Here is a 114,249-nt window from a genome sequence, read left to right as displayed (position 1 = left end):
ACCGGCCCTGGCGCACCCACCTGGGCTTCGCCCGGGACTGGCTTCCGGTGGTCGTGCTCCTCGCCCTCTACAACCTCTCCCGGGGGTTCGCGGACAACGGGGCGACACCGCACGCCTACGAGCTGATCGTCGCCGACCGCTGGATGTTCGGCTGGGCGATGGACGGCCAGGTGCCGACGGTCTGGCTGCAACAGCACCTCTACGACCCGGACGGCATCCACTGGTGGGACGTCGGGGTGAGCTGGGTCTACTTCTCGCACTTCGTGGTCACCCTGGCCGCCGCGGTGGTGCTCTGGCTGCGCTCCCGGGCCCGCTGGGCGGCGTTCATGCGGCGCTGGGGCTTCCTCTGCGCCAGCGGTCTGGTCACCTACTTCGTCTATCCGGCCGCGCCGCCCTGGTGGGCCGCCCGGTACGGGATGCTGGAGGAGGTCGCCCGGATCTCCACCCGGGGCTGGCGGGAGTTCGGCATGCACGGCGCCGGCAACCTGCTCAACGCCGGCCAGATCGCCTCCAACCCGGTCGCCGCGATGCCGTCGCTGCACACCGCCTGGGCGCTCTTCGTGGTGGTCTTCTTCCTCGGCGCGACCCGGCGACGCTGGTGGCCGCTGCTGCTCTGCTATCCGCTGGCGATGACCTTCACCCTGGTCTACGCGGGCGAGCACTACGTGATCGACGTGCTGGTCGGCTGGGCGTACGTCGGGTTGACGTTCCTGGCCGTCGGGCTCGCCGAGCGCTGGTGGGCGGCGCGCAGGGCCCGCCGCGCTCCGGTCGGGTCCGACCCGGCCGGAGCGACCGGTTCCGAGGTTGGCGTCGGGTCGTCGGAGTCGGCGGTCGAGAGCGTGCCGGGGGCCAGGACGGCTGCCGGCACCGAGCCGGAGTCGGGACCGGAGCCGGGCGCCGGGCCGGGCTCGGCGCCGCAGCGGTCGGTCAGCGCGAGGCGCTGAGCCGGGCGGACCGGGCCCGGGCGGTCAACTCCGCCGCCAGGGCCCACGCCTCGTGCAGGTCCCGGTCCCGGGCGGCCGCGGCCGGCCCACCGGCCGTGTCCGCGTAGACGGTGGCCAGCCGCAGCCGCCGCTGGAGCGGACCCTGCACCACCCGGACGCTCTGGATCCGGGCGTACGGCACGACGAGCAGTTCCCGGGTCAGCAGCCCGGAGCGGACCGCGAAGACCCGGGCGGAGAGCCCGGCGCCGAGCGCGGTACGGGCCAGCGGGTGCACCCAGCGGGCTCGGGCCGGCGGCGGGGTGAGGGTGCCGGTGATGGACACCCCGGGAAGTATCTCCGACATGATCATCTGTGCGGTGGCCAGGTCGCCGACCGGCAGCAACCGGTCCGGGGTACTGCGGTTGTCGATCTCACCGGCGGCGATGCCGGCCACCGACAGTCGCATCCGCAGCCAACCCTTCATCCGCCAGAGCAGCGGCCAGGTGACCCCGATCGCCTGGAGCCGGTCCAGCGGTACGGTCTGGGCCCGGGTCTCCAGCAGCCCGTGCCGGACCCGCAGCGCGGCGTCGTCGCGGGCCAGCCGGAAACTCCAGTCGTCGAGTACCCGCCGGATCGGCTGGAGCACCACCCCGGCCATCGCGGTGAGGGTGCTGGCGACCGCGATGAACGACCAGGAGTCCTCGGTGAAGAACTGGACCAGCACGAAGGCGAGGCCGAACGGCAGGAAGAACGCCTGCGGGGTGAGCAGCTGGCTGACCAGCAGGTCCTGGTTGGACACCGCGTGCAGCGGCCGGCCGGTCGGTGGCTCGACCGTGCCGGCCAACCCGCCGACGCCGGGTGTCCCGGTCGGGACGGACTGCCCCGGCTCGGGCGGCTGGCCAGGAGCTGTCGTGCCCGCCCCGGTACCGGTGGCGGGCGCCCGGCCGGCCAGCGCCAGCAGTCGGTCCCGCAACGTCACCGCGTCGGCCACCGTGACGTACGCCAGTGGCGCCTCCGTCTTGCCGCCGCCGACCACCTCCAAGCGCAGCTCGGCGAGCCCGCTGAGTTGGGCCAGCAGCGGCCGGACCACCTCCACGGACTGCAGCCGCTCCAACGGGATCGCCCGGGTACGCCGCCACAGCAGCCCCTCGTGGATCCGCAGCTCCCGCCCCACCACGTGGTAGCCGGTGTTGTACCAACTGACCACCGACAGCGCCAGCGCACCGACCAGCAGCACCGCCACCAGCAGGGTGAAGACGCCGAGGCCGACCCGGGACAGGGTCGACCAGGAGAGCGCGGCGACGATCACCGCCAGCGACTTCGCCCCGTGCAGCAGCGGGCTCAGCGGATGCAGCCGCTTGCGGGGTTCGGCGACCTCCTCGACCGTCACAGACCCTCCGCCCGGTCCTCGCCGAGCGCGGTGAGCCGGTCACGCAGCCGGGACGCCTCGGCCGGACGCAGGCCGGGCACCCGGGCGTCGCTCGCGGCGGCGGCGGTGTGCAGTTGCACGGTGGCCAGGTCGAAGGCGCGCTCCAGCGGCCCGGCGGTGACGTCGACGAACTGCATCCGGGCGTACGGCACGATCGACAGCCGCCGGACCAGCAGGCCGTGCCGGACCAGCAGGTCGTTGTCGCGTTCGGCGTACCCCCAGGCCCGGACGGCCCGGACGATGACCGCCAGCCGCCAGAGGGTGAGCGCGACCACCAGGCCGAGGGCGAGGCCGAAGAGCCAGTGGCCGGTGAGGGCCAGCCCGATCACGGCGCCGACGGCGAGGACCAGCATCCCGATCCCGAGCCGCAGCGCCTCCACCTTGATCAGGTCGGCCGAGACCGGCTGCCAACGCACGGTCTCCGGCCACGGCTCCAGCGGATCGGTCGGTCCGGCCGGAGGATGCCCGGCCGCCGACCGCCCGCTCGCCTCCGCAGCGGGCTCGCTCCAGCGCTGGTCACCTCCGCCTGGTCCGGGCTGGTGGGCTCCGCCTGGTCCGGGCTGGTGGGCTCCGCCTGGTTCGGGCCGGTCGGGCCGGTCGGGCCGGTCGGTGTCGACATGCTCGCCCCGGTCGGTCGGCCCGTGCGTGTCCCGCTCGTCGCCTCGCTCGCTCACGTGTCGAGCGTAGGCGATCCCTCGGCGGGTGTTACCTCCCGAAGGAACCCGCGCGCGCCGAGGAAGTCGCCGAGCGAGTGCCGGTGCTCGGCGCAGGCCAGCCAGGTCTTGCGTCGCTCCGGGGTGTGCAGCCGGGGATTGTTCCAGTGCAGCGCCCAGACGGCGGCCGCCCGGCAGCCCCGCGCCGAACAGATCCGGGGCGGATTGTCGCCGAGCTGGCGCCGGAGGAAGGCGGCCGGGGACGATGCGCCGCTCTCGGCTGTGGACCCGTCACTCACGGCGGCGAGTCTACGGCGCCGGTGGACGGACCCGGAGATAGAGATCGCCGGGCAGCCACGGGGGGAGCCGCCCGGCGATCCGCTGCATCGTACCCGGAGAAAACCCCCCTATGTCTACCCACCCTCGACCGTTTTCCGGATTGCGCGCCTCCCGCAGCCGCAAATGCGCCGGATGAAACCGCAAATCCGGTTCTCCTTCGCGGCTTCTCAGCCGGACGTGCGACGCTTGGGGTCGTCGGCCCGCGCCGACCCCCCGACTGATTCCGTGAACCTGCTGTGGAGGACCGGTGGCCCAGCCGACGACGCCCGACACCCCGACCCCGCCCGACGTCGGCGGTGCCGTCCCGACCGTGGGCAGCACCCCGGCCGAGGACGCGACCCTGCTCGAACGCGCCCTCTTCGAGGTCAAGCGGGTCATCGTCGGGCAGGACCGGATGGTGGAGCGGATGTTCGTCGCCCTGCTGGCCCGCGGGCACTGCCTGCTCGAAGGGGTGCCCGGGGTGGCGAAGACGCTCGCGGTGGAGACCCTGGCCCGGGTCGTCGGCGGTACCTTCGCCCGGGTGCAGTTCACTCCGGACCTGGTCCCCGCCGACATCGTCGGCACCCGGATCTACCGGCAGTCGAGCGAGAAGTTCGACGTCGAACTCGGCCCCGTCTTCGTGAACTTCCTGCTCGCCGACGAGATCAACCGGGCACCGGCCAAGGTGCAGTCGGCGCTGCTGGAGGTGATGTCCGAGCAGCAGGTGTCGATCGGCGGGCAGACCCACCGGGTGCCGAACCCGTTCCTGGTGATGGCGACGCAGAACCCGATCGAGCAGGAGGGCGTCTATCCGCTGCCCGAGGCGCAGCGGGACCGCTTCCTCATGAAGATCATCGTCGGCTATCCCACCGACGCCGAGGAACGCGAGATCGTCTACCGGATGGGAGTCAGCGCCCCCGAGCCGGCCTCGATCTTCACCCCGCTCGAACTCGTCGGGCTGCAACGCAAGGCCGACCAGGTGTTCGTGCACAACGCCCTGGTCGACTACGCCGTACGCCTGGTGCTGGCCACCCGCGCCCCGGCCGAACACGGGATGCCGGACGTCGCCCAGCTCATCCAGTACGGCGCCAGCCCACGCGCCTCGCTCGGCATCGTCCGGGCCACCCGGGCGCTCGCCCTGATGCGCGGCCGGGACTACGCGCTGCCGCAGGACGTCCAGGACATCGCTCCGGACATCCTCCGGCACCGGCTGGTGCTCAGCTACGACGCGCTGGCCGACAACATTCCGGCCGACCATGTCGTCGACCGGGTGATGTCCACCATCCCGCTGCCCACCGTCGCGCCCCGGCAGAACGCCACCCCGCCGCCCGGTCCCGGGCTCGGCCCGGCGTCCGGGATCCTGGCGTCCGGCCCGGCGTGGCCCGGACAGCCGCCGGCATGACGCCGGCCACCGAGAACAGCCCGGCCCGCGCCGAGGCGGTGCTCTCCCGGTTGCAGCTGCTGGTCACCCGCAAACTCGACGGACTGCTCCAGGGCGACTACCTCGGACTGCTGCCGGGGCCGGGCACCGAGGCGGGGGAGTCCCGGGAGTACCGCCCCGGCGACGACGTACGCCGGATGGACTGGCCGGTGACGGCCCGGACGACGGTGCCGCACGTCCGGCGTACGGTGGCCGACCGGGAGTTGGAGACCTGGCTGGCGGTGGACCTCTCGGCCAGCCTCGACTTCGGCACCGGCCGCTGGCTCAAACGGGAACTCGTGATCGCTGCTGCGGCGGCGGTCACCCACCTGACGGTGCGCGGCGGCAACCGGATCGGTGCGGTGATCGGCACCGGCCCGCCCCGGGACGGCCGGACGGGCTCGCCCAGCACCCCGCCGGGGGTGCTGCGGCTGCCGGCCCGGCCGGGCCGGAAGGAGGCACAGGGGTTGCTCCGGACCATCGCCGGCACGCCGACCCGACCCGGGCGCACCGACCTCGGCCTGCTGGTGGACGCGCTCAACCGTCCACCCCGGCGGCGCGGCATGGCGGTGGTGATCTCCGACTTCCTCGCCCCGCCGGAACAGTGGGGACGCCCGGTACGCAAGCTGCGGGTCCGGCACGAGGTGCTCGCCGTCGAGGTGGTCGACCCGCGCGAGCTGGAACTGCCGGACGTCGGCGTGCTGCCCGTCGTCGACCCCGAGACCGGTGAACTGCACGAGGTGCAGACCGCCGATCCAAAGCTGCGGCAACGTTACGCCGCCGCGGCTGCCGCCCAGCGCGGCGCCATCGCCCACGAGCTGCGGGCCGCCGGAGCGGCACACCTGCGGCTGCGGACCGACTCCGACTGGCTGCTGGACATGGTGCGCTTCGTCGCAGCGCAGCGGCACGCCCGTACCCGGGGGACGACACGATGATCCGTTTTCTGCAACCGTGGTGGCTGCTGGCGGTGCTTCCGGTGCTGCTGCTCGCCGGGGCGTACGTCTGGCGGCAACTGCACCGCCGCACCTACGCGATGCGGTTCACGAACGTCGAGCTGCTGCGCACCCTGGCGCCGAAGGGGATCGGCTGGCGCCGGCACGCCGCCGCCGGGGTCTTCCTGCTCAGCCTGCTGATCCTGGCCACCGGGATGGCCCGGCCGGCGATCGACACCAAGGAGCCGCTGGAGCGCGCCACGATCATGCTGGCGATCGACGTGTCGCTGTCGATGGAGGCCGACGACGTGGCGCCGAACCGGCTGGAGGCGGCCCAGGAGGCGGCCAAGCAGTTCGTCGACGAGCTGCCGCCGACCTACAACCTCGGGCTGGTCGCCTTCGCCAAGTCGGCGAACGTGCTGGTGCCGCCCGGCAAGGACCGGCCGGCGGTCGTGCAGGCCATCGACGGCCTGGTGCTGGCCGAGGCGACCGCGACCGGCGAGGCCGTCTTCACCTGCCTGGAGGCGATCCGGTCGGTGCCGGCGGACGGTGCCCAGGGCATCCCGCCGGCCCGGATCGTGCTGCTCTCGGACGGCTACCGCACCTCGGGGCGGTCGATCGAGGAGGCCGGCGCCGCGGCGCAGGCGGCGAACGTTCCGGTCTCGACGATCGCGTTCGGCACGGACTCCGGCGCGGTCGACATCGGCGGCCAGCTACAACGGGTACCGGTGGATCGGCTGGCCCTGGCCGAACTCGCCGAGACGACCCAGGGGTACTTCTACGAGGCGGCCTCGGTGAGCGAGCTGAAGCAGGTCTACCAGGACATGGGCAGCTCGATCGGGTTCCGGACCGAGGCCCGGGAGATCACCCAGTGGTACGCCGGGATCGCGCTGCTCTTCGCGCTCTGCGCGGCGGGCCTGAGCCTGCTCTGGACGTCCCGCCTGGTGTGAACGGCGGGACGGTCGGCCGTGTGAACGGCGGGACGGTCGGCTGTGCGGGCGGACGGGAGTGCTGACGTACCCGGTCGGTGCCGGTTACCGGGCCGGCCGGGTACGTGCGGGTGGGCGGAACGGCGGGTGCGCCAAGCTGGCGGAGATCTCCGTCACGGGGTCGCGCGGACCAGCATGAAGACCACCACGACCCAGGCGGCGGCGAGGGTGAAGCCGAGCGGAGCGACGTAACGCTGCATGATTGTGCCTCCGGGTGGCGACTGGAGACGTGCCGGGCCGGCGGGCAGCGGGCGGCGGCGACGTCTCGGGGATCACTGGACGCGCACACGAAGTCGTGACCGGGCAGCTCCACACACCTCGGCTCGGCGACAGCCAGCGGATTCGCACAGCCGGCTCGACGCACCGGCGGTTGCCGGGGCGGGACCGGGATGCGGTGTGGAGCGGAACTGGGTCAGTCGGCGGGAGACGTCACGGCTCAGGCGGACTGACCAAGGACCCGGCCACGACTGGGAGGATCGCTATCTCGCACAGCGATCACCTCCATCTTGTCGGCCGGACCTGGAACGCGAGTAATCGTACACCCGGGGGACCCGACGGCCGCAGTCGGCCATCCGGGTCCCCCGGTGTCGGCTCCCCGACCGGGGCCGGGGGCCGGAAGTCGTTCCGTCGGTTACCGTCCGTGCTGTCCGCCCCGCCGGTTACCGTTCGTATTGCCGCCCCGCCGGTCGGTCGCGACCGGTCCGTCCCACCAGCACCGCCAGCACCAGGACCAGCAGCGGCAGCCAGGCCAGCCGGGCGGCGACCCAGCCGGCTCCGTCGGGTGCGGTGTGCAGTCCGGGTACGGCGCCCGCGCCGGCCAGCCGGGCCAGCAGCGCGACCAGGGCGGTCACCCCGAGCAGGGTGCTCTGGTGCCACAGGTAGACCCCCATCGCCACCCTGTTGAGCCGGTCCACCGGCGCCCACCGGCCCGGCCGGGCCAGCAGGCGGCCCAACGCCGGCCGGACCAGCAGCGCCACCCCGATCTGGGCCAGCGCCAGGCAGACCGCGAAGAGCGACGGCGGGTCGAGATTGGACATCCCGTCCCCGGGTACCCCGACCGCGCTCACCGGATAGCCGGCCCAGCCCAGCACCACCATCCCGGCCGCACCGCCGAGCAGCAGACCGACCGCGACCCGCCGGCCGCCGAGCCGGCCGTCGGCGAGGGCCATCCCGAGCAGGTACGGCAGCAGCCAGCCGGCCAGCACCGCGACCGGCACCCGCCACACCCCGTCCCCGGGCAACGGCACCGGCCAGCCCTCGTCGACCCGCCCGACCAGATCGCTGAGCGTGACCAACGCCACCGCGGGTACGGCCAGCCGGACCGGCCCGTACCGGTCCAGTGCCCGGGACAGCGGCCCGGTCGCCGCGATCAACGCCACCAGCGGCAGCAGGAACCACAGTGGACTGACCACCAGCGTGGCCGCGGTCCGCAGGGTCCCCGCCGGAGTGCCGAGCAGGGCGGCCACGGCCAGCACCGCGAGCCAGCCGCCGAGCAGCAGCGACACCGGCCGTCCCAGCCGTCCCAGCCGGCTGCCCAGCCAACCGGCCGGGCCGAGTCCCCGGCCGGCGGCCGAGCGCAGCGACCGGGCCGAGGCGTACCCGCTGACGAAGAAGAAGAGCCCGAGCGTCTGGAACAGCCAGGTCGCCGGTGCCAGCGCCGGCATCGCGGCCAGCGGGCTGGCGGTGCGCAGCGCTCCGTCGGCGCCGAGCACCAGGGCGGTGACCAGCCAGTGCCCGAACACCACCCCGCCGATCGCGTACGCCCGCAGCCCGTCGACGCCCCGGTCCCGGCCGCCGCCGTCCGCGCCGGCACGCAGCCGGGACGGCGTCGCCGTGCCCTCGGTCCGTTGTCGGTCCAGCAGGCTCATCGGCTGGTCACCGCCGTCGTGTCGATCCGCCCGGACGCTCCGAGCGTGACCAGGGCGGTCGCGTGCAGTGTCGCGCTGCCCGGCACCAGATATCCGTCGTGCCCGGTCACCCCCGACACCGGCAGCGGCCGGGCGCCGAACCCGGGACTGGCCGGCCGGACGCCGTGCCCGAAGCCGAACACCCGCACCGGCGGCAGCCGGCGGATCCAGTCGTCCGGCGCCTCGGCTGCCCAGACCCGGGCACCGGTGCCCAGCCCGGCCGCCCGGTCCACGCCCATCCCGACCCCGGCCAGCGTCACCAGGTCGGTGACCTGCGGCGGCAACTCGGCCGCGGCCAGCCCCAGCACCAGCGCGCCGTAGCTGTGCCCGACAAGCGTCACCGTCGCGCCGGGCCGGTGCCGGGCCAGCGTCCGGGCCAACTCGACCAGAGCGGCCGCGCCGGCTCGGGCGTGCTCCGCGCGGGCCGCCGCCCGACCCAGCCCGTCCGGCGTGTCGTAGCCGAGCCAGGCCAGCACCGCCACCCGGGCACCGGGCCGGAGGGCCCGGATCTCCTCGTGCAGCGCGCGGGCCTGGACGGCCGGGGCGCGGCGGCGTACCCCGCCCAGGCCGCGGTCGAAGTCCCGCAGCGTGCTGTCCACTCCGGGCACGAGTACCGCGATCCGGTCGGCGCTGCCGAGGTCGCCGAGCACCTCCACGGCCAGGCCGTCGCCGTGCGGGTCGAAGGCGAGGAAGGACCGGCCCGCGGCGACCCAGTCGGCGTACGGGCCGCCGGCCGAGCGCATCGCCGCCGCCATAGTCGGGTACGCCGCCACGAACCCGGTCGCCGGGGACACCGCCTCGGCGGGCCGGGCCGGTGGCGGCACCATCAGCCCCAGCGCGAGCAGTCCGGCCACCCCGGTCCGTACCGTCGGTCGCCATCGCATGCCGTTCTCCCTCCGATCGCTTCTCCGAGCAGAGAATGCGTTCCGGAAGGGGGCCGGCGCGTCACGCCGTGGGACGGCTTCCCCCGGAGTACCAGGGGACTGTCCGGGGGCTACCGGAGGACGAGTCCCCCACGGTGGGCCACCGCCTGGGAACTCCGCCTAGTCCCCGGCGGTGACCAACCCGGACTCGTACGCGACCACCACCGCCTGGGCCCGGTCGCGCAGGTCGAGCTTGCCCAGGATCCGCCCGACGTGGGTCTTCACGGTCTGCTCGGCGACCACCAGTTCGGCGGCGATCTCGCCGTTCGAGCGGCCCCGGGCGATCAGCCGGAGCACCTCGGTCTCCCGGGGGGTGAGCCCGGCCAGACTGACCGGGCGGGGCCGGTCCCGGCCGGGCCGGGCGGCGAACTCGGCGATCAGCCGGCGGGTCACCGTCGGGGCGAGCAGCGCCTCACCGGCCGCCACCACCCGGACCGCGTGCACCAGGTCGGCGGCCGGGGCGTCCTTGAGCAGGAAGCCGCTGGCGCCGGCCCGCAGCGCCTCGTAGACGTAGTCGTCCAGGTCGAAGGTGGTCAGCACGAGCACCCGGGGCCGGTCCGCCTCCGGCCGGCCGCCGAGGAGCTGCCGGGTCGCGGCCAGGCCGTCCAGCACCGGCATCCGGACGTCCATCAGCACTACGTCCGGGTCGAGTCGCCGGGCGGCGGTGACCGCCTCGGCGCCGTTCGCCGCGTCGCCGACCACCAGCAGGTCGGGCTGGGCCGCCAGCAGCGCCCCGAACCCCTGCCGGACCATCGCCTGGTCGTCGACGACGAGTACCCGGATCATCCGTCCAGCTTGCCGTCCCGCTCGGACCGGTCCGCTGCCGGGGTCTCCTCCTCGGGACGGTATGGCAGGTAGGCGGTCACCGCGTACCCGTGGTCGTCGGTGGGGCCGGCCCGCAGCCGGCCGCCGAGCAGCCGGGCCCGCTCCCGCATCCCGGTCAGTCCGTGCCCGGCCTGGCCGGCGGCGTCGCCCGCCGGGCCGCTGCCGGATCCGGGCGGGTCGTTCCAGATCCCGATGGCCAGCCCCCGGTCGTCCGCGTCCACCGACACCCGCACGGTCGTCCCGGGCGCGTGCCGGGCCGCGTTGGCCAGGGCCTCCTGGACGATCCGGTACGCGGCCAGCCCGACCGCCTCCGGCACCGTCCGGGGGCGCTCCGGCTCCGGACCGGTGGCGACCGTCACCGCCATCCCGGCCCGCCGGGCCGCCTCGACCAGCTCCGGTAGGTCGGCCAGCCCCGGCTGCGGCGCCGTCTCCGGTGCCGAGGCCGCCTCGCTGCGCAGTACGCCGAGCAGCCGGCGCATGTCGGCCAACGCCTCCCGGGCCGAGCCGGCGATCGCGGTGAACTCGTCCCGGGCCGGCTCGGGCAGCCCGGTCAGCCGGTACGGCGCGGTCTCCGCCTGCACCGCGATCATCGACATGTGGTGCGCGACCACGTCGTGCATCTCCCGGGCGATCCGGGTCCGTTCCTCCAGCACCGCCCGGCGGGCCTGCTCCAGCTCGCTGCGTTCGGCCTGCTCGGCGAGGGCCCGCTGGCTCTGCAGGCGCCGCCGCACCTGGTCGCCGACGATCAGGATCGCCAGGAAGAGCAGTACCACCCCGTGCGCGTTCGCCCGGGACGGCACGCAGAGGTACGCCGGCAGGATGCTGAGTACCGCCGCCCAGGCGGAGATCCCCAGGCTGGTCCGGGAGGCCAGCACGAGCAGGACGAAGAGGAAGGCGACGATCTGCACCGGGCTCCACGGCCAGGACTCCTCCGGCTGCGCCTCCAGGACGCCGAGGAAGAGCATGGGGTAGCCGATCCGCCAGGCGAGCAGCGGGCGGAACGGGGCCAGCACCGCCGGCAGCACCCCGCCGACACCGAGCAGGATCGCCAGCACGTCCGGCAGCTTCCGGGTGTCGGCCAGGTACTGGATGCCGGCGATGGTGATGCCGACCAGGGCGAAGACCAGGATCGGGGCCAGTACCGGCCGGGCGGCCTGCACGCGGCGCCGCCACCTGCCGGGCGGACCGTGCGGTGCGGGCGGCGGATAGTCCGGCCCGATCAGCAGCCGGAGCAGCTCGTCGGGGCCGAGGCGCAGTGCCGCGGCGGTGCCGTTCTCCATCAGGGGCAGGGTACGGCCGTCCGGAGCCGGCCGTCGTCACCCCGTGGCGCTATCCCGCCCGTAGTACCCCGGTAGCACGCAGGTCGGCCGGCACCCGGGTTACGGATTACCCGCCGGTAGCGCCTAGTCTCCAACCCGCACGTCCGTACCGTCGAGGAGGAGGACACCCGTGGCCCGTACCGTGCTGGTGACCGGGGGCAACCGGGGGATCGGCCTGGCCATCGCGCAGGCCTTCGCCAAGCAGGGCGACCGGGTGGCGGTCACCCACCGGGGCAGCAACCCGCCCGCCGACCTGTTCGGGGTCCGGTGCGACATCACCGACAGTGACCAGGTCGACGAGGCGTTCTCGGCCGTCGAGGCGGAGCTGGGGCCGGTCGAGGTGCTGGTCTGCAATGCCGGGATCACCGACGACACGCTGTTGCTGCGGATGTCCGAGGAGCAGTTCACCCGGGTCCTCGACGCCAACCTGACCGGCGCGTTCCGGTGTGCCAAGCGGGCCTCCGGCAAGATGCTCAGGGCCAGGTGGGGGCGCATGGTCTTCGTCTCCTCGGTGGTCGGTCTCTCCGGCGGCGCCGGCCAGGTGAACTACGCGGCGAGCAAGGCCGGCCTGGTCGGGGTGGCCCGGTCGATCACCCGGGAGCTGGGCAGCCGGAACATCACCGCCAACGTGGTGGCGCCCGGGTTCATCGACACCGACATGACGGCGGTGCTCTCCGACGAGCGCAAGGCGGAGATCCGCAAGTCGATCCCGGCCGGCCGGATGGCCAGCCCGGACGAGGTGGCCGCTGTGGTGGCCTGGCTGGCCTCGGACGCCGCCGGTTACGTCTCCGGGGCGGTCGTCCCGGTCGACGGCGGCCTCGGCATGGGCCACTGACCGGCCCGACCTGCGGCACCGCCGGTCACGGCAGGCGGCACGGTCGGTCACGGCACGCCGCACTGTCGGTCACGGCAGGCGGCACGCCGGTCACGGCATGCGGCACCGAGCCAGTCTCGGCTGCGGCGCGGACCGGCCCGGGAGCCGGCGCCGACCGGCCCGGCGGGGCACCGACTGGCACAATCGCCCAGGCGCCGTGATCGGCCGGGACGGACCCGGACCGGCCGCGGGACGCGGGGGACCACGAGGGTATGGAGGATCTTGTGTCTGGACTGCTGGCCGGCAAGCGGCTGCTCGTCACCGGGGTCATCACCGACCAGTCGATCGCGTTCTCGGTGGCGAGGCTCGCCCAGGAGAACGGCGCGACGGTGGTGCTCACCGGCTTCGGCCGGATGTCGCTCGTCGAGCGGATCGCCAAGCGGCTGCCCGAACCCGCGCCGGTGATCGAGCTGGACGTCACCGACGCCGACCAGTTGGCCAGCCTGGCGGACCGGGTCCGCGAGCACGTCGACGGGCTGGACGGCGTGGTCCACTCGATCGGCTTCGCGCCGGCGAGCTGTCTGGGTGGCGGCTTCCTGGACGCGCCGTGGGAGGACGTGGCGACCGCGCTGCAGGTCTCGACGTACTCCTACAAGTCGCTCGCGGTGGCCGCGCTGCCGTTGATGAGCGCGGGCGGTGCCGTGGTCGGCCTCACCTTCGACGCCACCAAGGCCTGGCCGGTGTACGACTGGATGGGCGTGGCCAAGGCCGGCCTGGAGTCCGCCTCCCGCTACCTCGCGTTGCACCTCGGCTCGAAGGGCATCCGCAGCAACCTGGTCTCGGCCGGGCCGCTGCGCACCATGGCCGCGAAGTCGATCCCGGGCTTCGAACGCTTCGAGGATGCCTGGGCCGAGCGGGCCCCGCTGGGCTGGGTGCTCACCGACCAGGAGCCGGCCGCACGGGCCTGCCTGGCCCTGCTCTCCGACTGGTTCCCGGCCACCACGGGTGAGATCGTGCACGTCGACGGCGGCTACCACGCGCTCGGCGCGGCCACCTGAGCACGGTCCACGTCCGGCTGGGCACGGCCCGGTCCGGCTGGCCCGGTCCCGCTGGCGCCGCCGGTGGGCGGGGCCGGGCCCGGCAGCCCGACGGCGGCGGGAACAATAGGGGCATGTCCTACGACGCCGTTGTGTTGATCTCGTTCGGTGGCCCGGAACGGCCCGAGGACGTCCTGCCGTTCCTGGCCAACGTCACCCGGGGGCGGAACGTGCCGCCGGACCGGCTGGCCGAGGTCGCCGAGCACTACCAGCACTTCGGCGGCGTCTCGCCGATCAACCAGCAGTGCCGGGAGCTGCTCGCCGCGATCCGGGCCGACTTCGCCGCGCACGGGCTCGACCTTCCGGTGTACTGGGGCAACCGCAACTGGCACCCGATGCTCGCCGACACCGTGGCCCAGCTCCGCGACGACGGGATCACCTCCGCCCTCGGCTTCGTCACCAGCGCGTACGGCGGCTACTCCTCCTGCCGGCAGTACCAGGAGGACATCGCGACCGCCCGCGCGGCGGTGGGGCCGGGGGCGCCCCGGATAGACAAGCTGCGGCAGTACTGGGACCATCCCGGATTCGTCGAGCCGCACGCCGACGCGGTGGCGGGTGCGCTGGCCACCCTCGACCCGGCCCGCCGGGACAGCACCCGGCTGGTCTTCACCGCCCACTCGATCCCGGTCTCGATGGCCGCCTCCGCCGGCCCGCAGGGCGGCCGGTACGAGGCACAGTTGCGCGAGACCGCCGCGCTGGTGGCCGAGCGGGCGGCTCCGGGCCTGCCGTACGACCTGGTCTGGCAGAGCCGCTCCGGCCCGCCGCAGGTGCCGTGGCTGGAGCCGGACGTCAACGACCACCTGCGCACCCTGGCGGCCGACGGGGTCACCTCGGTGGTGGTCAGCCCGATCGGCTTCGTATCCGACCACCTCGAAGTGGTCTGGGACCTGGACACCGAGGCGGCGGGTACGGCCAAGCAGCTCGGTCTCGACTTCGTCCGGGCCGGCACCCCGGGCACCGATCCGAGGTTCGTGTCGATGGTCCGGGAGCTGGTGACGGAGCGGCTTAACCCGGCCGACACGCCCGCGCGACGCCGGCTGGGTACGCTGCCCGCCTGGGACACCTGCCCGACCGGTTGCTGCCAGCCGGCCCGGCGCCCCTGACCCCGCCCGCGCAAGGAGAGCCATGAACGAGTGCAGCCCGTACCCCGCCGGTCGTGGCGGCCCGGCATGACTGATCGGAAGCCGGTGGAGAGCTGGCTGACCGACATGGACGGGGTGCTGGTGCACGAGGGGCAGCCGGTGCCCGGTGCGCCGGAGTTCGTCCGCGCGCTGCGTGCCTCGGGCAAGCCGTTCCTGGTCCTCACCAACAACTCGATCTACACCGCCCGGGATCTCCAGGCCCGGCTGAACCGGATGGGCTTCGACGTTCCGGAGCACGCGATCTGGACCGCCGCGCTGGCCACCGCGCAGTTCCTGGCCGACCAGCGTCCCGGCGGCACGGCGTACGTGATCGGGGAGGCCGGGCTGACCACCGCGATGCACGCGGTCGGGTACGTGCTCACCGACTTCGCCCCCGACTACGTGGTGCTGGGCGAGACCCGGACGTACAGCTTCGAGGCGATCACCAAGGCGGTCCGGCTGATCGACGGCGGCGCCCGGTTCATCTGCACCAACCCGGATCCGACCGGCCCGTCCGCCGAGGGTGCCCTGCCGGCGGCCGGCTCGGTGGCCGCGATGATCTCGAAGGCGACCGGGGTCGAGCCGTACTTCGTCGGCAAGCCGAACCCGATGATGATGCGCTCGGCGTTGAACACCATCGACGCGCACTCGGAGACGACCGCGATGATCGGTGACCGGATGGACACCGACATCCTCTGCGGGCTGGAGGCGGGGTTGCAGACCGTGCTGGTGCTGACCGGGATCAGCACCAGGGCCGAGGCGGAACGCTACCCGTACCTGCCGTCCCGGATCGTCTCCTCGGTCGCCGACCTGATCGACGAGGTCTGAACCCGATCCGGGCGGCCTGGTAGCCGGCCGCTCAGGCGGTGCTGGCCCGGCTCAGGTCGCGGTCGGTCGGCTGCGGGTCGGGGTCGGCCGGAGCAGCGCTGCGATCCTGGTCGCCCCGACCGGCCGGAGTGCCGGAGTCGGGTGCCGGTCGGCCGGGGCGGTCCGGCTCGCTCGACACCGGTGACGGTGGCCGGTCGACGGGCCGGGTGGCCGCCTCGGCGCCACTCCCGCCGCCGGACCACCGGGCCGGAAGCGCCACGACGACGGCGTACCCGACGGCGGCGGCGACCAGGAACCACACCGGGAGCATCAGCCGCTCGTACTCCGAGTCGACCGGCTTCGCGACCATCAGTGCCAAACCGCTCAGCCCGGTGCCCAGCCACAGGAAGGCGAGGTGCCGGGTGCGGGTGGCGAAGATCAGCGTCGCCGCTATCACCGCGATCTGCGGCAGCGGTTCGACGAACCACTGCTCGAACCTGCCCGGCCACCACTGGAGGTTCCGTTCCCAGAGCCAGGTGTACGGCTCGGGCGTGTCCGGCCGGGTGAAGTGGGTGGTCGCGTAGTCCTGGATCGCCTCGGTCAGCGACGGCAGCTCGAGCGCCGAGCTGACCGCGGACCAGCCGACCAGGGTGGCCAGACCGAGCCCGCCGGCGAACAGCGCGCCGCGCCGGTTCGGGAAGCGGGTCAGCAGCGCCAGGACGCTCGCGGTCACCAGGACCAGGGCCATCGCCACACCGTTCGCCGACTTGGTGGCGAAGGTCCAGGCGAATCCCGCGAGCGCGATCGGCAGCCCGCTGTACCGGTTGCGCCAGAGCAGCATCGCGCCGATCAGCACGGCGAGGCAGCCGGCCAGCATCGCACCGTCGGCAAGCATCCGGGTTATCCAGAACCCGGTCGGCAGCGCATAGACCAACGCGGTTGCGATAAGGCCGACCAGGCGCATCCCGAACGCCAGCCAGACGGCCAGGTAGGTGAGCAGGCCGACGCCGACGGCGATGATCAGGGTCGCCACGACCATGCCCTGCCAGACGCCGAGGACCTTCACGAAAGGCGCCGCGAACAGCGGATATCCCGGCCGGCTGTCGAAAATTGCGATGTACCGGGGGGAAATGCCCTGCTGGGGATACCCGTCGCGACAGGCTTGGGCCATTCCCCGCTCTTTGGCCGAACGGTTGATGTCGCGGCACACCTGAAATGATGAACGGGCGGAGGCGGTCGCCAGATCGGTGCCGGCGAAGACCTGTGCCTGTCGCATGTACCAGTAACTGTCGCCGGAGGAGGCGATCCGGCGCGGGTCCTCGTAGCGGGCCATGCAGAGTGCTCCGGCAATGGCTATCACCAGCAGCACCCAGGCAAGTTCGACGGTGCCGCGCCGGTTGAACCAGCGACGCCGGGACGCGGGGGGACTCGCGGAGGAGGAGTGCGCGAGGTCTATCGAATTCGGGGTGCCGCCCATGGAACGAGGACCCTACCGCACCTTTGTGACCGGCGTTTCCCGGCATCCGTCCGGGCGTCGAATGCCGGACGAATCGGTCGGCGCTTGGTCGGCGCGGTTGCCGGTCGGGACGATTGTCGCGGCCGGAATAGCCGGCGGCATCGGCGCGACCAGGGCCGACGGCGGGTGACGACGGCCGACGGCGGGGTGTCTGCGGCCGACGGCCGACGGGAGGGTCCGGCGGGCACCGGCGGTCCGCTGCCGGGCGGTGTCAGGCCGAGAGAGGTGCGTTGCAGGCCGCCACGACGGCCCGTCGGCAGGCGGCGGTGAGCGGGCGCAGCGCGGCGTCGCGCTGCTGGGCCTCGTGGCCGTTCACCGAACCGCCGGGCGCGGCGTGCTCGGCCAGCGCGAGCACCTGGTCCAGCACGCTGGCCCGGGCGAAGAGCCGCCGCGAGCGCGGGTCGAAGCCGGGTGGCAGGTCCATCCCGCTGTCCGGTCGGCGCAGTGCCGCGAGTGCGCCGGCCAGTTCCGGGCGCCACTGCGCGACGTCGAGCCGGGTCAGCGCCGCGGTCGCCTCGGCCAGGGTCACCGCCAACTCCGCCTCGGCCTCGGCCGCGCCGGGACTGCCCAGCGAGGCGGCCGGGGCGCTCTCCGGCAGCGGATACACCCGCCACAGCACCGTCTCGAACGTCACTCCGGACCCGCTGGTGTGCGTGCGTACCTCGGGGATCACGCCCAGACCACGGGCCACCACCGCCTCGCCGGCCAGCAGTGCCGCCGAGGCGAACGGGCCGGGACCGGGCAGCCCGCGAGGATCGCCGGGTGCGGGCAGCACCAACCGGATCTCGTCCGGCGAGAGCTTGGAGAAGGCGGCGAGCGCGTCACGTAGCGGGATGTCGGTCCAGGCGCCCGGGGCGTCCGCGACGAGGTGCTCCTCGCCACCGGCGATCTCGTCGGCGATCTCGTCGTACGGCACCAGCCCGGCACGCCAGGCGCGTACCCAGGCCACGAAACGGCTGGACCGGCGCGCCACGAGAGTCGCCGCGCCCGTTGCGGGGGACATGCGGCTAGGGTACGTGCTTCCCGTGTCGGCTGTCTCGACTGCCGGCCGGGCGGCGCGTCAACGCCGACCGACCGGCCGGCACCGGCTACCGTCCCCGGGATGGGGAGGATGTACGGCGACGACGTGCTCGCCGGGGACTGGCGGCGGCGCAGGGTCACCCCCGAGGTGCCGGCCGAGGTCGACCTGGTGGTGGAGGACGCCGACTCGGGGTTCTGTGGCGCGGTGGTGGGTTTCGAGTCCGGTGCGGTGGTGCTGGAGGACCGGCACGGCCGGCGGCGCAACTTCCCGCTGCTGCCGGCCGCGTTCCTGCTGGACGGCAAACCGGTGACGCTGCGCCGCCCGGCGCCGTCGACGGCACCGGCGCCGCGCCGCCGGACCGCCTCCGGGTCGGTGGCGGTGGCCGGGGTACCCGCCCAGGTGGCCAGGGCGAGCCGGATCTGGGTGGAGGGTGTGCACGACGCCGCGCTGGTGGAGCGGATCTGGGGCGACGACCTGCGCATCGAGGGCGTTGTGGTGGAGCCGCTGGACGGCATCGACGAACTCGCCTCCCGGGTCCGCGAGTTCGGCCCCGGGCCGGGGCGGCGGTTGGGTGTCCTCGTCGACCACCTGGTGCCCGGCTCGAAGGAGAGCCGGATCGTGGCGGCGGTCACCTCGCCGGACGTACTCGTCACCGGCCATCCGTACGTCGACGTCTGGCAGGCGGTGAAGCCGTCGGCGCTCGGCATCCGGGCGTGGCCGGTGGTGCCGCCGGGACGGCCGTGGAAGGAGGGCGTCTGTGCCGCCCTCGGGGTCGCCGAGCCGGCCGAGATGTGGCGGCGCGTCCTCGCCCGGGTGGACAGCTTCCACGACGTGGAGACACCGCTGATCAACGCGGTGGAACGGCTCATCGACTTCGTCACGGTCCCGTCCGAGCCCTGAGCTGTCCCGTCCGAGCCCTGAGCTGTCCCATCCGAGCCCCGGAGAGCTACGCCAGGAGCATCCGCCCCTCGGCCGGGGCGGGGCACGTGGCCACGCCGGTTCAGCCGAGCCGGTCGGGGTGGCGGGTGAAGACGAAGGTGGCGATGTCCAGGGCCGTGGCCGCACCGGTCGGGTCGCGGCGGACGGTCAGGACCTCCCCGGCGTTCATGCCGGAGCGGCCCCGCCAGCGCCCCTCGACGTCCCGCCGGAACCGCCAGCGTGGGACGGCGCCGGGCGGCTGCGGGGTCACCACCAGCTCCTCGGCGCCGGGATCCCAGGCCACCTCGAACTCCCGCCCCATCCACCACCAGCGACCGGTCAACCCGGCGATGTCGCCGGCCGGCGGTCCGGCCGCCGGTCGCCAGGGCCGTACCGGTGCGGGTTCGGCGTCGAGTACCAGGCCCAGCACCTGCCGGCCGAGCATCGGCAGCGAACCGGTGCGCAGCCCGTACGAGTTGGCGAAGCCGACCACGCCGATGCCGGACGGGCGGTGCACCGAGGCCGTGGCGACGTAGCCGGGCATCGAACCGCCGTGCCCGGCGTACACCCGGTCGCCGGCCCGGTGCAGTTCGACGCCGAGGCCGTAACCGGCGGTCCAGGAGTCGAGGTCGGCCATGGCCACCGGGACGCACATCTCGGCCAGGGTCTCCGGGGCGAGGACCTCCGGATCGCCGGCGGCGAGGAATCCGGCCCAGCGGGCCAGGTCGTCAAGGCTCGCCCAGAGCTGGCCGGCCGGCGCCATCGCCCCGGTGTCGGTACGCGGCTCCTCGCGCAGCGTCTCGTGCCATGGATGGACGACGTAGCCCCGGGCGTACGGCTCGGTCGGCTGGTAGGAGGTGCGGACCATCCCCAGTGGATCGAGCAGTCGGGACCGGACGAGCTTCCACCAGGACTCCCCGGTGACCCGTTCCAGCACGGCGCCGAGCAGCGCGTAGGCCAGGTTGGAGTAGTGGAAGGTGCGGTGCGCCGGGAAGGCCAGTTTCTCCTCGGTCAGCCCGGCCAGCAGGGTGGCCAGGTCGGTGCCGGCGGAGCGTTCCCACCACTCGCCGTCGGGTTCCCGTTGCAGGCCGGCGGCGTGGCCGAGGAGTTGCCGCAGCCGGACGGCACCGAGCGGGTTGCCGGGCAGGTGCTTCTCCAGCGGGTCGTCCAGGTCGAGCAGTCCCTCGTCGCGCTGCCGCAGCAGCAGTACCGCGGTCATCGTCTTGGTGATCGAGCCGATCCGGTACTGGACGTCCGGATCCGGTGTGGGGGTCTCGCCGGCGGCGGCGACGTGCAGCAGCCCGCCGGCCGCCCCGGCGGCGGCCGGGGCCCGCAGCACCCCGAGGATCAGCGAGGGTGCCCGGCCCATGGCCTGGGTCTGGGCGACGAGCGCGTCGATCCGGCGGGTGGTCTCCGGCAGTAGGCCGGACTCCGGCGGCAGCGGGGCCACGGGCGCCTCCTCGAACTCGGGGGTGCGGGGACTCGGAGTTGGATACGCAAAACCGGACCCCGGGGTTCGGAGTTCGCGGTCGGTTCGGGATTCGTGGTCGGTTTCGGAGTTCGCGGTCGGTTCGGGGTTCGCGGTCGGTCGTGCGGAGTCGGTAGGAGGATTATCGGGCCAGACCGGGCGTAACCGCGCCGGGTCGGGGTTCGCCGAACCCGTGCCGGCCGCCGGACCTCGGCATACGAGATCTTATGTGCGTCGATCAAGATTCGCCGGTAGGTGCGCATCCGTGACAGGATCGACGTGTGGAGCCGCTCCTGTGGATCGTATTGGGCGTCGTGTTGGTCGTCGCTGAGATCTTCACGACGACTCTCTTCCTGGTGATGTTCGGGGTCGGTGCGTTCGCCGCGGCCGGTGCTGCCGCCCTCGGCGCACCGCTGGCCCTCCAGGCGGTGATCTTCGCCGCCGTCTCGGCGCTGACCGTGGCCGTGGCCCGGCCGGTGATCCAGCGGCACCGCACGGCCGAGCTGACCGGCGAGGAACAGCCGTTCGGAGTACGGGCGATCACCGGGAGCAGCGCCCTGGTGCTGGAGCAGGTGGACGCCAACGGCGGCGTGGTCAAGATCGACGGGGAGATCTGGACCGCCCGCTCCTACGACGCGACCCAGGTGATCGAGACCGGGACCCGGGTACGGGTGATCGAGGTCAAGGGCGTGACCGCCCTGGTGTGGCGGGACGAGTTCACAGTTGACGAGCAGCCAGATAAAGACGAATAACGGGATGAAGAGGTGAGCACGACGTGGATACGGTGATCGGTCTGCTGTTGGCCGCCGTGGCACTGATCACGGTGGTCACCCTGATCCGCGCGGTACGGATCGTGCCGCAGCAGCGGGAGGACGTGGTCGAGCGGCTCGGCCGGTACAAGCGCACCCTCAACCCGGGACTCAACCTGCTGGTCCCCTTCATCGACGCGGTACGCACCAAAGTCGACATGCGGGAACAGGTGGTCAGCTTCCCGCCCCAGCCCGTGATCACCTCCGACAACCTGGTCGTCTCGATCGACACCGTGCTCTACTTCAAGGTCGTCGACTCGGTGAAGGCGACCTACGAGATCTCGAACTTCCTCCAGGCCATCGAACAGCTGACGGTCACCACCCTGCGGAACGTCATCGGCTCGCTCGACCTGGAGCGGGCGCTGACCAGCCGCGAGGAGATCAACCGGCACCTCTCCGGCGTACTCGACGAGACGACCGGACGCTGGGGGATCAAGGTGACCCGGGTGGAGATCAAGGCGATCGAGCCGCCGCCGAGCATCCGCGACTCGATGGAGAAGCAGATGCGCGCCGAGCGGGACCGCCGGGCGGCCATCCTGAACGCCGAGGGGCACAAGCAGTCGCAGATCCTCTCCGCCGAGGGCGAGAAGCAGGCCGCGGTGCTGCGCGCCGACGGTGACCGGCAGGCCCGGATCCTCCAGGCGGAGGGCCAGGCGAAGGCGATCCGTACCGTCTTCGACGCGATCCACACGGCGAACCCGAGCCAGAAGGTGCTGGCCTACCAGTACCTCCAGGCGTTGCCGCAGATCGCCAACGGGCAGGCGAACAAGGTCTGGATCGTGCCGGCCGAACTGACCAAGGCGCTCGAAGGGCTCGGCGGGGCGCTCGGCGGGTTGAGCCAGGCAGCCGGGGACGAACCGCACGCCGAGGTCGACGCCGGTGCCGTCGAGCGCGAGGCGGCGGAGGCGGCCCGCGCCGCCGCCGAGGCGGCCCAGGAGGTCAACGCCGAGGTACGCGCCGCCGAGGCGCAGGTGACCTCGCGACCGACCAGCCCGCAGGGACTGCCCGCCCCCGAGCCGGTCTCGCCGGACAGCCTCACCGGTGACTCCACGGTGGACAGGCAGCCGGAACGCGGCTGACGCCTTCCGCCGGTCGACGGTCCGGCGGGGCACGGCATATTTGACCAAAGCGTCCGCGCGGCGCCCCGGCACCTGACACGATCTGTCTAGCGACGGGTGGTGACCAGGAGCCGGGGCGTCGACGTGTGAGTACGCCCGCGCCCGCCCGCGCAGCACGTGGAGCGAGGTGACGCGCGTGACCCACCCCTCGAAACCGGAAAACCACCCCTCGGACCCCAAGCGTGATCCCGCGCCCGGTACCTCGCCGGCGGTGCCCAACCGGGCAGCCGGCACCGTACCGGGCAGCGCCGCACCGGCCGACCCGACGTCCGGCCGCTGGCCCCACGGCGGCCTCGGCTTCCTGCCGTTCGCGGCGGAGCGGGCGCGCAGCGAACCGGCCAGCGACGCGAGCTGGGCCTGGTCACTGCGCCGGCTGGCCCGGTTCGCCGTCTGGTCACTGCCCGGTTATGCCATTGTGTACGGTTCGGTGACCCTGGTCGGCGCCGGGAACGCCCCGTTCCTCACCCAGCAGCGTCCGGCACACCTGCTCGGCTGGATCGGCGCGCTCTGGCTCGGCCTGCTGGCGCTGATGGCACTGGCCAGCCTGCTGGTGAGCACCCGTACCCGGGGTGTCGGGATCGCCGGCCTGCTGGTCGCGGTCGCCGGCACGATGCTGGTACTCCCGTTCGGCGGGCTGCCGGATCCCGCCGCGACGTTCGGCCGGGCGGGCCAGGTCATCGCGGTCAGCGGCGGGCTGCTCTACTCGCTCGGCTGGTGGCTGACCGGCCTGGCGCTGCACCGCTCCGGCGTGTTCAGCCAGTCCGACGGCGTACTGCTGATGATCGCGGCCCCGCTGCTCGGTGTCGGCGGCATGCTGGCCTCGGCGCTGCACGCCCTCGGCGCGGTCCTCGTGCTCGCCGCCGGGATCGGGATCGGCTGGCGGGCCCGGCGGCTGGTGCCGGCGGTCGGCCGGGCCGCGCCGGCCCGGCCGAGCACGGCCGGCGCGGTGTCGGCGCGGGTCGCCGCCGGCGCCCGGCAGGGCATCGCGGCAGCGGCCGGCGGGATCCCCGACCGGAAGGTCGTCCCGGACGGCGGGCTCGGCCCCGCGACCACCGGACCGACCCCGTCCTGACCGCACCGGCGCGATCGGTCCCCGCCGAGGGTGCCGCTGCCTGGAGTACCGCTCACGGCTCGCCCCGCCTGGCCCAGGTGATGAAACGTGCCGTGAGGTCGATCGGCCGGCCCGGGTTGAGTAGGCGGAGTTGTTCGCGGGCCTCCAGCAGCTGCCCGCCGAGGTAGACCAGCAGCGCTGTCACGTCGTCCTCGTACTCCCTGAGCAGGGCCAGCCGGGCCGGTTGGCAGGGCCACTCGGCGGCGCAGTTCCGGCAGCGCCAGAGCGGGCGCATCGGCTCGTGCGGAATGCTGCGGTGCGCCGTCATGGCCGGCGGACCCACACGACACGCATGCCAACTCCCCTCGACAGGTGTGGACGGGGGCCGCCCCGCTCGACGTACGGGGGGAAGGACCGGGACGGCCCCCTCGGCAGGAACTCGCCCCGGCCCTCTCCGGCGCGGCACGAGCCCGCATAGCTGACAGTGTTGTGACGACACCACTACTGTCGGAAGGCATTCGCGCTGCTCGGCCCTTAGGAGCAGCGGCTTCCTCCCGATGTGCAGAGGTGTGCAGATGGATCGACTGCCCATGTTGGAGCTGTTCGCCGGAGAGCTTCGCCGGCTGCGTACGGCGGCCGGCCTGTCCCAGGAGGCGCTGGGGGAGCGGATCAGGTATTCGGCCTCCCTGGTGGCCGGCGTCGAGCAGTGCCGGCGACCACCCCGGGAGGAGTTCACCCTCCGCTGCGACGACGCCCTGGGCGCGGACGGCCTGCTGCTCCGGATCCGCAGCGCCATCCTCCGGGAGAGTCTGATGCCCTGGTTCCGCGAGTGGGTGACCATCGAACAGGAGGCGACCGCGCTGTGCAGCTTCGAGCCGCTGGTCGTACCCGGTCTACTCCAGACCGAGCGATACGCGCGGGCCCTGCACGAGGGGGCGAGTCAGCTCGTTGGCGACGAGATGGAGCAGCAGGTGGCTGCGCGCCTGGCGCGACAGGAGATCCTGCGTCGGGACTCGCCTCCGCAGCTCGTCGCGGTGCTCGACTACACCGCGCTGGAACGCCCGGTCGGCGGCCCCGACGTGATGCGGGAGCAACTCCGCCATCTGCTGGAGGTCGCCGCCCGTCCCCGGATCCATCTACACGTGGTGCCGAAGGGCGTCGGGGCGTATCCCGGGCTGAACGGGGCCTTCGTGATCGCGACTCCTCCGGAGGGTGGCGACGTGGCATACCTCGACAACCAGTTGCAGGGCACGATCGTCGAGCGCACGGCGGACGTACACTCGATGCGGCAGACCTGGGAGTCTGTGCGGGCCGAGGCAATGCCCCACGGGGCCACCCTCACGTTGATCTCGGAGGCGGCGAAGTCATGGACCTGAGCGGCGCGATCTGGCACAAGAGCACCCGCAGCAGTGGCAATTCTGGCAACTGCGTCGAGGTGGCGGACAACCTGCCGGGCGTCGTCGGCGTCCGGGACAGCAAGGATCGGCAGGGTCCGGCGCTCACCTTCGACCCGCGGGCGTGGCGGTCCTTCGTGATTTTCGCCAAGCAACACTGATCCAGCCGCGCGCCCGCAGTCACGATCGAATCTCGAGCAGCAGGGTGCGCCGGCCGTCGATCCGGGCGTATTACGATGTGTTACGGTCGGTAGGTGCCGGAACGTGAGTACGTGTGGACCGACGAAGGTCTAACCAATGCTCAACGCAACGGCGTCGGCGTGGACGAGGCAACCCAGGCGCTCTACGCCCCATCGGGCCTGCGCTACGAGCGCGTCCTCGGTGACCTGCTGCTCATCGTCATGGGTATGGCCGGCAGCGGTCGGATCATCGCGGTGCTGTGTGACCGCATCGGCACCACCCAGACCTACAAGATCATTGGGGTGCGTGCCTTACGTGGCGCAGACCTCGATGAGTGGAGGAGGCGAGTCCTGTGACCGAGCCGGAATTCGACCGGATGACCAAGGAGCAGGTCATCGCGTGGTTCCAGAACGCCGACAGTCTGGCACCGGTCATGAGATCCATGACTACAGCACCAGCGTCCGGCACCGCACCCGAGGTACCCATGATGCTGGTCAGCATCCGCCTGCCCGTCACCCTCGTCGAACAGTTGGACCACCTCGCCGGGCAGGCCGCAACCCGCCGGTCCGACGTCGTCCGCGATGCCCTGACCGGTTATGTGACCGCCCGGACCGCACCGGTCAGCCTGGATGAGGCCGAACACGCCCTCGACGTACTCAGCCGCATCGTCACCGCTCGCAGAAACGAAGGCCACGCCGACGCGGCCTGACGGCCCGCAGACTGCCGCGAGCGGGGATCACGATCTTCCAGCCCTGCCGCGTCACCGGGCTCGGTCCGTCGGCTGATCGGGGCAGATCCCGACCGGGCAGAATCGGCCCGTGACCGACGTACCGACCGCCTCCGTTCTCGAGATCACCGACCCGGAGGATCCCCGGATCGCCGACTACCGGGCGCTCACCGACGTCGAGCTGCGCACCCGGTGGGAACCGCCGAACGGGCTCTTCATCGCCGAGGGCGAACTCGTGCTGCGCCGGGCGGTCCGGGCCGGCTACCGGCCGCGCTCCTTCCTGGTCGACGCGAAACGCCTCGACCAGCTCGGCGACCTGGCCACCGGCGAGGCACCCGTCTACGCCGCCAGCCCGGCCGTGCTGGAGCGGGTCACCGGCTTCCATGTGCACCGGGGCGTACTCGGGTCGTTCCACCGCCGCCCGCTGCCGGCCGTACCGGAGATCCTCCGCGGCGCCCGTCGGGTGGTGGTGCTGGAGGACGTCAACAACCACACCAACATCGGCGCGATCTTCCGGGGCGCCGCCGCGCTCGGGGTCGACGCCGTCCTCCTCTCGCCGACCTGCGCCGACCCGCTCTACCGGCGCAGCGTCCGGGTCAGCATGGGCGAGGTCTTCGCGGTGCCGTACGCCACATTCGGCGAGTGGCCGGCCGGGCTGGCCGACCTCCGGGCGGCCGGCTTCGCCGTACTCGCTCTGACCCCGGCCCCGGATGCGGTGCCGATCCAGCGGCTCACCCCGGCACAGCGGCACCGGGCCGCCCTGCTGCTCGGTGCCGAGGGTGCCGGCCTGACTCCGGCCGCCCAGGCCGCCAGCGACATCCGGGTGGTCATCCCGATGCGTCGCGGTGTCGACTCGCTGAACGTCGCCGCCGCCACCGCCGTCGCCCTCTGGGAACTGGCCCGCGACGACCCCGAGGAGTGAGGCCCGCGCGGCTGCTTGCATGGTCATGCGACCTAATGAATAATCTTCCCTGTGTCCAAGGTTCTCACCTCCCTGCCCATCGGCGAACGAATCGGCATCGCCTTCTCCGGCGGTCTCGACACCTCGGTGGCGGTCGCGTGGATGCGCGACAAGGGCGCCGTTCCCTGCGCCTACACCGCCGACATCGGCCAGTACGACGAGCCCGACATCGCCTCGGTGCCCGGCCGCGCGCTCAGCTACGGCGCCGAGGTGGCCCGGCTGGTCGACTGTCGCACCGCCCTGGTCGAGGAGGGTCTGGCGGCGTTGACCTGCGGGGCCTTTCACATCCGCTCGGGTGGGCGGGCCTACTTCAACACCACCCCGCTGGGCCGGGCCGTGACCGGCACCCTGCTGGTGCGGGCGATGATCTCCGACGACGTCCAGATCTGGGGCGACGGCTCCACCTTCAAGGGCAACGACATCGAGCGCTTCTACCGGTACGGCCTGCTGGCCAACCCTCAACTGCGCATCTACAAGCCGTGGCTCGACACCGACTTCGTCACCGAGCTGGGTGGGCGGAGGGAGATGTCGGAGTGGCTGCTCGAACGCGGCCTGCCGTACCGGGACAGCACCGAGAAGGCATACTCCACCGACGCCAACATCTGGGGTGCGACGCACGAGGCGAAGACTCTCGAGCACCTCGACGCCGGCATCGAGACGGTCACCCCGATCATGGGAGTCCGGTTCTGGGACCCCTCCGTGGAGATCCCGACCGAGGACGTCACCATCGGTTTCGACCAGGGTCGCCCGGTGACGATCAACGGCAAGGAGTTCGGTAGCCCTGTCGACCTGGTGCTGGAGGCCAACGCCATCGGCGGCCGGCACGGCCTGGGCATGTCGGACCAGATCGAGAACCGGATCATCGAGGCCAAGAGCCGCGGCATCTACGAGGCGCCCGGCATGGCACTGCTGCACGCGGCGTACGAACGGCTGGTCAACGCCATCCACAACGAGGACACCCTGACGAACTACCACAACGAGGGCCGCAGGCTCGGCCGGCTGATGTACGAGGGGCGCTGGCTGGATCCACAGGCGCTGATGCTGCGCGAGTCGTTGCAGCGCTGGGTCGGCACGGCGGTCACCGGGGAGGTGACGTTGCGACTGCGCCGGGGCGAGGACTACTCGATCCTGGACACCACCGGCCCGGCGTTCAGCTACCACCCCGACAAGCTGTCGATGGAGCGTACCGAGGACTCGGCGTTCGGTCCGGCGGACCGGATCGGCCAACTCACCATGCGCAACCTGGACATCGCCGACTCGCGGGCGAAGCTGGAGCAGTATGCCACCCTCGGCATGGTCGGCGGCGCGGCCCCGCACCGGGTGGTCGGCGCCGCGCAGGCGGCCTCGACCGGGCTGATCGGCGCGATGCCGGAGGGCGGCGCGGAGGCGATCGCGTCCCGCGGCGTCTCCTCAGCCGACGACGAGGCGCTCGACCGGGCCGCGATGGAATTCGGCGTCGACTGACCGGAAGCCTGGCGCTCCCCGCGTGGGTCCCGGCCGGACCACTCCGTGCCAGCCGGTTCCCTCCGTGGCGGTAGCGTCGGGGCGTGTTTCCCACCGTGCGCGAGGTGCTGGCCCTCGATCCGGTCCGGCATGGCGGCCCTCGGGTGGTCGCCGGTGCGGCCGGGCTGGACCGGCTCGTCCGCTGGGTGCACGCCGCCGAGGTGCCGGACATCGCCGCCCTGCTCAGCGGCGGCGAACTGGTCCTCACCACCGGCATCGGCCTGCCCGGCGACGACGCCGGGCTGCGCGCCTTCATCGGCGAGCTGGCCGACGTCGGTGTCTCCGGGCTCCTGGTCGAGCTGGGCCGGCGCTACCCGGCGGCGGTACCCCGGGCGATGGTCACGGCAGCCCAGCACCGGAACCTGCCGCTCGTCGAACTGTGCCGGGTCACGCCGTTCGTCCGGATCACCGAGGCGGTGCACGCGCTGATCGTCGACGCACAGCTCACCGAGCTGCGGGCGACCGAGGAGATCCACCAGCGCTTCACCGAACTCTCCGTCGAGGGAGCCGAGCCCGCCGAGGTGGTCCGGCAGGCCGCGCTGCTGGCCGGCTGCCCGGTGGTCCTGGAGAACCTCTCCCGGCAGGTGCTCGGGTACGACCCGGCGGGGGAGAGCGCCGAGCTGCTGTTGCGCGGCTGGGAGCAGCACTCCCGGCGGATCCGCCCGACCGGCCGGACCGGCTACGACCCGGACGCCGGCTGGCTCTACACCACCGTCGGCGCCCGGGGCCAGGACTGGGGGCGGCTGCTGCTGCGCTGGCCGACCGGCGAACTGCCGGCACGGGCACCGTGGTCCGCAACGCGAACGCCGTCCTCACCGTCGACGCCGCCGACCCGGCTGACGATCCTCGTCGAGCGGGCCGCCTCCACCCTGGCGCTGGGCCGGCTGATCCGGCGGGACGCCGAGGGGCTGGAGCGGCAGATCCACCGTACCCTGCTCACCGCACTGCTCGACCACACCCGGCCGGTCGACGAGGTGGCGCTGCGGGCCCGCGCCCTCGGCGTACCGCTGGATCGCCGGCATCTGGTCGGGGTGGTGGTCCGGTACCGCGCGGACGACGCGGCGGGTCCGGCGGCCGGAAGTTCACCGGCCGGTCAGGCCCGGTTGCGGGACCTGGCCGAGGCGGTCGGCCAGGCGCTGCGGGAGGCCGAGCTGAGCGGGCTGGCCAGCACCCTGGACGACCAGGCGGTCGGTGCGGTGCTGGCGCTGCGGGACGCCGGGGAGGAGGAGAACGCGCTGGCCGCCTTCGCGACGGCCCTGGGCCGGGTACGCCTGGACGCCGCCCCGACCCCCACCCGGCCGTACGCCGGGCCCGGCGCGGTGATCGTGGCGGCCGGTTCGGGCGTCGGCACCGTGGCCGAGGCACGCCGCTCGCTGACCGAGGCCCGGCAGGTGGCCGACGCCGCCCGCCGGGGTCGACAGGACCTGCCGGTGTTCCGGCTGCCCCAGGTCGGGCTGGCCGGGCTGCTGCACCTGCTCCGGGACGAGCCGAGGTTGCAGACCTTCGTGGAACGCGAACTCGGACCGCTGCTGGCGCACGACGCCGAGCACCCGCGCGAGCAGTTGCTCGGCACGCTGCGCGGCTACCTGGACAGCGGCCGGAACAAGTCGGCGGCGGCCGCGGCGGTGCACCTGTCCCGGCCGGCCTTCTACGAGCGGCTGGCCCGGATCTCCCGGATCCTCCGGGTCGACCTGGACTCGGTGGACGACTGCCTCTCCCTGCACGTCGCCCTGCTCGCCCTCGACGCCGTCCGCGACGGCTGACCGACCCGGCCGCGCCCCGCGGGGTTCCGGTCAGGAGATCGCGGTGAGCGCCTTGGCGTACGCCGGTGGGACGAAGTGCGGGCCGGCCGGGGTGAAGACGTCGGTGGCGTTCGCCGCCGTCCAGGCCTCGGCCGGAACGGCGTCGAGCAGGGTGCGGAGCACTGCCGCGTCCCGCCAGTCCGGGTGCTCGGCGACCAGGCCGAGCGCCACCACCGACTCCTCGACCTCGCCGACGCACTCGAACGGCTTGTGCGCGGAGATGCCGAGCAGTTCGAGGTAGCCGGGTGCCTGGGCCGGATCGGCCAGCAGGTCGGCGCCGAAGATCCGCACCAGCCGGTCCCGGGGCATGAACGGGGCCAGCGCCAGGAAGATGAACCGGCACTTGGGGCAGTTCCCGCACCACCTGTCGCTCGGGTCACTCAGCTTGAACGCGGCGTTGCAGCTCGTCACCACGTCGTCGTACCTGTCGAAGCCCGCGAAGAGCCGGGCGATGTGCAGCTCGGAGAGTTGCCGCAGCAGCGAGAAGTACGGCTCGACCAGCCCGGCGTGCCCGACCAGCGCCGCCCGGAGCAGCCCCTCCGCCTCGACCCCCTTGGACCACTGGTGGTTGACCTCGACGCCGTGCCAGACCAGGTTCGGGTCGGAGGCGGAGCGCTCGTTCGACATCACCACCGGCCCGAGTCCGTGCAGCACGGCGGTGCCGACCGCGATCAGCGAGTTGATCGCGGTGACCGGGATGTGCCCGTTACGCGCCCCGGCGGCGTTCAGCGCGATCAGCGCCGGGTCGAGCCGGCGCCGGGCGGCCAGCGGGGTCAGCCCGGACGCCTCGTCGACGCTGACGATGATGTGGTTCGGGTTGACCGAGAACGGCACCGGGTCGAAGCCGGCCCGGCGCAGCGCCTCCAGACTGACGATGGAGTCCTTGCCGCCGCCGACGGTGCTGAGCGGGCGGCGGTCCGAGTTGTCGCACCCGGCCGGCGGCTCGACCTGCCCCGGCGGCAGTTCGGGGGTCAACTCCAGCACGTGCGGCAGGTCGTTGCGGTAGGCGTACTCGGCGAGGCCGGCGGTGTAGACGGCGGTGACCAGCGCGACGGCGTCGGCGCCCAGCGGCGCCGGCAGGACCAGCCGGGGCGGTGCGGCGGCCTTGTAGTAGCTCACCCCGGCGACCAGGTGCAGCAGCTCCAGCACCCGGCCGAAGGTGGCCAGCGTCTCCGCCGACGGCGGCGTCCCGGGCCGGGGGAAGGTGATCCGCTCGGTGAACCGCAGCTCACCGTCCGGGCCGGTCAGCGCGTATTCGAGGGCGGCTTCCCCGGTCGCCGGGTCGAAGGAGTGGGCCGGGAAGGAGAAGGCGGCCATCCGCCGGAGCTGTCCGTTGGGCACACGCAATAGTAATCAAGCCTGGTCGGCGCCGACGGCGATGTCCGTGCCCCGGGTGGCGGAGGAGGCTCTTTCTCACTTCCTGCCGGTGGGCACCGAACGGAGCAGCCGGAGCAGGCCCGCACCGCCGAGGTACGCCACCAGCGCGCCGACGGGCAGCCCGAGCAGGTGCTCGCCGCTCTTCGGGGCGACGCTGTTGGCGAAGAGCCCGGCCACGGTCGCGGCGAAGCCGAGCGCGACGAGCAGCAGTCGGGGGCGCGGGCGGGTGAGCGCCCGGCAGAGTGCGGCCGGCAGTGCCCGGGGCCGGGTGGCGGGGCGGCGGGAGCCGCAGAGCTCGATCCGGCCGAAGACGGCGACCAGGCCGGCGAGTACCACGGTCAGCATCAGCAGCCAGGGGATCCGCCAGAGCCACCAGGCGGCGGAGCCGACCGCTGGGCTGGGCAGCACACCGAGCGCGTCCAGGGCGCCGGCCAGCAGGATCACGGCGGTGAGGTGCCAGAGGAAGACGGTGAGTACCACCGAGTTGACCGCGACCACCAGCATCCACGGGCGGGTTCGGTGCAGCCAGCGTTCGGCCGGGGCGCGGAGCAGCATGATCAGTCCGAGCTGTGCGGTGGCCAGCGCGAGCAGGGCCAGGCTGGGCGGGGACATGTTCTGGATCCGCAGGCCCGGTTGGTTGATCATGCTGCTCGGGTACGGGCCGACGGTGGTGAGCAGCAGCAGCGCGGTCAGCCCGACCACCAGCAGCGGCCAGCCGACCCGGGGACGCAGCGGCAGGGTGCCGGTCCGCCAGGCGTACCCGACCTGGTGCATGGCGAGCCAGCCGAAGAGGAAGTTGCCGTAGCCGAGCCGGGGCTCGCCGAGCAGCCGGGCCAGGTCGCCCAGGGTGAGCAGTCCGAGCAGCACCACCGGCACGACCAGGCCGTACCGCTGGTGCAGGGCGTAGGTGACCGGGGTCAGCAGCACCACGCAGAGGTACGCGGAGAGGAACCAGAGCGGCACCGTGGCGTACCAGATGACCTCGCGGACCTGTTGCGGGCCGGCGCCGAGCAGCCGGGCGGTCAGTGCGGCGAGGACGAGCAGCACCAGCAGCACGGTGGTGGGCCGGACCAGCCGCCCGCTGCGGTCGGCCAGCCAGCTGCCGGCGTCGCCGCCCCGTCCCCGGTGACCGGTCAGCGAGGCGGCGTTGGCGTAGCCGCCGACCAGGAAGAACAGCGGCAGGACCTGGAAGAACCAGGTGCCGGGGTGGCCCCAGGTGATCTCCTCCAGGGCGTTGTGGCCGCGCAGCCGGCCAGTGTCGTCGGGCTCGAGAACGGCGATCAGCCAGTGCCCGTACACGACCAGGACGATCGCCACCGCGCGGAGCAGGTCGACGTAGCGCTCCCGCCGGGCGGGCGTGCGGCCGGCGATCTCCCGCAGGCGGCGCATGTGGCCAGGCTATCGACTACCCGGGCCGGCCGGTGGAGTATGCGACAAGCCGGGTCGGTTGCCGGTCCGTAACGGTTCGGCCGCCGGGGCTTGCTGCCGGCATCCTCTTCCGTAAGAATCCTTCAGTAACTTTCCGTGAAGTGAAGACAAGCACCAGTGTCGGTGCCCGTGAGGCACCGACGCCCGCCCACCAGAGGGCCGCCACCTGCGAAACCGCACCACCCCGCACCAGCGGGCCGGATCCGAGGAGAAGCTATGAAGAGGCGTGACGTTCTCCGCCGTACCGCCGCGGCCGGGCTGCTGGCCGTCCCCGCCACCGGCCTGCTGACCGGTTGCGCCCTCGGCGGCGGCGACGACAACGACGGCGGCGAGTCGCTCGAAGGCACGAAGAGTGAGCAGAACCCACTCGGCGTCAAGGAGGACGCGCCGCTCGAGGTGGTCATCTTCAACGGTGGTTTTGGTGAGGAGTATGCCAAAGCCCACCAGGCGATGTACACCGCGAAGTATCCACAGGCGACGATCAAGCACTCCGCGACGCAGGAGATCAACAAGACCCTGCAGCCCCGGTTCGTCGACGGCACCCCGCCGGACGTGGTGAACAACTCCGGTGGCGGCCAGATCGACTTCAACGGCCTGGTCTCGCAGGACGCCCTGGCCGACCTCGGCGAGCTGCTCGACGCACCCAGCCTCGACATCGCCGGCAAGAAGGTCCGGGACACCCTGCTGCCCGGCGTGGTCGACGTCGGGTCCTACGACGGCAGGTTCCTGGTGCTCAACTACGCGTACACCGCCTACGGCATCTGGTACTCGACGAAGCTCTTCGCCGACCGCGGCTGGCAGTACCCGAAGACCTGGGACGACCACATCGCGCTCTGCCGGCAGATCAAGGCCGCCGGCATCGCCCCCTGGACGTACGCCGGCAAGCACCCCCGCTACATGAGCTGGCCGGTCATCTCGACGGCGATCAAGTTCGGCGGCCCGGACGTGGCCAAGGCGATCGACAACCTGGAGCCGAACGCCTGGAAGTCCGACGCGATGAAGGCGGCGGCGGACGCCTGGTACCAGATCGTCAAGGACGGCTTCATCCTGCCCGGCAGCCCCGGCCTCGACCACGTCCAGTCGCAGACCGAGTGGTGCCGGGGCAAGGCCGCCTTCATCTCCTGCGGCTCCTGGCTGGAGAGCGAGCAGGCCAAGGTGACCCCGGCCGGCTTCAACATGTCCGTCGCGCCGACCCCGAGCCTCGGCAGCGGCGACAAGCTGCCGTTCGAGGCGATGCGCGGCACCGCCGGTGAGCCGTTCATGGTGCCGGCCAAGGCCAAGAACCGGGCCGGCGGGCTGGAGTACCTGCGCACCATGCTCTCGCTCAAGGGCGCCCAGGACTTCACCCGGAAGGTCTCCAGCCTGACCGTGGTGGCCGGCGCCACCGAGGGCGTCGACCTGCCGTTCGGGTTGAACACCGTGGTCAAGGCGCTGGACGCCTCCGGTGCCAACGGCTTCAACTGGGTCTACAACAACTTCTACCGCAAGCTGGAGCGGGAGCTTGTCGACGCGGCCTGCGGCGAGTTCTTCAGCGGCCGGACCACCCCGGCGGAGTTCCTCGACCAGTGCCAGCGCGGCGCCGACCAGATCGCCGCGGACAGCAGCATCAAGAAGTACAAGCGCCAGTAGAGCCGGGTTACGCTGCGGGGCCGGCCGGCACCGGCCGGCCCGGTGGCGCGATCGTCGCGGGGACGAGTCTTCCCGCGTGGAGTGGGCAGGAAGTCGGTTCCGTGAAACATGGCAAGTACCCGCTGATCATCACCTTCCTGGTGCCGCCGCTGCTGCTGTACGGCTTCTTCGTGCTCTCGCCGTACCTCCAGGCGTTCCAGATCTCCACCACCAACTGGCTGGGCTACTCGGCCAGCGCCGACTACGTCGGGCTGGAGAACTTCGGCAACCTGCTGCGCGACGGCGCGCTGTGGAACGCGGTGCGGAACAACGCGATCCTGCTGTTGCTGCTGCCGGTGCTCACCATCGCGCTCGGGCTCTTCTTCGCCAGCATGCTCAACATGGGCGGCCGGCGCGGCACCGCCGGGGTGGTCGGGGTGCGCGGCTCCGGCGCCTACAAGCTCGTCTACTTCTTCCCGCAGGTGCTCTCGGTGGTGATCATCGCACTGCTCTGGAAGGAGGTGTACCACCCGAACAACGGGCTGCTCAACGCCACGCTGCGCGCGGTCGGGCTGCCCGCGCCGACCTGGCTCGGCGACCCGCGTACCGCCTTCTGGGCGGTGCTCGCCGTGATGGTCTGGGCCAACGTCGGCTTCTACGTGGTGCTCTTCGGCGCGGCGATGCAGGCCATCCCGAAGGACATCTACGAGGCGGTGATGCTCGACGGCGCATCCCGGTTCACCACGCTGCGCCGGATCACCATCCCGCTGCTCTGGGACACCGTGCAGGTCGCCTGGATCTATCTGGCCATCGCCGCGCTGGACGGCTTCATCCTGATCCAGCAGATGACCGACGGCGGCCCGAACCACTCCTCCGACGTGATCGGCCTGCGGATGTACAACACCGCGTTCGGCACCGAGACCAAGTTCGGGTACGCCTCCGCGATCGGCGTGGTGATGTTCTTCCTGACCCTGTCGGTGGCGGTACTGGCGCTGCGCGTCAGCCGCCGGGACCGAATCGAGTACTCGTGACGACCGTCGACACCCCCGCGTCGGCCCCGCCCGCCGCCGCCGACGCCGACGGCCGGTCCGGCACCGGCGACCGGCCACCCCGCCGCGAGTGGGGCGTGGTCAACGTCTTCTCGCACGGCTTCCTGCTGATCTGGGCGCTGCTGACCACCCTGCCGCTGCTCTGGGTCGTGGTCAGCTCCTTCAAGAGCGACGGCGAGATCCTCGCCGAGCCGTGGGGACTGCCCGGCGCGCTGCGTTTCGAGAACTGGGCGCGGGCCTGGACCGAGGCGCAGATCGGCCGGTACTTCCTGAACAGCGGGATCGTGGTGGCCGGTTCGCTGACCGTGACGATGATCTTCGGCGCCGCCGCCGCGTACGTCTTCGCCCGCTTCGAGTTCCGGTCCCGGCAGTTCTTCTACTACCTGTTCGTCGGCGGCATGATGTTCCCGGTCTTCCTCGCCCTGGTGCCGCTCTTCTTCGTGGTCCGCAACGTCGGGCTCTTCAACTCCTGGACCGGGCTGATCCTGGTCTACGCCGCCTACTCGCTGCCGTTCACGGTCTTCTTCCTCTCCGCGTTCTTCCGGACCCTGCCGACCTCGGTCGCCGAGGCCGCGCTCATCGACGGCTGCGGCCACTTCCGGCTCTTCTTCCGGGTGATGCTGCCGATGGCCAAGCCGGGCCTGGTCAGCGTCGGCATCTTCAACTTCCTCAGCCAGTGGAACCAGTTCATCCTGCCGCAGGTGCTGATGCAGGGCGACGAGTCGAAGTGGGTCCTCGCGCAGGGGCTGGCGGCGCTGGCGGTCAGCCAGGGCTACCAGGGCGACTTCAGCGGGCTGTTCGCCGGGCTGACCCTCGGGATGCTGCCGGTGCTGGCGGTCTACGTGCTGTTCCAGCGCCAGATCCAGTCCGGCCTGACCGCCGGCCAGTTGAAATAGCGGAGGAACTCGCCGATGGAGCTGCCGTACCGGGCGTTCGGCCGCAGACTGCTCCGGGCGTTGGTTCGGACGCGGACGTACGGGACATCCCGCCAGGCGGGGCGGTGAGATCCTGGGTGGCATGACCGACCTCGATGCCAAGGCGAATCTCCATCGATACCTGCGGGAGGCACGCGAGGCGCTGCTCGGGAAGCTCGACGGGCTGTCGGAGTACGACGTGCGACGCCCGCTCGTGCGGACCGGAACGAACCTGCTCGGGCTGGTCAAGCACGTGGCCACGGTGACCGCCGGGTATTTCGGCGAGGTGTTCGACCGTCCGTTTCCCGAACCCGTCGCGGGTCTGAACGAAGACGCCGAGCCGAACACGCACATGTGGGCCACGGCCGACGAGTCCCGCGACGACATCGTCGGACTGTGGCACCGGGTCTGGGCACACGCGGACGCCACGATCGAGGCGCTCCCGATCGACGCGCCCGGCTCGGTGAGGTGGTGGCAGCACACGCCGGTGACGCTGCATCTCATCCTCGTGCATGTGACCGCCGAGTTGAACCGGCACGCCGGGCACGCCGACATCGTGCGCGAACTGGTCGACGGCCAGGTCGGCTGGCGACGGCCCGGCGACAACGTGGTCGAGGGTGACGAGGCATGGTGGGCCGCCTACCGCGAGCGGCTGGAATCCATCGCACGCGAGTTCGCCTGAGGCGCGGTCGTGGCGCAACCCGCCGGTGCTGTCCACCCTCGGATCGACAGACCGTCACCGGAAATCAGTCGTCGACCGGCTCGAACAGCCGGCGGTGCAGTTCGGCCGGGTCGGTCAGCTCGGGCAGGGGGCGGGCGGCCAGCCAGGCGGCGCCGAGCGCACAGTCGTCGGCGGCGTACCGCAGCGGTGCGTCCGGCCAGCGCGCCGCCAGGGCCGACCGTACGGCGTGCACCAGCGGCGTGTCGACGAAGAACAGCCCGCCGCCGAGCACGATCGGCGTACCCGCGTCCGCCGGCCGGATCCGCTGCACGTTGGCGGCGAGCAGTCGGGCGGCCTCGTCGAGGATCGCGGTGGCGGCCGGGTCGCCGGCGATGCCGGCCCGGAGCACCAGCGGCGCGAGCGCGGCCAGTTCGACGGCCGGCCGTCGGGTCACCGTCTGCACCAGGGCGTCGACGGTGTCCCGGGGCCGGGCGGCGACCTCCGCCGTGCCGAGCAGTTCGGTGAGCACGAGGGTGCCGAGCGGCCCGGGTGGCCGGTGCCGGTCGAGGTCGGCCAGCGCCTGCCGGACGGCCTCCCGGCCGAGCCAGAAGCCACTGCCGGCGTCGCCGAGCAGCCAGCCGTGTCCGTCGGCTACCCGGTCCAGGGCCATGCCGCGGACCTCGGCGGCGATGGCTCCGGTGCCGGCGATCAGGATGGTGCCGTCCGGCTCGGCGGTGCCCGAGGCGTAGGCGACGAGGGCGTCACCGACGATCTCGTACCCGCAGCGCAGTCCGACCTCCTGCCAGACCCGGGCGAAGGCGAGCCGGCCGGCCGGATCGGCGAGCAGCCGGCCCGCTCCGGCCAGCCCGATGACGCCGGCCCGGACCAGGCCCGGATCGATCTCGGCGAGGGCGTCGGTGAGCGCCACCCGGAGCTGCTCCGCGGCCTGCTCGGCGCCGTGGCTGGTCGGGTTGCCGCCGCCGGCCCGTCCGGTGCCGAGCCGTTCCCCGGAGAGCGAGACCACGGTGGCCCGGGTCGAGGTGCCGCCGACGTCGAGTCCCACCACCATGCCGTCGGACATGACCGGCAACCACCTCCCGGGTAATCGTCGATCCATGCTGCTCGGTGCGGCCCGGGAGGGCAAGCGCCGACCACCCGACGCCGGGACCGCCGAGGTAACAGTTTGAAAACTTCACCCATCGTCTTGACAAGGAGGGGGTGTTAGTAAGAACTTTTACCACTAACAGTTAACTTCCTTTGCGGAAAGGCGTGCCCATGGTCGAGCAGGAGGCGGACATCATCGCGGGGACCGCGGTGGTCGACGCCGAGCACGACCGCCGGGCCGCCGCCGGACTCTCACCCGCGGACAGCGTGCTGGTCCGGGTCCGGTCCCAGCTCACCGAGTTCACCGGCGCGCTGCAACGGGTCGCCGAGCAGGTGCTCAGCGACCCGGCCGCCGCCGCCCGGGCCACCATCGTCGAACTGGCCGAACGCAGCGGTACGTCCCCGGCCACCGTCACCCGGTTCTGCCGGGCGCTCGGCTTCGAGGGCTATGCCGACCTGCGACTCGGCATCGCCGCCGAGACCGGCCGGGCACACAGCGCCGGCTGGACCGTCGACATCGGCCGGGAGATCCAGCCGACCGACCCGCTGGAGCGGGTGCTCGGCCAGGTCATCGCGGCCGACACCCGGGCGATGCACGACACCGCCGCGCTGCTCGACCTGGCCGAGGTCGAACGGGCCGCCGAGGCGATCGCCGGAGCCGCCCGGGTGAACATCTTCGGCGCCAGTGGCAGCGGGCTGGTCGGCACCGAGATGCAGTTCAGCCTGCACCGCATCGGCGTGGCGGCGTGGGCCTGGAACGACGTACACGAAGGGTTGGCCGGGGCCGCGCTGCTCCGCTCCGGCGACGTGGCCCTGGGTATCTCGCACACCGGCCGGACCCGCGAGACCATCGAAACCCTCGCCGAGGCCGGCAGCCACGGTGCGACCACCGTGGCACTGACCGGGTTCCCCCGGTCGCCGCTGGCCGAACTCGCCGACATCGTGCTGCTCACCGCCAGCCAGGCGACCACCTTCCGGCCGGACGCGCTCTCCGCCCGGCATCCGCAACTGGTCGTGCTCGACCTGCTCTACATCGCCGTCGCCCAGCGCACCCACGACCGCGCCCACGCCGCCTTCCAGCGGACGGCCCGGGCGGTGGGCGGGCACAAGGCGACCAAGGAGGCGCGGCCGTGACACGAACTGAGGTGTTGGGAAGGGGCCCTTCCTATGCAGAAAGCGATAGTGGGGGGCCCTTCCTTACAAGTAACCGCACTGCTGGCAGGTCTTGGTCATCCGGCGTAGGTCGGCTGGCCGGACCCGATTCTCAACCGAGGAGATGAAGATGTCCGCAACCTCCGACCCCACGTCGGACCGCGTTGTTCCGTCGGCCACTGCTGGGCCGGACCTGCCGGCGGCACTGGGCACCAGCCGCCGTACCATGCTGCGCCGGGCCGCCGCCGCCGGGCTGCTGACCATTCCCGCCGCCGGACTGCTCGGCGCCTGCGCCACCGGCGGCGACGACGGGGGCACCACCGAGCAGGAGACCGGGGAGAAGAGCGCCACCAACCCGCTCGGCGTCAAGGAGGACGCCGCGCTCGAGGTGATCATCTTCAACGGCGGCTACGGCGAGAAGTACGCCACCGACGTGCACGAGAAGCTCTACAAGACGGCGTTTCCGAAGGCGGAGATCAAGCACCAGGCGACCCAGGCGGTCTCCACGGTGCTCCAGCCGCGGTTCACCGCCGGCGACCCGCCGGAGTTCGTCAACAACTCGGGCGAGAAGTTCCTCGACTTCGGTGCCCTGGTCAACGACAACCAGCTCCAGGACCTGACCGAGCTGTGGGACGCGCCCTCGGTCGACGACCCGAACAAGAAGGTCCGGGACACCGTGATCCCCGGCGTGGTCGAGCAGGGCATGTTCAACACCGCCGACGGCGCGCGCAAGCCGTACGTCCTCTACTACGTCTCCACCGTCTACGGCATCTGGTACTCCGGCAAGCTGTTCAAGGACAACGGCTGGACCGTGCCGACCACCTGGGAGCAGTTCACCGCGCTCTGCGACCAGATCAAGGCCAAGGGCATCACCCCGTTCGGGTACGCCGGGGCGAACGCGGCCTACTACATGTGGAACGTGATCCTGACCCAGGCCGCCAAGGTCGGTGGCCCGGACGTGCTGAAGGCGATCGACAACCTGGAGCCGAACGCCTGGAAGGCCGACGCGGTGATCCAGTCCGCGAAGGCGTGGGCGGAGATCGGCGCGAAGTACAGCGACAAGAGCTTCGAGGGGCTCAAGCACACCGACGTGCAGCTGCGGCAGAACCAGTACAAGGTCGCCTTCTACCCCAGTGGTGACTGGCTGGAGAACGAGCAGAAGAAGGACACGCCGGCCGGCTTCGAGTACCAGCTCATGCCGGTGCCGAGCCTGACCGCCGGAGACAAGTTGCCGGCGGGGGCCATCCGGGCGGCCGGTGGCGAGGGATACTTCGTCTCGGCCAAGAGCAAGAACCCGCGCGGCGGTATGGAGTACATGCGGCAGATGCTCTCCAAGGCGGGCGCCCGGGGCTTCACCGAGACCGTCGGGGCGGCCACCGTGGTGCCGGCCGGCAGCGAGGGCTACTCGTTCCCGCCGGGCGTGGCCAGCTCGCAGGCGGCGCTGAAGGCGGCCGGGGCGAACGTGTTCAACATGATGTTCGACAACTGGTACAAGGAACTGGACACCGAGGCCCGTACGGCGACGAACGAGCTGATGTTCGGCCGCGCCGGTGCCGAGCAGTGGGCCGAGCGGATCCAGAAGCGCGCGGACGCGATCAAGGCCGACAGCAGCGTCGCCAAGTTCTCGCGCTGACGACCGGAGTGGAGTGATCATGCGGCAGGGCAAGTACCCCTTCGTGATCGGCTTTCTCTTCCTGCCGGTCACGCTCTACTCGATCTTCGTGATCGCGCCGTACGCCCAGGCTTTCCAGCTCGCGATGACGAACTGGCGGGGCATCGGTGCGCCGGAGTGGATCGGGTTCGAGAACTTCCAGCGGTTGTTCAACGACGACGCCTTCTGGAAGGCGGTCCAGCACCACGGGATACTGCTGCTTGCCCTGCCGCTGATCACCATCGCCATCGCCCTCTTCTTCGCCTTCCTGCTCAACGTCGGCGGCGGCAGCCGGGGCGGGCAGCGGGTCGGGGTCAAGGGCTCCGCCTTCTACCGGGTGGTGTTCTTCTTCCCGCAGGTGCTGGCGGTGGCGATCATCGCGGTCCTGTTCCAGATGGTCTACCGGCCGGACGAGTCCGGCCTGATCAACGGGGTGCTGACCAAGATCGGTCTCGATCCGGTCTTCTTCCTGATCAACCCGAACCTGGCGCTCTGGTCGATCATCGGGGTGCTGGTCTGGCAGGCGGTCGGCTTCTACGTCGTGCTCTTCTCCGCCGGCATGGCCTCCATCCCGACCGAGATCTACGAGGCCGCCGAGATCGACGGGGCCAGCAAGGTCACGCTCTTCTTCCGGGTCACCCTGCCGCTGCTCTGGGACACCCTCCAGGTCGCCTGGGTCTATCTCGGCATCGCCGCGTTCGACGCCTTCGCCATCGTCGCGGTGCTCTCCGTCGACAGCGGCGGCCCGGACGGCGCCACCACGGTGCTCGCGATGGAGATCTACCGCAACGCCTTCGTCTACGGCCGGGCCGGCTACGCCTCGGCGATGGGAGTGGCGCTGTTCTTCCTGACCATCACGTTCGCGGCGCTCGCGCTGCGGGTGTCCAAGCGGGAGAGCATCGAGTACTGAGATGGGACGCCAGATGACGACACAGACCGAGCGCCCGATGACCGGGCCGGCGCAACGCAAGCCGGCGCCGACCGGCAAGGGCGGCGACCGCCGGGCCAAATCGGAGGTACGACTGCTGTCCAACCTGGGTCACTTGGCCCTGGTGGTCTGGGCGGTGATCGTGATCGTCCCGATCCTCTGGACCTTCCTGGCCTCGTTCAAGAACACCACGGAGATCTTCAGCAGCCCGTGGACCCTTCCCGGCGAACTGCGCTGGGAGAACTGGGGCCGCGCCTGGACCCAGGCCCGGGTCGGCAGGTACTTCGTCAACAGCGTGATCGTGGTCGCCTTCGGCGTCTTCGGCACGATGCTGCTCGGCTCGATGGCCGCGTACGTGCTGGCCCGCTACAAGTTCGTCGGCAACCGGGTGGTCTACTACCTCTTCGTCTCCGGTCTCGCCTTCCCGGTCTTCCTGGCCCTGGTGCCGCTCTTCTTCGTGGTGGACAACCTCGGCCTGCTCAACTCGCACACCGGGCTGGTCCTGGTCTACATCGCGTACTCGCTGCCGTTCACGGTCTTCTTCCTGGCCGCGTTCTTCAAGACGCTGCCGACCTCGGTGGCCGAGGCGGGGATGATCGACGGCTGTTCACACACCCGGCTCTTCTTCCAGGTGATGCTGCCGATGGCCAAGCCCGGCCTGATCAGCGTCGGCATCTTCAACATCATCGGGCAGTGGTCGCAGTACCAGTTGCCGCTGGTGCTGCTCTCCAACGCCGAGGACAAGTGGGTGCTCACCCAGGGCATCGCCGACATCTCGGTGAACGCCGGCTACGAGGCGGACTGGTCCGGGCTGTTCGCCGCGCTGAGCATGGCGATCCTGCCGATGATCCTGGTCTACGCGATCTTCCAGCGGCAGATCCAGTCCGGCCTCACCGCCGGCGCGGTCAAATAGCCGGCGCGGCTAATGGGCCGCCTACCGGCACGGTAGATTGCCTGGCCGTGGCCACCAGTGCGGATGTCCGACGCGAGCTGGCCAGCCTTGCCGACCCGCACCGGGCGGAGAAGCTGACCCGCTTCCTCCAGATGGTCCCGGGCGGATACGGCGAGGGCGACCGGGCCATCGGCGTGCCCGTGCCGGAGCAGCGGCGGATCGCCGGCCGGTACTGGCGGGACCTTCCGCTGCCGGCTACGGCGGAGCTGCTGACAAGCGACGTGCACGAGGAACGGCTGACCGCGATCTTCGTCCTGGTCCGCAGGTTCGACCGGGGCGACGAGGCGGAACGGGGCAGGATCGTCGACCTCCTGCTGGCCCACAGCGAGCACGTCGACAACTGGGACCTGGTCGACTCGTCGGCGCCGTACATCCTCGGCCCGTGGCTGCTGGACCGGGACCGCGGCGTGCTGGACCGGCTGGCCGGGTCGGACCGGTGGTGGGAGCGCCGGATCGCCGTGCTGGCGACCTTCGCCTTCGTCCGGGCCGGAGACTTCGAGTGGACCTTCCGGCTCGCCCGACGGCTGCTGCGCGATCCGCACGACCTTGTGCACAAGGCGGTCGGCTGGATGCTGCGCGAGGTCGGCAACCGGGACCGGGCGGCGGCGGAGGAGTTCCTGACCCGGCACCACCGACAGATGCCCCGGGTCATGCTGCGGTACGCGATCGAGAAGTTCGAGCCGCAGCGCCGACGGGAGTATCTGTCCGGGGTGGTCTAGTCGCTACGCCCGTCCGGTTGTCGGCGACGGTGGCGGCGACGAGTCCGAGTCTTCCATCGGGGACGGGCAGCGAATACTCTGGCTATCAGGTTCCTGATAGTGAGGTGACAGGGTGCGCGTGGTGATCGCCGGCGGCGGGATCGGCGGCCTGGCCTCTGCGCAGGGGCTCGTGCGCGCCGGACTCGACGTAACCGTGGTCGAGCCCGATCGCGAGCTGACTGCGACGGGTGGTTACAAGCTCCACCTGGGACCGCCGGCGGTCCGGGCGCTGCGCGCGCTGCTGCCGCCGGTCGGGTTCGAGGAGCTGGTCGGAGCATCCGTCGCGACGAGGGGATTCGCGCTGATCCTGCGGGACCACCGTGGCCGCCGACTCCTGAGGGCGGCCGACAGGTCGAACGACCTCGCGCTGGACGTCGACCGGATCACCCTGCGCGAGGTGCTGGCCCGAGGGCTCGGGGAGCACCTGCTCCTCGGTCGGGGCTGCATCGGGTGGCGGGCAGCGGACGACCACGTGACAGCCGTACTCGACGACGGCGCGACGATCCGGGCCGACGTGCTGGTCATCGCCGACGGAGCCGGGTCGCACCTGGCGGAGCAACTGGCCGGCCAGCCGACCTCGTACCCGTGTGGTCTGGTCGGGGTGGCGGGCCGGACGCGGTGGTCCGACGTCCCCGCCGCCGCCCGCGCCCTGCTGGCGGACGAGCCGATGCTCGCGGTCGGGCCGGGTGGCACCGGGCTCTTCGCCACCCAGCACGATCCGGTCGGTCGTTCCGCTCTCCGGGCCGCGCGCTTCCCGGCCGCCACCACCGAGCCCGTTGCGATCTGGGGGCTGCTCGCCATCGAGGAGGCGCTGCCCGCGCGTCCGTCGGGGCTCGACGCCGGTCAGCTCCGCACTCGCGCGACCGAGCTGCTGGTGCGGCACCGCTGGGCCGGACCGCTGATCAGCCTCCTGGAGGGCGCCGAGCTGAGCAGCGTCGGTGCGTTCCGGTTGAACGCCTCCGACCCGGATCGACTGGCGCCGTGGCGGGCGGGCCGGGTCACCGCCCTCGGCGACGCCGTGCACGCGATGCCACCCACCGGCGGCCAGGGCGCGGCGACCGCCGTGCTCGATGCCCGGGACCTCGTGACGGCGCTGTCCGGTGCGGCGCGCGGCGACGCGACCACCGTGATCGCCGTACACGACTACGAGTCGCGACTGCGGGTCCGCGCCGCCGGGCCCGTCCGCGAGTCGTTGCAGCCCGTGCGGTGGATTCGCGCGGCGGCCACCCCGGCCGGCGCTCTCGCCGTCCGCGCGGCAACGCCCCTGCTCGCCACCGCCGCGAGCCTGGTGACCGGAGGGCGGCGGTGACCGGCCCTGCCGAGGGAGCGGACATCGCGGCGGGGGACCGGCACACCGCTCCGCTCGACGCGGACTCCGGCGAGGAACTCCTGGTGCTCTGGGAGCTGGTGCAAACCGCGCACGTCGCGTCACGCGCCTTCCGTGAGACCTTCGCCGCGGCCGGCCTCGGCCCGACACAGTTCGGCGTGCTGGCGTGCCTGGCCGACGGCGACGACCTCACCAAGACCCAGCTCGCGCACGCGCTGATGGTGCGCCCACAGAGCATCGACCCCCTGGTGGAGAGTCTGCTCAGAGCTGGGCTGGTCACCCGCGACGGACCAGCGCGGCGCGGCCAGGCGGCCGGCATCTCCATCACACCTCTGGGCCTCGACCGACTGGCTGTGGCTCGCCCGCTGGTCAGCCGGTTGAACGCGCCGGAGCGACTCGGACTGGAGGTCGGTGAGATCGCCTCGCTCGTCCGGCACCTGCGGGGCATCCGCGACCGGCTGACGCGTGACGGCGAGTTCGACGACGGACTCTGACGACGGGCTGGTGGCGACGGCCGGCCAGAATGAACGGGTGCCCATGCTGGTGCCGCCGGTCCTGCCGGCCGGCTCGCTGCGCGCCGTCCGCCAGCCCCGGCTCGACGCGGACGGCGGGTTGACGCTGCGGCCGTGGCGGGTCGGCGACGCCGGCACCGTGCGCCGGGCCTTCGAGTGTCCGGAGATCCAGCGCTGGCACCTGCGCCGGATGGCGGACGAGGTCGAGGCGCGGGACTGGACGGCCCGGTGGCCGGCCGGCTGGGCGGCGGAGACGGACGCGAGCTGGGCCGTGCTGGCGGAGCCGACCGGCGAGCCGGTCGGCCAGGTGGGACTCCGCGAGATCCGGCTCGACCAGGCATCCGCCGAGCTGTCGTACTGGGTGATGCCGGCGGCGCGGGGCCGGGGCGTCGCGGTCGCGGCGGTACGGGCGGTGCAGGTGTGGGCCTTCGACCGCCTGGGACTGCACCGGCTGGACCTGCGGCACTCCACGGCCAACCGGGCCTCCTGCCGGGTGGCGGACCGGCTCGGGTACCCGGTCGAGGGCACCCTGCGCCGGGCATGGTGGCACGCGGACGGCTGGCACGACGTACACCTGCATGCCCGGCTGCGCGACGAGGGGTGACCGCGCGACGACCTCGACGGTCTGGACCCGGTCAGCGTGGCGGTGACACGAACAGCCCGGTCGAGCACCCCAACTCGCCCGGTTCCAACGAGATGCGGTCGTATCCGGGCGATTCGATGGCGCCGGCGGGTGACCTGACCAGCAGCAGGCAGTCCCGCTCGGCGGGTACGCCCACCGCGGCGACGAGCCAGCCCTCGTGGTCGGCGACGTCGACGGAGACGTACGCCTCGGGGAAGGCCGACCGCACCGCGCTGCCCAGCGTGGCCGGCGTGGCCGCGCGCAGGGCCTTGGAAAGCCGGTCGTGCGCGTCGTCCGGCAGCCGCTCGATCGGGGAGGCGCTCGGCTCCGGCGGGGCCGCTACCGCCGGGCAGTCGACCTCGTCGTGGTCGGTGTAGCGGTACATCCGGAGGTGGTAGCGGTAGCAGCGGGTGGCCCGGCCGGCCGAGTTGCCACCGCTGTCGAAGCCGGAGGCCGGCCGCGCGTCCACCGTCACCACGATCCGTACGTCGATCGTGGCGCGCTCGCTGCCGCCGACCCGTCCGGACCATTCCACCGGCACGAGCTGGGCGGTCCAGCCGTCGCCCTGCGCCCGCTCGGAGATCTCGGTCGCGGCGATGTGCTCGGCGCCTCGGACCCGATTGCGGTAACCGAGGGCCTTGCCCAGCAGCTCCGCCTGCTCCTCGGCGATGACCTGCGCCAACGCGCTGCCGTGCGCTTCGCCACCGCCGTGTCCCACCGGTGCGAGGCGGCCGGGTGTCACACAGCCGGTCAGTGCCACGACGGCCGGGATCACCGCAAGGCCCAGCCACAGGCGGCCGTACCACCTACGCCGTCGCCGTGCGCCGCGACCGTTCCTCGCCGGTGGCGCGGGGACCGGAGGCCGGCCTTCGATCACCTGTTCCACGATTCTGGTCCCTCCCCGTGTCGTTCCCGGGATTCTCGCGTCCCTGTCCGGGCGCGGCATCGGTATGCGTACTCATGGGAGTTGCCTCGGGGCCTGCGGTGGGCCTCCGGGCGGCGGGAGTTTCCTCGGGGCCGGCCGGGGATGTCGGTCGGGGCGGGCAGAATCGTCGGCGTGCTGGTGGCGGTGGTCGGGGACGAGAGCGGCGACGGTGGGCTGCTCCAGCCGCTGCATCCGGACGGCCGCCCCGCCGGCCCCGTCGAACGGGTCGCCGACCTCGGTGCGGCGGTCTCGGCCCGGGAGGCGGCCGCCGGTCCGGAGGACCTGCCGCGCTGGCTCTGGGCCTCCACCGCCGCGAGCTATCCCGGCCTGCTGCGCCGGGGACACCGGGTGCAGCGCTGCCACGACGTCGAGTTGACCGAGGCGTTGCTGCTCGGCCACGACGGCCGCTGGGGTGAGCCGCGTGGCCTGGCCGCCGCGTTCGCCCGGCTGACCGGGGCGCCGGTGCCGGCCGATCCGCCGCCCCGGTCGGCCGCGCCGCCCGGCGACAACCAGGCCGCGCTCTTCGAGGTGGTCTCCGGGCCGCCACCGCTCGGCATCGACGCGTTGGTCCGGGTCTACGCCGACCAGCTCGCCCGGATCGCCGCCACCCCGCATCCCGGGCGGTTCCGGTTGCTTGTCGCGGCCGAGTCGGCGGGTGCGCTGGTCGCCGCCGAGATGACCGCGACCGGGCTGCCCTGGCGGGCCGACGTGCACGACGCGCTCCTGGTCGACCTGCTCGGCGAGCCGTCGCCGGTGGGTGGGCCACCGCGCCGGCTGGCGGAGCTCTCCGCGCGGATCGCGGCCGCCTTCGGGGTACGCCAGCTGCACGCCGAGTCACCCGCCGAGCTGCTCCGCGCCTTCGCCCGGGCCGGCTACGACCTGCCCAGCACCCGGGCCTACGTGCTGCGCGGCGTCGACCATCCGGCCGTTCCGCTGCTGCTCGAATACAAGGAGCTCTACCGGATCTGGACGGCGCACGGCTGGGCCTGGCGGGACGCCTGGGTGCGGGACGGCCGGTTCCGCCCGGAGTACGTCCCGGCCGGGGTGGTCTCCGGCCGCTGGGCGACCCGGGGCGGCGGGGCGTTGCAGATCCCGAAGGTGGTCCGCCGGGCGGTGCTGGCCGACCCGGGCTGGCGGTTCGTGGTGGCCGACGCCGGCCAGTTGGAGCCCCGGGTGCTGGCGGCGGTCTCCGGGGACGCCCGGCTCGCCGCCGCCGGTGGCGCCGGTGACCTCTACACCGCACTGGCCCGGGACAGTTTCGGCGGTGACCGGGCCCGGGCCAAGCTGGCCCTGCTCGGCGCGATGTACGGGCAGACCGGTGGCGAGGCGATCCCCGCGCTGGCGGTGCTCCGCCGCAGCTATCCGACCGCTTTCGAGTACGTCGAGGCGGCGGCCCGGACCGGTGAGGGCGGCGGCCTGGTCCGGTCCTGGCTGGGGCGGACCTGTCCACCGGCCTCGGTGTCGTTCCGGGAGTCCGAGGAGGGGGAGGCGCCGGTGGTGGAGTCGGCCGGGGCGGACCCGTTCGGCCCGCGTGCCCGGTCCGCCGCTCGGGCCCGGGGCCGGTTCACCCGCAACTTCGTCGTCCAGGCCACCGCCGCGGAGTGGGCGCTGACCCTGCTCGCCGGGCTGCGCAACGGGCTGGCCGCACTACCCGGCGGCGCCGACACCGGGGCGGGCCGCCCCGAGCTGGTCTTCTTCCAGCACGACGAGGTACTCGTGCACTGCCCGGCGGAGCAGGCCGAGCAGGTTGTCGCGCTGGTGCACCGGGCGGCGGCGCAGGCCGGACGGCTGCTGTTCGGGGAGACCCAGGTGCGCTTCCCGCTGGACGTCTCGGTGGTGGACTGCTACGCAAATGCGGCATAGCTGGGATTTAGTCCGATTAGTGCCGATACCTGGGTCGCATTCCGCTCGTTGCTACCGGTGTGCGCGCGGCGGGGCCGCGCGACCGGGCGGAAGGTGACGGCGCTGAGTCGGATCGCAGGAATGATCATCGCCGCGGGCGGGGGACGCCGGATCGGCGGCCCGGAGGCGTTGCTGCACCAGGGGGAGCGTCCCCTGGTCAACCAGGTACTCGACACGATGCGGGCGGCCGGCTGCGGCCAGCTCGTGGTGGTTCTCGGTGCCGCGGCCGAACAGGTACGCGCCACCGCCGACCTCTCCGGCGCGACGGTGGTGGTCAACCGCTCCTGGGGCACCGGGATCGGCTCCTCGATCCGGCTCGGGCTGGACGCCGTACCGGACCCGCGGATCGAGGCGGTGGTGGTGGTTCCGGTGGACATGCCCGGGCTGACCGAGGCGGCGGTACGCCGGGTCGCGGCGCTGCCCTATCCGGAAGCCCTGGTCTGCGCCACCTACCAGGGGCTGCGCGGCTATCCGATGCTCTTCGGCCGCCGGCACTGGGCCGGGATCGCCGCGCTGGCCAATGCCGACGTCGGAGCCCGGCCCTACCTGATGGCGCACAAGGACGAGATCGTCGACATCGCCTGCGACACGGTGGCGGACGGCAGTCGGGCGAACACCCCGGAACTGCTCGCCGCCTGGGGCCTGACCGTCCCGGTCCCCGCCCAACGCGTCGCCGTCTGAGCAGGGCCGCCGCGGGCTCAGACCTCGATGTCGAAGCGGCGGAGTACCGAGGGCGCCAGCAGGCCGGTCGCGGAGAGGATCGAGATCACCGTGAAGGCGCCACGCAGTACGACCGTCTCCACCTTGCCGCCCACCTTGACCGCGATCTTGTTCGGGATGCCGATCATCATCCACATGCGTCGCTTGATCGGGATCGGCCAGAGGATCGGCACCCCGTTGCTGGTGATGATGTCGCCCATGATGTGCACGAAGCAGCCGACCCCGACCGCCAGGCCCAGCATCGGATAGCCCCGGTCACCGGGCAGGTGCAGGAAGGTGAAGTACGCCGCCGCCAGCGACACCAGGGTCACGATCACCCAACCGGCCCGCTTCGCCCACTCGTCGAAGAGCCCGCGCAACGCCAGGCCGATCATGAAGAAGAGGATGCCGATCACCGCCCACTTGCCGTACGCGGTGCAGAGCGCCGTGGTGCCCCAGCCGACCAGGAAGGTGAACGGCAGAGTGTGGGTGAGCGTCCGGTGCCCGTTGTTCCGGTGTGGATCCCTGCTCAGCTTCGTGGCGTGGTAGACGCCGAGCGAGATCTTCTCCATCACCTCGGCGAAGAAGAGGGACACCACGCCGAAGGTGCGGGCCACGGTCGCGCCGCCCCGGTTGCGGGTGACCTTGCCGGACATGTCGAGATCGGGGAAAAGTGCGCCGCCCGCGCAGACCGCCGTGCCGACCGCGATCGCCAGCGGCGACTGCTCGTATCCGGCGAAGTGGTCCAGGCCCCAGGACCCGGCCAACCAGACCGCGGCACCGGACAGCGCATGGGATGGCCCCATCATCGTCGTGCATCCTCCCCCGGGTACATCCCACACGGCTGGCGACACTGTGCCAAACCGGTGATGCCGAGGCAATCACCGTTTGATCCACAGTGCTGTCGCCGTCGTCACGTCGTATTCCAGCGCATCCGTCGGCTGTGGTCGAACGCGTACCCGGTTCGGGTTGCCGGCCAGGTCACCGCCGGTCTGCCGGGGCGCGCTCCGGCACGCCGGGCGGCGCGGCGGCGCCGGCCGGGCCGGGCCGGCGGGCGGACCCCGGGCGTGTCGCCGGGCCCGGACGCCACCGCGCTCAGTCGACCGGCCGGAAGCTCGTCTGCACCATCCGCAGGTAGCTCTGGTTGACCGCCCAGTCGAACTCCGGGGTCAACCAGGAGACCGTGTACGCCCGGTCGGCCGAGGTGTTGATCAGCATCCGGGCGGTCTGCACCCGGTCGCCGCGCGCGTTGGTCCACCGGCACTCCCAGATCGCCCCGCCGGCCCGGATCTCCAGCGGCCCGATCCCGACCTGCTCGTACCCGGCCAGCAGGCCGGCTCCGGTGAGCCGCCGCTCCTCGGCGAGCCAGTACCGCTCGCCGTCCGAGGTCGGCGGGGTGCTCGGGTCGACGCTGAGCATCCGCCCGGTGCCGGCCACCGGCTCGGAGAAGCAGACCACCCGGCCGTCGGTGTACCGGAGCCAGCCGATCGGCACGGCGAGCCGGAACCCGGACGGGTCGGTGTACCAGGTCCAGTTGTCCACCAGCCCGAAGCGCTCGTCCGGCGGTCGGGGCGCGGCGGTCACCGGTACGGCCCGCTCGGGCGGCGGCGCACACGGGAACGCCCCGGCCGCCGCCACCGCCGGCTGCTCGGCGGAGCCGTCGGGCGGGTGCTCACCGGACCGGTCGGCCCGCAACGTCAACCCGGTGCCGATCCCGGCCAGCAGGGCCAGGGTCAGCGCGCCGGCACCGACCCGCCAGCCCCGGCCGAGCGGACCGGGCCGGCGCCGACCGCTCCGGCCCGACGTCCCCGGCCCGATGGTCCCTGGCAGGCCGTGTCCGGCGGTTCCTCGTGCGTCGTGTCCGGTGGTCCCTGGCAGGCCGTGTCCGGCGGTTCCTGGTGCGCCTCGGCTGGTGGTTCCTGGTGCGCCTCGGCTGGTGGTCCCTGGTGCGCCTCGGCCGGTGGTCCCTGGTGGTGGGCCGTGTCCGGTGGATCCTGGTGGGCCGTGTCCGGTGGTCCGCGTCGCGTCGAGCCCGGTGGCCGGACCGGACGTGACCGGCGGGTCGGCGCGGGCGGCGGGATCGCTCGGCCGGTCGGTTCCGGCCGGCTGGTCCGACCGGTCCCGCCAGGGGGCCTGCGACCACCCTTCCGGGCCGGCGCGCTGGTTGGGCTGAGGTCGCCCGTCCGGCTGCGGGCGCTGGTTCGGCGGCCGGCGGCGGCTCGGCCGGGGCGGCTCGACCGGCGCCTCCGCCGGGACCGACGGAGGCCCGGCGACCGGTTGGCCCGGCGGCCGTCGGGCGAGGCTGCGGGCCAGGGCCAGCGGATGCCGTCCGGAGCGCGGCGGCGGGTCGGTGATCCGGCGCAGCAGCCGTTCGACCTCGTCGGCGCCGAGCCGCTGCCGGGGATCGCGACGGAGCAGTCCGGCCAGCACCGGACGGAGCGGCCCGGCCAGCCGGGTCGGGTCCGGCGGCGACACCGCCAGCGCGGTCAGGGTGGCCATCGTGGTCGGCCGGCGGTACGGCGACCGCCCCTCCACCGCCGCGTAGAGCGTGGCGCCCAGCGACCAGAGGTCCGACTCGACGGTGGACACACCGTCGGCGGCCCGCTCCGGCGAGACGTACTGCGGCGAGCCGAGCACCACGCCGTCCCGGGTCAGTGTGCCGTCGCCGCCGTCCACGGTGGCCAGCCCGAAGTCGGTGAGCACCACCCGGCCGTCCTCGCCGATCAGCACGTTGTGCGGCTTGACGTCCCGGTGCAGCACCCCGCAGCCGTGCGCGGCGCGCAGTGCGGCCAGCACCGCCAACCCGACCTCGGCGGTACGCACCGGCGACAGCGGACCGTCCGTCTCCAGGATCTGTTGCACCGAGCGGGACGGGACGTACTCCATCACGATCCACGGGGAGTCGGCGTCGTGCACCACGTCGTAGATCCGGACCACGTTGGGATGGTTGAGCCGGGCGGCGGTGCGGGCCTCCCGGAGGGTGCGGTAACGCAACTCGTCGCGCTCGTCCGGGGTCATCCAGGTCGGCGGGACCACCTGCTTGACCGCGACCGGGCGGTACAGCATCTCGTCCCGGGCCAGCCAGACCCGTCCCATTCCGCCGGTGCCGACGGTGTGCAGCAGCAGGTAACGATCTGCGATCCGTCCCTGGTGCACCGGCGGTGTCCCTCTCTGCTACCCGCCGTACACGATATCGAGCCGACAGTGCCCACCGCATCAACTCCGGCGGCGTAGCCACTGCTCGGACCGCTGATCGGAACAAGTCTCGGCAGCGCGCCGGGGCGCCGGACCCCTCCCACGGTGCCGGGTCCGGCGGCCGGTGCGGCGCTGCGTCAGCAGGCGGCCCCGTCGAGGGCCAGCAGATTCCTCCCCTCGGGTACGACGATCCGCCCCGCCCCGCTCCCCGCCCGGGTCCGCGGCGCCGGGCCGGCGTGCGCCGCACTGGCGTAGACCGCGGCGGTCCGGGCGGCGATGCTCGTCCAGCCGTACCGCTCGGCGACCATGGTGCGGGCCTTCCGGGCCACCCGGCGGGCGAAGACCTCGTCGCCGAGGAGTGAGTCGACCGCCCCGGCCAGCGCGTCCGGATCGCTGTGTGGGAAGGTCACCCCGGTCACCCCGGACTCGACGATCTCGGCCAGTCCGCCGGTGGCGGCCACCGCCAGCGGCGCACCGGCGGCGGCCGCCTCCAGGGCCACCATCCCGAACGGCTCGTAGAGGCTCGGCACCACAGTGGCGTCGGTGGCGGCCAGGATCGCCGGCAACTGCCGCTCGGTCATGAACCCGGCGAAGCGTACGTTGCGCTCCAGCCCGAGCCGCCGCGCCTGCTCCTGCAACTCCGCCTTGTACGGCCCGTCCCCGGCGATCACCACCCGCAGCTCCGGATGCCGCTCCCGCAGCCTCGGTACGGCGTGCACCAGGTGCTGCACCCCCTTCTCGTAGACCAGCCGGCCGGCGAAGCCGACGAGCGGCCCGGCACCCGCGTACCGCTTGCGGGCCGCGGCCACCGCCCGGGGCTGCGCCGACCAGGCCCGGTCGTCGACCCCGTTCGGCACCACCTCGACGTGCCCGGCCGGCAGCCCGAAGAGCGCGTTCACCTGGTCCCGCATGTAGCCGGAGCAGGTGATCACCCGGTGCGACTCGGCGCTGAGCCAGTGCTCGACCGAGTGGATGGTCCGGTTCATCTCGTCCGGCAGCCAGCCCTGGTGCCGGCCCGCCTCGGTGGCGTGGATCGTGGTGACCAGCGGGATGTCCAGGTGGTCGGCGAGGTTTATCGCGGTGTGCGCGACAAGCCAGTCGTGCGCGTGGATCACGTCGAAGTCGGCGGTCCGGGCGGCCCGCAGCGCGGTCCGGGTGAGCGTGTGGTTGAACGCCATCGTCCAGGCCAGCAGGCTCGGGGTGGCCAGCGGGAAGCCGACCGGGTCCTCGGGGGCGCGCAGCACGTGCACCCCGCCGGCGTACGCCTCGACCGGGGCGCCCTCGCCGTGCCGGGTGACCACGGTGACCTGGTGCCCGGCGGCGGCGAGCGAGGTGGCCAGCGCGTGCACGTGCCGGCCGAGCCCGCCGACCAGCACCGGCGGGTACTCCCAGGAGAGGATGAGCACCTTCAGCGGGCGGGCCGCGGGGAAGTTGATGACCTCGGCGTTCGGTGACATGGCCCAGCCCCCTTTGAGTTGAATCCAACGCAGCCGCGTAGAGACACCTGTTACGGGTGCCTACGCGTCATTGGGTTGCCGCCAATACTGCCGGTGCCGGGAAAACCGGCGAAGACGTGGCCGTTGCGGGCATGTAACGCCGCTCGGTCAGTTCGCCGGCAGCCGCGTCAGCCGCCGCTGCGTACCCGTAGAAGTTCCGCGACCGACCAGGCCTGGAACGGCGCCCCGGTGGCGCCGTGCGGGGCCGCGGCGTCGGCGGTCTCGCTCACCGAACCGAGCCCGTACTCGGACAGGTGCGCCAGCAGCCCGGCGAAGAGTTCGTCGACCGGCAGCCCGGCTTGGCGGCAGGCGTCGGCGTACGGGCCGATCAGCCAGGGCCAGACGGTGCCCTGGTGGTAGCCGGAGTCCCGCTCGGCGGGACCGCCCCGGTGCCGGGGCAGGTAGCCGGGGGAGTCCGGGGCGAGGCTGCGCGGGCCGAGCGGGGTGAGCAGGGCGGCCCCGATCCGGCGCAGCACCACCGGATCGGGGTCCAGCGGCGCGTGCGGCAGCGACCAGGCGAGCAGCTGGTTGGGCCGGAGCAGGTCGTCGTCGTGCCGGTCGGCGGCGCCGCGCGGATAGGCCGGTGCCGGGGCGTCGACCACGTCGTGCAGCCAGCCGCTCGGGGCCGGGAAGCGGCGCCGGAACGCGGCGCGGGCTCTCCGGTGCGCGGCCGGAGCCGCCCCGGCGTCCGCGCCGAGCCGCCCGGCCAGCTCGCCGATCGCGGCCAGCCCGTTGACCCAGAGCGCGTTCACCTCGACCGGCTTGCCGGCCCGCTGGGTCACCGGCTCGCCGTCGACCCGGGCGTCCATCCAGGTCAGCGCCTCCCCGGGGGCGCCCTGGCCGAGCAGGCCGTCGGCCGGGTCGGCGACGATGCCGTACCGGGTGCCGCGCAGGTGCGCGTCGACCACCGCGCGCAGCCCCGGCAGCAGCTCGGCGGCGAGGTCGGTGTCCCCGGTCACCGCGACGTGCCGGTGCACCGCGTGCAGGAACCACAGCGTGCCGTCCACGGTGTTGTACTCCACCCGCCCCGTGTCGGCGGTGTTCGCCAGCATCCCCTCCGACAGCGTCGACCCGTACGCCCGGAGCAGCTCGCGGCCCTCGTCGGCCCGGCCGGTGCCGAGGAACAGCCCCTCGTACGCGATCATCGTGTCCCGGGACCAGGCGCCGAACCACGGATAGCCGGCCACCACGTCCGGCCCGGTGGCGGTGCCGACCACGAAGGCGTCGGCGGCCAGGGTCAGGGTCGCCGTCACCGCGTCGGCCGGTTTTCCGGCCGCCACCACCCGGCGGTTGCGCCGCCGGGCCGCCTCGATCAGCTCGTCGGCCGGCGGCGGCTGCCCGGCCAGGTCACCGGCCCAGGCCAGCACCGAGACGCTGTCCCCGGGCCGGTCCAGCGGCCCGCCGAACCGGCCCGCATACCAGAGGTCCTCGTCCGGGGTGAGCCCCCGGGCCGCCTCCTCCCGGTGGTGCACCCCGTGCCACCACTGGCCCTGCGCCATCCACTCCGGCCCGGCCAGCCGGAACGCGTCCTCGACGACCGCGCCGCCGGCCACCGGCTCCACCTTCGGGGCCGGCCCGTCCGCGCGCCGCTCGCCGTGCCCGTCCCGCCAGGTCACCACCGCGGCCAGCCCGAGCCGGGCCGGGCCGCCGGCGAGCAGCCGGTGCCGGACCGCCAGGCAGGAGCGGCCGTACGCCATCGCCAGCTCCCGCTCCAGCACCAGGTCGCCGACCCGCCACCGCCAGCGCGGCAGCCCGTCGACCAGCTCGAAGCGTTCCAGCAGCGCGAAGCCGTCCGGGTCGACGTCGCCGGAGCGCCACTCGTGTGCGCCGAGCCGGACCGCCGCGCCGGACGGCAGCACCAGTTCCGGGTCGAGGCTGACCAGCCCGAGCCGGCGGGCCGCCGGGGTTTCCCCGGCCACCACCAGCAGGCCGTGGTAGCGCCGGGTGCGCAGCCCGCTGACGGTGCCCATGGCGAACCCGCCCAGGCCGTCCGGTACCAGCCATTCCCGGTCGACACCGGCCTCCAGGTGACCGCAGACCCGCGGCCCGAACTCGATCGGCAGCATGGCGCCCATGATGCCCTCCGGTGACCCGACACACACAGCCGGTGTGGTGCGGCTCCGGCGTCTGGGACGCGCGGCCCCGGCTGGCGGTGATCCGGCACACACGGTCGGTGGTTGCGGTCGTCGCGATCCTTGGCCGGGTAAGGCGGGACCGATCACAATGATCGGAAGGATGGCCGCAGCCACAGCGGTCGGATGACGGGCGGGAGTCGAATGGACGACAGGCGGGACGCTGGGCGCACCGAGCCGGGCCCGGAGCGGGGTGGGTCGGATCCGGGGCATGTCCAGCCGGATCCGGAGCGTCTCCGGCTGGCCGCGGCCGACGCCGGTGAGGAGCCGTGGCGGGCCTGGGGCCCCTACCTCGCCGAGCGGGCCTGGGGCACCGTCCGGGAGGACTACAGCGAGCACGGCACCGCCTGGGACTACTTCCCGCACGACCACGCCCGGTCCCGGACCTACCGGTGGAACGAGGACGGGATGGCCGGGATCTGCGACGAGTGGCAGACCTTCTGCTTCGGTCTGGCGCTCTGGAACGGCGTGGACCCGATCCTCAAGGAGCGGATGTTCGGGCTCGGCGGGGACGGCGGCAACCACGGCGAGGACGTCAAGGACTACTGGTGGTATCTCGACTCCACCCCGACGCACTCCTTCATGCGCTGGCGCTACCACTACCCGCAGGCCGCCTTCCCGTACGACGAACTCGTCGCGGTCAACGCCGCCCGCAGCCGGGAGGAGCCGGAGTACGAGCTTGTCGACACCGGGATCTTCGACGACGACCGGTACTGGGCGGTGACCGTCGACTACGCCAAGGCGTCCCCGACCGACATGTGCATCTCGATCACCGCCGCCAACCGGGCCGACGAGCCGGCCACCCTGCACGTGCTGCCCACCCTCTGGTTCCGCAACACCTGGTCCTGGGGCCTGCCCGGCCGCGACCAGGTGCCGAAGCTTCACGGCACCCCGGGCCGGCTGGTCGGCGAACACTGGGTGCTCGGCCAGCTGGTGCTGGAGGGCGACGGCGGGCCGGCCGCGCTGGTCTGCGACAACGAGACGAACACCGAGCGGCTCTGGGGGCTGCCGGGGCGCAGCGCGTACCCGAAGGACGGCATCAACGACCACGTGGTGAACGGCGCGGACACGGTCAACCCGGCCGGCGAGGGCACCAAGGGTGCGCTGCACTACGTGCTGGAGGTGCCGGCCGGGGGCGAGGCGACGGTCAAACTGCGGCTGACCCGTACCGCGCCGCCGCCGGCCAGCGAGCCGGCCCCGCCGCTCGACCTCGCTGCCGAGCACGACGCCGTGCTGGCCACCCGCCGGGCCGAGGCGGACGAGTTCTTCGCCCGGTTGATCCCGGACGGCGCGTCGCAGCAGGAGGCGCTGGTGGCCCGGCAGGCGATCGCCGGGCTGATGTGGGGCAAGCAGTTCTACCACTTCGACGTGCAGCAGTGGCTGACCGGTGACCCGGCCGCCGCGGCGCCGCCGGACGGGCACCGGTACGGCCGGAACAGCTCCTGGCGGCACATGAACAGCTTCGACGTGATCTCGATGCCGGACCCCTGGGAGTATCCCTGGTACGCCGCCTGGGACCTGGCCTTCCACTGCGTCACCATCGCCCGGGTGGATCCGGGGTTCGCCAAGGCGCAGCTGCTGTTGCTGCTCCGCGAGTGGTACCTGCACCCGAACGGGCAGATCCCGGCGTACGAGTGGGCGTTCGGTGACGTGAACCCGCCGGTGCACGCCTGGGCGGCGCTGAAGGTCTTCGAGATCGACGGCGGTCGGGACTTCGACTTCCTGGCCCGGATGATGCACAAGCTGCTGCTGAACTTCACCTGGTGGGTCAACCGCAAGGACATCGGCGGCAACAACGTCTTCGAGGGCGGCTTCCTCGGGCTGGACAACGTCGGCCCGTTCGACCGCTCGGCCGCACTGCCGGTGGCCGGGGTGCTGGAGCAGTCCGACGGCACCGGCTGGATGGCCATGTACGCGCTGAACCTGCTCGACATGGCGCTGATCCTGGCGGTGCACGACCCGACGTACTCGGACATCGCGACGAAGTTCTTCGAGCACTTCGCGTACATCGCCGCCGCCGCGCACGAGCAGGGGCTCTGGGACGAGGAGGACTGCTTCTTCTACGACCAGCTGCGGTTGCCGGACGGCAGCAGCCGGCCGCTGAAGGTGCGCTCGGTGGTCGGCCTGCTGCCACTGGCCGCGATCACCCGGCTGACCACGGTGACCCTTAACCGGCTGCCCGAGCTGACCGCCCGGCTGCGCTGGTTCCTGGCCAACAAGCCGGAGTACGCAAGGGTGATCGGCGGCCGGCGGCTCGGCGGGGACGGCCGGCAGCAGCGGCTGCTCTCCATGGTCGGCCCGGACCAGCTGGTCCGACTGCTCGCCCGGATGCTTGACGAGGAGGAGTTCCTCTCCCCGTACGGCCTGCGTACGCTCTCCAGACGGCACCTGGAGAAGCCGTTCGCGGTGGAGCTGGGTGGGCAGGAGTTCACCGTCGGCTACGAGCCGGCCGAGTCGACCTCCGGGCTCTTCGGCGGCAACTCCAACTGGCGCGGCCCGATCTGGATGCCGACGAACTTCATGCTGATCTCGGCGCTCCGGGACCACGCGGCGTTCTTCGGCGACGACCTGCTGGTCGAGTATCCGACCCGGTCCGGCAGCAAGCACACGCTCACCGAGATCGCCGACGACCTCTCCGCCCGGCTGATCGCGCTCTTCCTGCCGGACGAGTGGGGGCGCCGGCCGATCTACGGGATCGCCGAGCTGTTCCAGACCCACCCGGACTGGAAGGACCTGCTCGCCTTCCCCGAGTACTTCCACGGGGACAACGGCGCCGGGCTGGGCGCCTGGCACCAGACCGGCTGGACCGCCCTGGTGGTCGACCTGATCCTGACCCTGCGCAGGTGACGGCCGCCGCCGGTCCAGATACCGACTGACCTGCTGTCGGTTACTGTCCGCCAGTATTCAACCACCCCTCGTAGTGTCCCGTTAGCCGTGTCCGGGGCGGCGTCGCGGCACCGTCGCGCGGGCTCCGGCCACCGGCAGGAGGGGAGAAGAACGGCGATGAGAATTGCCAGCACCTCAGGACAGCGGTGGGCGGGAAGGCCGGTCGTCGCGCTGGTCGCCGCGGTCACCGTCGGACTGTTCGGCACCGCGGCACCGGCGACCGCCGCACCGGCCGGCGGCACCATCCGGCACGCGGGCGGCCCGACCGCCGTCGCGGACAGCTATCTCGTGGTACTCGACGAGGCGTCGGTCCGGGCCGACGCGGTGACCGCCCGGGCCGACGTACTCGCGTCCCGGGCCGGCGGAAAGGTGGCCCGGACCTACCGGCACGCCCTGCGCGGCTTCGAGTTCACCGGTCCCGCCGCCGCGGCCCGGCGACTCGCCGCCGACCCGGCGGTGGCGTACGTCGAACAGAACCACCGGGTGCGGCTCACCGGCACACAGACCCCGACCCCCTCCTGGGGCCTCGACCGGATCGACACGCGCCCGCTGGCGCTGGACAACAGCTACACCTACCCGAACACCGGCAACGGGGTGCGGGTCTACGTCGTCGACACCGGCATCCGGTTCAGCCACAGTACCTTCGGCGGCCGGGCGGTCTCCGGCTTCGACGCCGTCGACGGCGGACCCGCCGACGACTGCCAGGGCCACGGCACGCACGTCGCCGGCACCGTCGGCGGCACCGAGTACGGTGTCGCCAAGGGCGTCACCCTGGTCGCGGTACGGGTGCTGGACTGCGGCGGCAACGGCAGCTACGCCGGGGTGATCGCCGGGGTGGACTGGGTCACCGGCGACCACGACCCCGGCGAGCGGGCGGTGGCGAACATGAGCCTCGGCGGTCCGGCTAACAGCGCCGCCAACGCGGCGGTGGCGAACTCGATCGCCGACGGCGTCAGCTACGCCGTCGCGGCCGGCAACTCCAACGTCGACGCCTGCCTCGGCTCCCCGGCGAGCGTCCCCGCCGCGATCACCGTGGCGGCCACCGGCGGCTTCCCGGGCGGCCCCGGCCGCACCGACGCGCGGGCCGCCTTCTCGAGCTACGGCAGCTGCGTCGACATCTTCGCCCCGGGGGTGGCGATCGTCTCGTCGACAATCGACGGCGACACCGCCAGCGGGCCGGCGGACGGCACCTCGATGGCCTCGCCGCACGTGGCCGGCGCGGCCGCGCTGGTGTTGGAGCAGCATCCGTCGTACACCCCGGCACAGATCCGGGACACCCTGGTCGGCGCCGGCACCACCGGGCTGGTCACCGATCCCGGCCCCGGCTCGCCGAACGTCCTGCTTTACGTCGGCGACATCCGGCCGCCCGCGCACGACTTCGCCCTCACGGTCGCCCCGGTCAGGGGCTCGGCCGCCCCCGGCGGTGCGGTCACCGCGACGGTGAGCACCCGGCTCACCGGCGGTTCGGCCCAGACCGTCAGGCTGAGCGCCACCGGGCTGCCCAGGGGCGTCACCGCCAGCTTCAACCCGGCCACCGTCGTCACCGGTCGGTCGTCGGTGCTGACCGTCCGGGTCGGCTCGGCGGCGGTGCCCGGCAGCTATCCGGTGACGGTCACCGGCACCGGACCACACGCCACCCGGACCGCCCGGTACACCCTGACGGTCACCAACCCGGGCGGCTGCACCGGCACGAACAACACCGACGTCGCCATCCCGGACCTGTCCACGGTGGAGAGCACGGTGACCGTCGCCGGCTGTCCGGGCCGGGCGTCGGCGTCCAGCACCGTCCGGGTACGCATCCTGCACACGTTCCGCGCCGACCTGGTGGTGACGCTGCTGGCGCCGGACGGCAGCGGGTACGTGCTGCACAACCGGACCGGCGGCGCCGAGGACAACCTCGAGCAGACCTTCCGGGTCAACCTCTCCGCCGAGACGGCGAACGGGCGGTGGCGGCTCCGGGTGCAGGACGCGGCCGTCGCCGACGTGGGCAGCATCGACATCTGGACGCTGAACCTGACCGCCGGTACGCCGACCGCCTGCGCCGGCAGCAGCGGTGCCGTCGCCATCCCGGACCTCGGCACGGTGCAGAGCCCGATCGTCCTCGCCGGCTGCTCGGGCAACGCCTCGACGACGAGCGCGGTCGCGGTACGGATCACACACGGCCGGGTCGGTGACCTGGTGATCCGGCTGGTCGCCCCGGACGGCAGCTCCTACCTGCTGCGCAACCGGGTCCCCGGCGGTTCACCGGTCGACCAGGTCTTCCTGCTGAACCTCTCCGCCGAACCCCGAAACGGCACCTGGCGCCTCCGCGTCCAGGACGCCGCGTCCCCCTACACCGGCCACCTGAACACCTGGTCGCTCGCCGTCTGAGGGTACCGGGGGAAGATCGCGCTCTATCGGGGAAAGAGTGGCCTCCCTTCGCTGGAGGCCGCTCTTCCTCCGCTACCCCGGCGGCCGGCCCGGCAAGGTCGACCCGGGCCACGAACCGTCCCCGATCACGCACCACGTACTGCGTCTCGGGCGCCGGGAAGTCCGGCGACGGCGAGTCGGTGTCCGGAGCCGGTCAGGCGGCGGTGGACCAGATGGCGGTGAAGGCGGCCGCCTCACCGGCGAGCCAGCGTTCCACCTGGTCGGGGCGGACGGCGGGATCGCGGTGGTGGGTGATGCCCCGGCGGATGTCGACGAGTACCGGTTCGGCGCCGGGAAGCACCTGGTCCATCTGGCGGCCCATCAGGTGCAGGGTGGCCAGCAGTGCCTCCTGGCTCGGCGGCTGCTCGTCGAAGTGCAGCCGGACGGCCTCCCGCCGGCCGTCGTCGTAACGCAGGCCGAGGTGCGGGTTGACCTTCACCGGCAGCTCGCCGACCATCCCGAGCGCGTCGTGGGTCTGGGCGAGTTCGACAGTCGACAGGTCGCCGAGCGAGTGCAGGTAGCTCACCGCACCCGGGACCAGCGCCTCGTAGAGCGGGCGCCAGCGCGGCTTGACCAGGCCGGCGATCTCGGCCAGGTGCCGGCCACCGGTCCGGAAGGCGATGTCGGTCTTGAGTGCCTTGACGAGCTGGCCGTGCGGGTTGAAGCCGGAGCGGCTGGCGCGTTGCTTGCGCAGGCCGCCGACGAACGTCGCCTTGGCCGGGCCGGTGCGGTCGACGTAGCGGGTGAAGGCGAGCAGGGTGGCGTAGGGGAGGGGAGCGGGAGCGGTGGCGACGGACTCTGGCACGGCTAGTCCTCCCAGTTCAGCAGCCGTTTTAGTACACACATTCTAATTGATTTTCGCCGCTCCGCCCACCCCGTAACGGACATATCGCCTGTCCGGTCCAGTCGAAGGTGGCCAAGTCCGCGGGACTTGGCCAGTCGGCTGGCCAGTCCGCGTAAGGTGGCTGGCCGGTTCCGGTTGCCGCTGACGTCACCCCGGTGCCCGGGTTGCCGGAACCTCGCGCGGGCAGTCGATGACCTCCGGCGTGATCTCGCGAGGGCCGCTGGTTCCCCTCCGGACCTCGAATCGCACGCAGACGTTGTAGTCAATCTCCGTTCCACCCAGCCAGTGTTCAGATGCCTGGCCCACCATCACGACCTCGACCGTCGCGAGCAGACCCACCCCATACTCGTCAGGGTTGTGGATCACGGAGATGAGTTGCTCGCCCTCGGTCCGGGAGACGAGCGTGTTGAGCACCGCCTGGTTGCTCTTCCAGCCTTCCAGGTTGTGCGAGTCGGTCGCCCACTGCTCGGTCTCGTGGGCGACCTGCTCGGCCCTTTTCGTCACCTGACCCTCAGCAGCGTTGCCGCATCCTGCGACTGACAGCACGACAAGGCAGGCCAGTAGAGCGCCGATGCCGGTCGTCGTGAGGCGAGCCGGGGCGAGCCTCCGTCGAGAGGTGACGGTGTGTCGTGACATGACGCTAAAGAATCATCGATCCTGGTACCGCGCATCCGTGCGGGTACTCAGTGCCGGCGCCCTGAGCCAGGGTTCGCCTGCCAGAAGCGCGCAGAAGTGGCCATCTACCTCCGGACACCAACTGCGATCCACCGTCCACATCACCTGGCCAGGCGCTGGTCAGCGAGCCGACGGTTGGCCAGGTCGCGTGGACCGGACATCGGCTGTCGCGTCCGCCCGAACCTTGCGACTGTCCGGATTACCTTGCTAGTGATCTTGCGAGCCGTCGAAGATGGTGCACTTACCGTGGCGTGACTGTCATGTATCCGGCCGATACCGTGACGTCGGGGCTCAACCGTGCAGGAGGGTGGATCATGCTGCTCTGGCCAATTCGCTGGCGGACGCCGCGCGCGGCGATCGACCTCGGTGACCGCCTTTCGACCCGCGGCGACCTAGACGGAGCGCTGCGGGCATTTCAGCGGGCGATGGACTCGAACGACTACCACTGCCGGCCCGGTGGCGCCTGGTGGATGGCCAACCTGCTAAGACGCCAGGGGGACCGGGACGCAGCCCAGGCGTGCTACCAGCGAGCCATCGACTCCCGGCACGAGGCATGGGCGCCGCGTGCCGCGACCGACCTTGCGGACATGTTGATCGAGCAGGGCCATACCGCCATGGCTTGCTCCTACTACCAACTCGCGATCACCTACGGCGACCCGGCCAATCCCGACTCCATTTGGGCCCGCCGTGCCCAGGAACGGCTTGACGCGTTGCTGGCCCGACCGGACGACTGACCGTGCCGGCGAACCGGCTCACGCGGTCACCGCGCCTGCGGGCGTTTGGTCGATCCGCCCGGATGCGACCGCGACCGACAGCTCGCGGAGCGACTGCGGACTCCATCAGCCAGGAATCCGCAAAGTAGCTCCGGACGATCCGGTTCGATGGTGTCCGGACCTACCTTGCGAGTCCCTGGTCAGCTCCTTGGTCATTCGCAACCTCCAACCGGACGCGACATCGGAACTCGCGTCCGCGCCAACCTTGCGGAGTCCGGACTTCCCCTGCGGATGATCTTGCGAGCCGTCCGAAACGAGTTGCGAGTCACCCGTACGCGCCGAGTGGGTCGCCGGAGAACGGCGTCGATGGAGAGCAGGATGCCGTGGGATGAGCGTCGGTTCTCCGGCGGACCCGGCAGGCGGGTCGCTGTCGGGTCCGGGTGAACCTTGTCGGCGTCCGGTTACCTTTGCGGGTGATCTTGCGGACTCCGCATCTACGTCGCTGGGGCGGCGCGGAGCTGCGGTGGCCACGCCGGCCAGTAGCAGCAGGTAAACGGAGAGAAATATAGGCTAGGCTCGAAATGTGCGATTTGAGTATGGCTCGGCATACGATGACGACGCAGCGAACGAGGGCCGCCCCGTACACGAGATCGAAGCGGAACGGCGGCGCGATCTGATCTTTGCCCGCGCACATGCCGACGGCTCGCGATCCGCGGCCCGGTACGCCAGGCTTGAGTACCTCCGGTACTCGCCGCACAGCGAGAGCCGTCAGATCCTCGTGATGACCGGCAAGCGGAGCTGGGGCGAGCTGGACTTTGATCTGTGCCACCGCTGCCGGAGGGGACACGTCTGGGGCCTGGGCCTCCTCGCCGTCATGCACGGGGAGGGGTGGGAGATCCGGATGCTGCAGATGGCTCGGACCAAGGCGCCGGACGACTACCGCTGGACACGCAGCGGGCAAGCGTCACGGTCGAAGGAGTTCTGGGACCACATTCCCCCTGAGCTGGGCGGTGAGCCCGAGGATCTGTGCGAGCACCTGCCCTGCGTCCCGAGCCGGCTACGCGAGGTATGGGCGTGCGTGCGGTACTGGCGACTGACCGGGCGGCTCCACTGGCCGGCCTCCAAGGAACGTCGCGCATTCCGACTCAGGAAGGGCCCCGGCGGCAGTCCCGCAACATAGGTCTGGACCCGATCCAACGTGGCCGCACGGCAGGACCGGTTGGTGGAGGACTCCAGACGGCTGGAATTGTCCTTGCGGGCCGGGCCCACGGGCGCGACGATCGGCGGTTGTGTCGATCGTGGGTATGCACTCCGAGGTTCCGGCCGGCGCGGTTGTCGTCGTCATCGACGTGATTCGGGCCTTCACCACGGCCGCCATTGCCTTCGAGCGCGGCGTGACCGAGATAGCGTGTGCGCCGTCCGTCGAGGTCGCCCGAGCACTGCGGCGGCGGAACCCGGACCGTCTGCTGGTCGGGGAGACCAACGGGCTCAAGCCCGCGGATTTCGACTTCGGGAACTCGCCGCTGGAGATGTCGGTGGCGAGGCTCGACGGCCGGCGTCTGATCCAGGCGACCTCGAACGGCACCCGCGGGCTCGCCCGGTGCCCGGACCCGGCGGCACTGCTCGCGGTGTCAGCGGTGAACGTGGGTGCCGCCGCCCGGTGGATCGCCGGCAACCACGCACGGACTCCGTACGCGCTCGTCTGCACCGGTACCACCAGTGAGGACCGGGCCTGCGCGGAATACCTGCGGGATCTGCTCGCCGGGGCGGCGCCGCGTCGGGACGATCTGGTCGCGGCCATCATGGACGGTGCCGCCGAGCATGCCCGTGGCTATGCCCGGCTGCCCGCGCCCGAACGTGTCGACCTCTCCGGCGACGTGCGGTTCTGCTGCGATGTCGACCGGGACGACTTCGCGATGGTCGGGGAGATCCGCGAGGATCACGTCGTCCTCACCAAGGTGCCCTGCTGACCGGTACGTCTGCCGGTCTGACGGATCGTGGAATGATGTGCCGGTGTCACCGCCCCGTCCCGCCCGCGTCTTTCGCGCCAACGACATCCTCACCGGTCGGGTGGTACTCGACGGCTATCCGTTCCGCTACGTCGTCGTCGGTCCGAACGTGTCGATGTCGTCGCTCGTCGGAGCGGCTTTCGACCGTGCCGCCGGGGAGAACACCATGATCGACCAGGTGTTGACCGCCGTCGAGTTCCTGGAGACCCGGGGCTGGGAGCTGGTGAACATGGACCAGGGCTTCGTCGCCTGCCTGCGCAGGGTCCGCCGCTGAGAGTCGAGTGGGCCGGCCGGCACCGTCGGCGGCCGGAGACCCTGTCAGGTCACGGGGTGCCGGTGCGGAACTGCTCGTCGACAATGGCCAGCAGGGCGGCGTGGGTCGGTTCGTCGGCCGCTACGACGAGACCACCCGGGCCGCTGTGCAACGGGTTCCCCCGCAGGTCGGTGAGCACACAGCCGGCCGCCCGGCACAGCGCGATCCCGCTGGCGAAGTGCACACTGTCCCGCAGGTGGCCGTCGGTGACGTAGCCGGCCCGCCGGCCGGCGGCGACCCAGGCCACCGCGAGGGTGGTGGAGAGCACGCGGGGCCGGAACCGCTCGACGAAATCCCGGTTCGCGAGCAGGCGTACGGCCCGGAAGGCGGGATCGTTCGGAAACGGCGGATCGAGGTTGACGTCCACCAGGTGCGACTCGGCCGACGGGCGGAGATCGGCGTCCACGTCGTCGCGGCGTACCCGGGCCTGTTTGCCGTCGGTCCAGAAGACCTCACCGTTGAACGGGTCGGCGGTGGCCGCCGCCACCACCTCCGAACGGGACTCCGGGCCGGTCTTCGGGCCGGAGCGGAGCGCGACGTTCACCGCGACCAGCATGCTGCGGGCGGCGTAGTTGAGCGTGCCGCAGAGCGGGTCGACCAGCCACTCCCGGCCGGAGTCGGCCGATCCGGTACGCCCGCTCTCCTCGCCGACGACGGTGTCGTCCGGGCGGGCGGCGCGGAGCAGTTCCACGATCACCCGTTCCGCCTCGACGTCGGCGGCCGTGGCGAAGTCCCCGGAACCCTTGTCGATCCGGGCCAGCGCGGAGCCGTAGCCGGCGCGTACCACCTCGGCGCCCGCCTGGGCCGCCGCGACGGCCAGCTCGTGATCGGTGATCGTCATGTGCGCAAGGATATGGGCGCGCCGGCCCCGGGCCGGGCGGCGGCTACTGGAGCTGGCCCACCTCGGTCACCCGGAGTACCGCAGTGCCGGCCGCGTCGGAGGCGGCGAGGTCCACCTCGGCGCTGATTCCCCAGTCGTGGTCGCCGTCGGGGTCGTCGAGGATCTGCCGGACCGTCCAGCGGTCCCGGCCCTGCTCGATCATCAGCAGCGCCGGGCCACGGGCCGCCGGCCCGGTGCCGATCTCGTCGTACGCCTCGAAGTACGGCTCCAGCGCGTCGGCCCAGGCGTCGGCGTCCCAGCCGTCCTCGGCGTCCAGCGCACCCAGCTCGTCGTAGCGGCGCAGGGCGGCCAGCTCGACCCGGCGGAACAGCGCGTTGCGGACCAGTACCCGGAATGCCCGCACGTTGCCGGTGACCGCCGGCGGCTTCTCGTCCACCAGGAGGGTGGCCGGGTCGGCGCTCGGGTTGCGCAGCCGCTCCCACTCGTCGATCAGGCTGGAGTCGACCTGCCGGACCAGTTCGCCGAGCCACTCGATCAGGTCGATCAGTTCCTCGGTCTTGGCGTCCTCGGGAACGCTCTGCCGCACCGCCTTGTACGCGTCCGCCAGGTAGCGCAGCACCAGCCCCTCGGACCGGGACAGGCCGTAGAAGTTGACGTACTCGACGAAGGTCATCGCCCGCTCGTACATGTCCCGGACGACGGACTTGGGCCGCAGTTCGTAGTCGGCGACCCAGGGGTGCCCGCGCCGGTACATCTCGTAGGCGGCGTCGAGGAGTTCGGCGAGCGGCTTCGGGTGGGTCACCTCGTCGAGCAGTTCGAGCCGGGCCTCGTACTCGATGCCGTCGGCCTTCATCGCGGCGACCGCCTCGCCGCGCGCCTTGAACTGCTGCGCGGAGAGCACCTGCCGAGGGTTGTCCAGAGTGGACTCGATCACCGAGAGCACGTCCAGGGCGTACGTCGGGGAGGCGTCGTCCAGCAGTTCTATCGCGGCCAGCGCGAACGGCGACAGCGGCTGGTTGAGCGCGAAGTCGAGCTGGAGGTCGACGGTGAGGCGTACCCGTCGTCCCTGCTCGTCGGGCTCGGCGAGCCGCTCGACGACGCCGCCGGCCAGCAGCGCCCGGTAGATCGCGATGGCCCGTCGGATGTGCCTGCGCCGCGCGGCCGGCTCCTCGTGGTTGTCGGTCAGCAGGTGCCGCATCGCGGCGAACGCGTCGCCGGGCCGGCTGATCACGTTGAGCAGCATGGCGTGGCTGACCTGGAAGCTCGACGTCAGCGGCTCCGGCTCGGCCTCGACCAGCCGCTCGAAGGTGGGTCGGCCCCAGCCGATCGAACCCTCCGGCGGCTTCTTCCGGACCACCTTGCGGCGCTTCTTCGGGTCGTCACCGGCCTTGGCCAGCGCCTTCTCGTTCTCGATCACGTGTTCCGGCGCCTGCACCACCACCGTGCCGATGGTGTCGAAGCCGGCCCGCCCCGCCCGGCCGGCGATCTGGTGGAACTCGCGCGCCTTGAGTAGCCGGGTCTTCACCCCGTCGTACTTCGACAGGCCGGTGAACAGGACGGTGCGGATCGGCACGTTGATCCCGACGCCGAGCGTGTCGGTGCCGCAGATGACCTTGAGCAGCCCGGCCTGGGCCAGCGTCTCCACCAGCCGCCGGTACTTCGGCAGCATCCCCGCGTGGTGCACCCCGATGCCGTGCCGGACCAGCCGGGACAGCGTACGCCCGAAGCCGGCGGTGAACCGGAAGTTGCCGATCGCCTCGGCGATCATGTCCTTCTCGGCCCGGGTGGCGACGTTGACGCTCATCAGTGCCTGGGCGCGTTCCAGCGCGGCGGCCTGGGTGAAGTGCACCACGTAGATCGGCGCCTGCCGGGTGGAGAGCAGCTCCTCCAGGGTCTCGTGCAGCGGCGTCATCGCGTACGAGAACATCAGCGGGACCGGCCGCTCGGCGTTGCGGACCAGTGCCGTCGACCGCCCGGTACGCCGGCTCAGGTCCTCCTGGAATCGGGTGACGTCGCCAAGCGTGGCGGACATCAGCACGAACTGCGCCTGCGGCAGCTCGATCAGCGGCACCTGCCAGGCCCAGCCCCGGTCGGGCTCGGCGTAGAAGTGGAACTCGTCCATGATCACCATGCCGACGTCGGCCCGCTCGCCGTCCCGCAGGGCGATGTTGGCGAGGATCTCCGCCGTACAGCAGATGATCGGGGCGTCCTCGTTGACGCTGGCGTCCCCGGTCAGCATCCCGACGTTCTCGGCGCCGAAGATGTCGCAGAGCGCGAAGAACTTCTCCGAGACCAGCGCCTTGATCGGCGCGGTGTAGAAGCTGACCCGGTCGTCGGCGAGCGCCGCGAAGTGCGCACCCGTGGCGACCAGGCTCTTGCCGGAGCCGGTCGGGGTGCTCAGGATCAGGTTCGCCCCGGAGACGATCTCGATGAGCGCCTCCTCCTGGTGCGGGTAGAGGCTCAGGCCACGCTCCTGCGCCCAACCGGCGAACGCGTCGAAGAGGGCGTCGGGATCGGCGCTGCCCGGCAGCTGGTCGGTGAGCGTCATAGCCGGTCCATGGTGCCTGGCCCAGCTCCGCAACGCCAATCGCCCCAGGTGTAAGGAAGGGCCCCCGCTACAACAGAAAACGATATGCGGGGTCCCTTCCTCACACCTGGGCGCGGCGGAAGATGAGGTCGTGGATGGGGCGGCCGGCCGCTGTTCCGCGCCGCTCGAACTTCGTCACCGGCCGGTGCGCCGGGCGGGGCGCGAAGCCGGGGAACAGGTTCACCAGTTCCGGGTCGGCGGTCAGGGTGTCACGCATGCTCTCGGCGTACTCGGGCCAGTCGGTCGCGCAGTGCAGGACGCCGCCGGGAACGAGCCGGGAGCGCAGCAGCGCGACGTGCGCCGGCTGGACCAGCCGGCGCTTGTGGTGCCGCGGCTTCGGCCACGGATCGGGAAAGAAGACGTGTACGGCGTCGAGCCGCTCCGGCGGCAGCAGATAGCGGACCAGGTCGAGGGCGTCGCCGCGGGCGATCCGGACGTTCGTCAGCCCCTGCCGCTCGGCGAGGTCGAGCAGGTTCGCGATGCCCGGGGTGTGCACCTCGACGGCGAGATAGTTCCGCCCCGGGTCGGCGGCGGCCATCGCCACGGTGGCGTCACCCATCCCGGAACCGATCTCCAGCACCACCGGTGCGGTACGCCCGAACAGCTCGACCAGGTCCAGCGCACCCTCCGGAGCCGGCGGGCCTTGCGGAGTCACCGCACCTTCGGGAGCCGGTGGGCCCTGCGGCCCGTTGTCCGGGTGGGCCGGAAACGGGACGGTCAGGCCGTACCGGGGCCAGAGCCGGTCCAGCGCGTCCAGGTGTCGTCCGCTGAGCCGTCCACGGCGCGGGTGGAAGGTGCGGATCCGGGCCAGCCGGCCCGAGCGCGCCGGCTCTGCTGTTCCGGCGGGCGGCGTGGGGTGCGCGGGCCGCGGGGCCGGCGCGGTCTGGCCGGTCTGGCCGGTCTGGCCGGTCTGGTCCTGGCTGGTGAGGGTCACGGGAAAGCCAGCCTACGCGATCGGCGCGGACGGCCGCCGGAGCTACCGCCGCCGGCGCCCGGATCTGCCAACGGGATGATCCCGGCAACGGGTCAGGCCCGGAGCTGGCCGAATCAGGCCCGGACCTGGCAAGGGATCTGATCGAGATCGCCCGAGTGGATGTGCTCGGCGTCGACAGATGAGAGGATTTCCGCATACGGCAGGCCCCGGGGCCCGGAGCTCCGGCGCTGCCCGAGGCGCCGGGAGGGGGACCAGTGGCAACGGGGCGACGCATCGCGGTCCTCTGCGGTGTCCCGCTCGCCCTGCTGCTGGCCGCACCCGCCCCGGCCCGCGCCGCCGACGTCTTCGTTCAGGTCAATCCGAGCACCGTCGAGGCCGGCTTCATGGTCGGCATCAAGGCGAGTTGCCGGACGAACACCCAGCCGGCCACGGTCGAGTCGCCGGCCTTCGGCAGCGTGACCGTGCAGCCGCAGGCCGGGTTCCTCACCGCGGTCGCCGCCGTGCCGGAGAGCGCCAGGGCGGACACCTACCGGGTCCGGCTGAGCTGTCCGGACGGCGGGAGCGCCAGTACCAGGCTGATGGTGGTCGGCCCCACCCGGCCGCAGCGCGGGCCGGCGACCGGTTTCGGCGGCACCGCCGGGGACGACCCGGGCCGGCTGCTGGTGACCGGCGGGCTGGCCAGCACCGTACTCGGTGCCGTACTCGGACTGGTCGCGATCCGTCGTCGGGCCCGGTCCACGTCCGCCCGCCGGACCTGACCGCGAGGAGTGCCGCCCAGATGGCCCGTACCTCCAGCGGCCGGCGTCCCTGGCTCGGCAGCCGGCAGCCGGCCGCGCACCTGCGGCACCCGGCGGCCCGGTCCGCCGGCGGTCGCCCCCGGCGGAGCATCGTCGGGCCGCTGGCGATCGTCCTGGTACTCGTCGGCATCTTCGCCACCGGCGCCGGTCTGGGCCAGTCGGCGGGCGGACCGTGGCGCTGGCTGGGCGGCGGCAGCAAGGAGCCGCCCCGGGAGTTCCCGGTGCTCGCGCCGAGCCGGCCGACGAAGCTGACCGTCCCGTCGATCGGGGTACGCGCCCCGGTGCACCGGGTCGGGCTGGCCGACGACGGGTCGATCGCCGTACCCGCGCTGGAGAAGCACGACGAGGTCGGCTGGTACGACCGGGGCCCGACCCCCGGCCAGTTCGGGCCGGCGATCATCGTCGGGCACGCGGACACCCGGGACGGGCCCTCGGTCTTCCACGATCTGGTGAAGCTCCGGCCGGGAGCCCGGATCGAGGTGACCCGGCAGGACCGGTCGGTGGCAATCTTCGAGGTCAACTCCGTCGAGCACTTCGACAAGGACAGGCTCCCGGCCGAGCGGGTGTACGGCGACTTCCGGCGCCCCTGGCTCCGCCTGATCACCTGCGGCGGCCGCTGGGTCGGCGGCGGTACCGGCTACTCCGACAACGTGATCGCCTTCGCCTCCCTGGTCGACTCCCGCAAGCCGTGACCGAACCGCCGGTCCGCCAGCTGAAGCGTCAGCGGCGTTGGGGTAGCCAGCGGCAGGAGCGCTCGATCACCCGGCAACTCGATCACCCGGCAACTCGTCTTCGTCCACGTCGTGCCGCGATCGTCGCCGAGGCCGCGGCATGCTGACCCCGCACCCGGCAGCGCCCCGGACCGATCGGCCGGAGGCGCCCCGGACGGCTACGGGCTGCTCGGGCCGCTCGCCTGCACCACCTCGAACTCCAGCAGTGTGGCACCGGTCGCGGCCGGCTTCGGTCGCTCGCCGTTCCCGTCGGCGGGGCCCCGCGCGTGCGCCTCCCGGGCCGGCCCGGCGGCCCACGCCTGGTACGCCTCCTCGCTCTCCCACTTCGTGTACACGAAGTACCGGTCCTCGCCGGCCACCGGGCGGAGCAGTTCGAAGCCGAGGAAGCCGGGGGAGTTCTCGACCGCGCCTCGTCGGGCGGCGAACCGGCGCTCCAACTCCGCACCGGCACCCGCCGGGACCTCGATAGCGTTGATCTTCACTACTGCCATGACGTCAGCCTAGGCCGTCGATCGGGCCGGCACGGCAGTCGTCAGAGCAGGCGGGGTGGGTCGTAGCGCCAGACGCGGAGCTGTGCCCCGGGCACCCGACAGGCCATGAACCGCTGGGCGGCCACGCACTCCTCCGTGGGGTACGGCAGCAGGCCGAGCCGGCGGACCGACGGCCCGGCCGAATCGATCATGCCGTACCAGGTCTGTTCGCTGGCGACATTCGGTTGGAATACCAGCGGCGGTTGGTCCGTGCGGAGCGGAATCTCGTCGGGCCAGGCGGAGTTGTCGGTCAACCGCCAGCCGCCGAGATCGGCCACGGTCCGGCCGGTCCGGGTCTCGAAGACCCGGCGAAGTGCGGTCCGTTGGTCCATCTCGACCAGCCACGGGCCGAGGGAGAGCAGCCGCAGCGGCCCCGGCAGCTCCCATCGGGTTTCGCCGGTGGCCGGGTCGAGCGCGCTCGTCCCGGTGTCCCGGGCCTGGCACAGCAGCGGTCCGCAGCGCTCGACGAAGTCGCGCGTGCCCGTGAGCTCGCGGCTCCACCGCCGCTGCCGCAGATCCGCGGAGTACGTCGTCACGACCTGCCCGGATCCGGACTGCGCCACAGCCACGACGGTCTCGCCGATCCGTTGCGCACGCGCGAGTTCGCCGCCCGGCCAGTCGAGCCGGTGGTTGGCCCTGCCGGAGAGCAGGTCCCGCACCTCGACGGCGCCGTCCGGCGACGAGGTCAGCAACACGGGCGGCTGCCCCTCGGACGTCTCGACCAGGCGGACGCTGTCGAGCCGGGGCAGCGCCCAGCGCAGCCGACCGGTGTCGAGGTCGAGCCCCCGGACGACGAGTTCGATCGGCGGCTCGCCGTAGGCGTGACCGTCCGACCCGTGGTAGACCTCGCCCGCGCCTTCGACCTGGCCGGGCCGGAGCCGTGACGCCGGCCGGAAGACGTTGTCCAGGACCAGCGCGATCGGCCCGTCGGGCAGCAGCAGCGAGCGGTACGGCACCGACCAACGCCGCTGCCCGGTCCGCAGGTCCAGCGCCGTGGTGTGTGGCGGCGCCCCCTCGGCCGCCTTCTCGTAGACCAGCAGCAGACCGCCGCCGATCCTCGGCCCGAGGTGGTTGTCGTCGAGGGTGAGGTCGATGGACCAGAGCTGGCGCCGCCGCGTGAGGTCGTGGCATTCGATCCGGCGCTTCGCCTGGTCGGTGGGGTCGATCACCGAGGTGGTGAGGAGCAGGCCGTCGGCCAGCGTGTAGGTGTCGGCCGGGCCGAGCGGCGCGGCGTGCACCTCGCGCAGCGGTGGTCCCGGGGACCTGGCGGCGCCGCCGACGCTGAGGGCGAGGATTCCGGCAAGGACCGCCCCCGTGACCCGCCAGCGGCCTAGGCGCAGTTCACGGGGCGCCCTGGCGGGTGCGGCCGGCGGCTCGTAGCGCTCGGTGCCGAGGTCGATCACCACGTCCCGATGTCTTCCATCCGCTCCCCGCTTCTGGCCCACGCTCTGCCGGGAAAATTATTCGGCATCCCGGGCGGCCGGTTCGACGTCGGCGTCCACCACGATCGGGGCGTGGTCGGACGGGCCCTTGCCCTTGCGGGCCTCCCGGTCCACATAGGCAGAGGTGACGCGGCCGGCGAACGACTCCGTCGCGTACACCAGGTCGATCCGCATGCCCTTGTTCTGGTGGAACATCCCGGCCCGGTAGTCCCAGTAGGTGAACGGGTGCGGGCCCTTCATCGGCGTCGGCACGACGTCGACCAGGCCGAGGGCCCGCAGGTCGGCCAGGGCCTGCCGCTCGGCTCGGGTGACGTGCGTCGAGTCGACGAAGAGCGCCGGGTCCCAGACGTCGGCGTCGGTCGGCGCCACGTTGTAGTCGCCGCAGACCGCCAGCGACAGCCCGTTACGCAGCTCGGCGGCGAGCGCGTCGCGCAGCACCGCGAACCAGGCGAGCTTGTACTCGTAGTGCGGCGAGTCCGGGGTACGCCCGTTCGGCACGTAGATCGACCAGACCCGCAGCCCGGCGCAGGTCGCGGAGATGGCCCGCGCCTCCGGCTCGGGGAACCCGGGCTCGTCGGCGAACCCGACCGCGACGTCGGCCAGGCCGACCCGGGACAGGATCGCCACCCCGTTCCACCGCCCGTCGCTGTGGCTGGCCACCTCGTAGCCGAGTTCGCCGACCTCGTCGGCCGGGAACGCGCCGTCCGGGCACTTCGTCTCCTGGAGGCAGACCACGTCCGGCTTCGTGCCGGCGAGCCAGTCGAGCAGCCGGGGGAGCCGGGCCTTCACCGAGTTGACGTTCCAGGTCGCCAGTCGCATCTGCCCAGCCTGCCCGATCGGCACCCGGAACGCAGGTAGCCGAGCCACGCGTCCCGGGGCCCGATCGGGGCGACGTGTGCCGCCGTCAGGTGCCGGGGTTCTCGCCCGGGCGGCCCTGCTCGGCGAGGAAGCGCTCCAGCTCGGCACCGAGTTCGTCGGCGGTGGGCAGCGGCCCGTTCTCGGTGGCGAGCAGGTTCGGCCCGCCCCGTCCCCGGGTGAAGGCGTCGTACTGCTCCTCCAACGCGTGCACCAGCGAGGTCGCCTCGTCGGTCTGCGCCACCTGCCGGTCGATGTCCTCGCGGACGGCCTCGGCGGCGGTCCGCAGCGACTCGGTCGGCAGCAGCAGCCCGGTGGCCCGGGAGACCGAGGTCAGCAACAGCTCCGCCGCGCCCGGGTACTCGGTCTGGGCCACGTAGTGCGGCACGTGCACCGCGAAGCCGACCGCGTCCCGGCCCTGCTCGCCGAGGCGGAACTCCAGCAGGTTGCCGGCGCTGCCCGGGACCTGGATGCGTTGCAGCCACGACTCGTAGCCGGTGATCAGCTCCGGGCGGGTGGCGTGCGCGGTCACCCCGGTCGGGCGGGTGTGCGGCACCGCCATCGGGATGGCGTTCAACCCGATGGTCAGGCGTACGCCGAGGCGCTGGATCAGGCTGGTCAGGGCGGCGATGAAGCGTTCCCACTGGAAGTCCGGTTCGGGGCCGGCGAGCAGCAGGAACGGGGTGTCGTCGTCGTCGCGCAGCAGGTGCAGTTCGAGCTTCGGCTGCTCGTAGTGCTCCCAGTGGTCCTCGACGAAGATCATCGTGGGGCGTCGGGAGCGGTAGTCGAGCAGTTGGTCGACGTCGAAGGTGGCGATCGTCCGGGACTCCAGGGCCGACACCAGGTGTTCCCTGGCCAGCCGGGTCGCGTTCCCGGCGTCGACGAAGCCGGAGAGCGCCTGGATCAGCACCGGCTGACCCAGCTCGGGCAGATCGTCGGTTAGCTCGTAGAGCTCGTTCGGGTCGAGCACCGGTCAGGACCTCCTCGGAGTACGCCGGGACGCGCCGTCTGCGACGGCGTCCCCGATGTAGCAAACGCTGCCGCTATCTTGGTCCATTCCGCCGAGCCAGTCGGCGACCCCTGCCAGCATCGTGGCCCGGACCTCCCGGGGTGCCGCGGACGCCTCGATCGAGGTGCGGGCCAGGGTGGCCAGTTCGGCGTCGGTGCAGCCGAGTACCTCCCGGGCCAGCACGTACTGGTCCAGCAGGTCCGTGCCGAACAGCAGCGGGTCGTCCGTGCCGAGCGCCACCGGCACACCGGCGTCGAGCAACACCCGTAACGGGGTGGCCGCCAGCCCGGCGGTGACCCCGAACGGCGGGTATGAACTGGGACACACCTCCATCGCCACCGACCGCTCGGCCAACAGGTCGAGGGTGACCGGATCGGTCGCGGCGGTCAGCCCGTGCCCGACCCGGTGCGCGCCGAGCAGCGTGACGCAGTCCCGGACGTGCCAGGCCGGCTCGTAGAAGCCGGTGTGCGGCACGGCCAGCAGCCCGGCCCCGGTCGCCGTGCGCATCGCCGGGACGAAGTCGGCGATCCGGCCCCGCCGCTCGTCGTTGGAGAGGCCGAAGCCGACGACGCCGTGTCCGGCGTACCGGGTGGCGATCCGGGCGATAGTGTCCGCCCGGGCGGGCGGTCCGGCCCAACTGGCCGCCAGCACCACTCCGGTACGTCCGCCGGCCGCCCCGGCGAGGACCGCCTCCACCACCGGCTCCAGCCCGCCCAGCCGGTCGGCGTACGCGGTCGGGTCGACCTGGATCTCGATCCAGCCGGCGCCGTCGGCGACGTTGTCGGCGGTCGCCTCGGCCACCACCCGGCTCAGGTCCTCGGCGGTACGCAGCGCCGCCCGGGCCAGGTCGTAGCGGCCCTGGAACGCGGCCCAGCCGGAGAGGGTTCCGGGTGGGAGCGGCTCGGGCAGCGGCAGCCCGTACCGGTCCGCCAGTTCTGCCAGCGTCGCCGGGCGCATCGAGCCGGTGAGGTGCAGGTGCAGGTTGGTCTTCGGTAGCCGACGGAGGTCGTGGTGCGGTAACGGGTCCTGCTGACTGGGTCGATTCTGCTGCGGTAGTGGGTCGGTGGCCGATGCCATGGTCCACGGTCTCACGACGGCGGCCGGTCCGGGGAAGGGGCGGGGGTCCGGGTGGCTGTGGTCGGCTCGACCGAACGGGGGAAGTCGTTGATGTTGCGGGCGGCCCGGCCGATTCGGAGTTAGCTACCCGGCTGACGAAATAAACGTACTTCTTCGTAAATGCCTTGTTTGTCGGGACTGGTCGATCCCCGCCGGGCCTGCGGTCCGGTGCCCGGTTGGCCGATCCGGGGATGTGGCCGAGACCACCAGGTGACCCGGCGTAATCGGCCATCGACCTGCCTAGCCTCGTCGGATGCCTGACGACGACCGTTCTGAGAGCGGACACCCCGCCGTGCCCAGCACTGTCCGATCGGACGATGTCCCCTCCTCCGACCCGGGATCCGGGGCCCTGCCCCCGCAGCCGCCCCGGGGCCTCCGGGCCACCGGCGCCGCCACCGGGCTGCGGAGCCTCCTACTCCTGCTGCTGTTGCCCCTGAGCCGTCACCTCCGGCTACTCGGCCCGGCCCGGATCGCCGTGGCCGCCGGGGTGCTCTGCTGCCTCGGCGCACTGGCCGTCGTCCAAGCGGTGTCGCCGGCCGACCCGGCCGAGCCCGGCACCGCGAGCAGCGAGGACCAGGTGGCGCTCTCCCGCCCCGACGACGGCACCCGCGCGCAGCCCGGCGCCGACCGCTCGGCGGACCGGTCCAGCCGTTCCGGCAACCACGACCGGTCGGACGCGGCGAAGCCGGCCGGACCGGACCCGGACACGGCGTCGCCACTCGACGACGCGAAGCCGGTGGCCGGGCTGAGCGAGGTCCAGATGGACAACGCCCGGGCCATCGTCCGGACCGGTCGGGACATGGGCATCTCGCGCCGTGGACTGATCATCGGGGTGGCCACCGCCATGCAGGAGAGCACCCTGCTCAACCGGGCCAGCGAGGTGCTGCCGGAATCCAAGCGCTACCGGCACCAGGGCACCGGCTGGGACCACGACTCGGTCGGGCTGTTCCAGCAGCGCACCAGCAGCGGGTGGGGGCCGGTGAACCGGCTGATGGACCCGGCGTACGCGAGCGCGCGGTTCTTCGAGGCGCTGCGCCAGGTACCCGGCTGGGAGCGGATGCGGCTGACCGAGGCGGCCCAGGCGGTGCAGTACTCGGCATATCCCGAGCACTACGCCAAGCACGAGGGGCAGGCCACCCGGGTGGTCGACGCGCTCGTACCGTCCTGGCGCTGACGCCGGCCGACCCCGCCGCCGGTGGCCGCCGGGGTGCCGCATCGAGCACCGGCGACTTGCCCGGGGCAACCACGATGGTGGAGCGGCACGGCTGCCACGATTGGTGGAGCGGCACGGCTGCGGATCGCGCGGCCGGTGTGGCGGCGCGGGGGATCGGGTAAACCTGGAGTACAGGACCACGCGAGGAGGACCGAGATGGCATCACTTGTGCAACGGATCCGTTTGTTCCTGCGATCCCCACAGGGCCAGCGGCTCGTCGAGCGGGGTCGGCGCGAGCTGGCCAAGCCGTCGAACCAGCAGCGGATGCGACAGATCGCGTACCGGCTGCGCGGCCGGCGCTGACCGCCGACCGCCCTGACCCCGTCCCTTCGACCGACTCCTGACCCCGTCCCTTCGACGGACCGCCTGACCCCGTCCCCTTCGAGAGCCGGAGTGCCCGTGACCGAGTCCCAGCCGGCCGGCGGCGGAACCGCCGCGCCGGTTCCGCCGACCGACCGCATGCCGCCGGCCGCCGCGCACCCGGGCCCGGCCCCCCGCCCGCAGCCGGCCCCTGACGGTGTGCCGGAGGGCGGGCCGGACGCCGCCGTCGGGGTCGCCCAGGTCGACCCGGAGGCCGGGCCGGACCCGGCCGGGTCGGTCGACGACCCGGAGCTGACCGTCGCCCCGCCCAGCGGGCTGTGGGAGCGGATGAAGGCAGATCCGCAGTACGCTCCGGAGCATCTCGCCCTGGAGGCGGTCCGGCGGATCGGGCCGCAGGCGCGGGCCTGGGCGGAACGCAACCGTGCCCGCTATCCGCAGATGACGCCGGAGGCGATGGCCGACACGGCGATCCGGAAGTTCGTCAACCACGCCCGGGTCTCCGGCGCGATCTCCGGGGCCGCCGGCCTGCCCGGCGCGGTCCTCGACATGGGAGTACTGGCCTGGACCCAGGCCCGGATGGTGCTCTACGTCGCCGCCGCGTACGGCCACGACCCCGAGCATGCCGACCGGGCCACCGACCTGCTGGTGCTGCAACGGGTACACAAGATCGCCGAGACGGCGCGGCTGGCGCTCGGGGTGGCCGCCGGACGGGAGCGGGTCGACGCGCTGCGACGCGGCTCGCAGACCCCGCTGGCCCAGGTGATGCTGCGGCTCGGCCTGAAGCTGGCGCAGATGGCCGGGGTCCGGGCCGCCAAGCGGCTGGTCGCCAAGGCGGTGCCGGGCGCGGCGGTGGTCTTCGGCAGCTGGGCCAACTCGTCAGCCACCAGGAGCCTGGCGACCCGGGCCCAGGAGCTGTACCGACCCCGGACGGCGATCATGCCGCCGCAGCCCCGCTGACAGTCGCCCGCCCCACCACCGGACCCCCACCTGTCCCGGACGGCGCAGCGAAGCGGCCCGGAATCCGAGCCGGCCTGGCGGACCGGCCCTGATCCCCGGGTCGCCTGGCGGACCGGCCCTGATCCGAGGGCGGTCCGACGGGGTCGGCGCGGCGGTCTCAGTCGGCTCGGCGGGCTTGGCTGGCCAGGCCGGAGGCCCGCCAGGCCACCCTGGCCAACTCGTTCTGCCCGGCCACGTTGGGGTGGAAGTAGTCCAACCGGTTGAGCCGGTCCAGGCCGAACCGCACCCGGTGCGCGGCGCCGCCGTCGTAGCGGCACCGGGACCCGTACGCCTTGCAGGCGGCGGCGAGCTGCTCGTTGTACGCGTCGACCCGGGCCCGGAACGTCGACCGGCGGGTGCGGTCGGCCGGCTCCGTCGAGGTGGGGTTGGCCAGCAGGGCGGGACAGGTCCGGCCCCGCCAGGCGCGTACCGCCCGGGTGTCCTCGTGTCCCACCTCCCAGACCCGGTAGAGGTTCGGGATGCTCACCACCAGGACCCTGGCTCTGGGCAGCCCCTTCTTCAGGGTGGCCAGCCCACGGTCGACGTCGGCGCGGAACGCCGTTACCCCGGTCATGTCCTCGATCCCGCCCCGGCAGGCGTCGTTCGCTCCGATGAGTACGGTCACGTACTCCGCCCTGGCGCGTACCGCCGCGGCGGCCTGGCTGGCCAGTCCCGAGGCGCGGGCACCGTTCACCGCCTCGTTGTGTGTCCTGCCGCGGATCGCCGGGTTCACCTCGCGGAGCTGCCGGTAGATGCTCTCCACCCGGCTGCTCTCCCCGGTCGACCACGAGTTGCGCTGGCAGGCGGCGAGGATCAGACACGAGCCGAAGCCGGCGGTGATGGAGTCGCCGAGCGCCGCGATCGAGTCGGGCAGTCCGGGGCGGGGTGGCGGAGGCGGAGGGTCGGGCTGACCGCCACCGCCGCCGTCGGACCCCTCGCAGGCCAGCGCGAAGGCCGCCAGCACGGCGGTGACGGCGGCGGTCCATCGTCTGGGCATGCTTCTCCCGGTACCGAGCGGACAGCAATCGCCCCGTAACTCTACGCGGCCTGGCTGTCGCCCCGGAACCCTCGACGCCGCCACCGGCCCGGCGGATCACCGACACCCGGCCGGAGCCGCCCTGCGGGCGTCGGGCGCCGGATCGGATCCAGACCGGTAGGGGCCGGTGAGGCCAGGGCCGGCGGCTGGGCGACCGGGGTGAGGGTCAGCCGGCCCGCTGCGGCTGCCCGTCGACGACGGCGACGAAGCTCTCCGGCCGGATCGTGACGATGACCCGCTCCGGTGCGTCCCTGATCTCGTAGACGTTGTCGTAGCGCTGCTGGAGGGACTTGTAGAACGAGGCGACCTCGTCGTCGTCCTCGACCTTCTCCACCACGCCGCGCACCTCCAGGAACCGGTACGGGTCGTCGGGGTCGGCGATCGAGAGGGCGACCCGGGGATCCCGCCGGAGGTTGCGGAACTTCTGCCGGCTCCTGGTGTGGGTCATCCGGATCCGGCCGCCGTCCCAGGCGAACCACATCACGTTGCTCTGTGGCCCGCCGTCCGGACGGGTGGTCGCCAGGTGTGCGAAAAGCGGGCGGATCAGCAGGTCCTCGTGGCTGGCTGGGGGAGTACCACCGGTAGTCATGCCGTTCCTTATACCCAGCCTGGGGCGAAAACCCCGGCACCTGACCGGGACGGCGCGGGCGGCGTCGCGGACCCGGGCGCCGGACCCCGTCGCGGATCTGGGCCCCGGCCGGCGGGCGGGGTGGGCCGGTCAGGTTAGTCCGGGCCGATACCGGGTAGTTCGGCGAATATGGCCGCGAGATCACAGCCCAGAGGGGCGAAAGGGACGGTTGGTCACGCGTACAGCGCGCTCAACCTGCGCCTGGCGCTGGCCGCGTTCGGTCTGGTGATCTGTGTGGCGCTCGGCGTGCTGGCGCTCCGGGCCGACCTGCTGGTGCTCGCGGTGGTCCTGGGCATCCTCGCCGTGGTCGCCGTGGTCGACCTGGTGGTGGTGCAGCGCCGCCGGATCGCGCGGCGCCGGGAGGAACCGCCGGGTACGAAGCACTCGCTCTTCGAGTGACCACGGAGCCGGTCCCGGTACGCCGTACCTGATCCGCCGACGTCACCAGGGAGTACGACATGTCGATCGCCACCGTCGACCCGACCAACGGACAGCTGCTCAAGAGCTTCGACGAGATGACCGACGAGCAGTTGGAGGAGGCCCTCGCCCGGGCGGCGGCCGGCTTCGACGAGTTGCGCGGCACCACCTTCGCCGACCGGGCCCGGTGGATGTCGGCGGTGGCGGACCTGCTGGAGGTCGAAACCGACGCGGTGGCCCGGACGATGACGACGGAGATGGCCAAGACGTACGCCTCGGCAAAGGCCGAGGTGGCCAAGTGCGCGGCGGCCTGCCGGTACTACGCGGCACACGCCGAACGGTTCCTCGCCGACGAACCCGCCGACGCCGGCTCGATCGGCGCCACCTCGGCGTACGGCCGGTACTTCCCGATGGGGCCGGTACTGGCGGTGATGCCGTGGAACTTCCCGCTCTGGCAGGTGATGCGCTTCGCCGCGCCCGCCCTGATGGCCGGCAACACGGGACTGCTCAAGCACGCCTCGAACGTGCCACAGACGGCGCTCTACCTGGACGAGCTGTTCCGCCGGGCCGGCTTCCCGGCCGGCGCGTTCCAGGCCCTGATGATCGGCTCGGAGCGGATCGAGCGGGTACTCGCCGATCCCCGGGTCCGGGCCGCGACACTCACCGGCAGCGAGGGCGCGGGCCGCTCGGTCGCCTCGATCGCCGGCCGGTACGTCAAGAAGACAGTGCTCGAACTCGGCGGCAGCGACCCGTTCGTGGTGATGCCCTCGGCCGACCTGGCCCGGGCCGCCGAGGTGGCCACGGTGGCCCGCTGCCAGAACAACGGCCAGTCCTGCATCGCGGCGAAGCGGTTCATCGTGCACACCGACGTCTACGACGAGTTCGCGGAGGCGTTCGTGGCCCGGATGTCGGCGCTGCGGGTCGGCGACCCGATGGACGACGGCACAGACGTCGGGCCGCTCGCCACCGAACGGGGCCGGGACGAGGTCGCCGACCAGGTCCGGGACGCGGTGGCGAAGAACGCCCGGCTGCTCTGCGGCGGCGAGGTGCCGGACCGGCCCGGCTGGTGGTACCCGCCGACAGTGGTGAGCGAGCTGACCCCGCAGATGCGGATGTACGCCGAGGAGGTCTTCGGCCCGGTCGCGGGCCTCTACCGGGTCGGCTCGTACGAAGAGGCGGTCGAGGTGGCCAACGGCACCGACTACGGGCTCGGCGCCAACGCCTGGACCCGGGACCCGGACGAGCAGCAGCGGTTCGTCACCGACCTGGACGCCGGGATGGTCTTCGTCAACGGCATGACCACGTCCTATCCGGAGCTGCCGTTCGGCGGCGTCGGCAACTCCGGCTACGGCCGGGAGCTGTCGGTGCAGGGGATCCGGGAGTTCTGCAACCTCAAGGCGGTCTGGATCGGCGCGGGGGCGGCGGCCGGCCCCGGCGCCGGGGCGCACAGCGAGTAGGCCGGCGGCTCGCCGGCCTCCGCGAGGTGCCGCACGCCGACGGTGCCCTGCCGCCCCGATCCCCGTGCGCGTCCGGCTCCGGCCGGCGATATTCGTCGCCGTATCGGGTGTGCGGGCCGGGGTCGGCGGGGTACGGGAGACCGCCATGACGGTCTTCGGGCTCCACTCCTCGCACGAGCAGATCCATCCCGCCGAGTTGCTCCGGGCCGTCGTCCGGGCCCAGGAGGCGGGCTTCGACGCGGCCATGTCCTCCGACCACTTCTCGCCGTGGAGCAACCGGCAGGGGCAGTCCGGCTTCGCCTGGTCCTGGCTCGGTGCCGCGCTCCAGGCCACCACGCTGCCGTTCGGCGTCGTCAACGCCCCCGGCCAGCGCTACCACCCGGCGATCATCGCCCAGGCGATCGGCACCCTCGCCGCGATGTACCCGGGCCGGTTCTGGGCCGCGCTCGGCACCGGCGAGGCGAGCAACGAGCACATCACCGGGGACGGCTGGCCGCGCAAGGAGATCCGGACGGCCCGGCTGCGGGAGTGCGTCGACGTGATCCGGGCACTGCTGGCCGGCGAGGAGGTCAGCCACGACGGACTCGTCACCGTGGACCGGGCCCGGCTCTGGACCCGGCCCGAGCAGCCGCCCGCCCTCGTCGGCGCGGCGGTCAGCGAGGCGACCGCCCGGTGGTGCGCCGAGTGGGCCGACGGCCTGATCACCGTGAACGCGCCGGTCGACCGGCTGCGCCGGATGATCGACGCCTACCGGGACGCGGGCGGCCGGGGCAAGCTGCACCTCCAGGTGCATCTGAGCTGGGCGCCCGACCAGGAGGAGGCGGCCCGGATCGCGTACGACCAGTGGCGCAGCAACGTCTTCGCCCCGCCGGTCTGCTGGGACCTGGAACTGCCGGAGCACTTCGACGTGGTCTCCGCGCAGGTGTCGCCGGAGCGGGTCGCCGAGGTGGTCAACGTCTCCGCCGACCTGGGTTGGCACACGGCGCTGCTGCACGAGTACGCCGAACTCGGCTTCGACGAGATCTACCTGCACCACGTGGGGCAGCGGCTGGACGCCTTCGTCGACACCTTCGGGGCGAAGGTGCTACCCGAGCTACGGACGGGCGGCGCGGGCGCCAGCTGAGCCGTGTCCGGTTCAGGTCGCGCCCGGTCCCTCGCCGCGCGGGCGGGGGAGGAGGCGGCGTTCGAGCACCTGGCCCGGCCAGCGCCGGTCGGCCAGCGGCACCGTGAACGGTTCGGTGGCGGTGAAGCCCTGCCTCTCGTAGTAGCGGACCAGGGCGCCGTCGTCACCGGCGTAACAGTCCACCCGCAGCAGGTCGATCCCCGAAGACCGGGCGAGTTCCTCGGCGTACTCGAGCAGTCGTGCGCCGATCCGAAGCCCGGCATGTGCGCGGTCGCTGACCAGCAGGTTGACGTACAACTCGGGTCCGGTCGCGGCCGGGACGTGCGGCACCGCCGTGCCGACGACGATCGCCCCGACCGGCCGGCCGGCGAGTTCGGCCAGGTAGAGGTCGCCGTCGGCGGCCCAGCGCCGTACCTGGGCGATCCGGCGCGGGTTGCCGGAGTGCGGGGCAGTGCCCCACTGGCCGGTACGCCCCAGCTCGGCCAACCAGCGGGTGGCGCCGTCGAGCAGGGCGAGCACCGCGGCGACGTCGTCGGGGCCGCCGGGCCGGACGACGAGCTGATCCATTGGCACGACGTCCATGTTGGCAGAAGATCTATCTACCACTACCACTGCGAACCGATCTCGCCACCGACCAGTCGAGGAGTGGGCGCCAGGACGGTGTCCGGCTCGCCCGGCCGGTGCCCGTCCCCTGGAGGTCACCGATGACGCAGACCGCCGCCGATCGATTTCCGACGAAACACCTGCCCGGCGTCGCCGTCCGGGAACTGCCCCCGCCGCCCCGATCCGCCTGGTCGGTCATCGGACCGGGGGTGATCGCGGCCGGCGTCGGCCTGGCGTCCGGCGAGTTCATCCTCTTTCCCTACATCGCCTCCCAGGTGGGGCTGGTCTTCCTCTGGGCCGCCGCGGTCGGCATCGTCACCCAGTGGTTCCTGAACATGGAGATCGAGCGCTACACCCTGGCCACCGGCGAGACCGCGCTCACCGGCTTCTCGCGGTTCTGGCGGCACTGGGGACTCGTCTTCGCGATCATGGTCTATTTCGCCAACCTCTGGCCGGGCTGGGCGTCCAGTTCGGCCACCATGATGACCTACCTGTTCGGCGGGAGCGCGACCTGGATCGCCGTCGGGCTGCTGCTGCTGATCGGCGCGACGCTCACCCTGGCCCCGGTGGTCTACAAGGCGCTGGAACGGATCGAGTTCGTCAAGGTCGGCCTGGTGCTGGCCTTCATCGTCGTCGCGGTGGCCTTCGCCATCTCGGCCCGCGCCTGGGGCGACCTGCCGACCGCGGTCACCGCCCCGGAGTTCCCCACCGAACTCGGCTTCGCGCTGATGCTCTCCGCGCTCGTCTTCGCCGGTGCCGGCGGCGGGCAGAACCTGGTGCAGTCCAACTGGATCCGGGACAAGGGCTACGGCATGGGCAGGTACGTGCCCCGGCTGGTCAGCCCGGTCACCGGCCGCGAGGAAGCGGCACCGGACAGCCGGGGCTTCGTCTTCGAACCGACCGAGGAGAACCTGGCCCACTGGCGGCGGTGGTGGCGGCTGGCCAACCGGGAACAGCTGGTCACCTTCGTGCTGATCTCGTTCGTCACAATCGTGCTCACCTCGCTGCTGGCGTACTCCACCGTGTACGGCGTGCCGGGGCTGGCCAACAGCGTGGACTTCCTCCGGGTCGAGGGGGAGCGGCTGAAGGAGGTCGTCGGCAGCTGGTTCGGCACCCTGTTCTGGGTGGTCGGTGCGCTGTCGCTCTTCGCCGCCGCGCTGGGCATCGTCGACTACACCAGCCGGCTCGCCGCCGACGTGGTCAAGACGGCGTACCTGCCCCGGCTCTCGGAGAGCCGGATCTACTTCGCGCTGGTCTGGGGGCTGGTCGGGCTCGGCTGCGCCATCCTGCTGGCCGGCTTCGACCAGCCGCTGATCCTGCTGGTCATCTCCGCCTGCGTCGGTGGGCTGATGATGTTCTTCTACTCGATCCTGCTGCTGGTGCTCAACCGGCGGGTACTGCCCGAGCAGATCCGGCCGCGCTCCTACCGGGTGGTCGCGCTGGTCTGGTCGGTACTGCTCTTCGGGGTCTTCTCCGCGCTCACCGTCTGGCAGCAGGGCGACCGGCTGCTCGACTGGCTGCGGTAGGCCGGGCGGCGGCGGAGCGCCGGGCGGGCGGGTCACGGTACACGCCCGCCCAGCTGCTCCTCGGGCGGCGGCGAGGTGTCCAGGCCGAGCCGTCCGGTCTGCTCCGCGAGTTCGTCGAGGAACCGTCCGACCTGCTCCTCGTCCATGGTCCGCAGCTGGTTGCTGACCCACTCGATGCCGACGCCGAACGCCTGCCGCTGGTCGGCGGTCATCGGCCAGAGCAGCAGCGCCCGCTCCGAGGCGCGCGGCTCACCCCGGTAGGCGACCACCGCGTCCGCCGGAAGCGAGTCGAGCAGTTCGGACCCGACTCCCGGATCGGCGGTACGGTCCATCACCAACTCCTCCGGCTCGGACGCCGACCCGGCCGGCTCTGGCCCGGCCGGCTTCTGCCGGCTCATCCCGGCTCACCCGGCCGGTCGGCGCCCGGGTGCTCCACGTCCCGGAGCAGGCCGACGTAGTGCTGGAGTTCGTCGCGGAGCCGGAAGAAGAGATATGCGGCGACCAGCCCGCCGACCAGCCCGACCGCGAATACGCCGAGGTTGACCCGGATCTCCCCGAGTAGCGGCACAGTCGGACGGGCGAGCAGCCACGGTGGTGACGGCTGCACGTAGAGCAGCGCCGCGACGAGTGAGCTGGCACCGGTGGCCACCAGCCCGGCGAAGGTGGTCAGCGAGGAGCGGCGCAGTTTCTCCATCGAGTAGCCGACGAAGGTCGCCGCGACCGGCGAGATGGCGAGCAGGAACGCGAGCACGTCGCCGGAGATCCGGTCGCCGTCGTTGTCGGGTACCAGCAGGGCGAGGAAGGTGATCACCGCTGCGGAGAGCGCGGCCAGCCACGAGGTGAGGCCGAGCGCCCCCGGTGGGACCTCGTCGAAGACCACCTCCATCACCAGGTCCGCCGGGTCGCGGCAGGTGTCGAAGCGTCGGGCGTAGAGATGGGCGTACGGGAGCGCCTGGCGACGCCGTACCCGAAGGTAGGCGTGTCTGCTCATGGCCCGGATGGCGTTCTGGTCCACGCTGGTCCCCGATCGGGCCGACTGCACCGAGTGCACCTTGACGTAGGTGTTCGTGCCGGCCCGCATCCGGAAGTGGTAGCTGGTGGTGGTGAACGGCAGGTTCAGCGGGATGACGAAGGTGTTCGGTGCCAGGCCGAGCCGGACGCGCCGCCGGCCGTGCGGCGAGGCCGCCCGACCGTACACCGGCATGGTCTTGGTGTAGCGCAGGATCCAGGCGTACCGCTCCGGCGGTGGCACCTCGGCGATCACCACGTAGTTGCGGACCAGGAACGTGCAGACCCCGCGCAGCCGGGTCAGGTCGTCGGCGTCGGCACTGTCCCGGATCGGCGCGACGTTGCGCTCGAAGTACGCGTCGGCGTCGGCCACCGAGACCCGACCGGCCTGGAAGACCAGCCGGAGCAGGGCGAAGAGCACGGCGTCCCGCCGCCGCTCGTCCGCCTCGTGCACCGCCTCGCCGAAGGTTTCCCAGAAGAGTTGCCGCAGCACGTGCGCCACCACACCCCGGGCGTCCTCCTGGGACAGGAACGGCACCGGGTCCCCGGCCCCGTCGAGGGTCTCGATGTTGTCCAGCATGGCGCCCTTGGTGCTCAGGATCATCGGTACCAGCATCACCCGGGGCTGGTCGGCGCCCGGACCGGTGGTTCCGCTCCGGTTCCCGGCGCCGTCGTCGTCGGGCGGACCCGGCGGACCCGCGCCGTCCTCCGGGTCGGTCCGCCGGTCGTGCCGTCGCGACTGCCTGGTGAGCAGGGCGGAGGCTCGACCCGACAGGCTGGTACCGCGGACGTCGCCGTTGGTCTCCGACGCGGTCGCGCCGGTACGCGGCAGCGGAGCGGGACGTTCCGGGCCGGTCGCCGGCGGTTTTCCGGGCAGCGCCTCCTCGCGCAGCCCGACCAGGTCCTCCGGCCCGGCGCTGAACATGGTGGAGACCGTCACCTTGAGGCACTCCTCCACCTGCTGGACCTCGTCGGTGATCCGGACCTGGTACCTCGCCGGGTCGAGCAGTATCTGGCCGAACAGCCGGATCGCCGGTGCCGGATAGGTGCGGCTCACCCGGATCATCGACCGGAGGATCTCCCGGTCGGCGTCGTGCTGGCCGAGTGTGACCGGGGGCGGCGGGCCGGGGATGCGTTCCAGGCGCTGCCGTCGCCGCCAGTGTCGCCGGGCCGTCTCCCGGGCCCGCACCACCAGGTCGGCCGCGGCCAGCAGGCCGATCAGCCGGAGCGCGCCCTCGGCCGGCCAGGCCGGGATGTCGAGCCAGCCCACCGCCCGGAGCAGGACGTCGACCGGCCCGTCCACGATCGACGCCACCGCGACGGCCGCGGCCGCAGCGAGCTGGCCCAGACAGGCGGCGATCGAGCGGAACGTCTCTGCTCTGCCCACGAGCCCTCCTGGGTCGGATCTTCGCCCGTCGAGCTCCGCATCCGGTATGGCACGCCCTCGCCGGCATGACCCGTTCGGCAGCGGACCCGCTGATCGCGAAGCAAAGACGATTCCTCTTCGTGATTACAGCCTTGCGGAAAGTTAAGATCCGTCACCTCCTCCGGACGGGCGCGACCGAGTCGAGATCGCGGGCCCGAACCGGTCGGGCGAGTCGCCGGGCCGTCCCGGGCGGACTCGCTGGACGTACGGGGTGCCCCGGCCCGAAGCGCCGACCACCGTTCGACCCACAGACGCCGGTGAGCCCGGACCGACAGGCGTCGGTCCGGGCTCACCGGTGGTGGTGGTACGTCAGGTGCAGGGCACCCCGTTGACGGTGAAGAGGGTCGGGTTCGGGTTCGGGCCACCGGCGGTGGTGGCGTTGAAGCCGAACATCTGGCTGGCACCCGGCATGATCCGCGAGTTGTACGACTCGCCCCGCGCGGTGACCCGGGCACCCGCCTGGGTCACCTTCGCCATCCACGCGTCCCGGACCTTCTGGTCGCCGTTGAACGAGAAGCTGAGCGTCCAGTCGTTGATCGGGGCGGTGCCGGTGTTGGTGACGGTGGCCTGTGCGGTGAACCCGCCCCCCTCGGCCCAGGCGCCGTGGTTGACGTAGCTCACCCGGCAGCCGGAGCCGGCCGGCACCGAGGTGCTGCCGCCCTGGTCGGCCAGGAACGAGGCGATCCAGGCCAGTGCCGAGTTCCAGTTGATCGCCACCTCGTTCGTGGAGTAGGAAGCGATGTCGTCGACGTAGCAGAACATCGGCGCGCAACCCGCCAGCAACTCCTCGACGAACGGGTCGTCGAGGCTGGCGTTCGCGCCACCGGCGATCGAACCGGCCGGCGGGTTCGGCAGCGACTCGTCGTACTGGTTGCCGAAGATCCGGCTGTGCTGGTTCTCCGCCGCCTTCTCGCCCCAGCCGGTCACGTACGACTGGTTCAGCGCGTTGCGGCCGAAGATGTAGTCCATCCCCTGCACCGCGCCGTCCCGGTACTTGGCCTGTCCGGTCAGGTCGAAGGCGGTGGCCAGCACCACGGCGTTGTTGATGATGTTGCTGTTGGCGCCCCAGAAGTAGCTGTTCGGGGTGCCCGGCATCGCCAGGCCGTACGCCTGGCCCTGGGCGGTCGCCAGGTAGCCGTCGGCGGCGGCCACCACCGAGCCGCGCAGCCGGTCCCGCTCGGCCGTGGACAGGCCGCTCGGCACGGTGGCCAGGTCGAGCCGGCCGAGCGCGGCGGTGCTGCCCCAGCCGAAGCCGTGCGCCCCGAACACCTCGTCGTCGGTGTGGTGCGGCGAGGCGGTCAGGTCGGCCAGGTAGGACGCACCGCCGGTGCTCAGGTACAGCTCGGCGGCGGCCCAGTAGAACTCGTCGGTGACGTCCCCGTCGGCGTACGAGCCGCCGCCGTTGCCGTCGTTCGGGTCGGCGTACCGGGTCGGGTTCGCCTTGGCCGCCGCGTACGCCGTGGTGGCGGCGGTCCGGCAGCGCTGCGCGAACGCGGCGTCGTACGGTGCGAAGAGCCGGGCGCACTGCGCGGCGGTGGCGGCCAGGTTCAGCGTCGCGGCGGTGGACGGCGGGTGCAGTTCACGCAGCTCCGGGTCGTCCTCGGGTTGCAGGGGCAGCCCGGTCCAGTTCCGGTCGTGCATCTTGTGGTGCGCCATCCCGGCCAGCGGCCGGCCGGCCGGCACCTGCATCCGGAGCAGGAACTCCAGCTCCCAGCGTGCCTCGTCGAGGATGTCCGGCACGCCGTTGTCGCGTTCCGGCAGCCGCAGCGTGCCGTCGCCGAGCGCCGCTCCGCCACCGGCGGTGGGCGCGGTCTTGGTCCGCTCGAAGGCGCTCAGCAGCTGGTAGGTGGCGATGCCGCCGTTCACCACGTACTTGCCGTGGTCACCGGCGTCGTACCAGCCGCCGCGCACGTCGAGCCGGTAGTCGCAGACGCCGGGCTGGCAGGGTACGTCGGTGTCGCCCCGGTTCGGCGCCACCCCGAGGTGCCCGGCCGGCCGGGCGAACTCCTCGCCGACCAGGTCGCCGTCGATGGCGATGCCGCTGCGCTGGATGTAGAAGAACTGCAGCGAGTCGGAGCGGAGCTGCTTCCAGACGTCGGCCGCGATGTCGAACGGGTGACTCGTCTCGCCGTCGGCGGTGAGCGTGTAGCCGGTGCCCGGGGTGCGGTAGCCGGAGAAGTCGACGCTGTGCACGTTCTGCGCCGACGCCCGGTCGACGCCGCGCGGGGTGCTCTGCCCGCTGGCCACCACGGCACCGGCGGCCGACTTGAGCTGCCAGCCGAGCGGCTCGGTCGCCTCGGTGACGATCGTGGCGTTCTTCGGCCCGGCCGGCAGGTAGCCGACCTGGTTGACCCGGACCCGCGGCCCGGTGTCCGGCTCGTACGGCGGCTCCTCCTCGCCGCCGAGCAGCGATGCGTTGTCCAGGCAGAACGTGTACTCGTCGGCGTTGCCGCCGACCTGGAAGGCGAGCTGGGCGGCGGTGGTGTCGGCGCTGGCGGTGAAGGTCCGCTCGACGTGCTGCGCCTCCGGGCCGAAGGTGATGTCCTCGGCGAAGAACGACGTGTACGGGTCGACGCCGAGCTGCACCGCCACCCGCACCTTCGCGCCGGGTGTGGCGCTGGCGTCGAAGGAGAGCGTGTACGACTCGCCGCTGACCAGCGTCACGTCGTTCTGCCCGACGCCGCCGTCCCACGGGTTCGCCAGTCCGCCGGGTACGGCGGAGCAGAGCTGCCCGTCGGTGACGCCGGTCGAGGTGGTGCCGTAGGAGAACCAGCCGGTGGTGCCGTCGGCGAAGTCGCCGTTGTCCAGCTGCTCGGCCCCGCCGGGCGGCGGCCCGGTGTCGGCGTCACTGCTCAGCGAGACGTCGTCCAGGCAGAACGTGTACGCCTCGGCGGCGCCGCCGAGCTGGAACGTGAGGGTGCCGTTGGTGGAGTCGAGGGTGCCGGTGAACTCGTACCCGAACTCCTCGGCGGTGCTGTCGAGGGCGACGTCCCGGGAGAAGACCGTGGTGTACGGCTCCTCGTTGAGCTGTACGTTCGCCTTCACCGTCACCGGGGCGCTCGTCGAGGCGCGGAAGCTCAGCGCGTAGCTGGCGCCGTCGCCGAGCGGGATGGTGTTGTGGCCGAGGCTGGCGTCCCACGGGTTGGCCAGCCCGGCCGGCACCTCGGTGCAGAGCTGGCCGTCGACCGCGGCCAGGGTGAGGTTTGTGGTCGACCACCACGGCGCGGTGCTGTCGGTGAAGGTGCCGTTGACGATGTGTTCGGTGGCCGCCAGGGTCCCGGTGGTGCCGTCGGGGCGGGCCTGTGCCCCGGTGGCGGTGCCGGTGATCAGCAGGGCGGCGGTGGCGAGCAGGGTGACCGCGCGGGAGGCCCGGCGGTGGCGGTGGCGGGGTCGGAGCACGGAGGTTCCCTTCCGGTGGCACTCGGGCTGGCGGGGGTGGTGCTCGGATTCGGGGTGGGGCATCGGCAGCACTGCTGGGAGCGCTCCCAATACGGAGCCGATGTTGCCAGCCCGTTTCAGGCATGTCAATCGACCTCGCTGGATAGAATTCCGCCCCGGCCGAGCGGGGGACCCCGGCTACCGGCCCCGGAACGGCTCGCGGTTCGTGATCACCGTAGCCACGTACGGTAAATTTCGAGAGCCACGCCAAGCTGATGGTGATCTACTGCAAGCATTTCGGCTGTCTTTTTGGCAGGCTGCCTGCCATGAGCCTGAAGCTGCGATCCGTGGCGGTGAGCGACCGCGGCCTGATCCGGGGCGCGAACCAGGATTCCATGCACGCCGGACCGTGGCTGCTGGCCGTGGCCGACGGGATGGGCGGGATGGCCGCCGGAGACCTGGCCAGTTGCATCACCATCGACGCGATCCGGCCACTGGACGTGGAGACCCCGGAGGAGGGGCTGGTCGCGGCCCTGCAGGGGGCGGTGGACACCGCCAGCGCCGGCATCCGGCAGGCGATCACCGAGGACCCGGAGCGGCAGGGCATGGGCACCACCCTCACCGCGCTGCTGCTGGCCCGCACCGGCAGCTGCCTCGCGCTGGCCCACGTCGGCGACTCCCGGGCGTACCTGTTGCGCGGCGGCATGATGACCCAGCTCACCCGGGACGACACCTTCGTGCAGATGCTCGTCGACGAGGGGGTGATCAGCCCGGACGAGGCGCACAGCCACCCCCGCCGGGCGGTGGTCACCCGGGCGTTGCAGGGCGAGCCGGTCACCCCGACGTACACCACCGTGGTGCCCCAGACCGGCGACCGGTGGATGCTGTGCAGCGACGGGCTGTCCAACGTGGTCCGGCCGGAGAGCCTGGCCGAGGCGCTGCTCGACTACCCCGATCCGGCCGGCTGTGCGCAGCGGCTGGTCGACCTGGCCCTGCGGGCCGGCGGCCCGGACAACATCACCGTCGTGGTCGCGGACGTCGTCGACACCCCCTGACCGCACCCCGCCAGCCGTCCCGACGGGTACGCCGGCTCACCTCGCCGGGTACGCCGGGCGTCCGGATCAGCGTCGCCGGGGTTGCAGGCCACGGGTCGGCACCGCCACGGTCGGGTCCGCCGGCCATGGGTGCCGCGGATACCGGCCGCGCAGCTCGGCGCGTACCTGCGGATAGCCGGTCCGCCAGAACGAGGCGAGGTCCCGGGTCACCGCGACCGGGCGACCGGCCGGGGAGAGCAGGTGCAGCAGCACCGGTACCCGCCCGTCGGCGATCCGCGGCACGTCCAGCCAGCCGAACGTCTCCTGCAACTTGACCGCCAGCACCGGCGCCGCCGGATCGGAGTAGTCCACCCGGTGCCGCGACCCGCTCGGCACGGCCAGCCGCTCCGGGGCCAGCTCGTCCAGCCGGCCCGCCTCCCGCCACGGCAGCAGCCGGCGCAGCGCGGCCACGACGTCGATCCGGGCCAGGTCGGCCCGGCGCCGGGCGGCGGCCAGCTCCGGGCCGAGCCACTCGTCGGCCCGGTCCAGCAGCGCGGCGTCGGTCACCTCCGGCCACTCGCCGCCGAGAGCCTGCCGGCAGAACGCGAGCCGGGCACGCAACTGCTGCGCCTGCGGGCTCCAGGTCAGCAGGTCGAGGCCGACCTGGCGCAGCCCGTCCCGGAGCGCGGCGGCGAGCCGGGCCGGGTCGGGGCGGTCCAGCGGACGGTCCAGCAGCACGATCGCGCCCAGCCGCTCCACCTCGCGGGCCAGCACGTCCCCGCCGGACCAGGCGATCTCCCGCTCCCGCCGCAGCAGCGCCGCACCGGCCTCCCGGGCGGTGGCCTCGTCCAGCACCGCCGCCTGCCGGATCGTCGCGCCCCGCCGCCCCGGCGCCCGGTCGGCCACCGCGATCGCCAGCCACTCCGCTCCGGCCAGCGCCGAGCCCGGCGCCAGGTCCGCCGCGGTGCCGCCGGCCATCAGGTACGCCTGCCCGCCCGGCTGCCGCACCCGGGCCAGCCGCTCCGGGTACGCCAGTCCGACAAGCAACCCGGCGGCCAGGTCGTCCGGCAACTCCACACCGGCGCGCCCGCCGCCGGGCCCGCGCACTCGCCGGGTCTGCTGCTCGTTCCGGCTGGTCTGCTGCTCGTCGTCTTCGGCCGGCTGCTCGTTCCGGCTGGTCTGCTGTTCGTCGTGTTCGGCCGGAGCCGGGAACTCGGCGAGGGCGGACCGCAGTCGGGCCACCTCCGCCCGCCAGGTCGCGCCGGCCGGCTCCGTACCCGAGCGGAGCCGGCGCCAGGTGGCGACCAGGTCGTCACCGGAAGCGGGCTCGGCGAGCACCGCCACCAGCTCGGCGGCCCGGCGCGCCCCGACCGGGGCGGCACCGTCCAGCAGCGCCCGGGCCAGCCGGGGGTGCGCGCCGACCGCCGCCATCGCCCGGCCCCGCCCGCTGACCCGGCCGTCCGGGGTGACCGCGCCGAGCGCTTCCAGGGTGCCCCGGGCGACCTGCATCGCCGCCGCCGGAGGCGGGTCCGGCAGCGCCAGCCCGGTGCCGTCCGGGCGCCCCCAGCAGGCGAGCTGGAGCGCGAACGCGGTGAGGTCGGCGACCGCGATCTCCGGCTCCGGCTGCGCCGGCAGCCGGTCGTGCTCCGCCGCCGACCAGCACCGGTAGACCCGGCCCGGCGCCTCCCGTCCGGCCCGGCCGGCCCGCTGGGTCGCCGCCGCCCGGGACACCGGCACCGTCACCAGCGCGCCGAGCCCACGGGCCAGATCCGTCCGGGCCATCCGACTCAACCCGGCGTCGACCACCACCCGCACCCCGGGCACGGTGAGGCTGGTCTCCGCGACCGCGGTGGCCAGCACCACCCGGCGTCGCCCGGCGGCCGGACGGAGCGCGGCGTCCTGTTCGGCGCCGGACTGCCGACCGTGCAGGCGGACCAGGTCGGTGCCGGCGAGCTCGGCCAGGCGGGCGGCGACGCCGTTGATCTCCCCGGCACCGGGCAGGAAGACCAGCAGGTCGCCGTCGGTCTCGGCCAGCGCCCGGCGTACGGTCGCGGCGACGTGGTCGAGCAGCCGGGGATCCACCCGCAGCCCGTGCGGCGGGTCCACCGGCCGGGGTGGCGGAGCCCAGACCACGTCCACCGGGTACGCCCGGCCCTCGGCGCGCAGCACCGGTGCCGGCTCCGCCGCCGTGCCGAGCAGCGCGCCGAGCCGCTCGGCCTGGGCGGTCGCCGACATCGCCAGCAGCCACAGCTCGGGACGGAGCGCAGCCCGGACCTCGACGCCGAACGCCAGGGCCAGATCGGCGTCGAGCTGCCGCTCGTGCGCCTCGTCGAGCAGCACCGCACCGGTGCCGGGCAACTCGGGATCGTGCTGGAGCCGCTGCACGAGCAGACCGGTGGTGACCACCTCGATCCGGGTACGGTCGCTGGTCCGGCGCTCGCCGCGCACCGCGTACCCGACGGTCTCGCCGACCCGCTCGCCGCGTAGCTGGGCCATCCGGCGGGCGGCGGCCCGGGCCGCGACCCGGCGCGGCTGGGCGACGACGACCCGTCCCTCGACCTGCTCGGCCAGCGCCAGCGGCACAAGCGTGGTCTTGCCGGCCCCCGGCGGCGCCACCAGCACGGCGGCACCCCGGTCGGCGAGCGCCGCCACCAGCGCCGGCAGGACCTGCCGGACCGGCAGCTCGGCTACGGGCTCGGGCGGCGGCACCGGGCCAGTGTCGCACCGCCGGCGGCCCCGGCCGGAATCCGGTCCCCGGCGGGACACCCGGCCGCCCCGCACGGGCGAGGCCGTGACCTGCGGGTCGGCGACCTCGGTGGCCTAGACTGGCTCGTCGTGAGCGTGCCGCCGCGCCGGGCCCCCGGAGACGTACTCGTGCACCTGCGCCGGGCCCGTGACCATGCCGACCGGCACTTCGCCGAGCCGCTGGACCTGGCCACCCTCGCCGCGATCGCCGGGATCAGCAGGTTCCACTTCCAACGCCTCTTCACGGCGACCTACGGCGTCTCCCCGGCGGAACACCTGAGCCGCCGACGGGTGGAGCGGGCCCAGGACCTGCTGCGCACCAGCAACCTCACCGTCACCGAGGTCTGCCACGCGGTCGGGTTCACCAGCCTGGGCTCGTTCAGCAGCCGGTTCCGGGAACTGGTCGGCGAGACACCGAGCGAGTTCCAGCGCCGCTGGGCCGCCAGCGGCGCGCCCCGGATCCCGGGCTGCTTCGTCTTCATGTGGGGGCTGGCCGAGCGGCGCGGCTCCGCAACCGGGGAGAAGCCCGGGACCGGCGACCGCTCCTAGCCTGGTCGCATGATTACCAACATCTCGATCATCAGCGTTTTCGTGCGGGACATCGACGCCTCGAAGGCGTTCTATCTCGACGTGCTCGGCTTCGAGGAGCACACCGACATCACCCTGGCGGACGGTTCCTACCGCTGGTGCACGGTCAAACACCCGAAGCAACCGGAGGTGCAGGTGCACCTGACCCTGCCCGGACCGCCGTACTCGGCGGAGATGGTGGACGCGATCAACCGGGAGATGGATGCCGGCGGGGTCTTCGGGCTCGGCCTGAACGTGGACGACTGCCGCCGGACGTACGACGAACTGACCGCCCGGGGCGTCGAGTTCGTCCACCCGCCGCAGGAGCGCCCGTACGGGGTCGAGGCGGTCGCCCGGGACAACTCGGGGAACTGGCTGGTACTTGTCGAGCCCCGGGAGTACTCCGCCGCCGACTTCGACTGACTCCGGGCGGATGCTCCGGGCAGGGGCGTCACCGGAAACGCCTCCGCCGGTCTCCGGTGGCCGGTGCGGTCGTCCCGCTCGGGCCACCGGAGACCGGCGGAGGCGTGTGTGCTCCCAGGCTGGCCGCACGTGCTCCCGGGCTTGGCTCAGTGCGTGTCGGCGAGCTCAGTACGTGTCGGCTGGCTCAGTACGTGTCGGCGAGTTGGCCGCGGAGTTTGGTGAGGGCGCGGGTGAGGAGGCGGCTGATGTGCATTTGGGAGACGCCGATCTGTTCGGCGATCTGGGATTGGGTGAGGTTGCCGTAGAAGCGGAGGGTGAGGATTTTCTGTTCGCGTTCGTCGAGGGTGGCGAGGGCGGGGCCGAGGGCGACGCGGAGTTCGGCGAGTTCGTATTCGTTGTCTTCGGTGCCGAGGAGGTCGCCGAGTTCGGTGGTGCGTTCGCCGTCGCCGGTGGGGGTGGACAGGGAGACGGCGTTGTAGGCGCGGGCGCCTTCGAGGCCTTCGAGGACTTCTTCTTCGGTGAGGTTGAGGTGGGTGGCGATGTCGGTGACGGTGGGGGAGCGGCCGAGGGTTTGTAGGAGGTTGCTGTTGGCTTCGCTGATGGCGAGGCGGAGTTCCTGGAGGCGGCGGGGGACGCGGATGTCCCAGGTGCGGTCGCGGAAGTGTCGTTTGAGTTCGCCGATGATGGTGGGGATGGCGTAGCCGGCGAAGTCGACGCCGCGGGTGGGGTCGTATTTGTCGATGGCTTTGATGAGGCCGACGGCGGCGGTTTGGGTGAGGTCGTCGGTGGGTTCGCCGCGTCCGCTGTAGCGGTGGGCGAGGTGGTTGGCCAGGGGGAGCCAGGCTTCGATGGCTTTGTCGCGGAGGGTGGCGCGGGAGGGGTGGTGGGTGGGGAGGGCGGCCATGGCGTGGAGCAGGTCGGTGGCGGTGTCGTTGAGGTGGGGCTTGCTGGCGGTGGTGGTGGGCTTGGTGGCGGTGGTGGTGGTCATGGTGGGTCTCCCTGCGTTGTGGGCGGGGACGGGGTTGTCCGTGCGGGTGCATGTGGTGGTTCGGGTGGTGGCGTGTGGCTGTTCAGGTGTCACCTTAGCCCGTTGGTATCGGCTGAGGCTAGCCGAACGGCTGATGTATAAAACGGTCAAATGCGAATGACATCGGACAGTCTGTCGAAGAATTCATGCCTGAACTACGCTCCGGACGTGAGCCATCTCGCCCCGGACGAGCCGGCACCGGTCGCCGGTCTGGTGCTTGCCGCAGGTGCCGGACGGCGGTACGGCGGACCCAAGGCACTTGTCCGGCTCGACGGCCGGCTACTCGTCGAACGGGCGGTGCGGGTCGCCCGGACCGGTGGCTGCGGGCCGGTGGTCACGGTGCTCGGCGCCGCCGCGCCGACGGTCCGGGCCCGCGCCGAACTCGGGAACGCGGTGACGGTGGAGAACCCGCACTGGGCGACCGGAATGGGCTCGTCGCTGCGGACCGGGCTGGCGGCCCTGCGGAACTCCGCGGCGGTCGCGGTGGTCGTCCTGCTCGTCGACATGCCCGGGATCACCGCCGAGGCGGTGCACCGGCTGGTCGGGATCGCCGCACCGGACGCGCTGGGCATGGCCGGCTACGGCAGCCGGCGCGGCCATCCGGTGCTGCTCGGCCGGGCGCACTGGCCCGGGGTGGCGGAGCTGGCGGTCGGCGACGTCGGCGCCCGGCCGTACCTGCGCCGGCACGAGTCGCGGCTGGTGGTCGTACCCTGTGACGACGTCGCCGACGACACCGACCTGGACGTCCCGCCCGCGACCGGCGCCGACCCGACACCGGGGCCCGGGCGACCGCGCGCCGACCCTGCGGCCAGGGGCCGACTCGGCGGTCGGGGCTGATCCGGCGGTGGTCCCCCGCCGGACCGTTCGGGGATACGCCGGGTGGCGCGGTGGGTCAGTGCGGCAGGCGCAGCGCGAGGTGGAAGTCGACCCGGTCGGGAAAGCGGGACAGGTCGCGCCCGGTGAGCTGCTCGATCCGCCCGATCCGGTAGCGCAGGGTGTTGACGTGCAGGTGCAGCCGTTCGGCCGCCCGGCTCCACGACCCGGAACAGGCCAGGAACTCGTCAAGCGTGCCGACCAGGTCGGCGTCGTGCGCCTCGTCGTAGGCCAGCACCGGACCGAGCACCCGGTCCCGGAACGCCCGCCTCGCCTCCGGAGGTAGGCCGGAGAGCAGCAGCAGGTGCGAGGCGAGGTCACCGGCCGACACCACGGTGCCGGGGCCGCCGGAATTGGCCAGCGCGGTCGTCAGAGCGTGCTCGGCCTGCTCCACGGCACCCGGCAGCCCGCCCGGCTCGCCGACCGGTCCGCTGACCCCCACCGCCAACCGTCCGGCACCGAGCCCCGGCACCAGCCCGGCGACCGTGTCCCGGAGCGTGTCGGGCACCCCGGCCAGTTCGGTCCGGCCGCCGGCCAGCACGGCGAGCACCGTGCCGGGGCGGGCCGCCCCGGTGACCATGGCCGGCAGGGTCGTCGACCGGACGATCTCCTCGGCGACCGCGACCGCCAGCTCCGGTGGCGTGGTCAGCCCGGTCAGCCGGACGGCCACCACCAGCAGGGCCGACCGGGGCGGCAGCCCGCCGGAGGAGAGCGCCGCCCGCAGCTCCGCCGGAGAGGTACCCGTGCTGAGCACCGCGCCGAGCTGGTCGGCGAGTCGCCGCTCCACCCGGCCCGCCTCGTCGGCGTGGGCCCGCTCCAGCGCCACCAGGCTGACCAGTTCGGCCGCCGCCTCGGGTAGCCCGGCCGGCGGGGCGGGACCGGCGGCGGCTCCGGGTCGGGCGGGTGCGGTGGGTACGGTGGCGTCCGCACAGGCCAGCAGCCAGCCGGCGAGCCGGTGCTCGGGACGGCCGGGGACGGCGACCAGCCAGCTCCGCCGGCCGCCGGCCTCGACAAGCGCCGGCAACCGGCCGGCGGCCAGGAACTCGGTCGCCAGCCGGCGGCGGGTCTCGCCCGGCAGTGGCCCGGTACCGGCGACGGTCCGTCCGGTCGAGGTCAGCACCCAGCAGTCGACGGCGAGATCGGCGGCGACCGGCTGGAGCAGGTCGGCCAGCCGGGCGCCGCCGGCCATCGCCGCGACCAGCCCCCGGTACCGGCCGAGCACCGTGGCCAGCCCGTTCGCCCGGCGCGCCCACAGGGTCGGGGTCACCTCGTCGATGATCTCCCGGAAGGAGACCTCGACCGGCACCTCGAACAGCGGTACGCCGTACCGGTGGCAGGCCGTGACGAGATCCGGCGGCACCGACCCGTACGCCGCGTCGCCGGCACCGATCGCGGCCACCCCGGCGGCGGCGCAGGCGGCCACGAACCCGTCCGAGTCGTCCGCGCGGCGGCGCCACATCAGCCCGGTCAACACGATCTCGCCACCGGAGAGGTAGCGGCGCGGGTCGGGCAGGTCGGTGACGTAGACCCGGCTGACCGGGCGGTCCAGCCCGGCCTCGCCGGTGAGCAGGGTCAGCCGCAACTGGGGCCGGTCCAGTGCCTCGCGCAGCAGCATCGCGTACCCGTCCGATCCCGGCGGCGCGGCCGGTTGGAGGAATCTACGAAAACGATACGGCGGGCGGGGCGGGTTTCGGTCACCGCGCCGGTTCACCCCGACGGTCGCCGGCTGCTGTACTTCTCGCTACCGCAGGAGGTGATCCGGGTGGCCACCGTCAGCGCGACACTTGACGAGTTCAACCGGCGGCCCGCCGCCGGGGCCGAGGCGGAACTGCTCGCCTGCTGCGCCGTACCGGACTGGGCCCGGTCGGTCGCCGCCGGGCGGCCGTACCCGGATGTCCCGGCGGTGCTGGCGGTGGCCGACGCCGCGCTGCGGCGGCTGGACTGGCCGGAGGTGGCGCGGGCACTGGCCGCGCATCCCCGGATCGGCGAGCGGCCGGCCGGCACCGATCGGGAGTCGGCCTGGTCCCGACGGGAACAGTCCGGCATGGAGGGCGCCGACCGGGACACCCGGGCCGCGCTCGCCCGGGCCAACCGGGAGTACGAGCAGCGTTTCGGCCACCTCTTCCTGGTCTTCGCCGACGGGCGTACCGAGGAACAACTGCTCGCGGCGGCCCTGCGGCGGCTCGGCAACGACCCCGGTACCGAACGCGAGGTGGTCCGGGACGAACTGCGGCAGATCGCCCTGCTCCGGCTGAGGAGGCTGCTGACGTGACCGGACCTGCTGACCTGATCGGGGCTGCTGACGTGAGGGGGCTGCTGAGGTGAGCGGCGACCGCAGGGGTGGCGGCACGCCGCCGGACGGCCTGGTCCGGATCTCCACGCACGTGCTGGACACCGCACGCGGGACACCGGCCGCCGACGTCCCGGTCCGGCTGGACCGGCGGGACAGCGGCGGCTGGACCCCGGTGGCACAGGGCCGGACCGACGCCGACGGCCGGCTCGCCGACTGGACGCCGCTGCTGGACCGGGTGCCGCTGCGCGGCGGGCAGGCCGGCGGCTACCGGCTGGTGTTCCAGGTCGATCGGCTCTACCCGCCGGGCGAGGCGTTCTTCCCGGAGATCGTGGTCGCCTTCCAGATCACCGAGCCGGACCGGCACCACCACGTGCCGCTGCTGCTCAGCCCGTACGGCTACACCACCTACCGGGGAAGCTGAGGAGGCTCGCGGTGGCGATCGTGCTCGGGGCCAACCAGTACGGCAAGGCCGAGGTGCGGCTGGTCCGGGTGGGCCGGGACGGTCCACGGCACGAACTGCGCGACCTGACCGTCGGGATCGCCCTCGCCGGAGACCTCGCCGAGGTGCACCGCAGCGGCGACAACGCGAACGTGCTGCCGACCGACTCGCAGAAGAACACCGTGTACGCCTTCGCCCGGGAACACGGCGTCGACCAGATCGAGGAGTTCGGGCTGCTGCTCGCCCGGCACTTCGTCCGGAGCGTACCGCCGGTCCGGACGGCGACGGTGCGGCTGGCCGAGCACGGCTGGCAGCGGCTCGGGCCGCACTCCTTCCAGCGTGACGGTGCCGAGAGCCGGACCGCCACGGTGACGGTGCACGCCGACGGTGGCGACACGGTGGAGTCCGGGATCTCCGGGCTGGTGCTGCTGAACAGCACCGACTCGGAGTTCCGGGGCTACCTGAAGGACCGGTACACGACGTTGCCGGAGACCGACGACCGGATCCTGGCCACCGCCGTCGAGGCGTGCTGGCGCCACCGGGACGCCGACCCGACCGGTCCGACCGACCTGACCGACCTGACCGGTCCGGGACGGGACTGGGCGGAGTCGTACGCCGGGGTGCGGGCCGCACTCGTCGGTGCGTTCGTGGAAACCTACAGCCGCTCCCTGCAACAGACCCTGTACGCGATGGGCCACCGGGTGCTGGCCGAGCGCCCCGAGATCGCGCAGGTGCGGCTGGCCCTGCCGAACCGGCACCACCTGCTGGTGGACCTGACGCCGTTCGGGCTGGACAACCCGGGCGAGGTGTTCGTGGCCACCGACCGTCCGTACGGGCTGATCGAGGGCACCCTGACCCGTACCCGGGAGGACGACGGGACGGATGCGACCGGGGACGGCACGCGGGCGCCGGAGGACGGGGCGGCCGGGGACGGCGGGGTGGGCTGATGGAGTTCCTGCAACCCCGGAGCTGGGCCGAGGCGCTGGCCGTCCGGGCGGCGCGTCCGGAGGCGCTGCCGGTGGCCGGCGGCACAGACGTGATGGTGGAGCTGAACTTCGCCCGCCGCCGCCCGCCGGCCCTGCTCGACCTGGGCCGGGTCGCCGGGCTGGCCGACTGGGGCACCGAGGACGGGATGCTGCGGCTCGGCGCCGGGGTGCCGTACCGGCGGATCGTCACCGAGCTGGCCGGCCAGGCACCCGGGCTGGCGATGGCGGCCCGGACGGTCGGCTCCGCACAGATCCGCAACCGGGGCACCGTCGGCGGCAACCTCGGCTCGGCCTCACCGGCCGGGGACGCGCTGCCGCCGCTGCTCGCCGCCGGGGCGCTCGTGGAACTCGCCTCGGTCCGGGGCGTCCGCCGGGTGCCGGTCGCCGGCTTCTGCACCGGGCCGAAGCGCAGCCTGCTCGCCCCGGACGAGCTGATCGCCGCGGTACTGCTGCCGCCCGGACGCGGGCCGGAGCAGTTCGCCAAGGTCGGCACCAGGAACGCGATGGTGATCGCGGTCTGCTCGTTCGCCCTGGCGTTGCGCCCGGCGGACCGGACGGTGGGCACCGGGATCGGTTCGGCCGCCCCGACCCCGGTGCGGGCGCCGGCGGCCGAGGAACTGCTCGCCGCCGAGCTGCCCTGGGCGGACCGGTCCGGGCTGCCGGAGTCGCTGGCCCGACGCTTCGGCGAGCTGGTCGCGGCGGCGGCCAATCCGATCGACGACGTACGCGGCAGCGCCGCCTACCGCCGGCACGCCCTCGGCGTGCTGGCGCGGCGGTCGGTGCAGCGGGCCTGGGCGGAGCACCTGCGGGAAGGGGGAGCGGAGTGAGGATCGACTGCGTGGTCAACGGCGAGCCGCGCCGGGCCGACGACGTGTGGCCGGGCGAGAGCCTGCTGCACCTGCTGCGGGAGCGGCTCGGACTGCCCGGCGCGAAGAACGCCTGCGAGCAGGGCGAGTGCGGTTCCTGCACCGTCTATCTGGACGGTGAGCCGGTCTGCGCCTGCCTGGTGCCGGCCGGGCAGGCCCGGGACCGCGAGGTGGTCACGGTGGAGGGACTGGCGGCCGGACCGGGCGAACTCCATCCGGTGCAGCGGGCCTTCGTCGCCGCCGGGGCGGTGCAGTGCGGGTTCTGCACCCCGGGGCTGGTCGTCGCCGTACACGACCTGCTGGCCAGGACGCCGGACCCGGCCGACGGGGAGATCCGGGAGGCGCTGGCCGGCAACCTCTGCCGGTGCACCGGCTACGAGAAGATCCTGGCGGCGGTACGGCTCGCGGCCGGCCGGGCGGACCAGCAATGATCGTCATCGAGAACTGCGCGGTCGCCACCGTCGACCCGGCCGGCACCGAGTACTCCGACGGGCACCTGGTGCTGGACCAGGGCCGGATCGTCGCGGTCGGCCCCGGCCACGCCCCCCGCTACCACCGCCCGGTACGCCGGATCGACGGCACCGGCTGCCTCGCCACCCCCGGACTGGTGAACACCCACCACCACCTCTACCAGTGGGCGACCCGGGGGATGGCCCAGCAGTCCGACCTCTTCGGCTGGCTGGAGACGCTCTACCCGGTCTGGGCCGGGCTGGACGCCGAGGTGGTGGCCGCGACCACCGCTGCCGGGCTCGGCTGGCTGGCGCTCTCCGGCTGCACCACAAGCACCGACCACCACTACGTCCATCCGGCCGGCGCCGGTGACCTGATGGCGGCACAGGTCGAGGCGGCCGGCGGGATCGGGCTGCGGTTCCATCCGTGCCGGGGCTCGATGGACCTCGGGAGGTCGTCCGGCGGGCTGCCACCGGACACCGTCGTCGAGGAGACCGAGGCGGCGCTGGCGGCCACCGAGGAGGCGATCGACAGATATCACGACCCGGCCGAGGAGGCGATGCTGCGGGTGGCGGTGGCGCCCTGCTCGCCGTTCAGCGTCAGCCCGAAACTGATGACCGAGGCGGCGGCGCTGGCCCGGCGCCGGGGAGTACGGCTGCACACCCATCTCGCCGAGACGGTCGACGAGGAGGAGTACTGCCGGCGGACCCACGGCTGCACCCCGGTCGAGTACGCGGAACGGCTCGGCTGGCTCGGGCCGGACGTGTGGCTGGCCCACGGCGTACACCTGGACGACGCCGCGCTGGACGCGCTGGCCGGCAGCGGCACCTCGGTCGCGCACTGTCCCAGCTCGAACGCCCGGCTCGGCGCCGGCACCGCCCGGGTCCGGGACCTGCTGGACCGGGGCGTGCCGGTCGGGCTCGGCGTCGACGGGCCGGCCTCGCAGGAGGCCAACCAGCTCGGCGCGGAGCTGCGCCAGGCGCTCTACGCGGCCCGGCTGCGGGGCGGGCCGGCGGCGCTTACCGCCCGGGAGGCGCTGGCACTCGGCACCGTCGGCGGGGCGCGCTGCCTCGGCCGGGGCGACGAGCTCGGTTCGCTGGAGGTCGGCAAGCTCGCCGACGTGGTGCTGTGGCGGCTGGACGGGCTCGGGCATGTCGGGATCGACGACCCGGTGGCGGCGTTGGTCTTCAGTGCCCCGGCGCCGGTGGAGTTGTCGCTGGTCGGCGGGGTGGCGGTGGTGGAGAACGGGGAGTTGCGGACGGCTGATCCGGGTGGGCTGGCCCGGGGGGTCCGGCGGGCGCACCGGGTGCTGGCACGGAGGGCGCGGTGAGCCGATCTGGGCGGGAGGCCCGCACGGCGAGCGGGGTACGTGGTGGGGCTGGGGGGCCGGGCGACCCGCTCTGGGCGGTCAGGCTTGATCCCGACGCGGGTCACCCGGCCCCCCAGCCCTCGGTGGTCGAGGCCGGAGCGGAGCCGACGACTCCGGGTCCGCAGGGGATCGGGACGAGTGCGGTACGTCCGGACGCGGCGCTGAAGGTGCGCGGGGAGTTCGCGTTCTCGTCCGACCTGTGGGCCGACGACATGTTGTGGGGCGCGACGCTGCGCAGCCCGCATCCGTCGGCGGCGATCCGGAGCATCGACATCGGCGCCGCGCTCGCCGTGCCGGGGGTGTACGCGGTGTTGACCTCGGCCGACGTGCCTGGCGACCGGTACTACGGGCTGGAGGTGCCCGACCAGCCGGTGCTGGCGGTCGACGAGGTCCGCTACCGGGGCGAGCCGGTGGCGATCGTCGCCGCCGACCACCCGGAGACGGCCCGGCGGGCCGCCGAGCGGATCGTGGTCGACTACCTGGTGCGGGAGCCGGTGACCGACCCGGAGGTGGCGCTGGCTCTGGCACGGGAGCCGGTCGCCGGTCCGGAGGCGGCGCCGGCCGGTGCGGGGCTGGTGCGGGAGTCGGCGACCGGTCGGGAGGCGGCGCCGGTCGGGCTGGTGCGGCACGTGCCGATCCGCAAGGGTGATCCGGCGGCGACGGCCGAGGTGGTGGTGACCGGGGAGTACCGGGTCGGGATGCAGGACCAGGCGTTCCTCGGGCCGGAGTCCGGGCTGGCGGTGCCGGCCGAGGACGGCGGGATCGAGCTTTACGTCGCCACCCAGTGGCTGCACGCCGACCAGCGGCAGGTGGCGGCGGCGTTGGGACTGCCGGCGGAGCGGGTGCGGCTGAGCCTGGCCGGGGTCGGCGGGGCGTTCGGTGCCCGGGAGGACCTGTCCATGCAGGTGCACGCCTGCCTGCTGGCCCTGCGGACCGGGCGGCCGGTGAAGATGGTCTACGGGCGGGAGGAGTCGTTCGTCGGGCACGTGCACCGGCACCCGGCGGTGCTGCGGTACGAGCACGGTGCGACCCGGGACGGCGAACTGGTCTACGTCCGGGCCCGGATCCTGCTCGACGGTGGGGCGTACACGTCGACGACTCCGGCGGTGGTGGCGAACGCGGCGAGTCTCGGCGTGGGGCCGTACCGGGTGCCGAACGTGCACGTCGACGCCTACGGGGTGCGGACGAACAACCCGCCGTGCGGGGCGATGCGCGGATTCGGGGCGGTGCAGGCGTGCTTCGGGTACGAGTCGCAGATGGACCGGCTGGCCGAGGCGGTCGGACTGGACCCGGTGGAGTTGCGGGTGCGCAACGCGCTGGCCGAGGGCCTGACGATGCCGACCGGGCAACTGGTGGAGGGGCCGGCGCCGGTGGCCCGGCTGCTGGAGCTGGTCCGGGACCGGCCGCTGCCGCCACCGGCCGGCGACGACCCGCGACAGTTGCCGGGCGGGGTGGCGAACACGACGACGCCGGAGCAGGTGGTGCGCGGGGTCGGCTACGCGATCGGGATCAAGAACGTCTGCTTCTCCGAGGGCTTCGACGACTACGCGACGGCCCGGGTCCGGCTGGAGCTGGTCGGCGGCGAGCCGACCGCGCTGGTGCGGACGGCAGCGGCGGAGGTGGGCCAGGGCCTGGTGACGGTGCAGGCGCAGATCGCCCGCACCGAGTTGGGCGTGGAGCGGGTGGTGGTGGCGACCGCCGACACGAGTGTGGGAAGTGCGGGGTCGTCGTCGGCGTCCCGGCAGACGTACATGACCGGGGGCGCGGTCCGGGCGGCCTGCCGGGCGGTCCGGGCGGCCCTGCTGGCCCGGCTGGGGACGCCGGCCGGGCCGGGCGACGAGGTCGAGTGGGTGGGTGGGGTGCTGCGGGACGCTGCCGGGACCACGGTGGGCACGCTTGTGGAGCTGCTCGCGGCCGGGCCGGTGGAGGAGACCGTGCGGTGGCGGCACCGGCCGACCCGGCCGCTGGACCCGGTTACCGGGCAGGGCGACGCGCACGTTCAGTACGCCTTCGCGGCACATCGGGCCACGGTGGACGTCGACCCCGAACTCGGGCTGGTCCGGGTGGTGGAGATCGCCACCGCCCAGGACGTCGGGCGGGCGATCAACCCGGAGGCGGTGGTCGGACAGATCCAGGGCGGCACCGCGCAGGGGCTCGGGCTGGCGCTGATGGAGGAACTCCAGGTGGTCGACGGGGTGATCCGGAACCCGTCCTTCACCGACTACCTGATCCCGACCGTGCTGGACGTGCCGCCGATGGCGGTGGACGTGCTGGAACTGGCCGACCCGCAGGCGCCGTACGGGCTGCGTGGGGTGGGGGAGCCGCCGACCATCTCGGCCACTCCGGCGATCGTCGCGGCGGTCCGGGCGGCGACCGGGGTGCCGTTGACCCGGGTACCGGTCCGTCCCGAGCACCTCACCGGGACCGGCTGATGGACCGGCTGCCCGACGGGGGCCGGTCGTCTGATCGGGACCCGTCGTCTGATCGGGACCCGTTGTCTGATCGAGAACCGTTGTCTGATCGGGCCGGGCTGTCTGATCGGGCCGGGCTGTCTGATCGGGCCGGGCTGGTGGGGCGGGACCGGTTGGTGGGACGGTTGGGGCCGGACGCGCTGGCCGAGCTGGACCAGCGGCTGGCACCTGTCGACGCCGAGCTGTTGCGGCGCTATCCCGGCCAGCCGGCGGGGCGGCAGCCGGTGCACACCGTCTACGTGCCGGCCGACCGCTGCGATCCCGGGTTGCCGGCCCGGTGGGGCGCGGCCGCCCTGGCCGCGTTGCGGGACCACCCGCCGCTGCCGTACCCGGTCGAGTTGCACGAGCGGGTGGTCGACAAGCTCGGCCGGGAGCCGGTCGAGGACCTGCGGATCGACTTCGAGGACGGCTACGGGCTACGCGACGACGAGGTCGAGGACGCGGCGGCGGTCCGGGCGGGGCGGCTGGCCGGCGCCGGGCTCGGAGTGCCGTTCCTCGGGTTGCGGATCAAGAGCCTGACCGGGCCGGTACGCCGCCGCGCCGTGCGCACCCTGGACCTCTTCCTGGCGGCGCTGCGGTCAGCCGGTGAGTTGCCGCCGGCCGGGCGGTTCGTGGTGACCCTGCCGAAGGTGAGCGTCCCGGAGCAGGTCGAGGCGATGGTGCTGCTCTGCGAGCGGCTGGAGGCGGCGTACGGGCTGCCGACCGGCTGGTTGCGCTTCGAGGTGCAGGTGGAGACCCCGGCGGCGGTGCTCGGGCCGGACGGGCTGGCCACCCCGGGCCGGCTGATCGACGCGGCCGGCGGCCGGTGCACCGGGCTGCACTACGGCACCTACGACTACAGCGCCGCCTGTGGGATCGCCGCCGCGCAGCAGAGCCTGGCGCACCCGGTGGCCGACTTCGCCAAGGCGGTGATGCAGGTGGCCGCCGCCGAGACCGGGGTACGGCTGGCCGACGGCTCGACGAACCTGCTCCCGGTCGGCGACACCGCTGCCGTACAGGCCGGCTGGGCGGAGCATGCCCGGCTGGTCCGGCGCGGCCTGGAACGCGGCTTCTACCAGGGCTGGGATCTGCATCCGGCGCAGTTGCCGACCCGGTTCGCCAGCACGTACGCCTTCTTCCGGCACGGGCGGGCGGCGGCGGTGGCGCGGCTGCGGGATTACCTGGAGCGGCGCTCCGGCGGCATCCTGGACGAGCCGGCGACGGCGCGGGCGCTCGCCGGGTTCCTGCTGCGCGGCCTGGACTGCGGGGCGCTTACCGAGGCGGAGACCGGCTACCACCGGGCCGAGCTGTCGGCGATGTGAGCGCTGCCGGCAACTGCCGGTTTCCGGGGAGGGGGAGCGGATGGGCGGGTACGACCTGGTGCTGCGGTCCCGGCGGGTGGTGCTGCCGGACGGGGAACGGCCGGCCTCGGTCTGGGTGCGGGACGGCCGGATCGCCGACCTGGCCGGGTACGACGCCGACCTGGCCGGGTACGACGAGGTGCCCGGCACCGACCTCGGCGACCTGGCCCTGCTGCCGGGACTCGTGGACACGCACGTGCACGTGAACGAGCCGGGCCGCACCGAGTGGGAGGGCTTCGCCTCGGCCACCCGGGCGGCGCTGGCCGGCGGGGTCACCACGATCGTCGACATGCCGCTCAACTCCGTACCGCCGACCGTGACCGTGCCGGCGTTGCGCCGCAAGCGGGACGCGGCGCGCGGCCGGTGCCACGTCGACGTGGGGTTCTGGGGCGGCGCCGTTCCCGAGCACCTGGCCGAGCTGCCGGCCCTGCACGCCGCCGGGGTGCTCGGGTTCAAGGCGTTCCTGGTCGACTCGGGGGTGCCGGAGTTCCCGCCGCTGGACCCGGCCGGGCTGCACCGGGCGCTGGCCGGCGTCGACGCTCTCTTCGTGGTGCACGCCGAGGACCCGGCCCGGATCGACGTCGCCCCGTCCTCGGCCCGGTACGCCGACTTCCTCGCCTCCCGCCCGCCGGTCGCCGAGCGGCGGGCGGTGCAGGTGGTGCTGGACGCGGCCCGGCGTACCGGCCGGCGGGTGCACGTCCTGCACCTCTCCGCCGCCGACGCGCTGCCGGCGGTCGCCGCCGCCCGTGCCGACGGGGTACGGGTGACAGTGGAAACCTGCCCGCACTATCTGACCCTGGACGCCGCCGAGGTCCCGGACGGGGCGACCGAGTTCAAGTGCTGCCCGCCGATCCGGGACGAGGCCAACCGGGCGGCGCTCTGGGCCGGCCTGGCGGACGGGCTTGTCGACTGTGTCGTCTCGGACCACTCGCCGTGCCTGCCGGAGCTGAAACGGCCCGACACCGGAGACTTCGGTGCCGCCTGGGGTGGGATCGCCTCGGTGCAGCTCGGCCTGCCGGTGGTCTGGACCGAGGCGCGGCGGCGCGGGCACCGGCTGGCCGACCTGGTGCGCTGGATGGCGTCCCGGCCCGCCGAGATCGCCGGGCTGCCCGGCAAGGGGGTGCTGCGGGTCGGTGCCGACGCCGACCTGGTGGCGCTGGACCCGGAGGCGGAGTGGACCGTCGAACCGGCCCGGTTGTTCCACCGGCACGCGGTCACCCCGTACGCCGGTCGCCGGTTGCGCGGCGTGGTCCGGGGCACCTGGCTGCGCGGCGAGCCGGTCGGCCCGGCGGACCCGCCCCGGGGCCGCCTGTTGACCCGGCCGGAGCCTCCGACGGGTGAACGGTCCGGGCACGAGTTCCCGGCGGGGACCGGCCGGGTGCACCGGTGACGGGCTTCACCGAGCTGCCGGACCTGGCGTCGCGCGCGCTCGGCGGCGGGGTGGTGGCGGCCAACGACGAGTTCTTCGCCGCCCGGGACAACCTGGTCGGCGACGCTCCGCCGGGCTTCGCCGCCGGCACCTTCGGGGCCAAGGGCCAGGTGTACGACGGCTGGGAGACCCGGCGCCGCCGGGAACCGGGGTACGACTGGGCGGTCGTCCGGCTCGGCGCTCCCGGGATCGTCTCCGGAGTGGTGGTGGACACCACGCACTTCACCGGCAACTATCCGCCGTTCGCCTCGGTGGAGGGGTGCGGGATGTCCGGATATCCCGATCCGGTCGAACTGGCCGACGCCGACTGGGCCAGTCTGGTGCCCCGGTCGGCGCTGCGCGGGAACAGCCGTAACCTGTTCGAGGTGGACGACCCACACCGCTACACGCACCTGCGGCTGCGGATCTATCCCGACGGCGGGGTGGCCCGACTGCGGGTGCACGGTGTGGTCGTACCCGATCCGTCGCTCTTCCCGGACGGGCGGGCCGACCTCGCGGCGCTGGAGCACGGCGGGCTGGTGGTCGGGTGCAGCGACATGTTCTACGGTGCGCCCCGGCAGTTGATCGCGCCCGGCCTGGCCCGCACCATGGGCGAGGGCTGGGAGACCGCCCGGCGGCGTGACGACGGCAACGACTGGGTACGCGTCCGACTGGCCGCCCCGGGGCAGATCCGGCAGGTGGAGTTGGACACCAGCCACTTCAAGGGCAACGCACCGGCGGCGGCGGCGCTGCGCGGCATCGACACCCGGGTCTCGGACCCGGCGGACGATTCGGCCTGGTTCGAGATCCTGCCGCGTACCCGGTTGCAGCCGGACACCCGGCACCGGTTCCCGGTCGCCGCGCTGCCGGCCGCCACCGAGGTCCGGCTGGACATCTTTCCGGACGGCGGCATGGCCCGGCTGCGACTGCCCGGCCGGATCGCCCCGGCCGATCTCGACCTGCTGCGGCGGCGCTGGTCGGATTCGCTGCCACCGGCGCACGCCCGTCAGATGGAGCCCGCCGGGATCCGCTCGGCGAGAGCCTGGTGGCCGTGACCCGGACCGTGTTGCTGCACCTGCTCGACGGCGCCGGTCGGCCCCTCGGCGTGCTGCCCCGGTACGACGTGCCGGCGCCCTGGTGGCAGGAGGTCGGCGACGTGGTGGCCGGCGCCCGGACACGGTACGGCCTCGACGTCTGGGTACTGCGACTGCTGCACGCCGACCGCAGCGGGCCACCCGGTGGCACGGTCGGTTATCTGGCCCAGCTTGCCGAGGGAGCCGTTCTGCCGTCCGGGTTGCCGCTGGCACCGTTCCGGCTGGACATGTCGGCGGAGCCGCTGCGAGCGCCCTGGGCCGTGCCGGGCGGGCCGGCGGCGAGCCTGCGCTGGGCCGCCGCCGAACTGCACCGGGCGGGCCGGGGCCCGCACGTCGCCGTGCCGCAGCGCGCCTGGAACCTGTCGGCGATCTGGCGGCTGGACAGGCCGGCAGCGGGCGGTGCGGCAGCGGGCGGTGCGGCAGCGGACGGTGCGGCAGCGGACAGGCCGGGAGCGGACGGTGCGGCAGCGGACAGGCCGGGAGCGGACGGTGCGGGACCGGGTGGTGCGGGTCCGCCGGTGTGGCTCAAGCAGGTGCCCGGGTTCTTCGCACACGAGCCGGTGCTGCTGCGCTGGCTCGGCACGGCCGTGCCCGACCTGGTCCCGGTGCTGGTCGCGGCCGGCGACCACGGGCGGATGCTGCTGGAACACGTGCCGGGCGAGGACGGCTACGGGCTGCCGCCGGCCGGCCGGGCCGAGGTCGCCGCCGACCACCACCGGCTCCAGCTCGCCTCGGTCGACCAGGTGGAGCGGCTGGTCGCCGCCGGGGTCCCGGACCGGCGGGGAATGGCGCTGGCCCGGACGATTCGGGACCGGCTCGCCGTGCACGGCCCGGACCTGGGGCCGGTGCGGCCGCTGTTGGACGGGTTGCCGGACCGGCTGGCCGAGCTGGGCCGCTGCGGCCTGCCGGACACCCTCGTGCACGGCGATCTGCATCCGGGCAACGTCCGGATCGCCGGTCACCGTCGAGTGATCATCGACTGGGGGGACGGCTTCGTCGGGCATCCCGGTTTCGACATCCTGCGGCTGACCGAGTCCGTCGAACCGGAGCCGGCCCGGACACTGATCGAGGAGTGGGTCCGGCGCTGGCGGTCGAGCGTGCCGGGCAGCGATCCGGCCCGCGCGATCGAGCTGCTCCGTCCGGTGGCTCCGCTGTGGATGGCGGCGGTCTGCGCCGACTTCCTGGCCCGGATCGAACCGGCCGAGCGGGCGTTCCACGCCGCAGACGTGCCGGCCCTGCTGAACCTGGCGGCCCGAACGGTCTCCAGCCGGCGGAGGTGACTGTCGACTATCCGTCTTGCCGGCGCTTGTCTGCCCCCGGGGCCGGTCGTAGCGTCGCGGCTAACCCGCCGACGACAGGAGCCCTGTGAGTCAGCCCGTTCCGCCGCAACTCGTCGTGCACTGCCGGATGCTGCACTTCGGCTGGGTGCCGGCGGATCCCGAGGCGGTCGCGGCGACGGTGCCGCCGGGCCTTCGGCTGCCGGCGAACCGGCAGGTCTTCCTCCAGCAGTACGTGGTCGACGACGCGGCGCAGACTTCCGGGCTGGAGAGCTACTCGGCGGCCGGACTGGGCCCGGACCTCGAACTGGCCGACTCGGGATCGGCCCGCTGGTACGCCCACCACCTCAGTTCGAGTCCGCTCGCCCGGACCCAGGCGGCGGTACGCGGTGTGCCGGCCGCCGCCGGCCGGACCACGATCGAGATCGTCGGGCAGGCGCTGGTGGCGGTGACCGAAGTGGACGGAGCGGCGCTGATCCGCACCACCGCCCGGGTCGGTGGCACCGTCAGTCGGGTCTACCGGGGACACGTCCGCTACCTCAGCCGGCTCGGCGACCGGCTCACCGGCGCCAGTTGCCCGTACGTGTTCGAGCCGGTGACGCCGTTCGAGATCGAGTCGGTGGAGTTCCTCGCACCGGACCATCCCGTCTTCGCGCTCCGCCCGGCCAACCCGTTGGAGTTGCTGTGGGGTTTCTACTCGCCACGATCGTCGTTCGCACTGCCGGGCAGCGAGGCATGGCTCCGGTACTGAGCCCGGCGGGTCTGCCCGGTGTGGCGACCGGAGCGCCCGGTCCGGCGGCCGGGGCGGCCGGGGCGTGACGGCGGCCGACGAGCTACGCGCCCGGTACGTCGACCAGCTGCGCCGGGAGGGACTGCTCGGCGCGGACGAGCTGGTCCGGGCGTTCCGCGCGGTGCCCCGGGAGGAGTTCGTGGCGACCGGTTTCGACGGCGGCGACGGCCGCTGGCTCGGGCCGGACGATCCCGACTTCCTGCCGATGGTCTACCGGAACCATCCGCTGGTGACGAAACTCGTCGACGGGGTACCGGTCAGCTCGTCGAGCCAGCCGTCGCTGATGGCGGCGATGATCGAGTCCCTGGAACTGCGCCCCGGCAGCCGGGTACTGGAGATCGGCGTCGGCACCGGCTACAACGCGGCGCTGATGACCGTGATGGGCGCCCGGGTGACCACGGTGGACATCGCTCCCGACGTGGTGGAGCGGGCCGGGGCGGCACTGCGCCGGGTCGGCCTGGCCGGCGCCGTCGACGTACGCCTCGGCGACGGTTACCTCGGCGTGCCGGCGGAGACCGGCTACGACCGGGTGGTGGTCACGGTGGGGGTGACCGGGGTGTCGCCGCGTTGGCTGGACCAACTCGCCCCGGGTGGTTACCTGCTCGCCCCGGTCGAGCACGCCGGCAACCATCCGGTG

General features: G+C 72.9%; 103 protein-coding genes (2 of these 103 cut by a window edge). 65 read left to right on the top strand and 38 right to left on the bottom strand.

Features of this window, described 5'->3' with window-relative positions:
• Window positions 1-944: the 3' portion of a phosphatase PAP2 family protein gene (locus ACN28A_RS38230; RefSeq protein WP_421403924.1), read on the top strand. Its footprint begins 196 nt before the window's first position; the window shows 944 of its 1,140 coding nt (coding positions 197-1,140); the start codon falls outside the window, past its left edge; the stop codon is at window positions 942-944.
• Here the strand turns inward: ACN28A_RS38230 and ACN28A_RS38225 are convergent.
• The 3 genes from ACN28A_RS38225 to ACN28A_RS38215 form a co-directional block, all read right to left on the bottom strand.
• A complete protein-coding gene (locus ACN28A_RS38225; protein ID WP_421403922.1) occupies window positions 928-2,313 on the bottom strand; it encodes a PH domain-containing protein in 1,386 nt (461 codons plus the stop codon). The two genes, ACN28A_RS38230 and ACN28A_RS38225, sit on opposite strands and share 17 nt — an antisense overlap.
• Window positions 2,310-2,789 (bottom strand): PH domain-containing protein, encoded by a 480-nt coding sequence (locus ACN28A_RS38220; protein ID WP_421404877.1) that lies wholly within the window; start codon window positions 2,787-2,789, stop codon window positions 2,310-2,312. Before ACN28A_RS38220 ends, ACN28A_RS38225 begins: the two co-directional genes overlap by 4 nt.
• 233 nt (window positions 2,790-3,022) lie before the next feature.
• The gene (locus tag ACN28A_RS38215; protein WP_421403920.1) at window positions 3,023-3,304 is read right to left on the bottom strand and encodes a hypothetical protein; all 282 of its coding nucleotides are present in this window, start codon (window positions 3,302-3,304) and stop codon (window positions 3,023-3,025) included.
• A 287-nt stretch (window positions 3,305-3,591) separates the two neighbouring features.
• Here ACN28A_RS38215 and ACN28A_RS38210 point away from each other — a divergent pair, with 287 nt between their 5' ends.
• From ACN28A_RS38210 to ACN28A_RS38200, 3 genes are read left to right on the top strand one after another with little or no spacing between them, the layout of a single operon-like run.
• A complete protein-coding gene (locus ACN28A_RS38210; RefSeq protein ID WP_421403918.1) occupies window positions 3,592-4,725 on the top strand; it encodes an AAA family ATPase in 1,134 nt (377 codons plus the stop codon).
• Complete coding sequence (locus ACN28A_RS38205; RefSeq protein ID WP_421403916.1) at window positions 4,701-5,678, top strand: DUF58 domain-containing protein; 978 nt, start codon at window positions 4,701-4,703, stop codon at window positions 5,676-5,678. The genes ACN28A_RS38210 and ACN28A_RS38205 overlap by 25 nt, the downstream gene beginning before the upstream one ends.
• Complete coding sequence (locus tag ACN28A_RS38200) at window positions 5,675-6,625, top strand: VWA domain-containing protein (protein WP_421403914.1); 951 nt, start codon at window positions 5,675-5,677, stop codon at window positions 6,623-6,625. Before ACN28A_RS38205 ends, ACN28A_RS38200 begins: the two co-directional genes overlap by 4 nt.
• Before the next feature lie 698 nt (window positions 6,626-7,323).
• Here ACN28A_RS38200 and ACN28A_RS38195 read toward each other — a convergent pair.
• The 4 genes from ACN28A_RS38195 to ACN28A_RS38180 form a co-directional block, all read right to left on the bottom strand.
• On the bottom strand, window positions 7,324-8,532 hold the full coding sequence (locus ACN28A_RS38195; RefSeq protein WP_421403912.1) for an acyltransferase family protein: 1,209 nt from the start codon (window positions 8,530-8,532) through the stop codon (window positions 7,324-7,326).
• Window positions 8,529-9,455, bottom strand: coding sequence for an alpha/beta hydrolase (locus tag ACN28A_RS38190; RefSeq protein ID WP_421403910.1), 927 nt, complete (start codon window positions 9,453-9,455; stop codon window positions 8,529-8,531). Before ACN28A_RS38190 ends, ACN28A_RS38195 begins: the two co-directional genes overlap by 4 nt.
• A gap of 159 nt (window positions 9,456-9,614) precedes the next feature.
• Window positions 9,615-10,280, bottom strand: a complete 666-nt coding sequence (locus ACN28A_RS38185; RefSeq protein ID WP_421403908.1) for a response regulator — start codon at window positions 10,278-10,280, stop codon at window positions 9,615-9,617.
• Entirely contained in the window at window positions 10,277-11,599 is a 1,323-nt protein-coding gene (locus ACN28A_RS38180; RefSeq protein WP_421403906.1) for a histidine kinase, read from the bottom strand. The genes ACN28A_RS38185 and ACN28A_RS38180 overlap by 4 nt, the downstream gene beginning before the upstream one ends.
• Window positions 11,600-11,768: 169 nt before the next feature.
• Between ACN28A_RS38180 and ACN28A_RS38175 the strand changes: the two genes are divergently transcribed.
• From ACN28A_RS38175 to ACN28A_RS38160, 4 genes are all read left to right on the top strand, one after another.
• On the top strand, window positions 11,769-12,473 hold the full coding sequence (locus ACN28A_RS38175) for a beta-ketoacyl-ACP reductase (RefSeq protein WP_421403904.1): 705 nt from the start codon (window positions 11,769-11,771) through the stop codon (window positions 12,471-12,473).
• Between the two features lie 263 nt (window positions 12,474-12,736).
• Window positions 12,737-13,510 carry an enoyl-ACP reductase FabI gene (gene fabI / locus ACN28A_RS38170; protein ID WP_421404875.1) on the top strand — a complete coding sequence of 258 codons (774 nt, stop codon included), beginning with the start codon at window positions 12,737-12,739 and terminating at the stop codon, window positions 13,508-13,510.
• Between the two features lie 113 nt (window positions 13,511-13,623).
• Window positions 13,624-14,652: a ferrochelatase gene (locus ACN28A_RS38165; protein ID WP_421403902.1), complete on the top strand. Its 1,029-nt coding sequence runs from the start codon at window positions 13,624-13,626 to the stop codon at window positions 14,650-14,652.
• Window positions 14,653-14,718: 66 nt separating this feature from the next.
• Complete coding sequence (locus ACN28A_RS38160; protein WP_421403900.1) at window positions 14,719-15,498, top strand: HAD-IIA family hydrolase; 780 nt, start codon at window positions 14,719-14,721, stop codon at window positions 15,496-15,498.
• A 31-nt stretch (window positions 15,499-15,529) separates the two neighbouring features.
• Here the strand turns inward: ACN28A_RS38160 and ACN28A_RS38155 are convergent, their stop codons facing one another.
• Entirely contained in the window at window positions 15,530-16,954 is a 1,425-nt protein-coding gene (locus ACN28A_RS38155; protein WP_421403898.1) for a hypothetical protein, read from the bottom strand.
• 250 nt (window positions 16,955-17,204) lie between these two features.
• Window positions 17,205-17,996, bottom strand: a complete 792-nt coding sequence (locus tag ACN28A_RS38150) for a hypothetical protein (RefSeq protein ID WP_421403896.1) — start codon at window positions 17,994-17,996, stop codon at window positions 17,205-17,207.
• A gap of 99 nt (window positions 17,997-18,095) precedes the next feature.
• Between ACN28A_RS38150 and ACN28A_RS38145 the strand changes: the two genes are divergently transcribed.
• Complete coding sequence (locus ACN28A_RS38145) at window positions 18,096-18,914, top strand: DUF3097 domain-containing protein (RefSeq protein ID WP_421403894.1); 819 nt, start codon at window positions 18,096-18,098, stop codon at window positions 18,912-18,914.
• 100 nt (window positions 18,915-19,014) lie between these two features.
• Here the strand turns inward: ACN28A_RS38145 and ACN28A_RS38140 are convergent, their stop codons facing one another.
• Window positions 19,015-20,373 carry a serine hydrolase domain-containing protein gene (locus ACN28A_RS38140; protein WP_421404873.1) on the bottom strand — a complete coding sequence of 453 codons (1,359 nt, stop codon included), beginning with the start codon at window positions 20,371-20,373 and terminating at the stop codon, window positions 19,015-19,017.
• Window positions 20,374-20,681: 308 nt separating this feature from the next.
• Here ACN28A_RS38140 and ACN28A_RS38135 point away from each other — a divergent pair, with 308 nt between their 5' ends.
• The 3 genes from ACN28A_RS38135 (at window position 20,682) to ACN28A_RS38125 (ending at window position 23,399) form a co-directional block, all read left to right on the top strand.
• Window positions 20,682-21,152, top strand: a complete 471-nt coding sequence (locus ACN28A_RS38135; RefSeq protein WP_421403893.1) for an NfeD family protein — start codon at window positions 20,682-20,684, stop codon at window positions 21,150-21,152.
• Between the two features lie 23 nt (window positions 21,153-21,175).
• On the top strand, window positions 21,176-22,288 hold the full coding sequence (locus ACN28A_RS38130; protein ID WP_421403891.1) for an SPFH domain-containing protein: 1,113 nt from the start codon (window positions 21,176-21,178) through the stop codon (window positions 22,286-22,288).
• Window positions 22,289-22,538: 250 nt separating this feature from the next.
• Entirely contained in the window at window positions 22,539-23,399 is an 861-nt protein-coding gene (locus tag ACN28A_RS38125; RefSeq protein ID WP_421403889.1) for a hypothetical protein, read from the top strand.
• Window positions 23,400-23,451: 52 nt separating this feature from the next.
• Here ACN28A_RS38125 and ACN28A_RS38120 read toward each other — a convergent pair whose 3' ends face one another.
• Entirely contained in the window at window positions 23,452-23,706 is a 255-nt protein-coding gene (locus ACN28A_RS38120; RefSeq protein ID WP_421403887.1) for a flavin reductase, read from the bottom strand.
• Window positions 23,707-23,953: 247 nt separating this feature from the next.
• On the opposite strand from ACN28A_RS38120, the gene ACN28A_RS38115 reads away from it, so the two are divergent.
• From ACN28A_RS38115 to ACN28A_RS38085, 7 genes are all read left to right on the top strand, one after another.
• Window positions 23,954-24,754, top strand: a complete 801-nt coding sequence (locus ACN28A_RS38115) for a helix-turn-helix domain-containing protein (RefSeq protein ID WP_421403885.1) — start codon at window positions 23,954-23,956, stop codon at window positions 24,752-24,754.
• Entirely contained in the window at window positions 24,745-24,933 is a 189-nt protein-coding gene (locus ACN28A_RS38110) for a DUF397 domain-containing protein (RefSeq protein WP_278062921.1), read from the top strand. Before ACN28A_RS38115 ends, ACN28A_RS38110 begins: the two co-directional genes overlap by 10 nt.
• A 93-nt stretch (window positions 24,934-25,026) precedes the next feature.
• Window positions 25,027-25,308: a hypothetical protein gene (locus tag ACN28A_RS38105; RefSeq protein ID WP_421403883.1), complete on the top strand. Its 282-nt coding sequence runs from the start codon at window positions 25,027-25,029 to the stop codon at window positions 25,306-25,308.
• Entirely contained in the window at window positions 25,305-25,661 is a 357-nt protein-coding gene (locus ACN28A_RS38100) for a ribbon-helix-helix protein, CopG family (protein WP_421403881.1), read from the top strand. Before ACN28A_RS38105 ends, ACN28A_RS38100 begins: the two co-directional genes overlap by 4 nt.
• Window positions 25,662-25,746: 85 nt before the next feature.
• Complete coding sequence (locus ACN28A_RS38095; protein WP_421404871.1) at window positions 25,747-26,601, top strand: TrmH family RNA methyltransferase; 855 nt, start codon at window positions 25,747-25,749, stop codon at window positions 26,599-26,601.
• 51 nt (window positions 26,602-26,652) lie between these two features.
• Window positions 26,653-28,104: an argininosuccinate synthase gene (argG, locus tag ACN28A_RS38090; RefSeq protein WP_421403879.1), complete on the top strand. Its 1,452-nt coding sequence runs from the start codon at window positions 26,653-26,655 to the stop codon at window positions 28,102-28,104.
• Between the two features lie 83 nt (window positions 28,105-28,187).
• Window positions 28,188-29,906, top strand: a complete 1,719-nt coding sequence (locus ACN28A_RS38085) for a PucR family transcriptional regulator (RefSeq protein WP_421403877.1) — start codon at window positions 28,188-28,190, stop codon at window positions 29,904-29,906.
• 30 nt (window positions 29,907-29,936) lie between these two features.
• Here the strand turns inward: ACN28A_RS38085 and ACN28A_RS38080 are convergent, their stop codons facing one another.
• Window positions 29,937-31,286: a hypothetical protein gene (locus ACN28A_RS38080; protein WP_421404869.1), complete on the bottom strand. Its 1,350-nt coding sequence runs from the start codon at window positions 31,284-31,286 to the stop codon at window positions 29,937-29,939.
• Window positions 31,287-31,358: 72 nt separating this feature from the next.
• Window positions 31,359-32,711 (bottom strand): acyltransferase family protein, encoded by a 1,353-nt coding sequence (locus tag ACN28A_RS38075; RefSeq protein WP_421403875.1) that lies wholly within the window; start codon window positions 32,709-32,711, stop codon window positions 31,359-31,361.
• A gap of 255 nt (window positions 32,712-32,966) precedes the next feature.
• Between ACN28A_RS38075 and ngcE (ACN28A_RS38070) the strand changes: the two genes are divergently transcribed.
• From ngcE (ACN28A_RS38070) to ACN28A_RS38055, 4 genes are all read left to right on the top strand, one after another.
• The gene (ngcE, locus tag ACN28A_RS38070) at window positions 32,967-34,379 is read left to right on the top strand and encodes an N-acetylglucosamine/diacetylchitobiose ABC transporter substrate-binding protein (RefSeq protein ID WP_421403873.1); all 1,413 of its coding nucleotides are present in this window, start codon (window positions 32,967-32,969) and stop codon (window positions 34,377-34,379) included.
• Window positions 34,380-34,480: 101 nt separating this feature from the next.
• Complete coding sequence (locus ACN28A_RS38065; RefSeq protein ID WP_421403872.1) at window positions 34,481-35,389, top strand: carbohydrate ABC transporter permease; 909 nt, start codon at window positions 34,481-34,483, stop codon at window positions 35,387-35,389.
• Window positions 35,386-36,303, top strand: coding sequence for a carbohydrate ABC transporter permease (locus ACN28A_RS38060; RefSeq protein ID WP_421403870.1), 918 nt, complete (start codon window positions 35,386-35,388; stop codon window positions 36,301-36,303). Before ACN28A_RS38065 ends, ACN28A_RS38060 begins: the two co-directional genes overlap by 4 nt.
• Window positions 36,304-36,424: 121 nt before the next feature.
• A complete protein-coding gene (locus ACN28A_RS38055; protein ID WP_421403869.1) occupies window positions 36,425-37,003 on the top strand; it encodes a DinB family protein in 579 nt (192 codons plus the stop codon).
• A 64-nt stretch (window positions 37,004-37,067) separates the two neighbouring features.
• On the opposite strand, the gene ACN28A_RS38050 is transcribed toward ACN28A_RS38055, so the two are convergent.
• Window positions 37,068-38,063 carry an N-acetylglucosamine kinase gene (locus ACN28A_RS38050; protein WP_421403867.1) on the bottom strand — a complete coding sequence of 332 codons (996 nt, stop codon included), beginning with the start codon at window positions 38,061-38,063 and terminating at the stop codon, window positions 37,068-37,070.
• 194 nt (window positions 38,064-38,257) lie between these two features.
• Here ACN28A_RS38050 and ACN28A_RS38045 point away from each other — a divergent pair, with 194 nt between their 5' ends.
• The 8 genes from ACN28A_RS38045 to ACN28A_RS38010 all read left to right on the top strand — a co-directional run bounded on the left by ACN28A_RS38045 (window position 38,258) and on the right by ACN28A_RS38010 (window position 45,970).
• The gene (locus ACN28A_RS38045) at window positions 38,258-39,220 is read left to right on the top strand and encodes a MurR/RpiR family transcriptional regulator (protein WP_421403865.1); all 963 of its coding nucleotides are present in this window, start codon (window positions 38,258-38,260) and stop codon (window positions 39,218-39,220) included.
• A gap of 148 nt (window positions 39,221-39,368) precedes the next feature.
• Complete coding sequence (ngcE, locus tag ACN28A_RS38040) at window positions 39,369-40,871, top strand: N-acetylglucosamine/diacetylchitobiose ABC transporter substrate-binding protein (protein WP_421403863.1); 1,503 nt, start codon at window positions 39,369-39,371, stop codon at window positions 40,869-40,871.
• A 19-nt stretch (window positions 40,872-40,890) separates the two neighbouring features.
• Window positions 40,891-41,799 carry a carbohydrate ABC transporter permease gene (locus tag ACN28A_RS38035; protein ID WP_421403861.1) on the top strand — a complete coding sequence of 303 codons (909 nt, stop codon included), beginning with the start codon at window positions 40,891-40,893 and terminating at the stop codon, window positions 41,797-41,799.
• Window positions 41,800-41,812: 13 nt separating this feature from the next.
• A complete protein-coding gene (locus ACN28A_RS38030) occupies window positions 41,813-42,730 on the top strand; it encodes a carbohydrate ABC transporter permease (RefSeq protein WP_421403859.1) in 918 nt (305 codons plus the stop codon).
• Window positions 42,731-42,777: 47 nt separating this feature from the next.
• Window positions 42,778-43,488, top strand: a complete 711-nt coding sequence (locus ACN28A_RS38025) for a DNA alkylation repair protein (RefSeq protein ID WP_421403857.1) — start codon at window positions 42,778-42,780, stop codon at window positions 43,486-43,488.
• A 112-nt stretch (window positions 43,489-43,600) separates the two neighbouring features.
• A complete protein-coding gene (locus ACN28A_RS38020; protein WP_421403855.1) occupies window positions 43,601-44,836 on the top strand; it encodes an FAD-dependent oxidoreductase in 1,236 nt (411 codons plus the stop codon).
• The gene (locus ACN28A_RS38015; RefSeq protein ID WP_421403853.1) at window positions 44,833-45,348 is read left to right on the top strand and encodes a MarR family winged helix-turn-helix transcriptional regulator; all 516 of its coding nucleotides are present in this window, start codon (window positions 44,833-44,835) and stop codon (window positions 45,346-45,348) included. Before ACN28A_RS38020 ends, ACN28A_RS38015 begins: the two co-directional genes overlap by 4 nt.
• 43 nt (window positions 45,349-45,391) lie before the next feature.
• Window positions 45,392-45,970, top strand: coding sequence for a GNAT family N-acetyltransferase (locus ACN28A_RS38010; protein WP_421404867.1), 579 nt, complete (start codon window positions 45,392-45,394; stop codon window positions 45,968-45,970).
• 31 nt (window positions 45,971-46,001) lie between these two features.
• On the opposite strand, the gene ACN28A_RS38005 is transcribed toward ACN28A_RS38010, so the two are convergent.
• Complete coding sequence (locus ACN28A_RS38005) at window positions 46,002-46,706, bottom strand: hypothetical protein (RefSeq protein WP_421403851.1); 705 nt, start codon at window positions 46,704-46,706, stop codon at window positions 46,002-46,004.
• Between the two features lie 309 nt (window positions 46,707-47,015).
• Here ACN28A_RS38005 and ACN28A_RS38000 point away from each other — a divergent pair, with 309 nt between their 5' ends.
• Complete coding sequence (locus ACN28A_RS38000) at window positions 47,016-48,776, top strand: bifunctional 3'-5' exonuclease/DNA polymerase (protein WP_421403849.1); 1,761 nt, start codon at window positions 47,016-47,018, stop codon at window positions 48,774-48,776.
• A gap of 120 nt (window positions 48,777-48,896) precedes the next feature.
• Window positions 48,897-49,496, top strand: a complete 600-nt coding sequence (locus tag ACN28A_RS37995) for a nucleotidyltransferase family protein (protein ID WP_278062900.1) — start codon at window positions 48,897-48,899, stop codon at window positions 49,494-49,496.
• Between the two features lie 17 nt (window positions 49,497-49,513).
• On the opposite strand, the gene ACN28A_RS37990 is transcribed toward ACN28A_RS37995, so the two are convergent.
• The 4 genes from ACN28A_RS37990 to ACN28A_RS37975 all read right to left on the bottom strand — a co-directional run bounded on the left by ACN28A_RS37990 (window position 49,514) and on the right by ACN28A_RS37975 (window position 56,271).
• The gene (locus ACN28A_RS37990) at window positions 49,514-50,323 is read right to left on the bottom strand and encodes a metal-dependent hydrolase (protein WP_421403847.1); all 810 of its coding nucleotides are present in this window, start codon (window positions 50,321-50,323) and stop codon (window positions 49,514-49,516) included.
• 286 nt (window positions 50,324-50,609) lie between these two features.
• Window positions 50,610-52,670, bottom strand: coding sequence for a protein kinase domain-containing protein (locus ACN28A_RS37985; RefSeq protein WP_421403845.1), 2,061 nt, complete (start codon window positions 52,668-52,670; stop codon window positions 50,610-50,612).
• Window positions 52,671-52,846: 176 nt separating this feature from the next.
• Window positions 52,847-54,166, bottom strand: a complete 1,320-nt coding sequence (locus ACN28A_RS37980; RefSeq protein WP_421403843.1) for a glycosyltransferase family 4 protein — start codon at window positions 54,164-54,166, stop codon at window positions 52,847-52,849.
• 167 nt (window positions 54,167-54,333) lie between these two features.
• A complete protein-coding gene (locus tag ACN28A_RS37975) occupies window positions 54,334-56,271 on the bottom strand; it encodes an amylo-alpha-1,6-glucosidase (RefSeq protein WP_421404865.1) in 1,938 nt (645 codons plus the stop codon).
• A 210-nt stretch (window positions 56,272-56,481) separates the two neighbouring features.
• Here ACN28A_RS37975 and ACN28A_RS37970 point away from each other — a divergent pair, with 210 nt between their 5' ends.
• Window positions 56,482-59,184 carry an MGH1-like glycoside hydrolase domain-containing protein gene (locus ACN28A_RS37970; protein WP_421403841.1) on the top strand — a complete coding sequence of 901 codons (2,703 nt, stop codon included), beginning with the start codon at window positions 56,482-56,484 and terminating at the stop codon, window positions 59,182-59,184.
• 156 nt (window positions 59,185-59,340) lie between these two features.
• Window positions 59,341-61,593, top strand: a complete 2,253-nt coding sequence (locus ACN28A_RS37965; protein WP_421403839.1) for a S8 family serine peptidase — start codon at window positions 59,341-59,343, stop codon at window positions 61,591-61,593.
• Window positions 61,594-61,786: 193 nt separating this feature from the next.
• On the opposite strand, the gene ACN28A_RS37960 is transcribed toward ACN28A_RS37965, so the two are convergent.
• Window positions 61,787-62,437 carry a hypothetical protein gene (locus ACN28A_RS37960; protein WP_421403837.1) on the bottom strand — a complete coding sequence of 217 codons (651 nt, stop codon included), beginning with the start codon at window positions 62,435-62,437 and terminating at the stop codon, window positions 61,787-61,789.
• Between the two features lie 186 nt (window positions 62,438-62,623).
• Window positions 62,624-63,112, bottom strand: coding sequence for a hypothetical protein (locus tag ACN28A_RS37955; RefSeq protein ID WP_421403835.1), 489 nt, complete (start codon window positions 63,110-63,112; stop codon window positions 62,624-62,626).
• A 299-nt stretch (window positions 63,113-63,411) separates the two neighbouring features.
• Between ACN28A_RS37955 and ACN28A_RS37950 the strand changes: the two genes are divergently transcribed.
• The 4 genes from ACN28A_RS37950 to ACN28A_RS37935 all read left to right on the top strand — a co-directional run bounded on the left by ACN28A_RS37950 (window position 63,412) and on the right by ACN28A_RS37935 (window position 66,147).
• The gene (locus ACN28A_RS37950; RefSeq protein ID WP_421404863.1) at window positions 63,412-63,885 is read left to right on the top strand and encodes a tetratricopeptide repeat protein; all 474 of its coding nucleotides are present in this window, start codon (window positions 63,412-63,414) and stop codon (window positions 63,883-63,885) included.
• Between the two features lie 562 nt (window positions 63,886-64,447).
• Window positions 64,448-65,044 (top strand): hypothetical protein, encoded by a 597-nt coding sequence (locus ACN28A_RS37945; RefSeq protein ID WP_421403833.1) that lies wholly within the window; start codon window positions 64,448-64,450, stop codon window positions 65,042-65,044.
• Window positions 65,045-65,153: 109 nt separating this feature from the next.
• Entirely contained in the window at window positions 65,154-65,834 is a 681-nt protein-coding gene (locus ACN28A_RS37940; RefSeq protein WP_421403831.1) for a 2-phosphosulfolactate phosphatase, read from the top strand.
• 43 nt (window positions 65,835-65,877) lie between these two features.
• Complete coding sequence (locus tag ACN28A_RS37935) at window positions 65,878-66,147, top strand: hypothetical protein (RefSeq protein ID WP_278062880.1); 270 nt, start codon at window positions 65,878-65,880, stop codon at window positions 66,145-66,147.
• Window positions 66,148-66,196: 49 nt separating this feature from the next.
• On the opposite strand, the gene ACN28A_RS37930 is transcribed toward ACN28A_RS37935, so the two are convergent.
• The 3 genes from ACN28A_RS37930 to trmB all read right to left on the bottom strand — a co-directional run bounded on the left by ACN28A_RS37930 (window position 66,197) and on the right by trmB (window position 70,425).
• A complete protein-coding gene (locus tag ACN28A_RS37930; protein WP_421403829.1) occupies window positions 66,197-67,027 on the bottom strand; it encodes an inositol monophosphatase family protein in 831 nt (276 codons plus the stop codon).
• Window positions 67,028-67,070: 43 nt separating this feature from the next.
• Window positions 67,071-69,575 (bottom strand): DEAD/DEAH box helicase, encoded by a 2,505-nt coding sequence (locus ACN28A_RS37925; protein WP_421403827.1) that lies wholly within the window; start codon window positions 69,573-69,575, stop codon window positions 67,071-67,073.
• A 100-nt stretch (window positions 69,576-69,675) separates the two neighbouring features.
• Entirely contained in the window at window positions 69,676-70,425 is a 750-nt protein-coding gene (gene trmB / locus ACN28A_RS37920) for a tRNA (guanosine(46)-N7)-methyltransferase TrmB (protein ID WP_421404861.1), read from the bottom strand.
• A gap of 377 nt (window positions 70,426-70,802) precedes the next feature.
• Here trmB and ACN28A_RS37915 point away from each other — a divergent pair, with 377 nt between their 5' ends.
• Window positions 70,803-71,306 carry a hypothetical protein gene (locus ACN28A_RS37915; RefSeq protein WP_421403825.1) on the top strand — a complete coding sequence of 168 codons (504 nt, stop codon included), beginning with the start codon at window positions 70,803-70,805 and terminating at the stop codon, window positions 71,304-71,306.
• Window positions 71,307-71,326: 20 nt separating this feature from the next.
• Window positions 71,327-72,037, top strand: a complete 711-nt coding sequence (locus ACN28A_RS37910; RefSeq protein ID WP_421403823.1) for a class F sortase — start codon at window positions 71,327-71,329, stop codon at window positions 72,035-72,037.
• A 197-nt stretch (window positions 72,038-72,234) separates the two neighbouring features.
• Here ACN28A_RS37910 and ACN28A_RS37905 read toward each other — a convergent pair whose 3' ends face one another.
• The 5 genes from ACN28A_RS37905 to add form a co-directional block, all read right to left on the bottom strand.
• A complete protein-coding gene (locus ACN28A_RS37905) occupies window positions 72,235-72,567 on the bottom strand; it encodes an antibiotic biosynthesis monooxygenase family protein (protein WP_421403821.1) in 333 nt (110 codons plus the stop codon).
• 41 nt (window positions 72,568-72,608) lie between these two features.
• Window positions 72,609-74,012: a PQQ-binding-like beta-propeller repeat protein gene (locus ACN28A_RS37900; RefSeq protein WP_421403819.1), complete on the bottom strand. Its 1,404-nt coding sequence runs from the start codon at window positions 74,010-74,012 to the stop codon at window positions 72,609-72,611.
• 54 nt (window positions 74,013-74,066) lie between these two features.
• A complete protein-coding gene (locus tag ACN28A_RS37895) occupies window positions 74,067-74,867 on the bottom strand; it encodes an exodeoxyribonuclease III (protein ID WP_421403817.1) in 801 nt (266 codons plus the stop codon).
• Between the two features lie 85 nt (window positions 74,868-74,952).
• Window positions 74,953-75,873 (bottom strand): proteasome assembly chaperone family protein, encoded by a 921-nt coding sequence (locus ACN28A_RS37890; RefSeq protein ID WP_421403815.1) that lies wholly within the window; start codon window positions 75,871-75,873, stop codon window positions 74,953-74,955.
• 3 nt (window positions 75,874-75,876) lie between these two features.
• Window positions 75,877-76,989 carry an adenosine deaminase gene (gene add / locus ACN28A_RS37885; RefSeq protein WP_421403814.1) on the bottom strand — a complete coding sequence of 371 codons (1,113 nt, stop codon included), beginning with the start codon at window positions 76,987-76,989 and terminating at the stop codon, window positions 75,877-75,879.
• Window positions 76,990-77,281: 292 nt separating this feature from the next.
• Here add and ACN28A_RS37880 point away from each other — a divergent pair, with 292 nt between their 5' ends.
• From ACN28A_RS37880 to ACN28A_RS37870, 3 genes are all read left to right on the top strand, one after another.
• Window positions 77,282-78,202: a peptidase M23 gene (locus ACN28A_RS37880; protein WP_421403812.1), complete on the top strand. Its 921-nt coding sequence runs from the start codon at window positions 77,282-77,284 to the stop codon at window positions 78,200-78,202.
• 195 nt (window positions 78,203-78,397) lie between these two features.
• Window positions 78,398-78,544 carry a hypothetical protein gene (locus ACN28A_RS37875; RefSeq protein WP_421403810.1) on the top strand — a complete coding sequence of 49 codons (147 nt, stop codon included), beginning with the start codon at window positions 78,398-78,400 and terminating at the stop codon, window positions 78,542-78,544.
• 96 nt (window positions 78,545-78,640) lie between these two features.
• Window positions 78,641-79,519: an EcsC family protein gene (locus ACN28A_RS37870; RefSeq protein ID WP_421403808.1), complete on the top strand. Its 879-nt coding sequence runs from the start codon at window positions 78,641-78,643 to the stop codon at window positions 79,517-79,519.
• A gap of 157 nt (window positions 79,520-79,676) precedes the next feature.
• On the opposite strand, the gene ACN28A_RS37865 is transcribed toward ACN28A_RS37870, so the two are convergent.
• Together ACN28A_RS37865 and ACN28A_RS37860 are read right to left on the bottom strand one after the other, a co-directional pair.
• Entirely contained in the window at window positions 79,677-80,555 is an 879-nt protein-coding gene (locus ACN28A_RS37865) for a GDSL-type esterase/lipase family protein (protein WP_421403806.1), read from the bottom strand.
• A 205-nt stretch (window positions 80,556-80,760) separates the two neighbouring features.
• Window positions 80,761-81,183, bottom strand: coding sequence for a PPOX class F420-dependent oxidoreductase (locus ACN28A_RS37860; RefSeq protein ID WP_421403804.1), 423 nt, complete (start codon window positions 81,181-81,183; stop codon window positions 80,761-80,763).
• 168 nt (window positions 81,184-81,351) lie between these two features.
• Here ACN28A_RS37860 and ACN28A_RS37855 point away from each other — a divergent pair, with 168 nt between their 5' ends.
• The 3 genes from ACN28A_RS37855 (at window position 81,352) to ACN28A_RS37845 (ending at window position 84,219) form a co-directional block, all read left to right on the top strand.
• Window positions 81,352-81,621, top strand: coding sequence for a DUF6343 family protein (locus tag ACN28A_RS37855; protein ID WP_421403802.1), 270 nt, complete (start codon window positions 81,352-81,354; stop codon window positions 81,619-81,621).
• Between the two features lie 59 nt (window positions 81,622-81,680).
• Window positions 81,681-83,096, top strand: coding sequence for an NADP-dependent succinic semialdehyde dehydrogenase (locus ACN28A_RS37850; RefSeq protein ID WP_421403800.1), 1,416 nt, complete (start codon window positions 81,681-81,683; stop codon window positions 83,094-83,096).
• A 145-nt stretch (window positions 83,097-83,241) separates the two neighbouring features.
• Window positions 83,242-84,219, top strand: a complete 978-nt coding sequence (locus ACN28A_RS37845) for a TIGR03885 family FMN-dependent LLM class oxidoreductase (RefSeq protein ID WP_421403798.1) — start codon at window positions 83,242-83,244, stop codon at window positions 84,217-84,219.
• Window positions 84,220-84,231: 12 nt separating this feature from the next.
• Here the strand turns inward: ACN28A_RS37845 and ACN28A_RS37840 are convergent, their stop codons facing one another.
• Window positions 84,232-84,786, bottom strand: a complete 555-nt coding sequence (locus ACN28A_RS37840; RefSeq protein ID WP_421404859.1) for a GNAT family N-acetyltransferase — start codon at window positions 84,784-84,786, stop codon at window positions 84,232-84,234.
• Between the two features lie 137 nt (window positions 84,787-84,923).
• On the opposite strand from ACN28A_RS37840, the gene ACN28A_RS37835 reads away from it, so the two are divergent.
• Window positions 84,924-86,348 carry an Nramp family divalent metal transporter gene (locus ACN28A_RS37835; protein WP_421403796.1) on the top strand — a complete coding sequence of 475 codons (1,425 nt, stop codon included), beginning with the start codon at window positions 84,924-84,926 and terminating at the stop codon, window positions 86,346-86,348.
• A 32-nt stretch (window positions 86,349-86,380) separates the two neighbouring features.
• On the opposite strand, the gene ACN28A_RS37830 is transcribed toward ACN28A_RS37835, so the two are convergent.
• The 3 genes from ACN28A_RS37830 to ACN28A_RS37820 form a co-directional block, all read right to left on the bottom strand.
• The gene (locus ACN28A_RS37830) at window positions 86,381-86,746 is read right to left on the bottom strand and encodes a hypothetical protein (protein ID WP_421403794.1); all 366 of its coding nucleotides are present in this window, start codon (window positions 86,744-86,746) and stop codon (window positions 86,381-86,383) included.
• Window positions 86,743-88,743, bottom strand: coding sequence for a hypothetical protein (locus ACN28A_RS37825; RefSeq protein ID WP_421403792.1), 2,001 nt, complete (start codon window positions 88,741-88,743; stop codon window positions 86,743-86,745). Before ACN28A_RS37825 ends, ACN28A_RS37830 begins: the two co-directional genes overlap by 4 nt.
• 348 nt (window positions 88,744-89,091) lie before the next feature.
• Window positions 89,092-92,181, bottom strand: a complete 3,090-nt coding sequence (locus ACN28A_RS37820) for a glycoside hydrolase family 9 protein (protein ID WP_421403791.1) — start codon at window positions 92,179-92,181, stop codon at window positions 89,092-89,094.
• A 305-nt stretch (window positions 92,182-92,486) separates the two neighbouring features.
• Here ACN28A_RS37820 and ACN28A_RS37815 point away from each other — a divergent pair, with 305 nt between their 5' ends.
• The gene (locus ACN28A_RS37815) at window positions 92,487-93,215 is read left to right on the top strand and encodes a PP2C family protein-serine/threonine phosphatase (protein WP_421403789.1); all 729 of its coding nucleotides are present in this window, start codon (window positions 92,487-92,489) and stop codon (window positions 93,213-93,215) included.
• 66 nt (window positions 93,216-93,281) lie between these two features.
• Here ACN28A_RS37815 and hrpB read toward each other — a convergent pair whose 3' ends face one another.
• The gene (gene hrpB / locus ACN28A_RS37810) at window positions 93,282-95,903 is read right to left on the bottom strand and encodes an ATP-dependent helicase HrpB (RefSeq protein ID WP_421403787.1); all 2,622 of its coding nucleotides are present in this window, start codon (window positions 95,901-95,903) and stop codon (window positions 93,282-93,284) included.
• 126 nt (window positions 95,904-96,029) lie between these two features.
• Here hrpB and ACN28A_RS37805 point away from each other — a divergent pair, with 126 nt between their 5' ends.
• Together ACN28A_RS37805 and ACN28A_RS37800 are read left to right on the top strand one after the other, a co-directional pair.
• Window positions 96,030-96,488: a helix-turn-helix domain-containing protein gene (locus ACN28A_RS37805; RefSeq protein ID WP_421403785.1), complete on the top strand. Its 459-nt coding sequence runs from the start codon at window positions 96,030-96,032 to the stop codon at window positions 96,486-96,488.
• 9 nt (window positions 96,489-96,497) lie between these two features.
• Complete coding sequence (locus ACN28A_RS37800) at window positions 96,498-96,929, top strand: VOC family protein (RefSeq protein ID WP_421403783.1); 432 nt, start codon at window positions 96,498-96,500, stop codon at window positions 96,927-96,929.
• A 184-nt stretch (window positions 96,930-97,113) separates the two neighbouring features.
• Here the strand turns inward: ACN28A_RS37800 and ACN28A_RS37795 are convergent, their stop codons facing one another.
• On the bottom strand, window positions 97,114-97,917 hold the full coding sequence (locus ACN28A_RS37795; protein ID WP_421403781.1) for a SigB/SigF/SigG family RNA polymerase sigma factor: 804 nt from the start codon (window positions 97,915-97,917) through the stop codon (window positions 97,114-97,116).
• 207 nt (window positions 97,918-98,124) lie between these two features.
• Here ACN28A_RS37795 and ACN28A_RS37790 point away from each other — a divergent pair, with 207 nt between their 5' ends.
• Window positions 98,125-98,793, top strand: a complete 669-nt coding sequence (locus ACN28A_RS37790; protein ID WP_421403779.1) for a nucleotidyltransferase family protein — start codon at window positions 98,125-98,127, stop codon at window positions 98,791-98,793.
• Window positions 98,794-98,848: 55 nt separating this feature from the next.
• On the opposite strand, the gene ACN28A_RS37785 is transcribed toward ACN28A_RS37790, so the two are convergent.
• A complete protein-coding gene (locus tag ACN28A_RS37785; protein ID WP_421403777.1) occupies window positions 98,849-100,444 on the bottom strand; it encodes a PucR family transcriptional regulator in 1,596 nt (531 codons plus the stop codon).
• Window positions 100,445-100,591: 147 nt separating this feature from the next.
• Here ACN28A_RS37785 and uraD point away from each other — a divergent pair, with 147 nt between their 5' ends.
• From uraD to ACN28A_RS37720, 13 genes are all read left to right on the top strand, one after another.
• Window positions 100,592-101,101 carry a 2-oxo-4-hydroxy-4-carboxy-5-ureidoimidazoline decarboxylase gene (uraD, locus tag ACN28A_RS37780; RefSeq protein ID WP_421403775.1) on the top strand — a complete coding sequence of 170 codons (510 nt, stop codon included), beginning with the start codon at window positions 100,592-100,594 and terminating at the stop codon, window positions 101,099-101,101.
• 49 nt (window positions 101,102-101,150) lie between these two features.
• The gene (uraH, locus tag ACN28A_RS37775; protein WP_421403773.1) at window positions 101,151-101,543 is read left to right on the top strand and encodes a hydroxyisourate hydrolase; all 393 of its coding nucleotides are present in this window, start codon (window positions 101,151-101,153) and stop codon (window positions 101,541-101,543) included.
• Between the two features lie 11 nt (window positions 101,544-101,554).
• A complete protein-coding gene (gene pucL, locus ACN28A_RS37770; RefSeq protein ID WP_421403772.1) occupies window positions 101,555-102,508 on the top strand; it encodes a factor-independent urate hydroxylase in 954 nt (317 codons plus the stop codon).
• Entirely contained in the window at window positions 102,508-103,374 is an 867-nt protein-coding gene (locus ACN28A_RS37765) for an FAD binding domain-containing protein (RefSeq protein WP_421403770.1), read from the top strand. Before pucL ends, ACN28A_RS37765 begins: the two co-directional genes overlap by 1 nt.
• Window positions 103,371-103,844 (top strand): (2Fe-2S)-binding protein, encoded by a 474-nt coding sequence (locus ACN28A_RS37760; RefSeq protein WP_421403768.1) that lies wholly within the window; start codon window positions 103,371-103,373, stop codon window positions 103,842-103,844. The genes ACN28A_RS37765 and ACN28A_RS37760 overlap by 4 nt, the downstream gene beginning before the upstream one ends.
• Window positions 103,841-105,193, top strand: coding sequence for an 8-oxoguanine deaminase (locus ACN28A_RS37755; protein WP_421403766.1), 1,353 nt, complete (start codon window positions 103,841-103,843; stop codon window positions 105,191-105,193). The genes ACN28A_RS37760 and ACN28A_RS37755 overlap by 4 nt, the downstream gene beginning before the upstream one ends.
• Window positions 105,190-107,664 carry a xanthine dehydrogenase subunit D gene (pucD, locus tag ACN28A_RS37750; protein ID WP_421403764.1) on the top strand — a complete coding sequence of 825 codons (2,475 nt, stop codon included), beginning with the start codon at window positions 105,190-105,192 and terminating at the stop codon, window positions 107,662-107,664. The genes ACN28A_RS37755 and pucD overlap by 4 nt, the downstream gene beginning before the upstream one ends.
• Before the next feature lie 80 nt (window positions 107,665-107,744).
• Window positions 107,745-109,004, top strand: a complete 1,260-nt coding sequence (locus ACN28A_RS37745) for a DUF6986 family protein (RefSeq protein WP_421403763.1) — start codon at window positions 107,745-107,747, stop codon at window positions 109,002-109,004.
• 40 nt (window positions 109,005-109,044) lie between these two features.
• Window positions 109,045-110,433, top strand: coding sequence for an allantoinase AllB (allB, locus tag ACN28A_RS37740; RefSeq protein ID WP_421403761.1), 1,389 nt, complete (start codon window positions 109,045-109,047; stop codon window positions 110,431-110,433).
• Window positions 110,430-111,506: an allantoicase gene (alc, locus tag ACN28A_RS37735; RefSeq protein ID WP_421403759.1), complete on the top strand. Its 1,077-nt coding sequence runs from the start codon at window positions 110,430-110,432 to the stop codon at window positions 111,504-111,506. Before allB ends, alc begins: the two co-directional genes overlap by 4 nt.
• A complete protein-coding gene (locus tag ACN28A_RS37730) occupies window positions 111,503-112,825 on the top strand; it encodes an aminoglycoside phosphotransferase family protein (protein WP_421403757.1) in 1,323 nt (440 codons plus the stop codon). Before alc ends, ACN28A_RS37730 begins: the two co-directional genes overlap by 4 nt.
• Before the next feature lie 85 nt (window positions 112,826-112,910).
• On the top strand, window positions 112,911-113,573 hold the full coding sequence (locus ACN28A_RS37725) for a hypothetical protein (RefSeq protein WP_421403755.1): 663 nt from the start codon (window positions 112,911-112,913) through the stop codon (window positions 113,571-113,573).
• Between the two features lie 64 nt (window positions 113,574-113,637).
• Window positions 113,638-114,249: the 5' portion of a protein-L-isoaspartate O-methyltransferase family protein gene (locus ACN28A_RS37720; RefSeq protein WP_421403753.1), read on the top strand. It continues 510 nt past the right edge of the window; the window shows 612 of its 1,122 coding nt (coding positions 1-612); its start codon is at window positions 113,638-113,640; the stop codon falls past the right edge of the window.

This window comes from Plantactinospora sp. WMMB782 (genome assembly GCF_049179135.1).
GTDB lineage: Bacteria > Actinomycetota > Actinomycetes > Mycobacteriales > Micromonosporaceae > Plantactinospora.
Note: the sequence above shows the minus strand (reverse complement) of the source record. Positions and strands in the feature narration are given on the sequence as shown.

Excerpts from the sequence above, each read along its gene's own strand:
- ACN28A_RS38185 (WP_421403908.1), bottom strand. The coding sequence starts at position 10,280 with ATGATCCGGGTACTCGTCGTCGACGACCAGGCGATGGTCCGGCAGGGG.
- ACN28A_RS37910 (WP_421403823.1), top strand. The coding sequence starts at position 71,327 with ATGGCCCGTACCTCCAGCGGCCGGCGTCCCTGGCTCGGCAGCCGGCAG.
- ACN28A_RS37840 (WP_421404859.1), bottom strand. The coding sequence starts at position 84,786 with ATGGATCAGCTCGTCGTCCGGCCCGGCGGCCCCGACGACGTCGCCGCG.
- ACN28A_RS38075 (WP_421403875.1), bottom strand. The coding sequence starts at position 32,711 with ATGCGCCGCCTGCGGGAGATCGCCGGCCGCACGCCCGCCCGGCGGGAG.
- ACN28A_RS37995 (WP_278062900.1), top strand. The coding sequence starts at position 48,897 with ATGATCATCGCCGCGGGCGGGGGACGCCGGATCGGCGGCCCGGAGGCG.
- ACN28A_RS37930 (WP_421403829.1), bottom strand. The coding sequence starts at position 67,027 with ATGACGATCACCGATCACGAGCTGGCCGTCGCGGCGGCCCAGGCGGGC.
- ngcE (WP_421403873.1), top strand. The coding sequence starts at position 32,967 with ATGAAGAGGCGTGACGTTCTCCGCCGTACCGCCGCGGCCGGGCTGCTG.
- ACN28A_RS38030 (WP_421403859.1), top strand. The coding sequence starts at position 41,813 with ATGACGACACAGACCGAGCGCCCGATGACCGGGCCGGCGCAACGCAAG.
- ACN28A_RS38145 (WP_421403894.1), top strand. The coding sequence starts at position 18,096 with ATGGGGAGGATGTACGGCGACGACGTGCTCGCCGGGGACTGGCGGCGG.
- ACN28A_RS37765 (WP_421403770.1), top strand. The coding sequence starts at position 102,508 with ATGGAGTTCCTGCAACCCCGGAGCTGGGCCGAGGCGCTGGCCGTCCGG.
- ngcE (WP_421403863.1), top strand. The coding sequence starts at position 39,369 with ATGTCCGCAACCTCCGACCCCACGTCGGACCGCGTTGTTCCGTCGGCC.
- ACN28A_RS37800 (WP_421403783.1), top strand. The coding sequence starts at position 96,498 with ATGATTACCAACATCTCGATCATCAGCGTTTTCGTGCGGGACATCGAC.
- ACN28A_RS38150 (WP_421403896.1), bottom strand. The coding sequence starts at position 17,996 with ATGTCCCCCGCAACGGGCGCGGCGACTCTCGTGGCGCGCCGGTCCAGC.
- allB (WP_421403761.1), top strand. The coding sequence starts at position 109,045 with ATGGGCGGGTACGACCTGGTGCTGCGGTCCCGGCGGGTGGTGCTGCCG.
- ACN28A_RS37970 (WP_421403841.1), top strand. The coding sequence starts at position 56,482 with ATGGACGACAGGCGGGACGCTGGGCGCACCGAGCCGGGCCCGGAGCGG.
- ACN28A_RS37880 (WP_421403812.1), top strand. The coding sequence starts at position 77,282 with ATGCCTGACGACGACCGTTCTGAGAGCGGACACCCCGCCGTGCCCAGC.
- ACN28A_RS38180 (WP_421403906.1), bottom strand. The coding sequence starts at position 11,599 with ATGGAGAACGGCACCGCCGCGGCACTGCGCCTCGGCCCCGACGAGCTG.
- ACN28A_RS37895 (WP_421403817.1), bottom strand. The coding sequence starts at position 74,867 with ATGCGACTGGCGACCTGGAACGTCAACTCGGTGAAGGCCCGGCTCCCC.
- ACN28A_RS37835 (WP_421403796.1), top strand. The coding sequence starts at position 84,924 with ATGACGCAGACCGCCGCCGATCGATTTCCGACGAAACACCTGCCCGGC.
- ACN28A_RS37830 (WP_421403794.1), bottom strand. The coding sequence starts at position 86,746 with ATGAGCCGGCAGAAGCCGGCCGGGCCAGAGCCGGCCGGGTCGGCGTCC.
- ACN28A_RS38055 (WP_421403869.1), top strand. The coding sequence starts at position 36,425 with ATGACCGACCTCGATGCCAAGGCGAATCTCCATCGATACCTGCGGGAG.
- ACN28A_RS38000 (WP_421403849.1), top strand. The coding sequence starts at position 47,016 with ATGTCGGTCGGGGCGGGCAGAATCGTCGGCGTGCTGGTGGCGGTGGTC.
- ACN28A_RS37755 (WP_421403766.1), top strand. The coding sequence starts at position 103,841 with ATGATCGTCATCGAGAACTGCGCGGTCGCCACCGTCGACCCGGCCGGC.
- ACN28A_RS37815 (WP_421403789.1), top strand. The coding sequence starts at position 92,487 with ATGAGCCTGAAGCTGCGATCCGTGGCGGTGAGCGACCGCGGCCTGATC.
- ACN28A_RS38195 (WP_421403912.1), bottom strand. The coding sequence starts at position 8,532 with ATGAGCCTGCTGGACCGACAACGGACCGAGGGCACGGCGACGCCGTCC.
- ACN28A_RS38010 (WP_421404867.1), top strand. The coding sequence starts at position 45,392 with ATGCTGGTGCCGCCGGTCCTGCCGGCCGGCTCGCTGCGCGCCGTCCGC.
- ACN28A_RS37875 (WP_421403810.1), top strand. The coding sequence starts at position 78,398 with ATGGCATCACTTGTGCAACGGATCCGTTTGTTCCTGCGATCCCCACAG.
- ACN28A_RS37950 (WP_421404863.1), top strand. The coding sequence starts at position 63,412 with ATGTATCCGGCCGATACCGTGACGTCGGGGCTCAACCGTGCAGGAGGG.
- add (WP_421403814.1), bottom strand. The coding sequence starts at position 76,989 with ATGGCATCGGCCACCGACCCACTACCGCAGCAGAATCGACCCAGTCAG.
- ACN28A_RS37975 (WP_421404865.1), bottom strand. The coding sequence starts at position 56,271 with ATGCTGCCGATCGAGTTCGGGCCGCGGGTCTGCGGTCACCTGGAGGCC.
- ACN28A_RS38110 (WP_278062921.1), top strand. The coding sequence starts at position 24,745 with ATGGACCTGAGCGGCGCGATCTGGCACAAGAGCACCCGCAGCAGTGGC.
- ACN28A_RS37845 (WP_421403798.1), top strand. The coding sequence starts at position 83,242 with ATGACGGTCTTCGGGCTCCACTCCTCGCACGAGCAGATCCATCCCGCC.
- ACN28A_RS37980 (WP_421403843.1), bottom strand. The coding sequence starts at position 54,166 with ATGTCACCGAACGCCGAGGTCATCAACTTCCCCGCGGCCCGCCCGCTG.
- ACN28A_RS37855 (WP_421403802.1), top strand. The coding sequence starts at position 81,352 with ATGGCCGCGAGATCACAGCCCAGAGGGGCGAAAGGGACGGTTGGTCAC.
- ACN28A_RS38115 (WP_421403885.1), top strand. The coding sequence starts at position 23,954 with ATGGATCGACTGCCCATGTTGGAGCTGTTCGCCGGAGAGCTTCGCCGG.
- ACN28A_RS37850 (WP_421403800.1), top strand. The coding sequence starts at position 81,681 with ATGTCGATCGCCACCGTCGACCCGACCAACGGACAGCTGCTCAAGAGC.
- ACN28A_RS37905 (WP_421403821.1), bottom strand. The coding sequence starts at position 72,567 with ATGGCAGTAGTGAAGATCAACGCTATCGAGGTCCCGGCGGGTGCCGGT.
- ACN28A_RS38190 (WP_421403910.1), bottom strand. The coding sequence starts at position 9,455 with ATGCGATGGCGACCGACGGTACGGACCGGGGTGGCCGGACTGCTCGCG.
- ACN28A_RS37785 (WP_421403777.1), bottom strand. The coding sequence starts at position 100,444 with ATGCTGCTGCGCGAGGCACTGGACCGGCCCCAGTTGCGGCTGACCCTG.
- ACN28A_RS38155 (WP_421403898.1), bottom strand. The coding sequence starts at position 16,954 with ATGGGCGGCACCCCGAATTCGATAGACCTCGCGCACTCCTCCTCCGCG.
- ACN28A_RS38120 (WP_421403887.1), bottom strand. The coding sequence starts at position 23,706 with ATGACGGCGCACCGCAGCATTCCGCACGAGCCGATGCGCCCGCTCTGG.
- ACN28A_RS38160 (WP_421403900.1), top strand. The coding sequence starts at position 14,719 with ATGACTGATCGGAAGCCGGTGGAGAGCTGGCTGACCGACATGGACGGG.
- ACN28A_RS38200 (WP_421403914.1), top strand. The coding sequence starts at position 5,675 with ATGATCCGTTTTCTGCAACCGTGGTGGCTGCTGGCGGTGCTTCCGGTG.
- ACN28A_RS37965 (WP_421403839.1), top strand. The coding sequence starts at position 59,341 with ATGAGAATTGCCAGCACCTCAGGACAGCGGTGGGCGGGAAGGCCGGTC.
- ACN28A_RS37865 (WP_421403806.1), bottom strand. The coding sequence starts at position 80,555 with ATGCCCAGACGATGGACCGCCGCCGTCACCGCCGTGCTGGCGGCCTTC.
- ACN28A_RS38165 (WP_421403902.1), top strand. The coding sequence starts at position 13,624 with ATGTCCTACGACGCCGTTGTGTTGATCTCGTTCGGTGGCCCGGAACGG.
- ACN28A_RS37860 (WP_421403804.1), bottom strand. The coding sequence starts at position 81,183 with ATGACTACCGGTGGTACTCCCCCAGCCAGCCACGAGGACCTGCTGATC.
- ACN28A_RS38050 (WP_421403867.1), bottom strand. The coding sequence starts at position 38,063 with ATGTCCGACGGCATGGTGGTGGGACTCGACGTCGGCGGCACCTCGACC.
- ACN28A_RS37990 (WP_421403847.1), bottom strand. The coding sequence starts at position 50,323 with ATGATGGGGCCATCCCATGCGCTGTCCGGTGCCGCGGTCTGGTTGGCC.
- ACN28A_RS37795 (WP_421403781.1), bottom strand. The coding sequence starts at position 97,917 with ATGACCACCACCACCGCCACCAAGCCCACCACCACCGCCAGCAAGCCC.
- ACN28A_RS37925 (WP_421403827.1), bottom strand. The coding sequence starts at position 69,575 with ATGACGCTCACCGACCAGCTGCCGGGCAGCGCCGATCCCGACGCCCTC.
- ACN28A_RS37955 (WP_421403835.1), bottom strand. The coding sequence starts at position 63,112 with ATGTCACGACACACCGTCACCTCTCGACGGAGGCTCGCCCCGGCTCGC.
- ACN28A_RS38035 (WP_421403861.1), top strand. The coding sequence starts at position 40,891 with ATGCGGCAGGGCAAGTACCCCTTCGTGATCGGCTTTCTCTTCCTGCCG.
- ACN28A_RS38045 (WP_421403865.1), top strand. The coding sequence starts at position 38,258 with ATGGTCGAGCAGGAGGCGGACATCATCGCGGGGACCGCGGTGGTCGAC.